The 106,677-nt window shown below is 43.6% G+C and carries 93 protein-coding genes, 4 tRNA genes and 1 other annotated feature (1 of these 98 cut by a window edge); of the genes, 51 read left to right on the forward strand and 46 right to left on the reverse strand.

All coding sequences use genetic code 11. The annotated features are described in order from the left end of the window. The 13 genes from R7Q41_RS16790 to nrfB all read right to left on the reverse strand — a co-directional run. A protein-coding gene (locus R7Q41_RS16790; RefSeq protein WP_005376852.1) for a L,D-transpeptidase family protein crosses the window boundary here: on the reverse strand, positions 1-662 show its 5' portion. It extends 880 nt beyond the left edge of the window; only the first 662 of its 1,542 coding nucleotides appear in the window; its start codon is at positions 660-662; its stop codon lies beyond the left edge, outside the window. 153 nt (positions 663-815) lie between these two features. Beyond that, positions 816-1,898: a DUF1513 domain-containing protein gene (locus tag R7Q41_RS16795; protein ID WP_025998733.1), complete on the reverse strand. Its 1,083-nt coding sequence runs from the start codon at positions 1,896-1,898 to the stop codon at positions 816-818. Then, positions 1,879-2,916: an imelysin family protein gene (locus tag R7Q41_RS16800; RefSeq protein ID WP_213911110.1), complete on the reverse strand. Its 1,038-nt coding sequence runs from the start codon at positions 2,914-2,916 to the stop codon at positions 1,879-1,881. Before R7Q41_RS16800 ends, R7Q41_RS16795 begins: the two co-directional genes overlap by 20 nt. Before the next feature lie 10 nt (positions 2,917-2,926). Next, positions 2,927-4,309, reverse strand: coding sequence for a di-heme oxidoredictase family protein (locus R7Q41_RS16805; RefSeq protein WP_054577024.1), 1,383 nt, complete (start codon positions 4,307-4,309; stop codon positions 2,927-2,929). Positions 4,310-4,401: 92 nt separating this feature from the next. Then, the gene (locus R7Q41_RS16810; RefSeq protein WP_318144592.1) at positions 4,402-5,664 is read right to left on the reverse strand and encodes an imelysin family protein; all 1,263 of its coding nucleotides are present in this window, start codon (positions 5,662-5,664) and stop codon (positions 4,402-4,404) included. Between the two features lie 174 nt (positions 5,665-5,838). Then, a complete protein-coding gene (locus tag R7Q41_RS16815) occupies positions 5,839-6,435 on the reverse strand; it encodes a GTP cyclohydrolase II (RefSeq protein WP_025767283.1) in 597 nt (198 codons plus the stop codon). A 271-nt stretch (positions 6,436-6,706) separates the two neighbouring features. Then, positions 6,707-6,883, reverse strand: a complete 177-nt coding sequence (locus R7Q41_RS16820) for a hypothetical protein (RefSeq protein WP_020480909.1) — start codon at positions 6,881-6,883, stop codon at positions 6,707-6,709. Between the two features lie 146 nt (positions 6,884-7,029). Continuing rightward, the gene (nrfF, locus tag R7Q41_RS16825) at positions 7,030-7,440 is read right to left on the reverse strand and encodes a heme lyase NrfEFG subunit NrfF (RefSeq protein WP_053306573.1); all 411 of its coding nucleotides are present in this window, start codon (positions 7,438-7,440) and stop codon (positions 7,030-7,032) included. Beyond that, positions 7,427-7,960, reverse strand: coding sequence for a DsbE family thiol:disulfide interchange protein (locus tag R7Q41_RS16830; protein ID WP_318144593.1), 534 nt, complete (start codon positions 7,958-7,960; stop codon positions 7,427-7,429). The genes nrfF and R7Q41_RS16830 overlap by 14 nt, the downstream gene beginning before the upstream one ends. After that, positions 7,938-9,845, reverse strand: a complete 1,908-nt coding sequence (locus R7Q41_RS16835) for a heme lyase NrfEFG subunit NrfE (protein WP_318144594.1) — start codon at positions 9,843-9,845, stop codon at positions 7,938-7,940. The genes R7Q41_RS16830 and R7Q41_RS16835 overlap by 23 nt, the downstream gene beginning before the upstream one ends. Before the next feature lie 9 nt (positions 9,846-9,854). Then, on the reverse strand, positions 9,855-10,826 hold the full coding sequence (nrfD, locus tag R7Q41_RS16840; RefSeq protein WP_258454665.1) for a cytochrome c nitrite reductase subunit NrfD: 972 nt from the start codon (positions 10,824-10,826) through the stop codon (positions 9,855-9,857). Beyond that, positions 10,823-11,509 (reverse strand): cytochrome c nitrite reductase Fe-S protein, encoded by a 687-nt coding sequence (gene nrfC / locus R7Q41_RS16845; RefSeq protein WP_213891801.1) that lies wholly within the window; start codon positions 11,507-11,509, stop codon positions 10,823-10,825. Before nrfC ends, nrfD begins: the two co-directional genes overlap by 4 nt. A gap of 1 nt (position 11,510) precedes the next feature. Then, positions 11,511-12,113, reverse strand: coding sequence for a cytochrome c nitrite reductase pentaheme subunit (gene nrfB / locus R7Q41_RS16850; RefSeq protein ID WP_248525311.1), 603 nt, complete (start codon positions 12,111-12,113; stop codon positions 11,511-11,513). A 450-nt stretch (positions 12,114-12,563) separates the two neighbouring features. Between nrfB and nrfA the strand changes: the two genes are divergently transcribed. Next, positions 12,564-13,991 (forward strand): ammonia-forming nitrite reductase cytochrome c552 subunit, encoded by a 1,428-nt coding sequence (nrfA, locus tag R7Q41_RS16855; RefSeq protein WP_411979067.1) that lies wholly within the window; start codon positions 12,564-12,566, stop codon positions 13,989-13,991. Between the two features lie 118 nt (positions 13,992-14,109). Here the strand turns inward: nrfA and R7Q41_RS16860 are convergent, their stop codons facing one another. The 3 genes from R7Q41_RS16860 to gyrA form a co-directional block, all read right to left on the reverse strand. Beyond that, positions 14,110-14,664, reverse strand: coding sequence for a hypothetical protein (locus tag R7Q41_RS16860; RefSeq protein ID WP_005376825.1), 555 nt, complete (start codon positions 14,662-14,664; stop codon positions 14,110-14,112). A gap of 42 nt (positions 14,665-14,706) precedes the next feature. Continuing rightward, positions 14,707-15,330, reverse strand: a complete 624-nt coding sequence (locus R7Q41_RS16865; protein ID WP_042522844.1) for a tetratricopeptide repeat protein — start codon at positions 15,328-15,330, stop codon at positions 14,707-14,709. Positions 15,331-15,453: 123 nt separating this feature from the next. Beyond that, positions 15,454-18,174, reverse strand: a complete 2,721-nt coding sequence (gene gyrA / locus R7Q41_RS16870) for a DNA topoisomerase (ATP-hydrolyzing) subunit A (protein ID WP_206959889.1) — start codon at positions 18,172-18,174, stop codon at positions 15,454-15,456. Positions 18,175-18,649: 475 nt separating this feature from the next. On the opposite strand from gyrA, the gene ubiG reads away from it, so the two are divergent. From ubiG to yfaE, 4 genes are all read left to right on the forward strand, one after another. Continuing rightward, positions 18,650-19,357 carry a bifunctional 2-polyprenyl-6-hydroxyphenol methylase/3-demethylubiquinol 3-O-methyltransferase UbiG gene (ubiG, locus tag R7Q41_RS16875; protein WP_017636129.1) on the forward strand — a complete coding sequence of 236 codons (708 nt, stop codon included), beginning with the start codon at positions 18,650-18,652 and terminating at the stop codon, positions 19,355-19,357. A gap of 501 nt (positions 19,358-19,858) precedes the next feature. Further along, positions 19,859-22,141 (forward strand): class 1a ribonucleoside-diphosphate reductase subunit alpha, encoded by a 2,283-nt coding sequence (gene nrdA, locus R7Q41_RS16880; protein ID WP_005376819.1) that lies wholly within the window; start codon positions 19,859-19,861, stop codon positions 22,139-22,141. Positions 22,142-22,224: 83 nt separating this feature from the next. Then, positions 22,225-23,358 carry a class Ia ribonucleoside-diphosphate reductase subunit beta gene (gene nrdB, locus R7Q41_RS16885; RefSeq protein WP_064368593.1) on the forward strand — a complete coding sequence of 378 codons (1,134 nt, stop codon included), beginning with the start codon at positions 22,225-22,227 and terminating at the stop codon, positions 23,356-23,358. Further along, a complete protein-coding gene (gene yfaE, locus R7Q41_RS16890; RefSeq protein WP_005376817.1) occupies positions 23,358-23,639 on the forward strand; it encodes a class I ribonucleotide reductase maintenance protein YfaE in 282 nt (93 codons plus the stop codon). Before nrdB ends, yfaE begins: the two co-directional genes overlap by 1 nt. A 96-nt stretch (positions 23,640-23,735) precedes the next feature. Here the strand turns inward: yfaE and R7Q41_RS16895 are convergent, their stop codons facing one another. Continuing rightward, complete coding sequence (locus R7Q41_RS16895) at positions 23,736-24,968, reverse strand: CinA family nicotinamide mononucleotide deamidase-related protein (protein ID WP_042522801.1); 1,233 nt, start codon at positions 24,966-24,968, stop codon at positions 23,736-23,738. Positions 24,969-25,159: 191 nt separating this feature from the next. On the opposite strand from R7Q41_RS16895, the gene R7Q41_RS16900 reads away from it, so the two are divergent. Continuing rightward, positions 25,160-26,062, forward strand: a complete 903-nt coding sequence (locus R7Q41_RS16900; RefSeq protein WP_033905662.1) for a DUF3943 domain-containing protein — start codon at positions 25,160-25,162, stop codon at positions 26,060-26,062. Between the two features lie 221 nt (positions 26,063-26,283). Further along, entirely contained in the window at positions 26,284-26,796 is a 513-nt protein-coding gene (locus R7Q41_RS16905; RefSeq protein WP_005376814.1) for a glycine cleavage system protein R, read from the forward strand. 77 nt (positions 26,797-26,873) lie between these two features. On the opposite strand, the gene nspC is transcribed toward R7Q41_RS16905, so the two are convergent. The 10 genes from nspC to uvrY all read right to left on the reverse strand — a co-directional run bounded on the left by nspC (position 26,874) and on the right by uvrY (position 37,132). Further along, positions 26,874-28,007 carry a carboxynorspermidine decarboxylase gene (gene nspC, locus R7Q41_RS16910; protein WP_005386789.1) on the reverse strand — a complete coding sequence of 378 codons (1,134 nt, stop codon included), beginning with the start codon at positions 28,005-28,007 and terminating at the stop codon, positions 26,874-26,876. A 103-nt stretch (positions 28,008-28,110) separates the two neighbouring features. Continuing rightward, positions 28,111-29,355: a carboxynorspermidine synthase gene (locus R7Q41_RS16915; protein ID WP_012841628.1), complete on the reverse strand. Its 1,245-nt coding sequence runs from the start codon at positions 29,353-29,355 to the stop codon at positions 28,111-28,113. Positions 29,356-29,373: 18 nt separating this feature from the next. After that, positions 29,374-32,250, reverse strand: coding sequence for a pyridoxal phosphate-dependent class III aminotransferase (locus R7Q41_RS16920; RefSeq protein ID WP_318144595.1), 2,877 nt, complete (start codon positions 32,248-32,250; stop codon positions 29,374-29,376). Between the two features lie 897 nt (positions 32,251-33,147). After that, positions 33,148-33,223: transfer RNA gene (locus R7Q41_RS16925), tRNA-Gly, on the reverse strand. 13 nt (positions 33,224-33,236) lie between these two features. Next, positions 33,237-33,323 (reverse strand) — tRNA-Leu (locus tag R7Q41_RS16930). A 77-nt stretch (positions 33,324-33,400) separates the two neighbouring features. Continuing rightward, positions 33,401-33,476: transfer RNA gene (locus tag R7Q41_RS16935), tRNA-Gly, on the reverse strand. Positions 33,477-33,513: 37 nt separating this feature from the next. Next, positions 33,514-33,587: transfer RNA gene (locus tag R7Q41_RS16940), tRNA-Cys, on the reverse strand. 462 nt (positions 33,588-34,049) lie between these two features. Then, positions 34,050-34,607, reverse strand: a complete 558-nt coding sequence (pgsA, locus tag R7Q41_RS16945; RefSeq protein ID WP_005394805.1) for a CDP-diacylglycerol--glycerol-3-phosphate 3-phosphatidyltransferase — start codon at positions 34,605-34,607, stop codon at positions 34,050-34,052. A gap of 46 nt (positions 34,608-34,653) precedes the next feature. Continuing rightward, positions 34,654-36,486, reverse strand: coding sequence for an excinuclease ABC subunit UvrC (uvrC, locus tag R7Q41_RS16950; protein WP_169628535.1), 1,833 nt, complete (start codon positions 36,484-36,486; stop codon positions 34,654-34,656). Position 36,487: 1 nt separating this feature from the next. Further along, positions 36,488-37,132, reverse strand: a complete 645-nt coding sequence (uvrY, locus tag R7Q41_RS16955; protein WP_005386783.1) for a UvrY/SirA/GacA family response regulator transcription factor — start codon at positions 37,130-37,132, stop codon at positions 36,488-36,490. Positions 37,133-37,559: 427 nt separating this feature from the next. Between uvrY and R7Q41_RS16960 the strand changes: the two genes are divergently transcribed. After that, positions 37,560-39,923: a DNA polymerase II gene (locus R7Q41_RS16960; RefSeq protein WP_318144596.1), complete on the forward strand. Its 2,364-nt coding sequence runs from the start codon at positions 37,560-37,562 to the stop codon at positions 39,921-39,923. Here the strand turns inward: R7Q41_RS16960 and R7Q41_RS16965 are convergent. Continuing rightward, a complete protein-coding gene (locus R7Q41_RS16965; protein ID WP_047103288.1) occupies positions 39,920-40,687 on the reverse strand; it encodes a nucleotidyltransferase in 768 nt (255 codons plus the stop codon). The two genes, R7Q41_RS16960 and R7Q41_RS16965, sit on opposite strands and share 4 nt — an antisense overlap. 194 nt (positions 40,688-40,881) lie before the next feature. Here R7Q41_RS16965 and yeiP point away from each other — a divergent pair, with 194 nt between their 5' ends. Beyond that, a complete protein-coding gene (gene yeiP / locus R7Q41_RS16970) occupies positions 40,882-41,448 on the forward strand; it encodes an elongation factor P-like protein YeiP (protein ID WP_005376801.1) in 567 nt (188 codons plus the stop codon). Between the two features lie 2 nt (positions 41,449-41,450). Continuing rightward, positions 41,451-41,771 carry an HI1450 family dsDNA-mimic protein gene (locus R7Q41_RS16975; protein WP_169628533.1) on the forward strand — a complete coding sequence of 107 codons (321 nt, stop codon included), beginning with the start codon at positions 41,451-41,453 and terminating at the stop codon, positions 41,769-41,771. Between the two features lie 187 nt (positions 41,772-41,958). On the opposite strand, the gene rluB is transcribed toward R7Q41_RS16975, so the two are convergent. After that, complete coding sequence (gene rluB, locus R7Q41_RS16980) at positions 41,959-42,897, reverse strand: 23S rRNA pseudouridine(2605) synthase RluB (protein ID WP_005376798.1); 939 nt, start codon at positions 42,895-42,897, stop codon at positions 41,959-41,961. A gap of 285 nt (positions 42,898-43,182) precedes the next feature. On the opposite strand from rluB, the gene R7Q41_RS16985 reads away from it, so the two are divergent. Next, positions 43,183-44,724 (forward strand): site-specific integrase, encoded by a 1,542-nt coding sequence (locus tag R7Q41_RS16985; RefSeq protein WP_029849073.1) that lies wholly within the window; start codon positions 43,183-43,185, stop codon positions 44,722-44,724. A gap of 290 nt (positions 44,725-45,014) precedes the next feature. Here the strand turns inward: R7Q41_RS16985 and R7Q41_RS16990 are convergent, their stop codons facing one another. After that, positions 45,015-45,536: a helix-turn-helix domain-containing protein gene (locus R7Q41_RS16990; protein ID WP_318123016.1), complete on the reverse strand. Its 522-nt coding sequence runs from the start codon at positions 45,534-45,536 to the stop codon at positions 45,015-45,017. A 538-nt stretch (positions 45,537-46,074) separates the two neighbouring features. Between R7Q41_RS16990 and R7Q41_RS16995 the strand changes: the two genes are divergently transcribed. Continuing rightward, positions 46,075-46,998: a hypothetical protein gene (locus R7Q41_RS16995; protein ID WP_029849075.1), complete on the forward strand. Its 924-nt coding sequence runs from the start codon at positions 46,075-46,077 to the stop codon at positions 46,996-46,998. A 14-nt stretch (positions 46,999-47,012) separates the two neighbouring features. On the opposite strand, the gene R7Q41_RS17000 is transcribed toward R7Q41_RS16995, so the two are convergent. The 3 genes from R7Q41_RS17000 to R7Q41_RS17010 are packed head-to-tail and all read right to left on the reverse strand — an operon-like array spanning position 47,013 to position 48,062. Further along, positions 47,013-47,399 carry a hypothetical protein gene (locus R7Q41_RS17000; RefSeq protein WP_029849077.1) on the reverse strand — a complete coding sequence of 129 codons (387 nt, stop codon included), beginning with the start codon at positions 47,397-47,399 and terminating at the stop codon, positions 47,013-47,015. Next, complete coding sequence (locus tag R7Q41_RS17005) at positions 47,389-47,787, reverse strand: hypothetical protein (protein WP_195745016.1); 399 nt, start codon at positions 47,785-47,787, stop codon at positions 47,389-47,391. The genes R7Q41_RS17000 and R7Q41_RS17005 overlap by 11 nt, the downstream gene beginning before the upstream one ends. Positions 47,788-47,801: 14 nt before the next feature. Beyond that, the gene (locus R7Q41_RS17010; RefSeq protein WP_029849079.1) at positions 47,802-48,062 is read right to left on the reverse strand and encodes a hypothetical protein; all 261 of its coding nucleotides are present in this window, start codon (positions 48,060-48,062) and stop codon (positions 47,802-47,804) included. Positions 48,063-48,796: 734 nt separating this feature from the next. Between R7Q41_RS17010 and R7Q41_RS17015 the strand changes: the two genes are divergently transcribed. Continuing rightward, a complete protein-coding gene (locus R7Q41_RS17015; RefSeq protein ID WP_318123057.1) occupies positions 48,797-49,411 on the forward strand; it encodes a recombinase family protein in 615 nt (204 codons plus the stop codon). A gap of 450 nt (positions 49,412-49,861) precedes the next feature. On the opposite strand, the gene R7Q41_RS17020 is transcribed toward R7Q41_RS17015, so the two are convergent. Continuing rightward, positions 49,862-50,566, reverse strand: a complete 705-nt coding sequence (locus R7Q41_RS17020) for a hypothetical protein (protein ID WP_049875208.1) — start codon at positions 50,564-50,566, stop codon at positions 49,862-49,864. Positions 50,567-51,709: 1,143 nt separating this feature from the next. Here R7Q41_RS17020 and R7Q41_RS17025 point away from each other — a divergent pair. From R7Q41_RS17025 to R7Q41_RS17085, 13 genes are all read left to right on the forward strand, one after another. Further along, positions 51,710-52,252 (forward strand): Bro-N domain-containing protein, encoded by a 543-nt coding sequence (locus R7Q41_RS17025; protein WP_318123030.1) that lies wholly within the window; start codon positions 51,710-51,712, stop codon positions 52,250-52,252. A gap of 308 nt (positions 52,253-52,560) precedes the next feature. After that, positions 52,561-52,794, forward strand: coding sequence for a hypothetical protein (locus tag R7Q41_RS17030; protein WP_029849085.1), 234 nt, complete (start codon positions 52,561-52,563; stop codon positions 52,792-52,794). Continuing rightward, the gene (locus tag R7Q41_RS17035; protein ID WP_180770569.1) at positions 52,791-52,967 is read left to right on the forward strand and encodes a hypothetical protein; all 177 of its coding nucleotides are present in this window, start codon (positions 52,791-52,793) and stop codon (positions 52,965-52,967) included. The genes R7Q41_RS17030 and R7Q41_RS17035 overlap by 4 nt, the downstream gene beginning before the upstream one ends. Continuing rightward, positions 52,951-54,105, forward strand: a complete 1,155-nt coding sequence (locus R7Q41_RS17040) for a DUF6945 domain-containing protein (RefSeq protein ID WP_318123027.1) — start codon at positions 52,951-52,953, stop codon at positions 54,103-54,105. Before R7Q41_RS17035 ends, R7Q41_RS17040 begins: the two co-directional genes overlap by 17 nt. Before the next feature lie 147 nt (positions 54,106-54,252). Continuing rightward, positions 54,253-54,651 carry a hypothetical protein gene (locus R7Q41_RS17045; protein WP_025626789.1) on the forward strand — a complete coding sequence of 133 codons (399 nt, stop codon included), beginning with the start codon at positions 54,253-54,255 and terminating at the stop codon, positions 54,649-54,651. A gap of 199 nt (positions 54,652-54,850) precedes the next feature. Continuing rightward, positions 54,851-55,444 carry a hypothetical protein gene (locus R7Q41_RS17050; protein ID WP_025626790.1) on the forward strand — a complete coding sequence of 198 codons (594 nt, stop codon included), beginning with the start codon at positions 54,851-54,853 and terminating at the stop codon, positions 55,442-55,444. Between the two features lie 533 nt (positions 55,445-55,977). After that, complete coding sequence (locus R7Q41_RS17055; RefSeq protein ID WP_025626793.1) at positions 55,978-56,487, forward strand: hypothetical protein; 510 nt, start codon at positions 55,978-55,980, stop codon at positions 56,485-56,487. A gap of 18 nt (positions 56,488-56,505) precedes the next feature. Further along, positions 56,506-56,814, forward strand: a complete 309-nt coding sequence (locus R7Q41_RS17060; RefSeq protein ID WP_029849090.1) for a hypothetical protein — start codon at positions 56,506-56,508, stop codon at positions 56,812-56,814. 81 nt (positions 56,815-56,895) lie between these two features. Then, positions 56,896-57,237, forward strand: coding sequence for a hypothetical protein (locus R7Q41_RS17065; protein WP_029849091.1), 342 nt, complete (start codon positions 56,896-56,898; stop codon positions 57,235-57,237). Between the two features lie 19 nt (positions 57,238-57,256). Beyond that, positions 57,257-58,093, forward strand: a complete 837-nt coding sequence (locus tag R7Q41_RS17070) for a hypothetical protein (protein WP_318123044.1) — start codon at positions 57,257-57,259, stop codon at positions 58,091-58,093. A gap of 216 nt (positions 58,094-58,309) precedes the next feature. Then, positions 58,310-58,930, forward strand: a complete 621-nt coding sequence (locus R7Q41_RS17075) for a phage baseplate protein (protein WP_154217427.1) — start codon at positions 58,310-58,312, stop codon at positions 58,928-58,930. A gap of 5 nt (positions 58,931-58,935) precedes the next feature. Further along, positions 58,936-60,684, forward strand: a complete 1,749-nt coding sequence (locus R7Q41_RS17080) for a hypothetical protein (RefSeq protein ID WP_029849095.1) — start codon at positions 58,936-58,938, stop codon at positions 60,682-60,684. Positions 60,685-61,418: 734 nt separating this feature from the next. Continuing rightward, positions 61,419-62,129: a calcium-binding protein gene (locus R7Q41_RS17085; protein WP_005376796.1), complete on the forward strand. Its 711-nt coding sequence runs from the start codon at positions 61,419-61,421 to the stop codon at positions 62,127-62,129. 93 nt (positions 62,130-62,222) lie between these two features. On the opposite strand, the gene R7Q41_RS17090 is transcribed toward R7Q41_RS17085, so the two are convergent. Next, positions 62,223-62,843, reverse strand: a complete 621-nt coding sequence (locus tag R7Q41_RS17090; RefSeq protein WP_005376791.1) for an L-threonylcarbamoyladenylate synthase — start codon at positions 62,841-62,843, stop codon at positions 62,223-62,225. Between the two features lie 59 nt (positions 62,844-62,902). Next, positions 62,903-63,760: an RNase RNM gene (gene rnm, locus R7Q41_RS17095; protein ID WP_005386777.1), complete on the reverse strand. Its 858-nt coding sequence runs from the start codon at positions 63,758-63,760 to the stop codon at positions 62,903-62,905. 95 nt (positions 63,761-63,855) lie between these two features. Here rnm and R7Q41_RS17100 point away from each other — a divergent pair, with 95 nt between their 5' ends. The 8 genes from R7Q41_RS17100 to R7Q41_RS17135 all read left to right on the forward strand — a co-directional run bounded on the left by R7Q41_RS17100 (position 63,856) and on the right by R7Q41_RS17135 (position 71,802). Further along, a complete protein-coding gene (locus R7Q41_RS17100; protein WP_005376787.1) occupies positions 63,856-63,981 on the forward strand; it encodes a trp operon leader peptide in 126 nt (41 codons plus the stop codon). Further along, positions 63,928-64,031 (forward strand) — a sequence feature (Trp leader region). (Overlaps the previous gene by 54 nt.) A 126-nt stretch (positions 64,032-64,157) precedes the next feature. Continuing rightward, entirely contained in the window at positions 64,158-65,723 is a 1,566-nt protein-coding gene (locus R7Q41_RS17105; protein WP_033905669.1) for an anthranilate synthase component 1, read from the forward strand. 16 nt (positions 65,724-65,739) lie between these two features. Continuing rightward, positions 65,740-66,348, forward strand: a complete 609-nt coding sequence (locus tag R7Q41_RS17110; RefSeq protein WP_318108794.1) for an aminodeoxychorismate/anthranilate synthase component II — start codon at positions 65,740-65,742, stop codon at positions 66,346-66,348. Between the two features lie 37 nt (positions 66,349-66,385). Next, positions 66,386-67,396 carry an anthranilate phosphoribosyltransferase gene (gene trpD, locus R7Q41_RS17115; RefSeq protein WP_017635721.1) on the forward strand — a complete coding sequence of 337 codons (1,011 nt, stop codon included), beginning with the start codon at positions 66,386-66,388 and terminating at the stop codon, positions 67,394-67,396. Between the two features lie 13 nt (positions 67,397-67,409). Continuing rightward, a complete protein-coding gene (gene trpCF, locus R7Q41_RS17120) occupies positions 67,410-68,849 on the forward strand; it encodes a bifunctional indole-3-glycerol-phosphate synthase TrpC/phosphoribosylanthranilate isomerase TrpF (protein WP_318144597.1) in 1,440 nt (479 codons plus the stop codon). A 64-nt stretch (positions 68,850-68,913) separates the two neighbouring features. Beyond that, on the forward strand, positions 68,914-70,104 hold the full coding sequence (gene trpB, locus R7Q41_RS17125; RefSeq protein WP_005445041.1) for a tryptophan synthase subunit beta: 1,191 nt from the start codon (positions 68,914-68,916) through the stop codon (positions 70,102-70,104). Next, positions 70,104-70,910 carry a tryptophan synthase subunit alpha gene (trpA, locus tag R7Q41_RS17130; RefSeq protein ID WP_025767264.1) on the forward strand — a complete coding sequence of 269 codons (807 nt, stop codon included), beginning with the start codon at positions 70,104-70,106 and terminating at the stop codon, positions 70,908-70,910. The genes trpB and trpA overlap by 1 nt, the downstream gene beginning before the upstream one ends. A 196-nt stretch (positions 70,911-71,106) precedes the next feature. Then, the gene (locus R7Q41_RS17135) at positions 71,107-71,802 is read left to right on the forward strand and encodes a Crp/Fnr family transcriptional regulator (protein WP_182016734.1); all 696 of its coding nucleotides are present in this window, start codon (positions 71,107-71,109) and stop codon (positions 71,800-71,802) included. Positions 71,803-71,928: 126 nt separating this feature from the next. Here R7Q41_RS17135 and R7Q41_RS17140 read toward each other — a convergent pair whose 3' ends face one another. After that, entirely contained in the window at positions 71,929-73,470 is a 1,542-nt protein-coding gene (locus R7Q41_RS17140; RefSeq protein ID WP_213967816.1) for a long-chain-fatty-acid--CoA ligase, read from the reverse strand. A 543-nt stretch (positions 73,471-74,013) separates the two neighbouring features. Between R7Q41_RS17140 and R7Q41_RS17145 the strand changes: the two genes are divergently transcribed. The 8 genes from R7Q41_RS17145 to R7Q41_RS17180 all read left to right on the forward strand — a co-directional run bounded on the left by R7Q41_RS17145 (position 74,014) and on the right by R7Q41_RS17180 (position 81,692). Further along, a complete protein-coding gene (locus R7Q41_RS17145) occupies positions 74,014-75,273 on the forward strand; it encodes a dicarboxylate/amino acid:cation symporter (protein ID WP_005376774.1) in 1,260 nt (419 codons plus the stop codon). 156 nt (positions 75,274-75,429) lie between these two features. Then, complete coding sequence (locus R7Q41_RS17150; protein ID WP_054730548.1) at positions 75,430-76,614, forward strand: acyl-homoserine-lactone synthase; 1,185 nt, start codon at positions 75,430-75,432, stop codon at positions 76,612-76,614. Further along, positions 76,607-79,147: a hybrid sensor histidine kinase/response regulator gene (locus tag R7Q41_RS17155; protein WP_318144598.1), complete on the forward strand. Its 2,541-nt coding sequence runs from the start codon at positions 76,607-76,609 to the stop codon at positions 79,145-79,147. The genes R7Q41_RS17150 and R7Q41_RS17155 overlap by 8 nt, the downstream gene beginning before the upstream one ends. A 111-nt stretch (positions 79,148-79,258) precedes the next feature. Then, entirely contained in the window at positions 79,259-79,501 is a 243-nt protein-coding gene (locus R7Q41_RS17160; protein WP_017634694.1) for a hypothetical protein, read from the forward strand. Between the two features lie 198 nt (positions 79,502-79,699). After that, a complete protein-coding gene (locus R7Q41_RS17165; RefSeq protein WP_005376769.1) occupies positions 79,700-80,263 on the forward strand; it encodes a septation protein A in 564 nt (187 codons plus the stop codon). A 225-nt stretch (positions 80,264-80,488) separates the two neighbouring features. Next, positions 80,489-80,884, forward strand: coding sequence for an acyl-CoA thioester hydrolase YciA (gene yciA / locus R7Q41_RS17170; protein ID WP_005376768.1), 396 nt, complete (start codon positions 80,489-80,491; stop codon positions 80,882-80,884). 115 nt (positions 80,885-80,999) lie between these two features. Beyond that, entirely contained in the window at positions 81,000-81,296 is a 297-nt protein-coding gene (locus R7Q41_RS17175; protein ID WP_005376766.1) for a YciI family protein, read from the forward strand. 3 nt (positions 81,297-81,299) lie between these two features. Further along, entirely contained in the window at positions 81,300-81,692 is a 393-nt protein-coding gene (locus R7Q41_RS17180; RefSeq protein ID WP_005386726.1) for a GspS/AspS pilotin family protein, read from the forward strand. Between the two features lie 133 nt (positions 81,693-81,825). On the opposite strand, the gene metE is transcribed toward R7Q41_RS17180, so the two are convergent. After that, positions 81,826-84,108, reverse strand: a complete 2,283-nt coding sequence (gene metE / locus R7Q41_RS17185; RefSeq protein WP_318108801.1) for a 5-methyltetrahydropteroyltriglutamate--homocysteine S-methyltransferase — start codon at positions 84,106-84,108, stop codon at positions 81,826-81,828. A 278-nt stretch (positions 84,109-84,386) separates the two neighbouring features. Here metE and metR point away from each other — a divergent pair, with 278 nt between their 5' ends. Then, positions 84,387-85,298 (forward strand): HTH-type transcriptional regulator MetR, encoded by a 912-nt coding sequence (gene metR / locus R7Q41_RS17190; RefSeq protein WP_170890396.1) that lies wholly within the window; start codon positions 84,387-84,389, stop codon positions 85,296-85,298. 21 nt (positions 85,299-85,319) lie between these two features. On the opposite strand, the gene R7Q41_RS17195 is transcribed toward metR, so the two are convergent. The 3 genes from R7Q41_RS17195 to R7Q41_RS17205 all read right to left on the reverse strand — a co-directional run bounded on the left by R7Q41_RS17195 (position 85,320) and on the right by R7Q41_RS17205 (position 88,926). After that, positions 85,320-85,520 (reverse strand): DUF4250 domain-containing protein, encoded by a 201-nt coding sequence (locus R7Q41_RS17195; RefSeq protein ID WP_005376762.1) that lies wholly within the window; start codon positions 85,518-85,520, stop codon positions 85,320-85,322. A gap of 152 nt (positions 85,521-85,672) precedes the next feature. After that, the gene (locus R7Q41_RS17200; protein WP_005389354.1) at positions 85,673-86,383 is read right to left on the reverse strand and encodes a hypothetical protein; all 711 of its coding nucleotides are present in this window, start codon (positions 86,381-86,383) and stop codon (positions 85,673-85,675) included. 86 nt (positions 86,384-86,469) lie between these two features. Beyond that, positions 86,470-88,926: an EAL domain-containing protein gene (locus tag R7Q41_RS17205; protein ID WP_042522833.1), complete on the reverse strand. Its 2,457-nt coding sequence runs from the start codon at positions 88,924-88,926 to the stop codon at positions 86,470-86,472. A 424-nt stretch (positions 88,927-89,350) separates the two neighbouring features. Here R7Q41_RS17205 and R7Q41_RS17210 point away from each other — a divergent pair, with 424 nt between their 5' ends. The 3 genes from R7Q41_RS17210 to R7Q41_RS17220 all read left to right on the forward strand — a co-directional run bounded on the left by R7Q41_RS17210 (position 89,351) and on the right by R7Q41_RS17220 (position 96,392). Next, positions 89,351-91,684, forward strand: a complete 2,334-nt coding sequence (locus tag R7Q41_RS17210) for a YgiQ family radical SAM protein (RefSeq protein ID WP_318144599.1) — start codon at positions 89,351-89,353, stop codon at positions 91,682-91,684. 262 nt (positions 91,685-91,946) lie between these two features. Then, positions 91,947-95,444 (forward strand): T6SS effector BTH_I2691 family protein, encoded by a 3,498-nt coding sequence (locus R7Q41_RS17215; RefSeq protein ID WP_031777260.1) that lies wholly within the window; start codon positions 91,947-91,949, stop codon positions 95,442-95,444. A 3-nt stretch (positions 95,445-95,447) separates the two neighbouring features. After that, on the forward strand, positions 95,448-96,392 hold the full coding sequence (locus tag R7Q41_RS17220; RefSeq protein WP_318144600.1) for a hypothetical protein: 945 nt from the start codon (positions 95,448-95,450) through the stop codon (positions 96,390-96,392). Positions 96,393-96,520: 128 nt separating this feature from the next. Here the strand turns inward: R7Q41_RS17220 and R7Q41_RS17225 are convergent, their stop codons facing one another. The 3 genes from R7Q41_RS17225 to R7Q41_RS17235 are packed head-to-tail and all read right to left on the reverse strand — an operon-like array spanning position 96,521 to position 99,391. Beyond that, a complete protein-coding gene (locus R7Q41_RS17225) occupies positions 96,521-96,937 on the reverse strand; it encodes a GtrA family protein (RefSeq protein ID WP_017820493.1) in 417 nt (138 codons plus the stop codon). Between the two features lie 4 nt (positions 96,938-96,941). Continuing rightward, complete coding sequence (locus tag R7Q41_RS17230) at positions 96,942-98,348, reverse strand: ArnT family glycosyltransferase (protein ID WP_017820494.1); 1,407 nt, start codon at positions 98,346-98,348, stop codon at positions 96,942-96,944. 2 nt (positions 98,349-98,350) lie between these two features. After that, entirely contained in the window at positions 98,351-99,391 is a 1,041-nt protein-coding gene (locus tag R7Q41_RS17235) for a glycosyltransferase family 2 protein (protein ID WP_017820495.1), read from the reverse strand. Positions 99,392-99,543: 152 nt separating this feature from the next. On the opposite strand from R7Q41_RS17235, the gene R7Q41_RS17240 reads away from it, so the two are divergent. From R7Q41_RS17240 to R7Q41_RS17250, 3 genes are all read left to right on the forward strand, one after another. Continuing rightward, positions 99,544-100,221: a response regulator transcription factor gene (locus tag R7Q41_RS17240; protein WP_005389368.1), complete on the forward strand. Its 678-nt coding sequence runs from the start codon at positions 99,544-99,546 to the stop codon at positions 100,219-100,221. Further along, complete coding sequence (locus tag R7Q41_RS17245) at positions 100,218-101,504, forward strand: sensor histidine kinase (protein ID WP_017820496.1); 1,287 nt, start codon at positions 100,218-100,220, stop codon at positions 101,502-101,504. The genes R7Q41_RS17240 and R7Q41_RS17245 overlap by 4 nt, the downstream gene beginning before the upstream one ends. Before the next feature lie 109 nt (positions 101,505-101,613). Beyond that, a complete protein-coding gene (locus R7Q41_RS17250; protein ID WP_031777262.1) occupies positions 101,614-102,510 on the forward strand; it encodes a 1-aminocyclopropane-1-carboxylate deaminase/D-cysteine desulfhydrase in 897 nt (298 codons plus the stop codon). 39 nt (positions 102,511-102,549) lie between these two features. On the opposite strand, the gene R7Q41_RS17255 is transcribed toward R7Q41_RS17250, so the two are convergent. Continuing rightward, on the reverse strand, positions 102,550-103,092 hold the full coding sequence (locus R7Q41_RS17255) for a hydrolase (protein WP_005457944.1): 543 nt from the start codon (positions 103,090-103,092) through the stop codon (positions 102,550-102,552). Between the two features lie 150 nt (positions 103,093-103,242). Then, a complete protein-coding gene (locus R7Q41_RS17260; RefSeq protein ID WP_017634710.1) occupies positions 103,243-104,103 on the reverse strand; it encodes a LysR family transcriptional regulator in 861 nt (286 codons plus the stop codon). 99 nt (positions 104,104-104,202) lie between these two features. Here R7Q41_RS17260 and R7Q41_RS17265 point away from each other — a divergent pair, with 99 nt between their 5' ends. Then, the gene (locus R7Q41_RS17265) at positions 104,203-105,267 is read left to right on the forward strand and encodes an HlyD family secretion protein (RefSeq protein WP_017820498.1); all 1,065 of its coding nucleotides are present in this window, start codon (positions 104,203-104,205) and stop codon (positions 105,265-105,267) included. Positions 105,268-105,276: 9 nt separating this feature from the next. Continuing rightward, entirely contained in the window at positions 105,277-106,296 is a 1,020-nt protein-coding gene (locus R7Q41_RS17270; protein WP_017820499.1) for a DUF2955 domain-containing protein, read from the forward strand. Positions 106,297-106,677: the final 381 nt, after the last annotated feature.

A 106,677-nucleotide genomic window follows, 5' to 3' on the forward strand; every position in this document is an offset into this window, starting at 1 on the left:
GAAACATCTACGCCTACGATCTCCATTCGCTCAATCAATAGGGGTCTGTTTTCTAATATATCGCCAACACGTGCTAGCCCAGTTTGTTGATAGGCAGGATATTGGTACTGAGAATGTTCCGATAGCGAAGAATAGGCGGAGTAGAAAGCATCATCTGTTTGTAATGGAGACCGGAGACTTGCCAAAAACTGACCAAGTTTGCCAACCGTAATCTCATTACTCAGAACCGATAAAGTATCGATGCTAGGAGCGGGTAACGTAACATGGGCTTTGTCTGTAAATAGCCAATTAATCCCTTCTTCGGGGAGTTGCTCAAGATAACTAAGGTACATCAAGAGTGAGTCTGTCATCACTAAATCGAAGTCGAGATTATCTCCCTGCCACCTTACTTGGTTTATCCGGTGAAGTTGATTTTCGAATTCATCGGTGACATCCGCAAGTGCAACCAGGTTTACTTGAAAAAGAAACTGCTCAATATCACTTTCATTTTCCCAGTTCAAACGGTAATTGGTGCTTTGATACAGTTGATCAATCACCTCTGGATAATGGATCATTTTTTCTACAGACAGCTTTTGTACCGCTCCCTCTTGCTCGACTTGCGCTGAAGCTTCGAGAGAAACGACGGTGGAAAAGCTGCAAAACGGCACCAGAAGTGCCGTCATGATTAAAACCCTAGCAAACACTGAAATGATCCTTGCGCTACTTGCCATAATAAAAAGTATGGCAAATATCTCACAGCTTGCAGGTTTAAAATTAAGAATCTGATGCCGAAAACGACAACAAAACTCTCTATAAGTAATTACTCAATGATCTTTCTAGATAATTCTCGACCAATGGTTATCCCATTGCACACCGCTTGCGAAGGTACTTTTTGACTCTTCAGGCCTTTGCTCTACCACTTTTCCCGCCCCAGAGCTGACTCGGAACTCATCGCCATAGACCACAACACCAGAGGCATCTGGTAACGCACTTAGCTCGACCAATTTGCCCGTAGATTTAGACCATATACCATAACAACTGCCCGGAGGCGAAGTGGCTAAGATCCATTCATCGGTTGCTGCAATACTCGCAACGTAGTGATTGAAACGCGCCCACTCTTCAGGCTCAGCTTGAAGATCTTGCATTTCACCACCACGCGTGTGCATGGCGATCAAGGCTGGATACTCGTCCGGCTCACCACGATATTGCTGACCACAAAGCACGGTTTCCGCACCATCATGAGCTAAATGGCGAATACTCAACTTATGATCCGGTAAAGACACTTGATCCAGTAGCTCACCCTTCTGTGAAAGGTAACTCAGGCTGGGTTTCATGCTATCAAGATTGAGAGGTTCACGACCGTTAGTGTGTACGCCACCGACGCCAATCGCCAATACACCATCAGGCATCATGATCACTTCATGAGGACCAAGGCCAAAACCCGTTAACTCATCAATCTTTTGATATTGCTTCTGCACATCATAAACACCAATGATCCCGCGGCTTGTCCCCCTCTCCCCTTCTGTGGCAAATAGCAACGTGCCGTCATGGGAGTAAACACCATGTCCGTAAAAATGACGATTTGGCGTTGCTAGTTGCAGTTTGATCATCTGCTCTGAGCGATAATCAAACACCATGAAGAAAGTACCTGGTCGACGACCAAAAACTACGGCGTGGCCTTGTTGGTTGGTTGCTACACCGTGACCACGCTCAGGAATCGGCAATGAAGATAGCGGCATACCATGCTCATCCGCCACCACCGCTGCGAATTTATCTCGACCAATGATAGAACAGCCGATCAACGCAGGTTCACGTGAGCTTGTTGAAGCACAACCAAATGGCATCATAGGTATAGCCGCCCCGAATAGAGCGGCTTTCAGCAAGGTTCGGCGGGTTTGATCAGTCACCATCGGTTGCATTAAATCCTATAACTACGCCAAGCTCGATCGCCACTTCTTCGTGAATCAGGTACTTCAATTGCTCTAGCTTATTGTATTGAGAGAGCACCATGCGATAGCCTTCTTTTGTTTGTAGTGCAGCAAACAAGCTCTTATCTTCTGGCCAAGTTTCTAACGCCATTTCAAACTGATGAACGACACGGTCTGCGAGATCTGCATGGCCTTGCTCTCTAAGTAGCGCATCTAAACCATTCCCGTTAGCAAAGTACAACGCTTCCATCCCTTGAAGGTTGGCTTTTAAGTTTGAAAGCGAGGTCTCGGAACGCCACGATTCTGAGAAATACGGGCGAGGCTTACCAATCTTCGCTAGCGGTCGGCTCAACTTCTTCATGCTGTATTCAAGCTGATTCGAGAGCAGTGAAATGTACTCAGATTCCCATTCCGTCATCTCTAGCGATTTCCAAGGGTTCTCTGCCCAAGAATCCGCGATGATCTGCGCTTTGTCATCAAGGTTTTCAGCAATCGAAACGCCTGTCGCACAAGTATTGCCGTTGCTAGATAAGGTCGACGCTTTATCGTAAAGCAGCCATTCCAATGCACCTAAACCTTGCACGGTGACACTTTGGGTGGAGATATCTTCTGCACTCCAAGCTTGATCAGATTTCGTCAGTACAGACATTTTACGACCAGTGGTATTCTTTTTATCTGGCCAAAACTGAACATTCCAGCTTTGCTCCAACGCCGTAGCAGGGCCACGTTCTTGACCTTGTAATGCCATCCACGCAAGCATCGTTTGATGCCATTGCTGTTTTACTTGTGCATCATCTTTCGACTCTGATGCGCAGTAATCCGCGAAGCGCTGTTCAAGTTCTGTGGTTTGCGCTAAAAACGTCTGAGCTGATTGAAACTCAACCTCGTACACGCTTTGAGAAATATGACTTGTACTCTCAGGCTTGGCTGAGCTCGAACCGATGGTCGATTGGCAACCAACCAAACTTAACGTTGCGGCAATCGCACTCACTAACAGTGTTTTTTTCATGGTTGCTTCCTTATAGAGAGTTCAGAAACGCAATGAGAGCATCACGTTCTTTTTTGTTCAGAGCTAAAACATTTTGTTTCGCCGTTTCAGCTTCGCCGCCGTGCCACAACACTGCTTCCATCAGGTTACGAGCGCGACCATCATGTAAGAAGTAAGTATGTCCGTTTACTTCTTCGGTATAACCAATGCCCCATAGCGGTGCTGTTCGCCACTCGCGGCCGTTTGCTTGATATTCCGGACGGTTATCGGCTAAGCCTTCACCCATGTCATGCAAAAGCATGTCGGTGTATGGGTGGATAAGCTGCTCAGAAAGCGCTGGTAACTCTGGTCGTTTCGCCGTTTTAACACTGGTCTTGTGGCAGCTTTCACAGCCAGACGCAGCAAAGATTTGCTGACCAAGTTTCACGTTAGGGTCATTGACATTACGGCGAATAGGTACAGCTAAGTGCTGGCTGTAAAACTCTACGAAGTCGAGAATATTTTCACTCACTTCTGGTTTGCCGCCATTTGGCATGTCGTCACAAATGCTTTGTTTCGAGGTACAGTTTTCATTTGGGAATAAATGGCTCGTAAGACCCACATCACCATTAAATGCTGCTGCATTTTGCTGCATTAGCGTCGGTTGTCCTGCTTTCCAGCCAAAACGACCAATCGAGAAGTCGTCCTTCTCAATATCCCACACCTTATTGACTTTGCCTGAGATACCGTCTTTGTCGGCATCTTGTTCATCAGCCCAAGCAAGTAGCGTTTCGTCGGGAATACTCTCTAACAAACCAAGGCCGATCATTGGCGGTGCCACGCGTGCAGAGAACTCGGTATCAGGGTGCATATCGCCGTAACCCAGATCGGTAATGTTCAAATGAGGTTTTCTTAGCGTCACCGTCGTACCGTCTTTAAATTTCACTGGGACATCGGTGTAAGTGATTTCGATTTTGCCTTCTGGCGTTTGATCTTGCAGGGCGAAATCTTGAAGCTGGCCACCATAAGTCGGCTCAGGTATGCCGCCATCTTTGATGTAAGCTTTCTTTTGTTCTGGCGTCATCGCAGGAATGCTTAAGCGCACTAACATAGACACGGCATGTAAATCATCTTTCTCTGGCGGATGACCACGACCGTCTTTGATGTGGCAGTTCTGACAACCATTGGTATTAAAAAGCGGGCCTAGGCCGTCACGAGCGTCTGTTGACGCTGGCGCTTGTACCCAAGGGTTGCGGAAAAAGCTGTTACCGACACTAAAATCGAGGCGTTTGCTCATTGGCAAGTTAGCAGCAGGAAGAGAATAGGCATTCGCGCCGTCTTTTTTAACACTGGTTTTGCCACCGGACTTAACATCGTAAGCCATGGCAGAAGAAGAAAGGATCGCGGCTAGCGCAGAAATTAGGTATGGCTTCATATCATTGCTCTACATAGACAACAAGGGTGATAACAACGAGCTCAAACGGCAAAAGGGCTCACAAAGAGCCCTTATTTATTATGGTTTTCTTATTAAAACTCGTGGTCAGCAGTATCAGGGCTTAGGCTATCGATGCCGACAATGCTTGCCGCGCGCTCAATCGCACCGGTTTGTGCTACCAACGACATGATGGTGTCGTTTACTAGCGCGTTGCCCTGTGCGTTACCCGCTGCAATAAGTTGGTCAAAGTGCTGGTTGTTCTTCTCTGCAGAAGTCACTAGCTCACCAACTTGGCTAAGTGTTGTATCAAACTGCTTTTGAATGTCGGTCGCGGCTTTCTTATCTTTTTGAACAACAAGATCAGCAATACTTGGACCAGATAGCTCTTTGCCGTTTACACCTTTGTATGTACCTGTGTAAACGTTGTAGATGCCTTGCTCATTGTAGTAGTGAGAATTATGCGTGTTGTCTGAGAAACAATCGTGCTCGTCTTCAGTTGAGTTCGCTTCTAGTGCCACTTTCATGCGCTCACCCGCTAGCTCACCTAGAGAAAGAGAACCCATGCCGAATAGCATCTTACGTAGACCATTGTCCGCTGAGTCGTTCAGTAGCTCTTCACGGTAGTTACCTTTCACTTCTGCAGACCACTGCTTTTCCATCCACTCTAGGTCTTGAACCAGTAGATCAGCGGCCGCTTTTAGGTACTCACCACGACGATCACAATGACCATTCGTACACTCAGAGCCAACGACGAAATCAGTGTAAGCACGTTGACCTGCACCCGCGTTAGTGCCGTTTAGGTCTTGACCCCAAAGCAAGAATTCAATCGCGTGGTAACCTGATGCAACGTTTGCCTCAGAACCGCTTACTTCGTTTAGATCCGCTAGCAATTCTGGAGTGATTTTTGAAACGTCCAGTTTAGAAGCACCAATCTGCAGACTTGTGTTCGCGATGATGTTGGCAGCAGCGCCCTCGTTACCCAATTCGTATTGGTAATCAGCCGCTACGTAGTCAATCAAACCTTCATCAAGTGGCCATGCGTTCAGCTGACCTTCCCAATCATCAACAATCGCGTTACCAAAACGGAAAACTTCAGACTGTTGGTAAGGCACGCGAGAATCTAGCCAAGCTTGTTTTACTTCTTCAAGCTTTTTCGCTGATGGTGATTGTAGAAATTCGTCGATTTTCACATCAAGCGCTTTCGCTGTTGTTACTGAATCAGCAAATACAGCATGGGCAACGTCCGCGTAATGTTCGACTACTTGTTGTTTAGTTACTGTGGCAGCAACGGTAGAACCACTGGCAATGAGGAGTGATGCAGCAATAGATTGGACTAAAACTTTTTTTGCATTCATCTGAAGCATCCTTGTTGAGCTTTTCAATTATCGTATTGGTAGTGCTAATTATTCTTATTTGCACTTTAGTCTCGAGATAATACAAATTTACAATTTATTTGCAACTCCAGATACAAAAAAACCTCATAAAAATGAGGTTTTTCACAGACTTTATTGTCAGTTTTATCTTTAGGATTAAACCTTTAGGTCATGTTTTCCGTGAGAGACTTTTGCCTTCAGATAATTTTCGTTGCCATCTTTGATATGTGCAGAGGTATTGACAACCTCGCCAATTTCAATTCCGTACTCAGATAACTCACGGATTTTCTTAGGGTTGTTCGTCACGAGGCGGATCTTATTCACGCCTAAAGCTTCTAGCATTTGTGCTGCTTCTGTGAAATCACGCAGGTCATCATCAAAGCCCAAATGGTTGTTAGCTTCGTACGTGTTCATACCCTGGCTTTGTAAGCGGTATGCATCGATCTTATTGTACAAGCCAATACCACGACCTTCCTGACGGAGATACAAGATGATACCACCGGACTCGCCCATGCGATTGATCGTCTCTTCTAGTTGCTCACCACAGTCACAGCGTGAAGAGTGGAACACATCGCCTGTCAAACACTCAGAGTGCATACGAACTAAAGGCATGTCCTGAGTTTGGTCCGCTTGTTTAAAGATAATAGCAACATGCTCTTTGTCTGTCTTCAGACCATGGAAAGACAGAATTTCGGCATCAATGTTACTTTTTGCCCCGACTTTAAAATCTACTCTGGCACGTACTTCCGCCATATCTATACTCACTCGATTTATTGCTTGATGCGCTTGATGCGTTTTCGTTATTGCATTCATGGGATTTACTCGTTGCTCTTCAACTATGGGGACTGATACCGCATTTTGCAATATAGAGATCACAATTGAGGGCAGTTATCCACTCAAGACAGCAAAAGAGAAACACTCTCCAACTGAACAATTGTTATATTATAACAATTTAAAAAAACTACAATAAAAAACCCCAGACAAATTTTGTCTGGGGTTTCAAGAAGGTCGTTTGGTCTATCTTTTAATGGGTCTGACTGCGCTTCCAAACGGCGAGTTCAATCCAAACTGCTTCGAGTTCTTGGATTTCCTCGTCGGTCAACACGGCGAGCGTTGAAGTAACTTGAGGCAGGTTCGGTGATTGCAATGCACGAATCTGCGAATAGAAGTCTTTTTTAAGTTGTAATATAACTGAATCCACTGCGTGCACCTATTTCGTTCTTTTATTACTTATCCAGCTCAAAATTTTTATTTTCTTTATACTGGAAACTTCATAAATTCGGAAAAATGATAACATTCTGCTTGTTAAGTGCACAATTTATTTTTAATAGTGGAATAACGGTCACATTAATTACGCTTCACCATTCGGATCGAATATAAGACAAAAAAGATCAAAAATAGCACAGGAAAGATCCACAACAGCGCCGTGGAATAATTTAATGGTGGTTGGTACAGAACAATATTCCCATAACGAGCAACTAGATAGTCCTTTATTTCTTGATCTGAGCTGCCTTCATTGGCCATCGTATACACTTTCAACCTCAGGTCTTTAGCCGCTTGTGCATTAGACTCGACAAGGTTTTGGTTTTGACACTGCGGGCAGCGTAATGCCTTGGCTAACGAGGTTGCACGCTGTTGCACTTCAACGGAATGAAATTCAAACAGATCAACATTCTGTTCTATATCCGCACTTCTCGTGAAAGGAGAAAATAGTATAAATAGGATTAAAGTGAGGAGAAGATTATTAAATCGAAACATTCAAGTATCCTGAAAATATATCGTTCCATTTATCTGCCGTTAGCTCTCCACGATATTTGATCAATATACGACCATTTGGATCAATCAAGTAAGTTTCCGGCGTTCCGATAACACCTAGCTCCACAGCGAGCTTTCCATTAGGGTCACTAATTACTTCAATATATGGATTTCGTTTAGAGCTCAAATATTCACGAGCGGCTTGTTTTTGATTTCTATAATTCAGCCCAATAATAGGCACACCGAGTTCTGCTAACTGCAATAATTCTTCATGCTCTCGTTTGCATACTCCGCACCAAGATGCCCAAACATTCAATAATTTATATCCGTCGCTTTTGAACAACTGCTCAGAAACCATGTCATCAGAGATCAGAGAAGTAGAGCGAAAATTAGGTGCATCTAAATTTCGTTGTGGGGACAATTCAACATGTGGTCGCTCAGACAAAGCCACCGCAGTTACTACAGCAAACACGGCAACAGCCACAAACAGACCTGCGAGTTTAAGCGTATTTCTCGATCGCATTGATAGCCTCTCTCCTTTTCTTTAGGCCGGTTAATAGCGCACCAAACACAGCTAGTAGCCCGCCAGACCATATCCACCAAATACCTGCGCGGTACTGAACTTTAATCGCATAAGCATGAGTGTCGACTTTATCACCCAATGTCACGTAATAATCGCCATGCCATAGTGAACGAATCGCGGGCTCGGTCATATTCATCACTCGCACAGGGTAATGACGCTTTTGCGGGTTGAAATTGAGCATGCGGCCATCTTCCAAGTGCAAGGTGATCTGTCCTTGTTCCGCGGTGTAGTTTGGCCCCACCAGCCATTCGATACCATGATAATCGATAGTGATCCCCGCCCTTTGTTGAGAACTGCCGGGTTCGACACGTAAATTATGTTCATATGAGTAGTGACTGTTGAATACAGCTCCACTCACCGCCAGCGCAAAACCGATATGTGCCATCACGATTGGCATGAGTTTGCGCTTATTGGAACAACGAAACAGCATAACGAGATGCGCCACAATCACCCAAGTAGCCAATATTATGGTTAGCAATACTTCGAAATGCAGTACGTTCACTGAGAACATAAACCCGATCCCAGAGACTATAGATAACGCAATACTAATCGCGATATCAGTGCTTCCACTCGGAACTGCGCCTTTTGTCCATTTCAGCACTGGCATGAATGCTAAGGCAATCAGAGCCAGTATGCTTAATGGAAAGGTCAGACTATTAAAGTAAGGTGCGCCAACCGAAATGTTCCCTAAGCCGAGCAGTTGATAAACCATCGGATAAAAAGTGCCAAGAAAAACGATGGCAGTCGCAATAACCAGCAGCCCTTTGGCGATATAAGCAGTGTAAGCTTGGCTCGCTAGAGATTGAAGTTTGAAACGAGGGAGTTGTTCTCCTCGCAAAATCAATACGCCAAAAGTGATGATGACAAGCAAGCTCAATACACCAAGCAGCACTAAACCTTTAGTTGGGTCCACCGCAAAAGCGTGCACTGAAGTCAGCACGCCAGAGCGCACCACGAATGTCCCTAAAATGCTTAGGTTGAACGTAGCAAACGCCAGTGCATAGGTGCTCCAAATTGCGCCTCTGTTACGTGTTGCGACAACACCGCTGTGCAACAAAGCAGTACCAGTAAGCCAAGGGAGTAGAGAAGCGTTCTCCACAGGGTCCCAAAACCACCAGCCGCCCCACCCTAGCTCATTGTACGCCCACCATGATCCCACCAAGATACCCAACGTGAGCGTTCCCCATGCAAAAAACGCTGCGCTTCGAGCAACCACATACCAATCGCTCATCGGTTGTTTACCCAATAGGGCTGCTAATGCAAAAGCTAATATTGCTGCGTAACCGACATAACCGAGATAAAGCAATGGTGGATGAATGATAAGCCCAACATCTTGCAACATTGGGTTTAGATCTCGTCCTTCCGACGCCAATACTTGGGCATACTCGAACGGGTTAGAGGTCATTAACGTGAACCAAGCAAATGTCGCAATAAGAACGTTCATGATTCCTAAACAGTCACAAGTATATTGGGCGTTGAGCGGTGACTTAAATGCAATAAACGACGCCCATAAACTCAAGGTGACGACCCAAAACAACATGGAGCCTCGGTGCCCGCCCCAAGCGGCAGCAATCTTGAATGCTACGGGGAGTTGACTGTTGGAATGCGTAACAACATATTCCAACGCGAAGTTGTCTTGCACGAAGCAGACGATCAGAAGTGCTAAACAAATGAAGGAAGCTAAGCTAATGATGTGGGACATCGCGACTTGATGCGGCAATGTCGCCTTCTTACTCATAGCACGACGTAGCCAATGCAGCAACGATGCACAAGTCGATGTTACAGCCACCAATATCAGTAAGAAGAACCCTAGCTCAGCTTCCATTTATCCCCCTTACACTAAGGTCATTTGACCGGCATAGAGAATGAAAGTACGCAGCATAAGTACGCCAACCAAGCTCAACGTCGTGACCACAAAAACGTAACTGCCTTTGTGGCGCACTTCAGAAGGCGCCAACCAATTGAGAGTCAAAGGCGTTATCATGCCGATGAACACTACCCCACCCCAGAACCATTGAGCCCAGAATCCACTCGAAATAGCATTCCAAGCCGCGACTTCGTTCTGACCACCGCTGAAGATCAGTCCAGTAAAGAAAGTCACTAAGACAAACAGCTCAAACAATACTACTGGGCGTTCAAATCCGTGTACCCAAGACACACTTGGGCTGCTGGTCGACTCTTTAAACACCAAGATGCCGAACATCAAGCATGCCGCTGCACCCGAGGACAAACTAGAGAACAGGAACAAGATTGGCAGTACTGGATTGTTTAGCATTGGGTAAGTCTTCAATGCAGACAATAGAAAGCCAGTGTACGCTGCAAGCACGATGGCTAAGAAGCCCAAGAACAATTCAATTGCGTTGTTGGCTTTCCCCGCCTTAATCAAAATGCCATCGGCAAAATCCAGCAGTTTGCTTGGTAACTTCCCTTCACAGAAGCTGATGATTTGATGGCGGAAGATAACGCCAATCCAAACAAACAGCACTAGCATGTACACTTGGAACAAGATCACGCCCATCGACATCACAGACGTTGGGTTGTAGTAGATCATGATCTTCCAAAACTCTAAAGGCTTGGTTAAATGGAAAATCAAAATTACCAACCCAGCAATGATGCCAAATGGTGCGAGCCAAGCCATCGCTTTCATGATGCCGTTTTTTGCGGGATCACCTTCAATCACTTTGCGTTTTAAATAGATAGAAATCATCACCGCACCTGCTGACATCCCAGCAAGGAATAAGTAAATCGCGATGATCCAATCCCAGACTAACGAGTCAAAGTGGAATGCACTTTCGAAGCCGTTCATGATGACACCTCCCCTTTGCTATGCGGAATTTTGTACAGTTTAGGTTGCGTACCTAAATGCGATTTATCGCGATAGACAACATGGCTTTCGATAGCTTTGCTCACCTCGCTAGTTGGGTCATTCAAATCACCAAAGATGAGTGCTTTTGTTGGGCAAGATTCCACGCAAGCTGGCTGCTTACCTTGCGCTAGGTTGGTATCACGGCAGAAGTTACATTTATCCGCAGAGTGATCGGCTGGATTAAAGAAGCGCACTTGGTAAGGGCAAGCGGCAAGGCAATAACCACATCCGACACATTTATCTTTGTGTACATCCACGATGCCGGTCGCTTCATCTTTGTATGCAGCGCCTGTTGGACAAACGTATACACATGGTGGGTTATCACAGTGCTGACAGGATTCGCGAGTAAACTGGTATTCCACATCTGGGAATTCGCCAATCGGTTCACTGCGATGAATTTTAAGTCGCGTTACGCCTTCAGGGACTTTATTTACTTCGCGACAAGCATCGGTACAAGCGGTACAGCCAATGCAGGCATTTTCATCATGAACCATACCCATGCGTTTCGCTTGTTCACTGTTGCTGGCATAAAGAGAGGAGCTAACAACGGAAGTGCCTGCAACGCCTGTAGTTAAAATCAACGCGCCGCTGCCGGCTAAAAAGTTTCTTCTCGAACATTTCATGCTATCTCTCCTCTTCTTTGGCAAGTTCAGGTTCGACGGCAAATTCAGAGTGACAATCCACACACTGCTTGATCAGTTGTTTTCTGTCGTACGACAACGCTTTGGTTTTCGCTGCGTGTACATCGTGGCAATTTGAACAAGTCAGGTTTTTGGCGTGCACATCGTGCGTCCAGTGGCTCTCTCTCAGTTGTGTCGGTGCATGGCAATCCACACATTGGCTGTTGGCTTTAAGAATCATGCTTGGATCAAAGAACACTTTGTCGTGTACCTCTTTCGATTGCGCGGCAGAAAACTTAATCACATGAGGCGCGCCTTCACGGTGATCAGGGCCGATGTTGCTATGGCAGTTAGTGCAATTGAGCTGCTTACCTTGACTCAATAACGCTTGCGAATCATGCGATAGGTTCAGAGTCTCTTTTGCATCCTTATGACATTGCAGACACTTGTAGTCTCGGTCACGGATCAACTCGACTTGATGACGCTCAGCTTGAGCACCTTCAATCGGCTCTGAAGAAGTCGCATGGGCGGCGATGGAGAAACCATAGATGGCAAAGACGAAGAGAAGTTTCAGCATTGTCTCTATGGTCAATTTTATATTGCCCATATTGTTCTTTCCTTAGCTCGATAATAATTGATAACTATTCTCAATTATTTATTTGAGCGACAATTAATTTCCTCTGAAGATATTTTTTAGATCTTCAAATGACATCAATTCTTATTTCGGAAAGCCACAACACTAAACCTATATTTATAATACCTCTATTATTCATAAGGGGTAGAAACACCTGCTCAAAAAGAGAATTAAATCACCCTATTTTAAAAAAGGTTAAAAACCCAAAGCATTGCAGAACAATGACTTAACAACTACCACTTTAGAGGTATATAAATTCAAACATGACTGAGATCACTGGTGTAAATTGATCTAAAACAAGACAAGATTCACTCACTATTTCATCTATCCAATTAAGCAATATTATTAATCGTAGATCTCCAGTTCTTATTTGGAATAGCTTCTCACAACGCTGCTAATAAAAACGAATATGGAGATAACACCGTGAGAATAAAACACTGGATGAGCGCACCTATTGCGGTTGCGACCTTATTCGCCAGCCAATTATTTTTGGTCGGCGCTCCGTTGGCGGCAGAAGAAAAAGGCCTCATCGATCCTCGTAACGATGTCTTTGAACAGAACCACCCTGATCAATACCATTCTTGGAAAGCAACATCCGAAAGTGAGCACATTGAAGATGCTCTAAGTGAAGACCCAAACATGGTTATCCTGTGGGCTGGTTATGGCTTCGCGAAAGACTACAACAAAGCGCGCGGTCACTTTTACGCAATTGATGATGTTCGTCAAACCTTACGTACCGGCGCACCGACTGATGAAAAATCCGGCCCTATGCCGATGGCGTGCTGGAGCTGTAAAAGCCCAGACGTTGCCCGCGTGATTGATGAACGTGGTGAAGACGGTTATTTCGAAGGTAAATGGGCACGCTTAGGCTCAGAAATCGTCAACCCTATCGGTTGTTCCGATTGCCACAACACAGGCTCTGAAGCCTTCAAGAAAGGCGAACCTGCGCTAGCACTGACTCGCCCATACGTCGAGCGTGCTTTTGATACTATTGGTAAAAACTTTGATGAACAGTCTCGCCTAGATAAGCAAGCATCGGTCTGCGCTCAATGTCACGTTGAATACTACTTCACCGGCCCAACTAAAGCGGTTAAATTCCCATGGGATATGGGCACCACCGTTAATGACATGGAGAAATACTACGACGCGTTGAATTTCAAAGATTGGACGCATGCCGTATCTAAAGCGCCGATGCTAAAAGCACAACACCCAGGTTTCGAAACTTGGAGAGCGGGTATTCATGGTAAAAACAAAGTGGTGTGTGTGGACTGCCACATGCCTAAAGTGACCAAAGAAGACGGTACAGTCTACACAGACCACAAAGTGGGTAACCCATTTGATCGTTTTGAAGACACCTGTGCGCAATGCCATACCCAACCTAAAGAGCAGCTACAAGGCATCGTCTCGACTCGCAAAGCGCAAGTACTGAACATGAAGCTAACCGCCGAGAAGCAAATCGTAGCGGCACACTTTGAAGCAGGCGCAGCGTGGAAAGCAGGTGCAACAGAAGCAGAGATGGAACCTATCCTACAAGATATTCGCCATGCACAATGGCGTTGGGACTACGCGATTGCTTCTCACGGTGTTCACATGCATGCTCCTGAGGTAGCACTTGAAGTACTAGGTACTGCAGTTGACCGCGCTGCTGACGCCCGTACCAAATTGGTTCGTTTACTGGCAACCAAAGGCATTACTGACCCTGTTCAAATTCCAGATATCTCGACCAAAGCGAAAGCACAACAAGCACTGGGCATGGATATGGATAAGATGAACGCAGACAAGAAACACTTCCTAGAAACAGTAGCGCCAGAGTGGGATAAAGCAGCAGCTGAACGCGAAGCCACGTATTAGTCTAACTGGCAGAGGTTAATCTATATATACAACAAGGGGCGTACTGAACGCCCCTTTTCTTTCTTTATTATCTTTATCTCTTCATCCTGATTCTATCGAGAGACAAAAATCGAATGTACTAGCGACGAGGAAGCCTAGGTCTAGGTTGAATATTTGGACGTGCTTTAGGTATCTGCACATTTGGACGAGCAACTGGACGCTGGATCTTCGTTTCCGGTAATGCTTTTCTTTGTTGAACCTTTTCTTTCACCGCCTTGCCTTGTAAAGTCGCTGGTTCAATATGCTCCGGACGATTCTCCCATTGGGTTCGAATCTCTTGCTTTTGCTCGTCAGGCAGTGATTGCCAATGATCGTCAAGTTGGCGTTTCATGTTATCGATATTGGCGGACATATCGTCGTCTTTCCAATCTTCGACTTTGTCTTTGATGGATTGCTGTTGGTCTTCATCTAAACCATTCCACCACTCTTCCAGTTTCTCTTTGTATTCATCGTCGTTATCGCAACAGCCCGGATAGTAATAAATCCAGTAGTCGTCATGATCGTACCACCACGGGTCGTAGTAACCCGATGAATAATAAACCGTAGAGGAAGAGCCAGAATGATCGGAAGAGCTACAACCCGCCAGCACAGAGCCGCACAGCAAAACCAATATGCTTAGTGCTTTATTTTTCATTCGTTGCCCACCTTTCCCTCTATTGCTTGTTAAATTGTACGCTTACAACAGCTCTTTTGCTTTGTTAATAGAGTTAATGATTTTCACCCTATCTAAATTTGGATCATTAGAATCTAATAATAGTACCCAGGCATCAATCGCTTCCTGAAATCGGAATGACAGAAAATGATCATTTGCGATCAAAGACAAAGCGGCTTCATTGTGCGGTTCTATCTGCAAAGCTTGCTCCAAAAGCAAGCTAACTTCTTGCGTCATTGATTGCTGGTGAATGTAGTACAAGGTCGTCGCTTTTGCGGCAAGTTGCGTGGCACTGACTGGCTCAGTCAGCTGGATCGCGTAATCAAAACAAATCAGCGCGCCATCAAATTCCCCCTCTAGCAGGTAGCCCTGCCCGAGTTGGAACCACAATTCAGCGTTGTTCGGATCTTCACGCAACTGGTCTTGAATCTCTTTCATGATGTCACGAGCAGTCATCATTCGTGACATTTCCGCTTGTATTGGTTTAGGCGGAGTTTGATGCAGCAATAAGAAACTGGCACTCGTCACGACAAGTACTAACAGGCAAAAGCCAAACCATTGAGCAGGTTTAACTTTTGATGCACTCAGTGATAAGAGTACGATAAACAATCCCATCAGAGTGATGGCAGCGAAAAACCAAACAGACATAACACGTCCCATAAACAAAGATAACGTCAGTGTACGCATTTCTTACTTTAAATGCGTTGATACAGATACAAAAAAGCCGAGCAACTAAGGCTCGGCTTTTCATATCAGGATAACGATGTAAGATTACTCTTCGTTACCTTCCTCTGCATCATCAGCAGCTGGAGCTTCTGAAGCGTCTTGCTGCGTATTTTCGCCTGTTGACTCTAACGCTTCTGCATCTTCATCAGTAGGCAGCTCTTCATCATCAACTTCTTCAATACGTTGCAAACCAACAACTGATTCATCTTCCGCAGTACGGATAAGCGTTACACCTTGTGTGTTACGACCAACCTGGCTAACTTCACCCACACGAGTACGTACTAACGTGCCAGCGTCGGTGATCATCATCATTTCATCACCTTCAACAACCTGGATAGCACCAACTACCGGGCCATTTCGCTCAGAAACTTTGATAGAAACTACACCTTGAGTGCCACGACCTTTTGTCGGGTACTCGCTAAGTGCTGTACGTTTACCATAACCGTTTTCTGTAACCGTTAGGATGTCGCCTTCGTGCGAAGGAACAATAAGTGATACAACTTGGTCATTTTCAGCCAGTTTCATACCACGAACACCAGAGGCGGTACGACCCATAGGACGAACACCTTTAAACTTGATCTCTGGCTGACCATTCTCATCAAGAACTGGTTTACCATTTTCATCAAGTACTGGAATCTCTTCTGCTTCTTTAAAGCGAACCACTTTACCCGCTTTAGAGAACAGCATGATTTCGTTTTCGCCGTTAGTGATATCCACACCGATTAACGAATCGTCTTCACGTAGGTTCACAGCGATTAGGCCGTTTGAACGTACGTTTGCAAACTGGTTCAACGGCGTTTTCTTAACCGTACCGTCACCTGTTGCCATGAAGATGAATTTGTCTTCAGAGAATTCATCAACACGCAGAATTGCGGTAATGCGCTCACCTTCTTCGAGTGGAAGGATGTTCACAATTGGCTTACCACGCGCAGTACGGCTCGCTAGAGGCAATTGGTAAACTTTCAGGCGGTATGTCTTACCACGAGTAGAGAAACACAAGATGTTATCGTGGGTATTCGCCACTAGAAGACGCTCGATATGGTCTTCATCTTTCATCTTAGTCGCACTCTTACCTTTACCACCACGGCGCTGTGACTCGTAGTCGCTCAGTACTTGGTACTTAACGTAACCACCGTGAGATAGAGTAACTACAACGTCTTCACGTGCGATCAGCTCTTCCATGTCAATATCATGGCTCGCAGCTGTGATTTCTGTACGACGAGCGTCACCAAAGCCGTCACGAACCGCTTCAAGTTCTTCACGGATCACTTCCATCAAACGCTCAGTGCTCGCAAGGATATGCATGAGTTCAGCGATTTCTTCTAGAAGTGTTTTGTATTCGCCAAGAATCTTCTCGTGTTCTAGACCTGTTAGTTTATGTAAACGTAGATCTAGGATAGCTTGTGCTTGTTGCTCAGTCAGGAAGTACTGACCATCACGAATACCGTATTCAGGCTCTAGCCATTCAGGGCGCGCAGCATCTGTACCAGCACGCTCTAGCATTGCTGAAACGTTGCCTAAATCCCAACCACGAGCGATAAGACCCGCTTTTGCTTCAGCCGGTGTAGGTGCCTTACGGATAAGCTCAATGATTTCATCAATGTTAGCAAGCGCTAGAGCTAAACCTTCAAGGATATGAGCACGTTCACGCGCTTTACGCAGTTCGAAAATAGTACGGCGTGTCACAACTTCACGACGGTGATCAACAAAGCACTTCAACATATCTTTTAGGTTGAATAGCTGTGGCTGGCCATTGTTTAGGGCCACCATGTTGATACCGAAAGTGGTTTGCAGCTGAGTCTGAGCGTAAAGGTTGTTTAGAACTACTTCGCCCACAGCATCGCGCTTACACTCAATAACAATGCGCATACCGTCTTTATCTGACTCGTCGCGCAGTGCACTGATACCTTCTACTTTCTTATCTTTAACTAGCTCAGCGATCTTTTCGATCAAGCGAGCTTTGTTCACCTGGTAAGGAATTTCAGTGACGATAATGGTCTCTTTACCATTCTTCTCCACTTCGATGTCCGCTTTCGAACGCATGTAGATTTTGCCACGACCTGTTTTGTACGCGTCTACAATGCCTTTACGACCGCTGATAAGCGCCGCCGTTGGGAAATCAGGACCAGGAATGTAATCCATTAGTTCATCAATAGTGATTTCTTCATTATTGATGTATGCAAGACAGCCATCAATCACTTCGCCAAGGTTATGAGGCGGGATGTTGGTTGCCATACCTACTGCGATACCAGAAGCACCGTTAACCAATAGGTTTGGAATTTTAGTTGGAAGAACCGCTGGGATCTGCTCAGTACCGTCGTAGTTTGGTACGTAGTCTACGGTTTCTTTGTCTAGGTCAGCCAATAGTTCATGGGCAATTTTTGCCATTCGAACTTCGGTGTAACGCATTGCCGCAGCAGAGTCGCCATCGATCGAGCCAAAGTTACCTTGACCATCGACCAGCATGTAACGAAGCGAGAACGGCTGAGCCATACGTACGATTGTGTCGTACACAGCAATATCACCGTGTGGGTGATATTTACCGATTACGTCGCCGACAACACGGGCTGATTTTTTATATGGTTTGTTCCAATCGTTGCCTAGTACGTTCATCGCGAATAAAACGCGGCGGTGTACTGGTTTTAGGCCATCACGCACATCTGGAAGAGCACGACCCACGATGACTGACATCGCATAGTCTAGGTATGAACCTCTAAGCTCATCTTCAATGTTTACGGGCGTGATCTCTTTAGCTAAATCGCTCATAGAGCCATTATCCCTCTATTATCTGATCGTAATTACGATACGTGTAAGGTGCAAAAATATAACACATAATTCATCACTTCGGCATCACTTTCCCTCTCCTTTTATCAGGTTGTGAGCTTGGTTATGAATCAAATGTCGAGAATTTGCACACTCATCCCATATCTTTCTGATTAGTGGTTATATTTCGGTCAATATTGCGCAAAATCGGACCCTTTACGCGGAAAAGCGAGGTAAATTCCTTTAACCACACAACGCGAAAATGCAGGTTTTAGAGTTATTGTCACTGGCACCAGTTCAAGGATGAAGCAAAAACAATAGTTAGCGCTTTACAAATTACAGGCACCTGTCTCGATTGCCGCGCCAGTGAACTCTGTCATTGTCCCTTAACTAAGCACATCGAGGTTGTTTGGGTGTAAAACGTTGGAGTATACTGGCGCCCTCTAAAGGACTCAGATTGAATGCAATAAAACCAATTATGACTAAAGCACAAAACGTCGACCCAAGTGAAATTAAGAAATTCGAGGACATGGCTTCTCGATGGTGGGATTTAGAAGGCGAGTTTAAGCCGCTTCATCAAATTAACCCACTTCGTTTGAACTATGTACTTGAAAAAGCAAATGGCTTGTTTGGCAAGCGAACACTTGATGTCGGCTGTGGTGGTGGCATTCTTGCTGAAAGCATGGCAAAAGAAGGCGCTATTGTGACGGGGCTTGATATGGGTAAAGAACCATTAGAAGTCGCGCGACTACATGCATTAGAAACAGGCACTCAACTGACCTACATTCAGAGCACAATAGAAGACCACGCTATAGAAAACGCAGGAACTTACGATGTCGTGACTTGTATGGAGATGCTTGAACACGTTCCAGATCCTCTCTCCGTTATCCGCTCTTGTGCTGCGCTAGTCAAACCCGGTGGTCACGTGTTTTTCTCAACTTTGAACCGAAACATTAAGTCGTACTTATTTGCTATTGTCGGTGCTGAGAAGCTTCTTAAGATTGTTCCTGAAGGCACTCATGAGCACGATAAGTTTATCAAGCCAGCCGAAATGATGAAGATGATAGACCAAACTGACCTGACGGAAATGGGCATTACTGGGCTTCATTACAACCCTCTAAATGACAGCTACAAACTCGGTCGTAATGTAGATGTAAACTACATCGTTCATACTAAAAAATACTGAACGCTATTAAGTTAAAAAATGAGTTTTGTGATTGACATTTTTTAAAGAAAATGAATCGGAAGCGGTAGCACAAAGTTGCCGCTTTTTTTGTCTTTTTATGGCTAAAATTCGTGCTCTAGATTCCATTTTGACCAAGCTATTTTTCGTAGATAAAAACGACCAAAGATCAAGGAAAATATTTTTGCATGCGGTTATTTCTAAACCGATCTCGAAACCGTACTTTTAACCATTCAAGTCTGCCCTTTTCTCATCGGTTAGTGTTCACTTACTGATTTTTTTCATTTTGTCAGTTATCCACAAGTCATCCCCGATCTGTACCTTGATAAATCAGTGTAATAGCACTATCTTGTAACCCGCAAACAAATGAACCCCTATATGTTGTGTTTAAGCGACAATATATAGATAGACTTTGATCACAAAGCCGCCGCAAGCTTTACTCATATTGCACATAAACAAACAAAAATACGGCTTTTATCAGTTTTCTTAGGGAAATAAAGCAGAATGAACCAACAACTTACCGTCACCAAGCGTGATGGCCGTAAAGAAAGTATCGATCTGGATAAAATCCACCGCGTTATCACTTGGGCTGCAGAAGGTCTAGATAATGTTTCGGTTTCTCAAGTAGAACTTCGCGCTCACATCCAGTTTTACGACGGCATCACAACGACAGATATTCACGAGACAATCATCAAGTCTGCGGCAGACCTGATCTCTGAAGAGACTCCGGATTATCAATACCTAGCTGCTCGCCTAGCGGTATTCCATCTGCGTAAAAAAGCGTATGGCCAATACGAGCCACCAACGCTTTATGATCACGTGTCTCGCCTCGTCGATATGGGTAAGTACGATCAACATATTCTAGAAGACTACACAAAAGCAGAACTCGACGAACTTGATGCGTACCTCGACCATAAACGCGACCTAAACTTCTCATACGCGGCAGTTAAGCAGCTAGAGGGTAAGTACTTCGTACAGAACCGTGTTACGGGCCAAATTTACGAAAGTGCTCAGTTCTTATACATCCTTGTAGCAGCGTGCTTATTTGCGAAATATCCAAAAGCGACACGTCTTGATTACATCAAACGTTTCTACGATGCGACATCGACATTTAAGATTTCTCTACCTACGCCAATTATGTCTGGCGTGCGTACCCCTACTCGCCAGTTCAGCTCATGTGTTCTGATCGAGTGTGGCGACAGTCTTGATTCTATTAACGCAACAGCAAGCTCAATTGTTCGTTATGTATCTCAGCGCGCTGGTATTGGTATCAACGCAGGTCGTATCCGTGCATTAGGCTCAGAGATTCGCGGTGGTGAAGCATTCCACACTGGTTGTATTCCGTTCTACAAGTACTTCCAAACAGCAGTAAAATGTTGTTCACAAGGTGGTGTACGTGGTGGCGCAGCTACTGTGTTCTACCCAATGTGGCACGGTGAAGCACGCTCACTAATGGTACTTAAGAACAACCGTGGTGTTGAAGAAAACCGTGTTCGTCACATGGACTACGGTGTTCAGTTAAACAAACTGATGTACCAACGTTTAGTTGAAGGCGGCAATATTACGCTATTCTCACCATCTGATGTACCTGGTCTGTACGACGCATTCTTCGAAAACCAAGAAGAGTTTGAGCGTCTATACGTGAAGTACGAGAACGATCCTTCAATCAAGAAGGAAACGGTTAAAGCGATTGAAATGTTCACTCTGCTAATGCAAGAGCGTGCATCAACGGGTCGTATCTACATCCAGAACGTGGACCACTGTAATACTCACAGCCCATTTGATTCTGAAGTCGCTCCAGTTCGTCAGTCGAACCTATGTTTAGAAATCGCACTGCCAACGAAACCATTAACTAACGTTGAAGATGACTCAGGCGAGATCGCACTGTGTACGCTTTCTGCATTCAACTTAGGTGCTATCAAGTCTCTAGATGATTTCGAAGAGCTATCCGATCTTGTTGTTCGTGCGTTAGATGCACTGCTTGATTACCAAGATTACCCTCTACCAGCGGCATACAAATCGACTATGAACCGTCGTACGCTAGGTGTTGGTGTGATTAACTTTGCTTACTACTTAGCGAAGAATGGCGTGAAATACTCTGACGGTAGCGCGAACGGCCTAACTCACCGTACGTTCGAAGCAATGCAGTACTACCTATTGAAAGCATCTGTAGCACTGGCGAAAGAACAAGGTAAGTGTCCTTCATTCGACGAGACGAACTACGCGAAAGGCTTACTGCCGATTGATACGTATAAGAAAGATATCGACCTAATTTGTGACGAAGCGCTGCACTACGACTGGGACAGCCTACGTAAAGAAATTATGGAGCACGGCCTACGTAACTCAACACTGACTGCGCTAATGCCTTCTGAGACTTCTTCTCAGATTTCAAACGCAACTAACGGTATTGAGCCACCACGTGGTTACGTTTCAGTAAAAGCTTCGAAAGACGGTATCCTGAAGCAAGTTGTACCAGAGTTCACAGAACTTAAAGACAGCTATGAACTGCTTTGGAATATCGGTTCGAACGACGGTTATCTACACCTTGTGGGTATTATGCAGAAGTTTGTTGACCAAGCTATCTCTGCTAATACTAACTACGACCCGTCACGTTACGAGACTGGCAAGGTTCCAATGAAGAAACTACTTCAAGACCTGCTAACAGCGTATAAGTTTGGTGTGAAAACGCTTTACTACCACAACACTCGTGATGGCGCGAAAGATGAACAGAAAGACGCTGTTCAACCACAAGATGACGATTGTGCTGGCGGCGGTTGTAAGATTTAATCTTCCCGTACCTAGCGACCCCGTAAAGACAGACTATCGATAACCTCCCCCTTACGGGGAGGTTTAAAAGGAATTGAGGCATTATGGCTTACAGTACTTTTAACCAAAAAAAGAATGACCAATTGAAGGAACCAATGTTCCTAGGTCAATCAGTAAACGTTGCACGTTACGACCAACAAAAGTTTGAGATTTTCGAAAAACTTATCGAGAAACAACTTTCTTTCTTCTGGCGTCCAGAAGAAGTAGACGTATCTAGCGACCGTATCGATTACAACAAACTGCCAGATCACGAGAAGCACATCTTCATCTCTAACTTGAAGTACCAAACGCTTCTTGACTCTATCCAAGGCCGCAGCCCTAACGTGGCACTGCTGCCGCTTGTGTCTCTGCCAGAACTAGAGACTTGGATTGAGACTTGGTCTTTCTCTGAAACGATTCACTCTCGTTCTTACACACACATTATTCGTAACATCGTGAACGACCCTGCTGTAGTGTTTGATGATATCGTTGAGAACGAGCACATTCTGAAGCGTGCAAAAGACATCGCGCACTACTACGACGATTTGATTCAAGCGACGAATGATTACCATCGCTACGGTGAAGGTGAGCATGTCCTTAACGGTGAAACGGTTAAGGTTAGTCTGTACGATCTTAAGAAGAAGCTGTACATCTGTTTGATGTCTGTTAACGCACTAGAAGCTATTCGTTTTTACGTCAGTTTCGCATGTTCTTTCGCTTTCGCAGAACGCGAACTAATGGAAGGTAACGCGAAAATCATCAAGCTGATCGCTCGTGACGAAGCACTTCACTTAAACGGCACGCAGCACATGATCAACCTGCTACGTAACGGTCAAGATGACTTCACTTTCATGCAAATCGCAGAAGAGGCAAAACAGGACTGTTTTGACCTATTCAAAGAAGCGGCTGAGCAAGAAAAAGAGTGGGCAGAGTATCTATTCAAAGATGGCTCTATGATCGGTCTAAACAAAGACATCCTAAGCCAATACGTTGAATACATCACAAATATTCGTATGCAAGCGGTAGGTCTACCAGCAGCGTATCCAAAAGCAACAACCAACCCAATTCCATGGATTAACGCTTGGTTGTCTTCAGATAACGTTCAAGTTGCGCCTCAAGAAGCAGAAATCTCTTCTTACCTTGTGGGTCAAATTGACAATGAAGTTCGCGCAGATGACTTCGAAGGATTCGAGTTGTAATGGCAACACTCAAAATCAACAAACTGATCAGCATTGAATCCAACCCTTCCAATACGATTTTGGAAACAATGGAGCAAGCTGGCCTATTACCAGAATACAACTGCCGTGATGGGCACTGCGGCGCCTGTCGCTGCAAATTGGAGTCTGGTGAAGTGGAGTATGTTGGTTTTGCCATGGCTTACACACAAAGTGATGAAATATTACCTTGTATCTGTAAAGCAAAATCAGATTTGTCACTTAGCGGCGTTAACTACGCGATGAAAGAAAAGCAGCGCGCATAACGTTGACTCGACGGTATAAAATGCAAAAGCCAAGGTAATCACCTTGGCTTTTTTGTCTCTGTTTTTTGTCTCTCAGACTACTGTAGAGAGCTTTGGTTATAAAGCACTGCTCGGGAGGTGCATCTCTTTAACTTTCTCTAAAAATGCATAATGCGCAAACATCGGTTTACGTTCTAGGTAGCGACGCAACAAGTCTAGTGCTGCCGTGCTGATCACTTTAACTTGATCACTGCGCTGATACTTTTTCGAGAGTTTATATAACGCTCCCCACTCGCCTGACGGTGTCGATAAAGCGACGGAAAAAACGCCCTCTTCAATATGGCCAGTGACGAGTGATAAATCCGTCCCACACTTCTCTCGCGTAGCACCAGCCAGAGCAAACGTTTCTGCTAATGGATCTCCGCTGTTGCCCATCGCCTGAGTCAGGCTCGGTAGTACCCAACCATGCCCTAGTTGCTTTTCAGCGTTTTCATCACTGTTTAGCCAGTACGTTAAGTATCCCCTGCTACTTTTTTCGGAGGTCGACACTGTTAGTCCTTTATCGACCAACAACTGGCCGACATTTTCAACCATAGGTAAGTCAATACTAACGGTATTACTCTCAAGGTGTTTATTAATTATCTGTACTAGTTTCAAACGCTGTTCAAGCTGATCTGAAGGACCAAAAAGTTTCACTTCAATAAAAGGCAAGTAAGAGCGATACCCTAGCTCATAGCCTTGAGGAAGTTTTAGCTGATCTAGCTTATCTGAAATACCGGATTCAGACAGACCAAACGTGTAGATTCGGCTACAACATGAACCTTGCACATCGGGAAACACTCTTCTCAGATCGGGAAGAATTTGCGTCTCTGCCATGAGCTTAAATTCACTTGGTACACCCGGTGTGAAATAAAAAATGGCATCATTAATCAGCATTTTGAAACCGCAAGCAGTGCCTATCGGGTTGTCCAATATCTCTGCCGTTTCTGGCAGCATTGCTTGCTTTAAATTACTGTCCGGCATAGGGATGCCACGTCGAGCATACAAACTTTCTAGATGCTGCAACCACTCTTTGAATAGCACCAGTTTACAATCGGCGGCTCTCGCGGCGGCGGCGGCACTCATGTCATCCGTTGTAGGGCCTAAACCACCATTAACAATAACCACATCGTTGTTAAAGCTGAGCATTAAAAACTCTTCAACCAAACTCGATAGGCTATCACCAACCGTTGAGCGCTTTGTTAAGCCAAATCCATGTTGATAAAACAGGCTAGACAACCATGCCGCATTAGTATCAACAATATCACCGTGGAGGACTTCCTCACCAGTACTAAGCATTGCTATTTTCACAACTGACTCCTGAACGTAAGCACAATCCTATTTTCGTTATAGCGCTTATTTTTCTTTTTATTTGGACAAATCTCGCCGAGGTTTGTTGGGACTAAATAAGGGTCAAGTGTTTAAATGATTGATGTTTTGAGGGATAATTACGAGCCCGAACATACACCATTAACTCGGAGACCTTTGTGTCAAAATCATCCATGTTCAAGACGACTCTAACAGGCCTTTGCTTGGCTTCGTCAGCGCTTGCGCAAGCAAGTCACTATGACCTAAGCCGTCATACAGAGTTTTCTTACACACCTGATTGCTTGTCAGGTTACTGCGAAACGACGACTCTGTACACCTTCGAGGCTCAAAATCGCGGTGTTATGTATGAACAGAATAATGATGATTCGCTAAACCTTGACGCAGGGCTTCAGCCTAAACATCTCATCATCCCTCAAGATAAAGACTGGGATTATCTGATGGGTCAAACCTACACCATTCTAGGTCTCAGTATCGCGACCGTAGGCATGATGACTTTTCTTCCAGAAAGTATCACCAAATGGGACGAAGAAGACCGAGACATGAGTAAGTTGGGGCAAAAGTGGAAAGATAATGTCTCTGACGGCCCCGTTTGGGATCGCGATGAACATGTCCTCAACTACATCATGCACCCATATTTTGGCGGCGTTTACTACACGGCAGCACGTCACGCTGGCTATAATGAATTTCAGTCGTTTTTGTACTCCGCAACTATGTCGACGTTCTTTTGGGAGTATGGCGTGGAGGCGTTCGCAGAAGTACCATCTTGGCAGGATATTTTTATCACACCATTCTTTGGTGCTGTTGTTGGTGAAATGATGTTAACGGCTGAGCAAGACATTATTGCAAACGGCGGCGAAGTTATGGGCTCTGAAACCGCAGGTGATGTTTCGCTCTTCTTCTTAAACCCTGTTGGACATATTCATTATTGGGTAACTGATGCATGGGGCGGTAGTGCAGAACTACAATTCAATTCATCACCTTGGTTTGGAAACCAAGATGTTGCAAAATTCGCCATGGACGCAGGCGCAAACTATGACAGTCAATTTTATGGTGTCGAGTTAAAAGTAACCTTCTAATCCTAAGTTGATACTCGGTAAAAAGCAGCCTTACGATGGCTGCTTTTTTGTGCTCTGAACATTGTTTTAATTATTTGCATCACGAATTAGTGTTAAAAATTGACTTTCATCAAACATTACCCGCCCTTAGCACCTACACTAAATAAAAGGATTTATTCCAATAACTTAAGTAGCACGTTTATTCGTACTGCGTCCAAACCTTGATTCCAGGAGGGGACATTATGAACACCGTATTTATTGTTAATTTTGTCGGACAAGCGTCACCCGCCACGATTAAAGAGCTCGCTGCAATCACACACGAAAACGGCGGGAAATGGCTGATCAGCAAAGTAAACTTTATCGAAGACCAAGTTGCAGGTGTCATCAAAGTAGAGCTTCCAAGAGAAAATGCCGACATCGTTAAACAGGCGTTCTCTTCTTGTCAGACTCTTGTTGTTAGGTTCGTCGACTCTGAACCTCATTCATATCGTGAAGACACTATCTTCCAACTTCGTTTAGATGCCAACGATAGAGCGGGTATTGTGAATGAAATTACTCACGTTCTCGATAATCAAGGTATCTCAATTTTAGATATGGATTGTCAGCGTGTATTCATTGCTGGAGGCGGAGGAGTAAGCTCTAGCTTATTCAGCGCTAAAATGGCGATAAAACTACCTAGCGAGCTAGAAATTGAAGACATAGCCAATGAGTTAGAATCTCTGAGTGAAGACACTCGTGTAATTGTAGAAAGCTAACTGCATACCTTTAACGCTTCCCCAATAAAAAGAGCAGCAATTCAGCTGCTCTTTGTCGTTCTAATACTCAATACGTTTTATTTCACTGACCACTGAGACAGTGAACGTTTGAAATCAGAGTAGTCAAATTCATTCAGTTTTTGAATGTCACCATTCGAGCGTTCACAGTAGACCGACGGCATACGTAGACCGTTAAACCAGTTTAGTTTCACCATGGTGTAACCGGCACTATCTAGAATATGCAGACGCTGTCCTATCTCTAGAGGCTGTTCGAAGTTCGCCACGCAGAACTGGTCACCAGCCAAACAAGAGCACGAGCCGATCACATACTCATGTTCACCATTTTCAGATGCTTCAAGGATTGACGCTGGCTCATTGTAGATCAACGTATCTAAGCGGTGAGCTTCTGTGGCTGAATCGACAATCGCCGTCTTCTTTACGTTCTCTACAATATCAACCACTGTTACAACGAGATCAGTGGTCTTAGTAATTATCGCTTCACCCGGCTCTAAATACATTTGTACGCCGTGTTTCTCTGAGAACGCTTTAAGTGCTAACCCCAACTTCTCGATATCGTACCCCGGCCATGTGAAGAACACGCCGCCCCCCATGCTTACCCAGTCCAGCTTATCTAGGTACTCGCCAAACTGAGCTGAAATAGCATCGAGTAAGCCGATAAACGCATCCACGTCTTTGTTCTCACAGTTCATGTGGAACATTACGCCATCAATACCATCAAAAATTTCCGGTTTGATGTGATCAGCCTGAACACCAAGACGAGAGAATTGACGCGCTGGGTTTGCTAAGTCTTGCCCTGCATAGCTCACACCTGGGTTCAGGCGCAAGCCAATCGATGCTTTACCTTCGACAATATGACGATAAGCCGCTAGCTGTGACTGAGAGTTAAAGATCATCTTGTCACAGATGTCCGCCACATCGCGAACGTCATCTTCGCTGTAACCCACACTGTATGCGTGTGTCTCACCACCGAACGTTTCGTAGCCAAGCTTCACTTCAAACGGGCCAGAACTTGTTGTTCCGTCTAGGTAAGGCTTGATGATGTCGAATACACCCCATGTTGAGAAGCACTTCAGTGCTAATACAAGCTTCACACCAGAGATGTCTTTTAGCTGTTTTGCTTTCTCTAGATTCTCAATCAGCTTGTCTTCATTGATCATGAAGTATGGCGTTTTTAGTTCGTTTTGTTGCATTTTGATACCTTACGTCCCTTCGCCTTAGCAAAGACACTATAAAATCGAACAAAGCCGACGCAAGTGCATCGGCTTAAACGTACAAATAAGAGTCGCTAAATTCTTACTTCAATTTATGGATAACAGGTTGTCCTGGCTCCAGTTCTTGAACATGCCAATCTAGACCAATAGATGGCATGGTTTCTAGGAATGGGTCAGGATCTAGCTGCTCCATGTTGAACACGCCTTTGTCTGCCCATTTGCCACGGAAGAACTGCAAAGCAGCAGTGATCGCAGGTACGCCAGTGGTGTATGAGATAGCTTGGTGTTCAACATCTTCGTATGCGACTTCGTGATCAGCGTTGTTGTAAATAAATACACTGCGCTCTTTGCCATCTTTCTTACCTTGAACCCAAGTACCGATACACGTTAGGCCAGTGTAGCCTGGTGCGAGAGATGTTGGATCTGGTAGTAGTGCTTTTAGCACGTGCAAAGGTTGAACAACCGTACCGTCATGAAGCGTTAGTGGATCTGGGCTGAGTAGACCGATGTCGCGCATCACATTGAAGTAGTTTAGGTAACGGTCACCAAAGCCCATCCAGAATTCGATGCGTTTCGCAGGGATGAACTCTTGCATAGATCGAACTTCGTCGTGCGCCATTGAGTACACTTTGTGTGAACCACAATTCGGGAATTCAAACTCAAGCATACGTGAGTGACAAGGTACTTGTTTCCACTCGCCGTTTTCCCAGTAGAACGAATCGCCTTGAATCTCAAGCATGTTCGTTTCTGGATCAAAGTTAGTTGCGAACTTCTTACCGTGGTCGCCTGCGTTTACATCCATTACGTCGATAGTATCGATTTCATCGAACAGATGTTTCACTGCGTATGCGGCAAACACCGATACTACGCCTGGATCGAAACCAGCACCAAGAATACCTGTAATGCCCGCTTCTTCAAACTTCTCACGGTAGCCCCACTGCCAATCGTAAGCTTGAGGTACTTGTTGGCCTTCAGAGCACAAATCAACCGCAACAGATGTATCAAGGTATGACACTTTAGCTTGGTAACATGCTTCCATAATAGACATGTTCACCCAAGGAGGACCTGCGTTGATCACTAAGTCAGGTTGTACTTCTTTAATTAAAGCAACTAAAGAATCTACGTCGTCCGCGTTTACCGCTCGCGCTTCTAATTTCTTAGTTGAATCTTTCAGATTGTTTTTCTTCTGAATCGATTCGATGATTTTCTCACACTTACCTACGGTACGTGATGCGATTGTGATATCACCCAGAACGTCGTTGTTTTGTGCTGCTTTATGTGCAACTACCCAGCCAACGCCGCCTGCACCAATCTGTAGAATTGCCATAGTTTTCCGTTACCTTTGTTAAACTAGCTCTGCCGCTAGCGTATTGATTTTTGAGAGCAAAGATTCAAAGTCCGCCGTCGTCAGACACGGGTTCAAAATCGTAAATTTCAATGCAGTTTTATCGTCGACAATGGTTTCACCCAATACCGCGATACCGCGTGTTAACGCTTCTAAGCGCAACGTTTTGTTCAGTTCATCAAGATCCGCTGATTCATGTGTCGCGCGGAACAGAACCGTAGACAGTGATGGTTCAGCCAACAACTCAAAGTGTTTGTTATCTCGAATCATGTCTGCCACTTCAAGCGTCTGTTCAAGCAAATGATCATACATATCGCCTAGGGCTTTTGGCCCTACGCTTTGCATCGTCATAAACACTTTGAGCGCATCAAAACGCTTAGTTGTCGCAATAGACTTATCCACCAAGTTCGGTAGTTCGTCATGTTCGCGGTTCAAATAGTCTGCATGGTGAAGCAGGAATTTAAAGTTAGACTTGTCATTTACCAATAGCGCACCACAACTGATGGTTTGGTAAAACAGCTTATGGAAGTCTACGCTGATGGAATGTGCACGCTCACAACCTTTCAGACGCGCTTTTTGGCTACTTAGAATCAGAGCTCCACCGTATGCACCGTCGACGTGCATCCACATGTCATGTTTCGCTGCGATATCGGCGATAAAGTCTAAGTCATCAATAGCACCGTGATCCGTTGTACCCGCGGTGCCAACAATGGCAAATGGGATCAAACCTTCTGCTTTGGCCTGATTGAGAACTTCGTCTAACTTAGTGACATCCATCGTTCCATCGGCATTAGCATCGACGGTCATGACCGCTTTTTCACCCAATCCCATCCAAGAGGCTGATTTTTGAACCGTGAAGTGGGATTTTTTCGAACATACAATACGTAGCTTGTCTGCGTATTCAGGAAGGCCAAGCTTTTGAATTGAGTGTGCACTGAGTTTGTCAGCAATCCAATCTCGCGCAAGCATCAAACCCATTTGGTTACTTTGCGTGCCGCCGCTCGTGAAGATACCGTCCGCTTTTTCACCTAACTCATATTTATCGCATAGCCAGTTCACAACTTTCTGTTCAACATAAGTCGCTGATGAAGCTTGATCCCATGAGTCCATCGACTGGTTCAAAGCCGCAATCATTGCCTCTGCCGCAATCGCTGGCATCAACGGTGGAGTATGTAGGTGAGCAATACAATCTGGATGTTGAGTAAAAATTGCGTTTTTCGCGACCAGCTCAGCAGCATCGTCGATAACGGTTTTAAGAGGCGCATTTCCATTATCAAGATCAACGTCGTGAATCGCTGCTTCCAATGCTTTTGGATCCATACCTGAATACGGTGCAGTCACTTGTTCAAACACTGACTTCATTGCCGTAGTAGTGTGATTCATCACCGAAGCAAATTCATTGCTGCCCATCTCTCCAGTGTGGATGAAATGCTTCTTCCATTCATCTTGTGGCTGAGTTTCGATGTGACTACCGCCAGCGGCTAAAATCGCGTCTTCAAATACACGTAAAGCAAAGTCGATTTGCTCAAACGAGATGATAAGAGGAGGAAGGAAACGAATTACTGCGCCTTCGCGTCCACCTTTCTCAACGATCAAGCCACGCTCGAGTGCTGCGCGTTGAATAGAAAGTGTGAGTTCACTATCCGCTTGAGGTTCACCAAATTTATTGAGCTCACCGTCTGGATTTTTAATCTCCACGCCTAGCATCAAACCTTTGCCACGAACCTCTGCGATACAGTTCACACGCTTTTGAATACTTTCAAGGCCGTAGCGCAAGTACTGACCCGCAATATTGGCATGCTCAACAAGGTTATCACGCTGGATAATTTCTAATGCTTTCGCACCAGAGACCATAGCTAGCTGGTTACCACGAAATGTACCTGTGTGCTCGCCCGGCTTCCATGTGTCATGTTGCTTGTTGATAATCAATAGCGACATTGGTAAGCCACCACCAATTGCTTTTGATAAACACAGAATATCTGGAACAATGCCCGACTCTTCGAACGCGAAATTGTAGCCAGTTTTACCAACACCACACTGGATCTCATCGAAGATCAGTAAGATACCGTGTTCATCACAAATACGACGTAACTCTCGTAGCCAGAATGCTGGCGCAGGAACAACACCACCCTCACCTTGCACTGGCTCCACGATAATCGCGGCAGGCTTCATAATGCCTGACTCATCATCGTTTAAAAGACGATCGATATAGCGAATACTTGCTTTCGCACCTTCATCACCGCCAAGCCCAAAAGGACAACGCAGGTTGTATGGGAAAGGCATAAAGTGCACATCCGACATCAAACCAGTTCGACGAGCTTTGGTGCCTAAGTTACCCATCATCCCCATCGTACCATTAGTCATACCATGGTATGCGCCACGGAAGGCAAACATAGTGTTGCGACCGGTAGTCTGTTTCGCGAGCTTGATAGCAGCTTCAACCGCATCAGCTCCAGACGGGCCACAAAATTGGATAACGCTGTTCTCGCTTAACTCTTGAGGAAGAAAAGACTTAACAGATTGAATAAACGTCGTTTTTGCTGATGTTGCAATATCTAGCGTCTGATATGGCAGTCCTGAATCTAATTGTTCTTTCAGCGCTTGGTTTATTTCAGGATGGTTATACCCCAAAGCTAGAGTGCCTGCCCCCGCAAGGCAGTCTAGAAAGATCTGTCCACGCGTATCTTCAACCAAGCACCCAAAGGCTTGTTTAATTGCGATCGGCAAACGACGTGGATAAGAACGTACTTCAGATTCATGCTCAGCCTGATCAATCAATACTTGATCTGGCGTTAAGTCATACGTTCCCTCAACGATAGGAACCTGAGACGAAAAAATGTTTGCGATATTGCTATCGACTTCAAAGGCAGTGCTCATACTACATAATCCCTTGAATTATAATAATTCTGTATCCTGTATTAATAATCATTAGAATGAAATTACAGGAGGTGTGAATACCCCTCCGCATTTGTCAGTGCATAAATGACAAATACAGATCATCCGCCACGATACTCGCGGCTTTATATGTAAAAGGGATTAATCAAGGTTCTGTAATGCACCCGTTTTGTAAAACAGGACATTTCGGCAGTATGAAGCTGATTAGTGTGTGTTTATTCAAAGGTTTCAATGTTGGGTTTCCCATTAATATGCCGCGTTTACAGCATTAGTATCCCGTCTATCGACAAAAGGCTTTGCCGATACCTACCCTACGCAGTGTCACAATCAGCTTGAATGGTCACTACGCGTATCCCCCAGAGATCAAACGTTGTTAATTACGCTCCGAGATTGCGCGCGAATTTATCACAAAATAAAATCTTCTGGCAACGATTTTTCATATTAGTAACAGTGATGTAAATCACAACAAAACATACCCCATTGCAACTCACATGTTCATATTCATGAGCTATGCTTTTCTGCTTCTCTCAAATAGCTGTTATTTAAACAAATATTCTTGAGATATCATCACCTCATCTAACAGAGGTTTAAGGTTGTGCTGCTTAATCGTAAAACATTCCTTTCTATATCCGGAACATTTAAAAAGATAGCATTCTCGTCACAGCTTTGCCTGGATCAAGAGTAGTTATTCTCCACAAGTGATGGTTTAAACATAGACTAGTAGGAATGGCTAAGATGCTTTGCAATGGCAGAATGAACAATCACTTGAGTCAATGAGACAAAGGGTTCGTTACTTAACGAAGCCTGTGACAGAAAAGAAGTTTGAGATTTTCAAAAAATACGAAAAAGGCCTAACATTTTCATGTTAGGCCTTAAATCTGGAGCGACACACGAGGTTCGAACTCGTGACCTCAACCTTGGCAAGGTTGCGCTCTACCAACTGAGCTAGTGTCGCATTTAATATGAGATGGTGCCCCGGGCCGGACTTGAACCGGCACAACGCGAACGTCGAGGGATTTTAAATCCCTTGTGTCTACCAATTCCACCACCAGGGCACACAAATATTCTTTGTGATGCCTTTACAGAAAAGTAAAACACCATCTGATACCGCTAATGCCATATCAATAAAACTTGGAGCGACACACGAGGTTCGAACTCGTGACCTCAACCTTGGCAAGGTTGCGCTCTACCAACTGAGCTAGTGTCGCATTTATTCTCGAAAGCCATTCACTCTCAAAAGAATAATGGAGGCGCCTCCCGGAGTCGAACCGAGGTCCACGGATTTGCAATCCGCTGCATAGCCACTCTGCCAAGGCGCCTCATTTGTGAATAAAGCTAAGCTTTTTCACAACCCTTTTGAGCCGTGCTCTCTTGGGTACGGGATGCATTCTACGGATTCGAGCGATCGAGTCAACACTATTTTTATTTTTTTAAATCGTTTGACTAGAATTTGTGCGAAAGACGATGGATTGCTTAGTTTTAATACTAAAAATCGCTTAAATACACTTGTTTATCATAAAACTTTGGCTACGCCTTACACTGCTGGCCGTGCGTTGCGTGCATTGAAGTATTAATAATCAGAAGACTCGCCTCTCTAAGACTCTCCAAGGACAAAAACAAGACTTAGATCACAAATGGAACTCTATCGAAGCAAAAGCCCCAGATACAAATTGCAAGCATGGCCGTTAACAAGCATTGAAAAGCGAGAGAAGCAAAAAATGCTGTAGATTGCCTTAGATACAAAAAAGCAGGCTACTAAGCCTGCTTTCTAACATCAGAATTTAATGGTGCTCTTCATTCAACAGATCGTCTTTCGCAGCAGCCAAATATTGAATCATTGACCAATATGTCAAGAAAGTTGCCACATACAAGGCCGCAAAGCCTAGCCAAACCATCCATTCATCGTAACGCCATATCAACACCCATAAGGCGAACATTTGCGAAACAGTTTTTACTTTGCCAACCCAAGATACCGCAACACTTGCTCGCTTACCGATTTCAGCCATCCATTCTCGCAATGCTGAGATAATGATTTCTCGCGCAATCATCGTTACCGCAGGAATGGTCACCCAAATTGAATGATAATGTTCCGTGATTAGAATCAATGCCGTTGCCACTAGCACTTTATCAGCGACAGGATCAATAAACGCGCCAAAACGAGAAGTTTGGCCAAGTTTACGGGCCAACATGCCGTCAAGCCAGTCAGTAAAACCCGCTACCCAAAACACCATTGCTGCTGCAAACGGTGCCCATGAATAAGGTAGATAAAAGACAACCACAAAAACAGGGATTAGGAACAGTCTAAGAAGAGACAGAATGTTCGGGATATTCAAACGCATTTTATTATTCTCTTACACATTGCGGCTTAATGTTGCGCGATTTTCCTTATTGTTTCAATGCTTGGAAAATAATTTCTGCTAAAGAGTGACTTATTCCCGGTACTTTGGCGATTTCTTCGACACTTGCACGTTTAAGTTCTTGTAACCCACCCATGTACTTGAGTAACGCCTGACGTCGTTTAGGGCCGATTCCCTCAATCCCTTCGAGTGCACTCGTACGTCTGGTTTTACCTCGCTTAGCACGGTGCCCCGCTATAGCATGGTTATGGCTTTCATCACGAATATGTTGGATAAGATGCAGCGCAGGAGCATCGCTTGGTAAATGAAACTCGTCCCCATCGACTGTAATCAGCGTTTCTAAACCTGGTTTGCGAGTAACGCCTTTTGCAATACCAATCATGATAGGACGCTTTGGCCAATCCCCCCAGTACTGCGAAATGATGTCATGCGCACGATTTAACTGACCTTTACCGCCATCGATAAAGATGATGTCGGGAATTTTCTCTACGTCCAATTGCTTCGAATAACGGCGCTCCAACGCTTGTCCCATTGCTGCGTAATCATCACCACCGGTAATCCCAGTAATGTTGTAGCGACGATACTCTTGCTTAACGGGGCCTTCATTGTTGAACACCACACATGACGCAATCGTGCTTTCCCCCATCGTATGGGAGATATCAAAACATTCCATTCGAGCTATAGACTCCAAATTCAATGTTTCGCGAAGCGCATGAAAACGCTGATTAATCGTCATTTTGTGATTGATTTTGGTGGTAATCGCCGTTAGTGCATTAGTGTTCGAAAGCTTGAGATACCTTGCTCGAGAGCCAGTTGGCGACGTATGAAAATGAACCTTACGGCCTGCCACTTCACTTAACGCTTTCTGTATTGGCGCAATATCTTCTGCCAACTCTTGATTCAAAATAATACGAGAAGGAATTGTACGTGCTTCGTTATGGCTCAAATAGTATTGAGTCAGAAAACTATCGAACACTTCCTGCTGGCTTGTATTTTGTGGGATTTTCGGAAAATGGCTACGGCTACCAAGCACTTTGCCTTGGCGTATCATCAGGATATGGATACACGCGATACCATTCTCCTGAGCAAACCCGAGTACATCCATATCATCCATGCTGTCTTCTGAGACGTACTGCTGCTCTTGAACACGCCTAATCGCTTGGATTTGATCGCGAAATTTAGCGGCATCTTCAAAGCGCAATTGCTGACTAGCAACTTCCATTTTCTCAATCAACTGTTTGAGTACTTGCTGATCTTTGCCTTGCAAAAACATGCGCACAAAGCCAACCAACTCTGCATATTCTTCATCAGAAATGATGGTATTAACGCATGGTCCTGCACAACGACCAATTTGGTACATCAAACATGGGCGCGTTCGGTTGGAATAGACAGTGTCTTCACACTGGCGCACAGGAAATATCTTTTGCAGCAAGTGCAATGTTTCTCTTACTGCACCAGAATCTGGGTAGGGGCCAAAATATTCACCTTTGCGCTTCTTAGCGCCACGGTGGATAGAAAGCCGTGGGTGCTTATGACCGCTAATAAAGATATAAGGGTAAGACTTATCATCTCGCAACAACACATTGTATTTCGGTAAATACTGCTTGATGTAGTTATGCTCTAAGATCAGCGCTTCTGTCTCAGTGTGAGTCACCGTGACGTCTATTTTGGCGATATTACTGACAAGCGCGCGAGTTTTCTCACTGTCTACTTTCTTTCGAAAGTAGCTTGAAAGGCGCTTTTTAAGGTCTTTGGCTTTACCTACGTAGATTACAACAGCGCCGGCGTTGTACATTCTGTAAACGCCGGGCTGATGAGTTACTGTCTTGAGAAAGGAAGCCGAATCGAAGGGAGGATTCACGCTAAAGGGTCTCGGTGTCCAGCATTCCGTGGCGAATCGCTAAGTGAGTTAACTCAACGTCACCATTAATGTCCAATTTACTAAAGAGTCGGTAGCGATAGCTGTTGACTGTCTTTGGACTTAAATTAAGTTGCTCAGAAATATCCGTTACCTTTTGGCCTTTGGTGATCATAAGCATGATCTGCAATTCACGTTCGGATAAGTCTTTAAAAGGGTTCTCAGAGGCTGGAGAAAATTGACTCAATGCCATCTGCTGCGCAATCTCTGGCGAGATGTAACGCTGCCCACTATTAACTACACGAATCGCATTCACCATTTCGTCAGGGCCAGCACCTTTGGTTAAATAACCAGACGCACCTGCCTGCATCACCTTGGTTGGAAACGGGTTTTCTGTATGAACGGTAAGTACGATGATTTTCACATCAGGATTCACGCGAAGAATTTTTTTAGTGGCTTCCAAGCCGCCAATTCCTGGCATGTTCATGTCCATTAAAACGACGTCAGCATGATTACTGCGACACCATTTTACTGCATCTTCACCGCTGTCAGCTTCTCCTGCTACGTTCATTCCACGGACGTCTTCAATAATACGTCGTATCCCTGTGCGAACCAGCTCGTGATCATCTACAAGGAAAACATTTATCAAACTTGTATCTCCACACTTTGTATTGGTTCTGCACCCACATAACCATTATTTGTTAAATGTGGATATCAGTATGACTGCCTATATACTAACGTAATCGACAAAAAATTGCTTTCTATGAATATGTGCTGAAACGCAAACTTTAGCAAGAACTTATTCATAAACCACTCTATTATTTTAGAGCGTGATGAGCAGAACCGAAATCTAAGAAAAGACAATTAACAACATTAAGTACAATAAATCAAGTAACTAGGTTTCATATTGCCCAGAGAAACACGCTATAACTTAAAATGACACTGTCCCTCTTGCACCAAAGACTAACTTGTAATCACTAATTCCAGCAAAAATTTGAGACGCTTTCTTTACTGGTTATTTTCACAGTTCTTAGTGTTAAACTAACGTTCTTCAAGTTTTCTAAGGTTTCTCACATTTGAATATTCAACAAGGCTTCCTGCTAACTCGACAGGCACGAGACATCAAAGGTCAAACTCAAATCGAGCTGTGGCTTTCGACAGAAGCAGGTCCTACTCAGTTACTTATTAATGGTGAGAAGCCAGTCTTTTTCATCGCTCAGAAACACTCAGAGCAAGCAAAGACACTCGCACGAGAAAAAAACATATTCGTCGACATCCGCCTTTTGGATCTCAAAACGTTTGAACATACGCCTCTTGCTGCCTGCTATACCAATGTAACCAAAGACGCTCTCGCACTCAAAGACACATTCGCTCAAAAAGATATCACTACGTATGAAAGTGATATTCGCCTCGCCGATCGCTACCTAATGGAGCGTTTTATCAAAGGCAGTATCGAGTTTACAGGCAATGTGACTCGCACCAATGGCTACCAACGCGTCCAGAGCGCAAAATGCCGTGCGGGGCAATATGAGCCGAAGTTAAACGTTGTCTCGTTAGATCTAGAATGCTCTGAGAAAGGCATTCTTTACTCAATCGGATTAGACAGCGTCATGGATTCCCGCGTTATCATGATCGGAGAACCAGAACCTTCGGAGACACCGATACAGTGGGTTAAGGATGAAAAAGCGCTTCTAGAAGCACTCATCGTTTGGTTTAAACAATTCGACCCCGATGTCATTGTCGGTTGGAACGTCATTGATTTTGACTTTCGTCTGCTACACAAACGAGCAGAATGGCACAACATGAAGCTAATGCTTGGTAGAGCAGACCAAGCCAGCTTTTTCAGAAGTTCATCTCAAAGCCAACAAGGGTTTATCTCCATTCCAGGGCGAGTTGTAATGGACGGTATCGATACGTTAAAAACGGCGACTTATCACTTTCGGTCTTGGTCATTAGAGTCTGTATCTCAAGAACTCTTAGGGGAAGGGAAAGAAATCCACAACGTTCATGACCGCATGGATGAGATCAATCGTATGTACCGCTCCGACAAACCATCGCTGGCTAAATATAATTTACAAGACTGCATGTTAGTGAATAAGATTTTCAATCACACTCACCTGCTCGACTTTGCAATAGAGCGCTCTCGTCTCACTGGTGTCGAACTGGATCGTGTCGGCGGTTCGGTTGCAGCATTCACAAACCTATACATGCCTCAGATACACCGAGCTGGCTACGTTGCTCCGAACCTACACCCTGAAAATTGGATTGCCAGCCCCGGCGGTTACGTGATGGACTCCATCCCTAACCTATATGATTCTGTTTTAGTATTGGATTTTAAGAGTCTATATCCATCGATTATTCGCTCTTTCTTGATTGATCCTATGGGTTTAGTTGAGGGGTTATTGCTCGATATTGGAAAAGAAGAAAATCAGGCTGTACCTGGCTTTCGCGGTGGGCAGTTCCATCGTACGAAACACTTTTTACCAGAAATGATTGAAAAGCTTTGGGCAGCACGTGATGTGGCAAAGAAGAACAATGAAAAAGCTTTTTCTCAGGCAATCAAAATCATCATGAACTCCTTTTATGGCGTACTGGGCTCATCGGGATGTCGTTTCTTTGATACTCGGTTAGCTTCTAGTATTACCATGCGCGGACATGAAATCATGAAGCAAACTAAGGTGCTGATCGAGGAGCAAGGATATCAAGTGATTTACGGCGATACGGATTCCACATTCGTGTCGTTGAATCGACCATACAGTCAAGTAGAAGCTGACGCTGTTGGAAATCAATTAGTTGATTACATCAACTCTTGGTGGCAAGAACACCTGCGTTCTGAGTACAACCTAACATCTATGTTGGAAATCGAGTATGAAACCCATTATCGCAGATTCCTTATGCCAACGATTCGTGGCGCAGAAACTGGCTCGAAAAAGCGCTATGCGGGTTTAATCGGTGAAGGAAAGCAAGAACGGATTGTATTTAAAGGGTTAGAAAGTGCCCGTACTGACTGGACCTCGTTAGCACAGAAATTTCAAAATACACTCTATAGCATGATTTTCCATGGTGAAGATCCAAGCGACTATGTCCGAGAGATGGTTGAGAAAACTAACAACGGTGAATTTGATGAACAGTTGGTGTATCAAAAGCGACTGCGAAGAAAACTGCATGAGTATCAGAAGAACGTCCCGCCACAAGTGCGTGCAGCTCGTTTAGCCGATGAGATAAATGCCAAGCTTGGCCGCCCATTACAGTATCAAAACAAAGGGCGAATTGAATACATTATTACCGTGAACGGCCCTGAACCTTATGAGTACCTCAATAGCCCGATTGATTATCAACATTACATTGATAAACAACTCAAACCCGTTGCGGATGCGATTCTCCCTTTCATTGGGACGGACTTTGACAGGCTTTCAGCGCCACAAATGGGGTTGTTTTAGCCGATACGAAACTCTGTTTTCTGGTACTGTTTGACTAACCAATCACCAAACGCATCAATTAGCCCGATAACAGAACGCTTGGGAATACCCCGGCCAGAAAGTAAAATTTCTAGCCGCTCGATCTCAAGCTGCTTTTCAGGATGATAAGTTAAGAATACCTTGCCACATTGTATAGGGTCATCAAACCAACGTTTATCTCGATACATCACCAAAGAGTATGACGCTCTTAGTAACTTTTTAGCAATCACGCGCTGGGCGGCCACCTGCTCTTCTATCGTCTTCGCTTGTACGATTTTTTTGCGATACACCGTAATCCAATCTTCCACATCCATATTCCAGTGCTTAGCAATTTCCCAACTTGGGACGTAATCACCAAAACAGTCTGCTAGATCATCACCATAAACACAGACACAGCAATGCTTAAGCATAAAGCCCCAAGTGAAAATACTGTCTAAATTAGCCACTTCACTCACTAAGGCTGTACGGACCGATACACCATTAACGTGAGGGTAACTCTGCTGCGCACGCCACTTAATTGTGTTGAGCAAAGTCGCGCGATTGTGCTCAAAGGATGATTGAGTAACGACAACCAGGTCTAAGTTCGACTTCCCAACGATCGCTGTTTTACGAGCAACACTACCGTATACATAAACGCTGTGTAAGTTTTGCCCCAATCCACCTTTGAGACAAGCGGTGACTTCCCTAATTAAAGGCGCAAACTCTGGTTGAAATGGTTGTTTAGGATCGATAAGAGGCAGAGACATGACTTAAAACGTGTTCTCAGATGGTTCAAGAAGTTGGGCTATATGTTCTCTTAGCCGACTCACCGAATCAAGTCCATTCAGGTGTTTAGTCATGGGAGTAACAACAAATTTCTGCAATGAATTTTAATGCTAGGCGGCTAACTTAGCGCTATAATCACCGAGTTTTGCTTAATAAGTATGAATAGGAATATACAATGCCAAAGGCAAGTGAAATCAAAAAAGGCTTCGCAATCGAGTCTAATGGTAAAACTCTTCTAGTTAAAGACATCGAAGTAACGACTCCTGGCGGTCGTGGCGGCGCTAAAATCTACAAAATGCGTTGTACAGATCTAAACACGGGCGCACGTGTAGATGAGCGTTACAAGTCTGATGACGTTGTTGAAACGGTAGAAATGAACAAACGTGCAGTTGTGTACTCATACGCTGACGGCGATGAGCACATCTTCATGGATAACGAAGACTACTCACAATACACATTCAAGCACAATGAAGTTGAAGACGACATGCTGTTCATCAACGAAGATACACAAGGTATCCACATTATCCTTGTTAACGGTGCTGCAGTGGGTATTGAACTACCATCTTCTGTTGAGCTAGTGATTGAAGAAACTGACCCTTCAATCAAAGGTGCTTCTGCATCTGCTCGCACTAAGCCAGCACGCTTCGCTTCAGGTCTTGTCATCCAGGTTCCTGAGTACATTGCAACTGGTGACCGTGTTATCATTAACACAGCTGAACGTAAATACATGAGCCGAGCATAAGCATGTCAGATTTGATTTCTTACGACGACGTCATCGACGCAGCGTACGACATTTTCCTTGAGATGGCTCCAGATAACCTAGAGCCTGCTGACGTGATTCTGTTTACTGCGCAATTTGAAGATCGTGGTGCCGCAGAACTTGTTGAAACCGGTGATGACTGGGTTGAACATGTTGGCTTCGAGATCGACAAAGAAGTATATGCAGAGGTTCGTATCGGCCTAGTAAATGAGGGAAATGACGTTCTTGATGACGTATTTGCTCGTATGCTAATCAGCCGAGACCCTGAACATAAGTTCTGCCATATGCTTTGGAAACGCGATTAACGTTTCTTCATCATGAACAAAGATACCAGCCTAGTGCTGGTATTTTTTTATCTGTTGTTTTCGTCTAGCTGAGATATATGTTTATACAAAGCACCCTGCTCTATATAGGCTTTAGATCCTTTTGTTATGTAACAGATAAGAAAAAGGCTTGCCGAATTGGCAAGCCTTTCTGATGTTTTGCTATCGATTAACGATGCTTGTTGCGTGCGCCTTGGTCACCAGCAGTCTTCTTCGGCTTACGACGAGAAGGGTTGTTGCTGCGACCTTTTGGCGTGTTAACACGCTCTTCATGGCGCTTAACTGCGCGACGAATTTTTTGGCTGCGTGCACGCTCTCGTTTGCGTGACGTATTGTCTTTGTTCAGATCAAGCATGGTTTCTTTCTCTGGACGAAGCTCTACAAGCTCACGCAAGTAGTTTACTTCTTTCAGGTCAAGCTCCATCCAACCGCCACGAGGCAGTTTCTTGTCTAAGAAGATGTCGCCGTAACGAACACGTTTCAGACGGCTAACGGTACACTCTTGCGATTCCCATAGTCGACGAACTTCGCGGTTACGACCTTCGTTGATAACAACGTAAAACGTGTGGTTCATGCCTTCACCACCCGCGTAAACAACATCTTCAAAGCGAGCTAAACCGTCTTCCAGTTCAACACCTTTTACTAGATTACGAACTTTCTGTTCAGTTACTTCACCGAACACACGTACTAGGTATTCACGTTCAACTTGGCGGCTTGGGTGCATTAAGCGGTTCGCCAGTTCACCATCCGTTGTGAAAAGTAGAAGACCAGAAGTGTTCGCATCCAGACGACCAACTGAAATCCAACGAGAGCCACGAATTTTTGGCAGACGATCAAAAACAGTACGACGACCTTCTGGATCGTGACGAGTACACAGTTCACCCTCAGGTTTGTAGTACGCAAGTACACGACAAATCACTTCTTCTTGAATCTTTGCAGAGACAATGTGACCATCGATACGAACTACGCTGCTCTCGTCTTCAAGTCTTTCACCAAGCTTAGCGACTACACCGTTCACGCTAACGCGACCAGATTTAATTAACGATTCAATCTCACGACGAGAACCGTGACCAGCACGTGCTAATACTTTTTGTAACTTTTCGCTCATTTATCTACCTATGTGTCGTCTTCACAGACGTCTAGACCAGGATTGGTCTGCATTTTGCTATTTACCCATTTCAGTGGGATTTTTCGGTCGGACATTATACGTAACTTTCTTAGTTAATGTAAGCTAAATCGGCGCCATTCTCCACACCAAAAATTCAACCTAATCCCTTGGGGATCAAAGCTAGGACACATAACTTTATACGTTAACAGGGTTGATGATTAAGGATAGGAAAATTACTCAATATTGATGTGTACCACATGACTGTAACACATAAGGTGTAACACAATGGCGGTTCAACACACTATCCAAAGAGGTGGTATATATTATTTCAATTTCCGATTACCTAAGTGTGGTACGGTTTTTAAAAAGAGCTTACGAACTGATAGCTCAAGGGTTTGCAAACGGTTGGTTAAAAATATTATTGGTCAAATCAGGCATAAGATGTTGCGTCAAGAGGCAATCACAAAAGAATCTCTGAGTGACGTCATAGAAACACTTTTAACTGATAAAGTGGGACACACACCCTATCTTTCTGGTTGTGATTTAAAGCCTACATCTAAGCCATATTATGAAATAAAGAATCTTTGCAATCAGGTAGATAATGATTCAGAGGAATTAGCTAAAATCTCTTTACCAGACCTTGAACGATGGTTCGTAAATCAGCTAACAAAACACGAGATTAACTCATCCAGACAAAATCAAATCGTGCTTACAGAACTAAAAAAGGCTACAGATTTAGTAATGAAACTGGGTGAGTCCATTCTATCTAGCGACATTGTCAGATCTAAACAGAAATCAAATTCAATACAGGAACGTTACTCTGATTCGCTACGGGGAGAATTGAAAGAACCTGTTAATAATGCCCCTACTTTCAATGAAGTGTTGGAAGAATGGCGGAAAACGTGGAAGCTTACCCCTAGGATGCTACGAGAGCGCGAGAAGTTCTACAAGTGGTTTACTCATTATCTTGGGGAGCTACCAGTTGATAAGATTACTCGTAAAACTTTGAATGGTATGTTCAACCAATTGTGCAGTTTCCCCCATCTAAAGGTTGGTAGTCCATATTATAAGATGACAGTAGAGCAGCTCATTGAAGTAGCTGAAGAAGGCAACCTACTACCAGAAGAAACACAAGGGGCTAACTTACGTAATGGATGGAAGCATCTAAGCCCAATTTTCACATACTGTATTGATCAAGAGTACATCGAACAAGCCCCAAAACTCACCATTAAACTTGAAGCAACAACTAAACGTGGATGTTTTACGTTAACACAGACACGACAACTGATTGATTATCACAATACCACTGATAAAACACTGGATAGTTGGGCTGCACTAATTCAGATCTTTACTGGTTGCCGAAATGCGGAAGTAGAACAATTGCGCAAACAAGATGTGCTCAGGGATGATGACACAGGGATCTTATATATCCGAGTATCGGAGAAAGCAGGTAAGGTAAAAACTAAAGGCAGTAACCGCAATATCCCAGTGCATCAACGTTTAATCGAGCTAGGGTTTGAAACTTGGTTAGCATCATGTGAAGACGGAAGACTATTCCCTACTAACTTGAGTCTGACCTTAGTTTATAAACAAGCAAAAGAAGCAATTAACCTACCAGACACAGATAATGCAGACCTACAGTTATCAGCCTATTCAGCACGACACAGGATGAACACAAGCTTGATAGAAGTAGGTGTACATGACCTTGCTATAAAGGCTATAACTGGTCACTCTTCCGGTTCTACATTTGGTGACATGACCGCCCACTATGCACACTTAACCAACATACAGGCATTGAAGACGGCTATTGATAAGGTGAAGTATTAACCGCCTGAATTATTTTTAAACTGCACACTCACTCACAATGTTTAGCCCTTGAAGTTGGAACATTGTTATAGCTGGGTTAGATTTTTGGCTGTGACACCTTTGCTTGCTGTCATTGGGGAGGAATATCACGCCTCCCCACCATTCCAACATATCCAATTATCAGTTATGTATTAGCACTAACAACACAATGAGGTCTTCCCTACTCAATGCAGGTAATTTGCATGGTGTATGATGCTCGAATGCCTGTTTCACTTGCTGTGCAATAGTTAATAGTTGTTTGCTAGACATCGTTACACCCTCCCACGTTTAATAGTGGCTCTAAGAGCTTGTACAACGCTTATGTCTGACCTTTTTGTATCAGCAATAGATTGGTAATGTTTATCGAAATCAGCGTTAGCAGCATCAATCAGGGAGGTTTGAGAAGGTGTTTTGTGTTGTGGTGTAGTAGTGGTGGTAGGTACTTTTGATTTACTACTCTTTACACCAAATCCAGCTTTTAACACAACATTCAATAGAGTTAATAGTTTGTTTGCGATTGAGTATTGATTGCGTAACCCGATCCCGTTAATACGCTCTATCTTACTAATTTTAATAAGGTTTAAGCTCTTTAGCTTCTGGATAGATCGGTTAACTGTTGCCCTGCAATATCCAGTGATAGAAGCAAGTCTTTGTTGAGATGGGAAAGCTTTGTTATGTGACAGATTCAGGTGTGATAGTAACGACACTAACACGGCTTTTTCGGCTGGAGATATGTTTTGAATACATGCACTGGCGCAAGCATTCACTAGTTGTGAGTGGTGTTTGATGATCATAGTTCTGTTCTCTAGTTTTTAGAGATAAGAACCGTTAGGGAGGGCAGGAGCTGCAAAGCTACTTGACGACTAGAGAGAACATCATGTAGATACAGGCGTACTATGACCCCTGCCCGACCTGTATATGAAAAACACTTCCCGTATATGGCAAGCATTAGAAATCAGATATGTATTTTCTCTAGTTTTCCCTCAACGGCTCTTACCCCGTTAAAGTTTGCTTATCAGGTTCTTACGCTGATAAACATTGGTGTTGGGTTCTTACACCAACACAGAGATCTTACAACAGGAAAGCGGAATACTGCAAGATTTAAAGTAGAAAAATCGTATTGTTATTAATCTATTAGATCGTAGATCGTGTTCTTGTAACTGAGCATTACATATTCAAGTAACATGAGGTTACACACCGAAATCTCTAGCTAGAACCTTTCTTGATAGTCAAAATTAAAGTCTGTAGATAGTAAATCTTCTTTGCCAAATAAGCACTTATATGAATAGGTGCTAATATGTATATGTTTACTTTTAATTGAAGGGTTACATTATGGCAATGTGGCACAGCTTTAAACCACTAAACCTGCAGGTAGATGGACAGTATGTAGAAGTCGTTGAAGATTCTGCTTTAATTGCCTATTACCCTAATGGTGGACACTTGAAGTTTGAGATTAAGTATTACACTGGTAATACTAAATCAGTTTTTGATTTCTCTACTAATGAAAAGAAAAAGCTGGACTTAGTATTACCAGAGAGTGAATACAAGATTACTGTTCTTGAACATGGTGACGAGCAGGTACAACAAGTTAAAAACCTAGGTTGTGGAGCATTGATAGGAGCAGCAATTGCAGGTCCATTTGGTGCTGCAGCAGGTGCATACTTAGGTTCAAAACGGAAAGAGTGCCCGTCGATTATAGAAATACCGGAGTTAAATATAAGACTAGAAGCACTGGCTCCAATCGGGTATTTGAAAGATCTTGCAAGGAATCAGTTTTTCTCAGATAGAGAACCTGAACAAACAGAAGAAGAAAGCAATTTAGCAAGTAATTCTTATGAGCTTACACCGCTTCCACATCAGGAAGACCGGAACAGCCTTGAAAGTACCGAAGAAGAACCAACCAAGGAAGCTAAGGCTAGGTCAGTATTCGTATTAGTTTCAATAGTATTAGTCGCTATGACCATTGGGATAAGTAATCTGGAAAACAGTAGGGTAAGAAAAAACGCTGAACAAGCAAATACCTTTACTCACCCTCTCCTCGAATCAGGAGCTAGAGTACCAGAAGGTATCAAAGAAAACCCTGAAGTAATAAATCAACTTGTTAAAATCATTGGTTTATACGGGTACAAATGCAACAGCGTATCGGGGATTGTAGAAATGTCATTTACAAGAGGGTTTTCCGTGTGGTGTAACAACCACAACTACGCCTATCACATTAAGGATAAAGGCGGTAACTGGGTGGTGACACTTCAGTAGTAAGAGCAAGGATATTACACTGCACCAAACGTAATAACACACCCATCATCACCCAAAGAAGGGATCACATGCTGTTCCACATGTTCCCAAGCGGCTTGTAACGTCCCTTCTTCTACATCATCATATAAACACCCTACTTCATCCTTACAAACATCACAAAGCTCTTGGAGGACGTATAGCAGATACTTAACACCATAATCACCACCATTGAGTAGAACGGCTTGTAATACCTCTTGATGCTGTAGAATAGACCGCCACAACCTAGATTTAGTTTCTGGTGATGATAGCGTAACCAGTGGGAAATAAATGTGATGTTGATTAAGGGTTTCTTCATCATATCCCCATACAGACAGCAAGCTATGGCAAAGTTCAGCATGAACACCGAAGTAGTTAATCTGCATTAGTTTTCGCTCCATACATTGGTGTATCTAGAGGAATTTTAGGGAGCATACCTTTTTGTGTTGGTGTAGATTTAGTTGGAGAAGGTTTCACCTCCTCATCTTGGTAAATACGAACCTTTTTAATCAACTCCTCAATATCAGCGACGACTTTGTTTAAGTGCTTATGTTCAGACAGTAAGATCTTAATGCAATCTAGCTGTGATTTACTGATTTCTTCTTTACCTTGAGCACTAGCTATAAGAGATTTAATCAATCCACTATAAGCTTTATTAATGGCTTGGAGATTCTTATCCTGTGCTGATGCCACATCCAGAAGTGTATCGAGGTGGTTTTGTAAAGAGTGACGGTTTCCGATGTTTGTTACAACGGGTAAAGGCTTACTATTCATTATTATTATCCTTATTAGTTAATGCCGTTAATACTGTAAAGATTGGCTGTTTCTTCTTGTAGGCAATCTACAACCTGTTTGTGTACAGATTTAATTTTTCTTAGGTAGGATTGTTTAAATCCTGTTGTTTCTTCAATGTATGAATAAGGTAGATTCAAACCTAATAGGTATATTACATGCTTAATTTCTGGTGAAATTTTAGTATTGCTTAATAAACTGGAATTTAGGCTTAAGATCTCCCCTTGAACATACAAAATCTTTTGATTTCGGTTCATGAGTAAGAGTCCTACATGTTGTAATGAAGGTGTACTTCTTGTTATATATATCAATAACTTACATAAATTTTCAGTAATTATATTTTCAATGGGATATGCGTTAAATTGGTAAAAATTCTCGGTAATCTAATGATGAAAATATCTAGAATTGGGTGTACTGCTTATTTAGAGGTGTTATTATGAGGATTTATCAAAAACTTTATCTTAATATATGTAACAATTATACCATAAGTAGCAATATTTATATACTTACCTAAAATTTTCGTTACACATAAAACTAAATTTTCCGGTGGTTGTTTATTAGTGACAAAATATCCATTGTTACAGGTAAATATCGTAAGCAATGGTTTGAGAGTATGAAATTGAGCGAGAGACCATTTAAGCACACAAAATCCGTCACATTCTCTCAGAATGGCTAATTTTCAAATATCTATGCACTAAATGTGAATAGTAGAAATGCAATCACAAATCTCACCAATCACCGCCCTTTTCCGTAGACATTTTAAGAATCATTTAAGTAACAAATGATAGTGGTGATACTTGAGAATTACTCTCATTTACTTCACTTAAAACCGTGATTAACTGGTCATTATGGATATACCCAAACAGAGCCACTTTAACACTACATAAAACCAATAGTATTAATAGTTATTGACCACCCTAAATGAACCAATCTATAATGACCACCTAAAATGAACTGCTTTATAGTGAACTGAATCAAAGGGGAAACGATTATGTTTATACGTGGATACTTAAGAGCATCAACCACACAACAAGATGCATCAAGGGCATTGTCATCACTTCACGCGTTTGCCGATTCACATAACGTTAAGATTGCAAAGGTGTATACAGAAAACGTGTCTGGTACTGCCTTAGAACGTCCAGCACTGGCTGAACTGATCAATGATTCACATGAGGGTGATATTCTTCTTATCGAGAAGATGGACAGGCTTACACGTCTACCTTTCCCAGTATGGGAGTCTCTAAAACAACGTATCAAAGAAGCTGGTATAAACATTGTTGTATTAGACCAACCAACCACACACAGTATATTGTCTGGTAGTGATCAGGTTACTTCAGCTATTCAACAGGCTTTAACTAACTTCATGTTGGATCTTGGTGCTGCAATGGCAAGGGATGACTACGAAACTCGCCAGAAAAGACAAGCTGAAGGTATTCAGAAAGCTAAGAAAGATCCTAGTAAGTACCAAGGCAGGAAAGCAAATACAGGCCGTCACAGTTCGATAGAGAAGCTTTTGAAAGCTGGTCATTCATATTCAGATATTCAAAAGATTGTTGGTTGTAGTCGTGGACTAATCGCTAATGTTAAGAAGAGTATGACCGTTTAGAATTCACTTATTTATTGTTAACTTCCCCTTCATCAAGCCGCCTATCATGGCGGTTTTTTATTGCCTTTTAAAACGCCTCAAAGCCTCTCACAACGTCCTAATCAATATTAATCCATTAATACTAATTCACCGCTAAAACGCTTGTCTGAGCCGCATAGAAGCATTTGCACACCAATTACCCCCCACACTCACACATCCAGTGCACAAATAGACTTAATATCTGAGTATTTGCATTTATATTGCACACATGGTCTATATTCATCGATTGAATTATTATTCAGCATCGAATGTTGCATTTTTGGAATGAACCATTACATTTATGAAATCTTGGTCTGGATGATTGAGAGCGATAGCGCATTTTGTTTAGCAAGTAATAAGAAACCTATCGTTAATAGGTGTACTACTTAATTTCACTAGTAATGACCTCTTTATCATCCACTATCGACTACTTTACAGAACCAACAACGGGTCAAGAATACGCCTAGTTACTGCACTTACATCGGCACAATCTCGGATAGATTTTACTTTTAAGGCTTCTTGATAATGTGGAAATACATGATCGTAAAAGTCATTCAAAGATGGTGCATTATTCAAATCTGTAATAACCCCATTATAAACTACGGTTTTCATCTGCTTATAAGTTTCATCCCAGTTTTTACTTCTACCACTTAAATTAGAATTAGCGATAATACTAAAAGCAGTTTCTGCGTTTTCTAGATAACTCCGATCTTCAATCGGTGAACCGATATCATTTGAATATCTGCTGATAGCAGCACATGTCAGGTTAGACGCTGTTACTCCCAAGAGCACTTGGTTTTGTTCTTCCGTTAATTCTAAACTAGGGATGGATACCGATTCGTAATCACCACAGCCTGACATTGCTATTACCAACAACGTAGTAACGTATTTTATTTTTATCATATAAGCCTCGTTCTTAATCCTTACACCTAACCGTACCCTGTAAATCCTTCTTACATATCGTGCCGTTGCTCCCCCTAAGAGATCCATCAGAGCTACGCTTCCATGTGTTGCCTTTATTGTCTCGAATGATCCCATTGGAATCCTTGGAGATGATCGTTCCTGTCTTATCATTACGCCATTTACCATGGGGGTCTTGTCGCCAAACATTGCCTTGGTCATCTCGAATTTTTCCATGGGGATCGACTCGATACCTTGCCTCTGTACCTGTGGAGGAGTTCTTACAGCGTGTGATCCCGTTTGCATTGTTAGTTTTACAGACGGTTTCTGCTTGTCCAGTAGCCGTAAGTAAGCACATAGCAGCCAGCAATAAACGTTTCATGGTGATGTCTCAGCGTTGAACAGAGTTAAAAGTATCATGAGGTTAAGTATAGCAATGTGTTGGATTACGACACTGCGAACTCTTTGAATAACACAAGATTTATGAAAGCAACACACAGCCCCTTTAGGGGTTAGATGAACACATCACACATGGAAAGTGAAATAGCTTGTCTATGAGCTTTACAGGTGGGTTGTATCGTGAATCTTACATATACATAGATAGCGGAGCTATAAAACACATTCACCATCACGAAGTGATAAACACACAACATGTGTAAGCGGAGCTTAAGACAACACAGGGTTTCTTTTCTTAGTGAACACAGTGAACATAGAAAACACATAAGCGTAGCGTTGAGGACGAGGTTACGAGTCTCTTCTATATAACATATTAGTAAGCCCTTTAGGGCAGACGAACACAGTGAGTCTCTGATCTTACATATCTATATATTAATATTGTTAATACAAATATTACTGTGTTGGTTAGACGAACATGGTGAGTCTTGAGTGAGCACAGCGAACGAGATCTAACATATGGTGTTTAGGACGAATGTAATGAGTCTATGAACGTAGTGAAGATCTGACATATATTGGTTTGACGAGTTTACGAGTCTCTGATCTGACTTAGTATTATCTATATATAACATAGGTGACCTCTAGCGGGCAGTTTTGAGGTTAAGATTGCCTAAATTTAGGCACTTTTACTTATTGGTAGGATAAATCTGCCTGATTTTAGGCAGTTTCAAAACGACGTTAACTTTTAGAATTGCCTAGATTTAGGCAGAAATACGGACTGGTTTTTGCCCCTTGTAGAATTCTTACCAACACCAACAAAGACGATTAAATACAAAGAACTTGTATCTTCAAAAGGTTGGTGGGTGTTCAAGAAAGAGGTTTGGGAAACAAAAGAGATCGATGTTTACGAAGATGAAGTGGACACATTCGTATCATCCCTAACAAACAATTGTGAAATTATTGAAATTAAATAAGGAGAAATAATATATGAACAAAGAAATGCAGATTTTTGATTACGATGGTATGAACATTGAAACTATCATGTGGGAGAATCATAAAGGTAAGGTTGTTCCTTACTTTAAGGCTGAAACAATTGCTACGATCTTAGGTTATGAGAATACAACACAGGCAGTTAAAAACTTATGTAAGCATGGGATTAAAAAATCTTACCTAGATTTAGAGAAAGATAAATCGGACAATCTATATAACAGACAGTCCACAGAATTCAAGGACTTAGGTGCCAATATTACTCCTTATCAAGCTTTAATGCAGAAGGGTTACACACATAATGAAGTTATCAGTAAGAAAGTATGGATTGATGAGTTCGATATTTACCGCCTAATCATGCGTTCTAATAAGCCTGATGCTGAAAAATTCCAAGATTGGGTATGTGAAGAAGTGTTACCTAAGATCCGTCAGGATGGAATGTATATTTCTGGGGAAGAGAAGGTAGAATCTGGTGAGATGTCGATTGAAGAAATGACATTGAAAGTACATGAGTATTTACAGAATAAGGTGAATCACTATTGAGTAGCGATTCTATCAAAATCAATAACTTACTCACCCTCGCTTGACAAAATTCTATAAATCCGTAGCATATATAGTATAAATACAGTAAAGTCAATCACAATGTAAAATATTTTGAATAAAATCACATTTTACTATTGCAAATGATAACTATTCGTGTTATTATACCTGTATAGATTGTTTTAATGATGAATAATCTAAACCTTCCCCTCTTTTAACTCCCAACAATTTAACTACTCCATACGTGCATTGCTTGCAATGAATCACACGTTGTGGGGCTTTCGTGTATCTGAAAACGGAGAATTTAACTAATGAATTACCAACTGCCCGAAGGGGTAACAATCGAATCGCTGCCAATCTCTACACTGTATCAGTTAGACCGATTGTTAAAAGGAACTACCAAACCAGCTAATGTCAGCCGAACAAAATTGAACCGAAAACTTGCAGGTGATTATCAGCAATGTTTCGAACATGGACTAGCACTATATCTATTCCGTTTAATCGAAGAGTTCAACCAGAATATTAAAGAGGAAATCTTAAAATGAAAATTCAACTCAAACACCCATACGACAAATTGGTTGGTGATTTGGCAGATCAGACAGGACTCAGCCCGACTCAATTAACAATCGAGCTAATGCAGCAATTACAACGTCAACTTTCTGAAACAAGTGCCCAAGTGGAGGCAAAGGAGAATACACACAATGGTAAACGACTATAACAAGAATATTGGATTTGTTCAGATTGATGCTAGATATACGCTAGCAACTGGATTTAAGAATAAAAAGACAGGAGAGATCATTCCTTTTGATGGTGTGGACTTCAAGATCATTACCTTTATTACTCAACGTGAAGCCTACTTCAAGAACGTTAAACATTCTCCCTACTTCGAAAGCCTAGACAGGATTTGCACTGCTGTTACTGGTAGTTCATATCGTTCTAGTGGAAGTAACAGAGCACGTATAAAAAAGCTAATGCAGATTGGTTTGCTTGATGTGGCAACAACTTCTAAAGGTTCGATTAAAAATGCTGGTAAGAAGTCAATCCGTAAGCTTGATAATGTGTTGAAAGATTACGATCTGGTAAACCCTGCCCTTTCTACTTTCGATACACCAGAAGCAACCGAGCAACGTAATGAGGCTAAAGCTGAACGATTAGAAGAACAGAAACAACGAGAAGAAGACAGAAAGCAACCTTGTTACGGAACAGAATCATACTTCACCGAACACCCACACGTCGAATGTTATATGTTTGCTCTTACGGAACCAGATGGTTATGACGACGAAACAGATGCAAATTTCGGATTTGTCGATGATATAAACACTACAACTAACGATCCATGCCCTACTTACTATATGTGTGCTGCAGAGTTAGCAAGTTACAAACAGTGTTTAATGGTGGATGAAGAAACAGAAGAACGAGAGGACGCAGCAGTATATAGTTTTGTTCAGTCTAGTGATGGAAAGCCCGAACCAGTAAAACACCTGGCACCTGTTGAAGAAGCAGAAGCAACAACAAAGATTGTTGAAACATCAACAGAAGTAACAGCACCGAAAGGTGACAAGTCCAAGCTGGTCAGCCTGATCGGAAATGTCGATGTTTCAGATATAGATGTTGAATCTAAAGGAGTTGGTTGGTTTGCTGCACCACTCGCCAGAGATGAACTTGACGTTGCAGATACAAAACGCTGGTTGAAGGTGTTGCATACGCATTTCCGGGATGAATACTTTCCAGATCAAACAACCGTAGAAGCTATACTTAAAAAGCTAATCTGTGAAGTTTGTGGTGACAATTTAGATGATCTCGGGTACTGCTTAAACCGTGATTGTCCCGAACACGAATCCGTAATCCCATTCTAACCAATCCCCTTTTAGCGCAACGCTAACACCTTATTCAGCCTCTACAGGCTAATCCAAACAACACTAAAACAAACCTGATACATGCTTGAATGAAGCACAATGTAGGGCTACTTGTATGTATCACTCCAAACAAGAGGAAACAATGATATGAACACTTTCACGGTATTAAAGCCAGAGCAAGGTTATGACACCATTTTTATTACTCGCCAAGATCACAAGATCGAGGAGATTTTTGTAAATAGTTCAGTTCCGCTAATGATCACTGAGTTACCTATTCCCACTAAGGAAACGAAGGAGATTATCGAGCTATATGAAGATCAATGGTTAGATTTGAATGACAACGAATTTAAAGTTCCAACATCAAAACAGCATGACGTTTTTGTATATGAACATCTAGATTCAAATGACTTTTTAGCCTTGTTGATAAGATACCCTCGTGTGGTTGGCAAATTAATAGCTAGAGAGTTTTATAAGGACATTGAAGAAGTGACAAATCGATTAGATTGCGAGTTGTATGAGTTTTATCAAACTCATAAGGCAACCTAACCCAACCTAACCCCTCTCTAAATACAACCGAATACAAAACCTCTCGTATACATGCTGAATAGCTTGTAGACACGTTCACACCTTTGTATGGGGAGGTAATAACAAGAAGGAAAATAACGTGAAGAAATACCGAATTAAAGCGATCAGAAAGAGCCGTAAACGTTTCAACTATTCATTATTAAATAAATAAGAGGTGAATATGGAAAATCTTCAAGATAAATACACTCGCGCTCTCAACAATTTTGAACCAGAACAGAGATCGAAGTTCTTAGAACTTGTTGAATCCGCATTGCATGAGTTTAAGCAAAACCTTGATTGTGCAGCTAGTGAGCTTGGTGTAGACATCATACAAAAACCAATCTTGTTACCATTTGGTAGTTCTCTTGCAAAGTCCAAGATGCGCCTCATTTTTTATATAAAATCAGAACAATTTATGCAGCCACTAAAGATTGATGTCGCTTTAACATCTTACTTATACAAACAAGAAGAACAACGTAACCTCTACCTTAAAAACGTGATTAGTAGGTATATTGATAGAGAGTTGAAGATAGGAAACAAACCGAAGCACAAACCTCTTCATGTAAGATTCAACGAGATGCTAACAACGTTTAGAAAAGGAGCTGCAATAAAACCAAACCACTTAGAAACATTGAGTAAAGTTAATAAAATTGTACGTAACCATAGTTTAAAGGTGTTTGGTAAGAGTAACACCGAACCTACGATATGGGATTATTTTTACTCAACAAAGATAAGTCTTAATGAGGTTGTAAATATAATTAAAGATGCTGAGTAAAATACAGAACACCTATCATAATAAAACGGCAAAGTAAATATTTTTATTACATTTCCTGTTGTATTTTAAATAAGGTAATGTTATAATGGTTGTATAAGTTAATGTTCTTGCCGAATCAATACTTATGTTACTTCAAACAATCACTAGTTAATAATCCTCCTATTATTTTGGTGATTGTTTTTTACTCTCGAATTGTAATAAAACATATTACATAACACTCCCCCGATTAAACTAAAACCTCTTAGCTTATCATATTAAGCATTAATATCTATTATCAATAATGGAGGCTAAACAATGCCTAGAAAACGTCTAATCTATGAAGATTCAGAAAGTTTATTAAAAGAATTGATTGAAGGAACTCGAACACTTAACAGTGCTTATCTTTTAAAATTCAGAAGTATCTCTGTATATAATGACATCGACCAACATAATATTATTAGTGATGCCATTTCGTTATACCTTGCATCTAAGAAGATAAAGAACCTCAAGTTCTAACCATCCTAAAAATAAAAACAATACTGGAAAGCAAAACTATGAAGTTAAAAGACCTCTGTGAGCAATACCCACAATATAATAAAGAACAAATTCTGAAGTTACGTACTTTATACTACAACATCAAAGCTAGATGTAACTCCTCTCATGAACATTTTAAAAGTTATAAACATGTAGCGTTCGATTTTAAAGACATCACCCATTTTATAGATTGGATTATCAGTGAATCAAAGAGAGGTAGAGATTATTTCAAAATCAATAAACCTCATGTTTCGAGACTTTTTGATCAGGGCAATTATTCTCCTAAAAACTGTGTACTAAAACCAGCCTCCGCTAATGCTCGTGAGTCAGGTGCTAAAAGCTACAAGGTTTACGATAGCCTAACGGGTAAAACGTCATACTTTCAAAGTTTGCGTTGGTTTTATAACAAGAATAAACATGTGTTGAACATTAGCTTAAGCAAACTGTATAGGCTAGTAAATAACCAAGAAATCATCGAAGTTACAAACGGCTCAATTAACGGCTTTATCAAGATTTACGCAATTGATTAATAAAAGGAAAACAAGATTATGAACATTCAACAAGTATTAAAGCAACTTAACACCCTGCAAGAATTAAACAAATTTTCAAACGATGAAAATATTTATGAGATCCTTGAAGAGTATGAGATTAAGAAAGCCCATAAACAAATGAATGATGATGTTAAGACATTAGAGAAATCACTTGAATCAAAGTTCAAAGGCGTTGAATACCTAGAACCTGAACATAATCACTCTCAAGGTGTTCAAGATTATTCACCTACAGTTGAAGAAGATAGCGACACTCAAGCCCTTCTAAAATCACTTGAAGATAAATATAACGGTCAAGAATATTTATAAATAAAAATTATTTATAACAGTAATTCTCTTTCCCCTCCTACCCTCATATTAAAATAAAAACAATTACAGGAAAACAAAATTATGAAGATAGATTTACCTCAAGATCTATTTATTGATGTTTGTGAACGCATCAAGAAAGAACAAGCAACCCCTCTTTGTGTTCATATAGAAGGTTGGCAAATAGCTGCAAAGATTGAACAGCTATTAGAAGTTTATGCAGATGATGAGTTATTCACTCTAGATGACTTGCCAGAATACACACGTAACCGAGTAGAGAATATTGCTAAAAATAGCAGTAAGTCAAAATCAAAACGTCGAGCATTAAGAGCACGATTAAAATCTGATGCGGATTTAATCGAATCACTCAAAGCTAAGTTAATCGAACGTGACAATCTAATCGCTGAACTCAAACAACAACAATAATAAGATAGGAGTACATAACATGAATATGACTGAAACAAAAACACTAGAAGAATTTATTACCGAATACTACGACAATGTTCAGTTGAGCACTTTCTCAGAGCAAGATGTCCAAGATGTTTATGATACTTGTATGTGTCGTTATGATACAACGGTGAGTAAAGATTTTCGACTACCTCCAATCAGTGGCAATGAAATAGAGCAAATTCAATATAAACTTACTAGTTGTAATTTGTTGTACGATTTAGGTATTGGTTCGATCGAAGCTTTTACACTGTCACCTTATAAAAGAACTCAAGACATGCTAGTAGAATTTTCGAATAAACTTAAACTTGGGTACTCTCCAGTGCCTTCTTCTAAACTAAGTTTCGCCAAGTTTAACAAGAATAGTAAATATGTTGGTTTTATAGCGTACAAACCTGACCAATTAGTAGAACAAGAACTAGAACTACTTCGTGAGCAAATTAAAGACTTGTTAACTCGGAAATGTGAACTTGAAAATGAAGAACTGTTAGCACCGGAAGAAGCGAAAGCCTATGCCCTTCAGAAGCTTGCTGAACAGGAAGAAGAGAAAGAACAAGCATTACACCTTCGAGCAGCGAAAGCGGCTGCAGCAGCGAAAGAGAAACTTTTAAATAGTGGAAATGAAGAACTCACGAAATTACTAAAGCGTGACTGGGTGACGTTTGATGAAGCTAAGAAAGTTAGTAAGTGTGACCAAAACACGAAAGTCGAATCACTACTGACTGATAACGGTTTTATTGCTGTCCGTAAATATTTATCAGATGGTAAACAAAGAAAGTTATGGGTTAAAGAATCTAAATCTGAAACTCTCGATTACAAGGATATCACTCTTTAAACACTACCAGTAACAGCCCCTTTTAACTAAGGGGTTTATAAAAAGCCTATGGAATTTATACAACTACCTCCCCTCCTTCTGATCCTCATCCCTATTCTAATTATCAATACCCTATTTGGTAAACCAAAAGAGAAAGATCCTAAAGAAGATTATCGAACAGTATTGAAGAAAATAAAGAAGATTGTGGATGAAGAGCTGAGAAAATAAGGAAGATTTATGATTACACCCACATATATTATGGATGACAACCTTGGAAGATTTTACGCCGATGCGTTCACTGAAATTTCACCAAGTTACACTTCAAGCGCCACCAAATACCCTGTCAGCGATAAAAGTGTTATTAATTCAAACGTGATTAAGAACAACCCAACATTAAGTCTTACTTGCTATGTCGGTAAGAACCCGCTGAAAAACATAGATGACAACTTATTAAGCGGTGATGACAAAGAACAACGCCCTTTGAATGCACATGAAATTCTCCTCTCGTGGTTTAACAAAAGCACTAAGTTAACAATCGTAAACGAGTTTTACAATTTAAATGACTACGTCATTGTTAAATATACGCCTCGACAAGTCAACACAACTGATTCTATGGAATATCGACTCCTATTAGAACATATCCGCAACGTGTCTTATGAAAAGGGATACCTTCTAACGTTTGCCGATGAACAAAAGTCACTTGATGGTCAACGTAAAACTAACAGCTCTAATAATGGCTTTAGTTCGAAGGTGAATAAACTACCTGATTTGTATAAAGATGGTTATGTAAATCTCATGGGATTAGAACAAAAATCGAATGAACAAAAGATTAAAGAATTTTTTAACAGAGAAGGTTAATTCATATGGCTCGACAACTTCATAAATTTACAAACACGATTGCATGGAAGCTCGATCGTCCGTCTTGGAATAAGGTGTTGAAAGATAGTAAAAAGCTGGCTCGACAACTCGATAAAGCTAACCCTGAAAATGTTCTTGGTGTTGGTGGTTCTCCTAGAGCTAGGCGACAACGACAACAAGATCAAGACGCTCACATCAAGCACTATCGTAAGCTCCAAAAAGAACAAGAGCAAATCGAGGCTACACAGAAGAAAGTGTTGCTACGATTTGCTCAATCCACAAGTGCAATTCGTGACATGGGTGTTGCTGAGAAGAAAGTTTTACTGAACAAGCTCAAACAAGCTTCAAGCACAGAAGAATTGCTTCACCTTGAGAAACGATTGAAAAACCAAATCTCAGATCGCAACCGCCGCGAGAAACAAAGGACACGAGAACTTGCTAAACAGAGCGCACTTATAACCCATCAGCACAATGAACGCCGTAAGGCGGCAGCGTCATCACTCAAGAACGCAGGTATGGCGGCAGGTTTAACGGTTGGTAGTTTAGCAGCTTTAGGCGCACAGCAGAGTTTACAACGGGCTACCGAACTTGACCAAGCCATTAAAAAGAGTGGTCTAGATGCTAAGACATTCCAAGATATTGCATCCGCCTCCGCTCATTTTGGTTTGAGTGCTGACCAAGTCGGAGACCAATACAAGGATTTCGCAGACAAACTTGGTGACTACCAATTAACCCAAGGTGGTGAGTTTAAAGATATTGCCGAGTGGCTCAAACAAAATAGTAAAATTTCAGAGAAGATGCTAAAAGAGCTAGAACCTCTCGAAGCTATGAAATTGATTGCAAAAGAAGCTAAACGCCGTGGCACCGATATGAATCAGCTTACATTTCTAATGGAAAATTTCGGTAACGATGCAATCCTTCAATTCAAAGCAATGGCTAACATTGAGCACATTCGAGCACAACGAGAACGATTTAACCTCAACCTCACACAGCAAGACTTAGATACATTAGTGAAAGCACGTCAAAACATTTCGTTAATCGGGGAAGGGTTTGGTCGCCTAATGGATGAATTTCTTGTTGGGTTTGGTGGAGGCAATATCAACTCCATTATGACTGACTTAAAAGAATTACAGCCTACTTTCCGACAAATGGGTGAATCTGTAAGGTCTTTCGTTAACACAGCTGTTAAACACGGTGATGAGATTATCACGATTGGTAAAACAATTGCTTCAATTTGGGTCGGTTCGAAAATCTTCACTGTATTAAGCGGTGGCTTGAGTGTTGTAAATACATTAACAAATGCATTCAAAGGTTTGTTCAAGCTTATTAGCCGTGCAGCAAGTGCACTAGGTCTTGGTAGTGCAACAAGTGCAAGTGTTAAAGGTGGTGCAGCCGCACGAGCAGCAGGTGGAGCACGAGCAGCAGCAGGTATGGCAGCAAGAGCTAACCCTTGGTTAATGGGCGGATACGCTGTATATGAGGGCAGAAAAGGCGGCTTGTTAGATCCTGAAAACTTTTTTGGTAAAAATAAATATACCGAGTTCTTAAATACCGATATCTTCGATCTAATTGGTCGTGCTGGTAGAGAGATCAGTTCAATTCAAACACAACATCAAAAAGTAGATGTAAATCTTCACGTCCGTTCTGATGTTGATAATTCTGGTAACATCATCCCTGTTGTTCGTGGTGAAATTGACCGCGCTGAGGATGATCGAATGGTGGCATTTTATAGCAACCTATCACCTTCAAATTAGTAACTAAAACATAGCACCCTGAGTGATAAAACTATGAGAATGCCCTGCCTTTTTGGTGGGGCTTTTGTTTGCTCAATATTAAAAATTTATGCCATAATCACTATCACACATTAACTAAGTTTTGTGTAACACATAAAAATATTGAGTAACTTGCTGATTTGGCTGACTTTATTGTATTTGAATTTCGTCTTCACAGACGTCTAGACCAGGATTGGTCTGCATTTTGCTATTTACCCATTTCAGTGGGATTTTTCGGTCGGACATTATACGTAACTTTCTTAGTTAATGTAAGCTAAATCGGCGCCATTCTCCACACCAAAATTCACTTCAAAAATGACCGAAATATTTGTCCTATTCTGCAACTTTTTTACTATTTAAAGCAGGCATTGCTCAACGAGAATCCCACTAATATCGGTCTTCCTGAACCACTTTAACCACGCGGTACCTGATAAAATTGTCAGGGTTACAACAATAACCACTTGGGGTGTGTTTACTGTTCGTATTGCTAGAAAGCAACGAAGAATAAGCCGTCCCTGTTTGCTGCTAAGTAATACCAATCACCGCAGACAATGAGCGCTCATAGCAAAACAAGGTCGTGGGTAACAAGACAAAAATTGTCTTTAAGTCATTAGTTCACATCAAAAATAACACTAATGCTATCGTGTACTCTGACTCACTAGGTTCGCTCTGCACTCTCGGCGATTGGCATAAATCAGACAAAAAGGAATAGAACAATGTCTATGCTAAATCTCGACCTAAATTGGATTTTTGGGACATCTCAAGATGACGATATGACAGGCACAAAAGGCTCTGAAACAACCGATATTTTCTTCGGCTTCTGTGGTGATGATAAGTTTGTAGGATACGGAGGTAATGATATTGTCTTCGGTGGCTGGGGAGATGATACCTTGCTTGGTGGCCGAGGTAACGACTTTGTTTCTGGCGGCTTTGGAAACGATTTCCTATCCGGCGGATTAGGAAACGACAAACTCTTTGGTGGCTGTGGCGACGACACAATTTTTGATTATTCAGGCAACAACTACTTGAGTGGTGGCTGGGGTAACGACACGCTCGTTGTTGGTGATGGTGAATCAGTACTGAGCGGTGGCTGTGGAGACGACACCTTCGTGCTTACAAACCGCCTGGCTATTGGTGTACCTGATCAGCCAGTATCTTCCAACGATATTGATGTTAAAGCCGACATTGTCGATTTTAATATTTTCCATGACAAACTTGTCTTTGATATGGGCCGAGACACTGATAACGATGGCATTCGAGATACGTTCTTGGATTCAGCGGATGATCTGACTTTATCTTACAATGAGTGTGGCTGGGCAGTATTCTCAAGTGATGAATACAATGTTGAAGTGACACTAAACGGTGTGAGCTCTGCATACATCAACTATGCAGAACAAAATGGTATCGACATTTTCGATTTTGCTTAACCTCAATCAATTAAGTTCAGTAAGATATTCGATATGACAACTAAAATAGGAGGCGCGATGCCTCCTATTTTGTTTGACGGTGGTGTGCGTCTACTATTCGAATGGTGCAGGGTCACCAGATCCCAAACGAACCACAACAGGTTCACCTTCGCTAAAGTCAATTACAGTCGTAGGTTGTTCACCTAAGTAACCGCCATTAAGAATCACATCAACCGCATGTTCTAGTTTATCGCGAATATCCTCTGGATCAGATTCTGTTACGTCACTGCCAGGTAGAATCAACGACGTAGACATCATCGGCTCACCTAATGCTTCCAACAAGTCCAAGGCAATTTGATTGTCTGGAACACGGATACCGATGGTCTTACGTTTTGCATTCATCAAACGACGCGGCACCTCTTTTGTGCCTTTGAAGATGAAGGTGTAAGGACCTGGTGTGTTATTTTTCAGCAGTCGGAATGCAGAGTTATCCACTCGGGCATAGAGAGAAAGCTCCGACAAATCACGACACAGCAAAGTAAAGTTATGCTTATCATCCAGACGACGAATCTGACAGATTCGTTCCAGTGCCTGTTTGTTCTCCAACTGACAGCCAAGTGCATACCCTGAATCAGTAGGGTAAACCACAACGCCGCCGTTACGAATGATTGCTACTGCTTGATTAATCAAGCGAGCCTGTGGGTTTTCTGGGTGAACGTAAAAAAACTGGCTCATTGTAATTCCTCATTATCGAGCCTCTCGGCTCTATATTTTTATGGGTTCTCGACTTCGTATTACTGAGTATTATTCAACGAAGGATCTATTCCCCAATCTTTCCAAACTGGTTCGACGCCAGCAGGCAACCATAGGTTCCTTCCTAGCTCCATCCACGGTGATGGGTAGTGAAAATCACTGCCTTGAGAGGCTAATAGTTTGTATTGTATAGCATAATCAGCCAAGTTGCGCCTTTCTTGTTGCGCTTGCTGTGGCTGTGCAACTTCCATCGCATCACCACCCGCTTCGACAAACGCTGCTAGAAGACGCTTAATCCACTTCGCTGTCAACTTATATCTACCAGGATGCGCTAATACCGCCATTCCACCAGCCGCATGGATAGCATCAACCGCATCCTTCATCGAACACCAATTCGGTGGTACATAACCTGGGTTATTACGCGTTAGGTATTTTTTAAACACCATTTGCATGGTTTTTGCGTAACCATTATCTACCAACCATTTCGCGAAATGCGCTCTTGTCACTGGAGCATCACCGGCGATTTGCCTTACCTCTTCAAGCACACCTACTCGAGTTGCTTTTTGTAGCCGCTCTGCAATTAACTCAGATCGTGTTATGCGATGCTGCTTCTGCTGTTCTATGAGGGCAGATAATTGTTCATTTTCCGGATCGATATTCAGGCCGACAATATGAATGTCTTTGTTTTGCCAGACGGTCGATATCTCAATGCCATTGATGATTTTTATCGGCAAATTATTATCTTGAACGTATTGCTTAGCTAACGCCAAACCGTCAACCGTATCGTGATCAGTGATCGCCAAAACCTCGATATCAAAACTCAGCGCCCTTTCCACTAAATCTTTAGGCTCTAACCGACCGTCCGATGCAGTGGTGTGACTATGTAAATCAATTCTCATATTTTTATCGTTTTAATGCCGTTTTGGGGTTGACTTTTTACTCTCGCACTAGTTAACTAGTACACAAATACAAAGTACGTAATTTAAGGTTCACCATGTTACAAGAATTTAACCAAAACCAAAAAGCGAAAGTTGCGGTTTGTCTTAATAAGGCAAACTCATCAGATCTTGCTTGGTGGCGCACTTGGACTAGTTCTTGGTGGGCAAACGTATACTTCTAGTTTATAGAACCAAACGTTGTAAAGCCCGCTACTTAAGCGGGCTTTTTTGTTTTGTTGCTCATTTCACATTCAACTGCCTAAACATTAATCGAATATAGCCAACTCTAGATTGGGAGAACGTTTGCTTTATGCGACTATGTACGGCAGGAAGATTTAAACAGCTACAAGGAGGTCTTGTGAACAAGGCCATTGAAATTAAGAAACTTGGACAGCTTGAAGTGCTAACGGCTTCCGTCCCTTATACTCAAGACCCGACTCGCTTGTTCCACACACTATGTGAGAACAAAACTGACAGCCTATTGCTGGAATCTGCTGAGATCGATTCAAAGCAAAATTTAAAATCCCTGCTGATCGTAGATTCAGCGGTTCGCATTGTTTGCTTCGGCCATACCGTTAGCATGCACGCCTTGACCAATAACGGTAAAAACCTACTGTCTCACCTAAACCAGAACATCCGTGGTGACGTTGAGAGCAAGTTCGATGGCGAAACGCTAACTTTGCAGTTTAACCAGCCATGCGACACGTTAGATGAAGACTCTCGCCTACGTGAAGCCTCTTCTTTCGATGCGCTGCGTTTGGTTCAGCATAGTTTTGATATTTCACAGCAAGACAAACACGCAATTTTCCTTGGTGGTCTGTTTGCCTACGACTTAGTCGCAAACTTTGAGCCGCTTGGTAATGCCGAAGCAACAAATCAGTGTCCAGATTACGTTTTCTACGTCGCGGAAACACTACTTGTTGTCGACCATCAAACGGAATCTTGCCAGCTTCAAGCGACGTTGTTTGTTGATGGTTCAGAGAAAACAGCGTTAGAGACTCGTATTGCAGAAATTAGCGCCCAATGTGCAGCGCCAAAACTGTTGCCGAGTGCAGAGCAAATAACAGATGTAACGGTAGAACCTAGCGTGTCTGATGCAGACTTCTGCCAAACCGTTCGCGACTTAAAAGAGTTCGTAGTGAAAGGCGATGTATTCCAAGTTGTACCGTCTCGTAGATTCACTCTACCTTGTCCTTCTCCACTGGCTGCTTATAAAGAACTGAAACAAAGTAACCCAAGCCCTTACATGTTCTACATGCAAGATGAGCTGTTCACTCTGTTTGGCGCATCACCAGAAAGCGCGCTTAAGTATGAAACCGATACCAACCAAATTGAAATCTACCCAATCGCAGGCACTCGTCGCCGCGGTAAGCGCCCTAACGGCGAGATTGATTTCGACCTAGACAGCCGCATCGAACTTGAACTGCGCACCGACATGAAAGAAAACGCAGAACACATGATGTTGGTTGACTTGGCACGTAACGACGTCGCTCGTATTGCTCAAGCTGGTACTCGCCACGTAGCAGACCTTCTAAAAGTCGACCGCTACAGCCACGTAATGCACTTGGTGTCTCGTGTGGTTGGTCAACTGCGTGAAGACCTAGACGCGCTGCACGCATATCAAGCATGTATGAACATGGGTACGCTCACCGGCGCACCTAAGATTCGTGCCATGCAGTTGATTCGCGATGTAGAAGGCGCACGACGCGGTAGCTACGGCGGCGCTGTTGGCTACCTCACTGGTGAAGGCACACTCGACACATGTATCGTAATTCGCTCAGCGTACGTTGAGAACGGCATTGCTCAAGTTCAAGCTGGTGCTGGCGTGGTGTTCGACTCTGATCCGCAAGCGGAAGCAGACGAAACGCGCGGCAAAGCACAAGCGGTAATCTCTGCTATCCAAGCAGCGCATAAGTCACAATAAGGAATAGGGTTCAGAGATGGCTAATATCATTTTTATCGATAACTTTGACTCGTTCACCTACAACCTTGTGGATCAGTTCCGCTCGTTAGGTCACTCGGTCAAGATTTACCGAAACAACATCCCAGCAGAAACCATCGAACAAGCGGTAAACGAGCTTGAAAACCCAGTGGTTCTGCTATCGCCAGGCCCTGGTGCTCCTTCAGAAGCAGGCTCAATGCCTGAGCTTATCCAACGCATTAAAGGCAAAGTGCCGATGATCGGCATTTGTCTTGGTCACCAAGCGATTGTTGAAGCGTACGGTGGCACCGTTGCTGGCGCGGGCGAAATCATTCACGGTAAGGTCTCTATGATGGAGCACCAAAACCATGCGATTTACCAAAACCTACCATCACCACTTGCAATTGCACGTTACCACTCGCTAGTTGCGACCAAGGTTCCTGAGAGCCTAACCATCACAGCAGAAGTGGATGACTTGGTAATGTCTGTTGTACATGAAGAAGATAAAGTTTGCGGGTTCCAATTCCACCCGGAATCTATTATGACGACCTACGGAGCAACACTGTTGGCCAATGCCATTGAATGGGCACTTGAAGAACAAACTTCAGCGAACCCACTCACTGCTTAAAAAGCACTTGGCACATAAGAAATTTATGAGAGGAAATATGGAAGCAATCATCAACCCTATTATTACCAAACTGTACGAGCAAGAATCGCTTACTCAGGAAGAGAGCCAACAGCTATTCGACATCATTATCCGTGGTGAACTAGATCCAATTTTGATGGCGTCAGCGCTGACTGCACTAAAAATCAAAGGCGAAACGCCAGACGAAATTGCAGGCGCGGCAAAAGCACTGCTGGCAAACGCAAACCCATTCCCTCGTCCAGATTATGATTTCGCGGATATCGTAGGTACTGGCGGCGACGGTCACAACACCATCAACATTTCAACCACTGCGGCGTTTGTTGCTGCAGCATGTGGTCTAAAAGTAGCGAAACACGGTAACCGCAGCGTTTCAAGCAAATCGGGGTCTTCTGACCTTCTTGATTCATTTGGTATCAACCTAGCTATGAGCGCAGAAGATACGCGCAAAGCGGTAGACGATATCGGTGTTGCTTTCCTATTTGCACCTCAATACCACGGTGGTGTGCGCCATGCGATGCCAGTGCGTCAAACCATGAAAACACGCACCATCTTTAACATTCTTGGCCCACTGATTAACCCTGCTCGTCCTAACATCGAATTGATGGGCGTTTACAGTGAAGAACTGGTTCGTCCTATCGCAGAAACCATGCTACAAATGGGTATGAAGCGCGCCGCTGTAGTACACGGCAGTGGTTTGGACGAAGTAGCAATTCACGGTGAAACAACCGTTGCCGAAATCAAAGACGGTAAGATCACAGAATACAAATTAACGCCTGCAGACTTCGGTCTAGAAGCGCACCCACTAGAAGCAATCAAAGGTGGCGATCCTGAAGAAAACAAAGCGATCATTACCAATATTCTGACGGGTAAAGGGACAGACGCACAATTGGGCGCAGTGGCAGTAAACGTTGCTCTGCTAATGCGTCTATTCGGCCACGAAGATTTAAAAGCCAACACGCAACAAGCGATTGAGGCAATGAATTCAGGCAAGGCGTACCAATTGGTACAACAACTTGCCGCACACGCTTAAGGAATTGAAGAAGATGACTGACTTCAACACTCAGCAAGTTGACAACCTGTCTGAACACGTTTCTAAGAAAGAAGCAGAAATGGCAGAAGTACTGGCGAAAATTGTCCGCGACAAATATCAGTGGGTAGCAGACCGTAAGATGTCTCAACCGCTAAGCACATTTCAGTCTGATTTGCTGCCATCGGACCGCAGCTTCTACGATGCTCTGAGTGGCGAAAAGACGGCATTCATCACAGAATGTAAGAAGGCATCTCCTTCTAAAGGTTTGATTCGTGATCACTTCGACTTGGATTACATTGCGTCGGTTTACAACAACCACGCAGATGCAATTTCAGTCCTAACAGACGAAAAGTACTTCCAAGGTAACTTTGACTTTCTTCCTCAAGTGCGCGGTCAAGTCAAACAACCCGTTCTGTGCAAAGACTTCATGGTAGATACCTACCAAGTTTACCTAGCACGTCATTACAGTGCTGATGCCGTGCTACTGATGCTTTCTGTCCTGAATGACGAAGAGTACAAAGCGCTAGAGGAAGCAGCACACAGCCTGAACATGGGTATCTTGACCGAAGTCAGCAACGAAGAAGAGCTTCATCGTGCAGTTAAGCTAGGCGCACGCGTTATCGGCATTAATAACCGTAACCTTCGCGACCTAAGTACCGATTTGAATCGTACTAAAGAACTGGCACCGACCATTCGTGAACTGGCTCCTAACGCAACAGTAATCTCAGAATCTGGCATTTATACGCATCAACAAGTTCGTGATTTAGCGGAATACGCAGACGGCTTCTTGATTGGTAGTTCACTGATGGCAGAAGACAACTTGGAACTTGCTGTACGTAAAGTGACCTTAGGCGAAAACAAAGTGTGTGGCTTAACGCATCCAGATGACGCAGCAAAAGCATATCAAGCTGGCGCGGTATTTGGTGGCCTGATTTTTGTCGAGAAGTCGAAGCGTGCGGTTGACCTTGAAGGTGCTCGCCTAACCATGAGCGGTGCTCCACTGAACTACGTGGGCGTTTTCCAAAATCACGATATCGATTTTGTTGCTTCTGTCGTGACCTCTTTGGGTTTAAAAGCGGTGCAACTGCACGGTCAAGAAGACCAAGCTTACGTAAACCAACTTAAAGCCGAACTGCCAGCAGCGGTAGAAATTTGGAAAGCTTACGGCGTGACTGATGCCAAGCCAGAACTACTTGCAGAAAACATTGACCGTCACCTATTAGATGCACAAGTTGGCACTCAAACCGGCGGAACTGGTCAAGTTTTCGACTGGTCACTGATCGGCGACCCAAGTCAAATTATGCTAGCGGGCGGACTGTCGCCAGAAAATGCTCAACAAGCAGCGACACTAGGTTGCTTGGGATTAGATTTAAACTCTGGTGTAGAAAGCGCACCAGGCAAAAAAGATTCACAGAAGTTGCTCGCGGCATTCACTGCTATTCGCAACTACTAAAGCTGGATATCAGCTAAAAAATTTAAAGCTATTCGTAGCGAAAAATACGAGAAGGAATATAACGATGGCAAAACTGAATGCCTACTTTGGCGAATACGGCGGTCAGTACGTTCCGCAAATTCTAGTTCCAGCACTGGAGCAACTAGAGCAAGCGTTTATCGACGCGCAAGAAGATCCAGAATTCCGCAGCGAATTCATGACGCTTCTTCAAGAGTATGCGGGCCGTCCAACGGCTTTGACTCTAACTCGTAACCTAACCAAAGGTACGAAAACCAAACTGTACCTAAAACGTGAAGACCTACTTCACGGTGGCGCGCACAAGACCAACCAAGTGTTAGGTCAAGCTCTGCTTGCAAAACGCATGGGTAAAAACGAAATCATCGCAGAAACAGGCGCAGGCCAACACGGTGTAGCAACTGCACTAGCGTGTGCGCTGCTTGGCCTTAAGTGTCGCGTGTACATGGGTGCAAAAGACGTTGAGCGTCAAAGCCCGAACGTATTCCGTATGAAGCTAATGGGCGCAGAAGTTATTCCTGTCCACTCGGGTTCAGCAACACTTAAAGACGCATGTAACGAAGCGCTGCGTGACTGGTCTGCAACTTATGAAGATGCACACTACCTATTAGGTACAGCGGCAGGTCCTCACCCATTCCCAACCATCGTGCGTGACTTCCAACGCATGATTGGTGAAGAAACGAAGAATCAGATTTTGGCACGTGAAGGTCGTCTTCCTGATGCGGTTATCGCATGTGTGGGCGGTGGTTCAAACGCGATTGGCATGTTTGCTGACTTCATCGAAGAAGAAAGCGTTCGCCTAATTGGTGTTGAGCCAGCAGGTAAAGGTATCGATACTGACCAGCACGGTGCACCACTTAAACATGGTAAAACGGGTATTTTCTTTGGTATGAAAGCGCCATTGATGCAAGATCCAAACGGTCAGGTTGAAGAGTCATACTCTGTCTCTGCTGGTCTTGATTTCCCTTCAGTTGGTCCACAGCACGCACATCTAAACGCAATTGGCCGTGCTGAATATGACAACGTGACGGATGATGAAGCACTAGAAGCATTCCAAGAAATTGCGCGTCACGAAGGTATCATCCCTGCTCTAGAATCTTCTCACGCACTGGCTCATGCACTGCGTATGGCTCGTGAGAATCCAGAAAAAGAGCAATTATTGGTCGTTAACCTATCAGGTCGTGGTGACAAAGACATCTTCACCGTACACGCCATCTTAGAAGAAAAAGGAGCAATCTAATGAGCCGTTATGAAAAGATGTTTGAGCGCCTAAACGAAAAGAACCAAGGCGCATTTGTACCGTTTGTAACGGTTTGCGATCCAAACGCCGAGCAGTCTTACAAAATCATGGAAACACTGGTCGAGTCTGGCGCAGATGCCCTTGAACTCGGTATTCCATTTTCAGATCCTCTTGCGGATGGCCCGACTATCCAAGGTGCGAACATTCGTGCTCTAGATTCAGGCGCAACACCGGATATCTGCTTCGAACAAATTGGTAAGATCCGAGCTAAGTACCCAGAGCTACCTATTGGCCTTCTGATGTACGCGAACCTTGTTTACTCTCGTGGTATCGAGAACTTCTATGAGCGTTGTGCAAAAGCAGGCATCGATTCTGTTTTGATTGCAGACGTACCAACTAATGAAAGTGCTGAATTTGTTGCTGCTGCAGAAAAGTTTGGTATTCACCCAATCTTCATCGCACCACCCACGGCAAGTGATGAAACACTGAAGCAAGTATCAGAGTTGGGTGGCGGATACACTTACCTACTCTCTCGTGCAGGTGTTACTGGCGCAGAAACCAAAGCAAACATGCCTGTAGGTCATATGCTCGATAGACTGAACCAATTTGATGCACCACCAGCGCTACTTGGTTTTGGCATCTCTGAGCCTGCACAGGTGAAACAAGCACTAGAATCTGGTGCGGCTGGTGCAATTTCTGGTTCAGCCGTGGTAAAAATCATTGAAGCGAACGTTGAGCAGCCACAAATTATGCTCGACAAGCTAGGTGAATTCGTTTCTGCAATGAAAGCTGCCACTCAAAAATAATTTCAGTTTGATATGACACAACAACGCCCGCTTAACATTATGTTTAGTGGGCGTTTTCTTACTATCGCGTTTATACCACGTCATTTTTTGTTCAACGCCCGCACTTTCCAAATCTATCTCAAGCAGAGCACTCAAAGAGTGTTAAGCTTGGGTAACTTAACTAACTCAATAAAGCAATGTGCAGTAAGGTTGCTACATGGAAGAAGTCAAAACACTGCTAGCCAAATGTCCTGTACTATCAGGGCTGCCAGATAAAGGGCTTAGTGAAGCAGCGCAAATGACTAAGGTTCGCTGCTTCGACGAAAAAGCACTGATTTGCAATAAAGGTGCGCTTCAATCTTCTCTTATGGTCATAGCTCAAGGTGCAGTGAGAGTGAACTCAATTAGTTCAAAAGGCAAAGAAGTCACACTGATGATTTTCGAAGCTGGTGGCTGGTTTGGAGACAATGTTTTTTCTCCCGGCATGCCTCGTATTTTTGGTGCGACCGCGCATTCTGACGTGACTGTAATGGAGCTTCCTGGAGATAAATTTCGCCAATTACTCGCCAAATACCCTCAAAGTTACCCCACTATACTCGACTTACTTAGCCGCCGCTTGTGGTCTGCTATTTCTGTTATCGAAGATGACGCGATTAGAGGAATTGAAGAACGAGTCGCCAAAAGGTTGCTGCTGCTTGCTGAATACCAACTTAATCAAGCGATCGATACTCGACCATGCGTTGTCAGGGTAACAAGAGAACATATCGCTAATATGATGGGGCTAACTCGTCAGAGTGTACACAAGATACTAAAACGATTAGAAAGTATCGGGATGCTAGAGCTAAACTATGGCTCAGTAACCATTACCAATCCGAAGCGCTTAGAAGAATACTTTAAAAAACTCGAGCAATAGATCCATTCAACAAACGGTAAGTATTGTCTAACGATAGCTAAAAAACTTATGCATCTAATTAGTTAAGAGCACAACACCATTTGCGCTTAGGCAAGTGGCGCTGTGACACAAAAACCATTGAATTGACTAAGCTATATTCAATTCAGATTTCAACTCACGTTTCAAAATCTTTCCTGTCGCACTCATCGGGAGGTGTTCACGAATTTCGACATAACGAGGATACTTAAACGAGGCTAATTGCTCTTTACCCCACTTATGTAATGAATCGGCGTCAATGTATTCTTTTGGTTTAAGTACAACGTAGGCTTTTATCTCTTCGCCATACTCTTCATTTGGAATCCCTATCACAGCTACCATTGAAACTGCAGGATGAGTCATGAAAACTTCTTCAATTTCTCTGGGATAAACATTAAATCCACCTCGAATGATCAGATCTTTCATTCTATCGACAATAAATAAATTACCTGAACTGTCAAAGCGGCCCACATCACCAGTATGGAACCAACCATTTTGTAGCGCAGATTCAGTAACTTCTGGGCGGTCAAGATATCCCTTCATAACATTATGACCACGCACAACAATCTCACCTTCTTCGCCTATCGGTAGTGCATTACCTTCAATATCGATAACTTTTACTTCGACACCTTGAACCGGTTGACCTACCGAGCCTGGTATGCGCTCCTGATCCAAATGATTAAAACATGCAATAGGACTTGTCTCCGATAACCCGTATCCTTCTAAGATCGGCACATTAAATGTTTCTTCAAAGGTTCGAAAGATTTCGGTTGGCAATGGCGCACCACCGCTTACTGCAACACGCAATGACGAGGTATCAAATTGATGCTGCACATGAAGCAGACCGATGTACATCGTTGGCACACCAGCAAATATCGTCACCCTATGTTTTTCCACCAGCTCAAGAACATGTTTAGGCTCAAACCTAGGCACTAACACCAATGTTGCCCCGCCCAAAACACTAGCATTTAAGTGGACGGTTTGACCAAATGTATGAAATAAAGGCAAAGTTACTAAGTGAATATCATCGGCCTGGCTGCCCATAATGTTTTGTGCCACCAGAGCGTTCATTATGATGTTCTGCTGAGTCAGTTCAGCGCCTTTTGGTAAGCCTGTCGTCCCTGATGTATACAAAATCACACATGTATCATCCGCATTACGCGGTATATAATCCGGCAACGGTTGGACATCGGCTATAAACGCATTGAGAGTTATTACACCATTCCAATAGCTTTCATCTTGAGATTGAGTCAATACGACTATGCCTTCGCATGTATCGACTTGTTCAAAGGCTTTGACACCCTCTTTTGCCATTGGCAGTTCTTTCGTCCCTTCAAAGCAGAAATAAAACTTCGCTTTTGAATCTTCTAAGTGATACTTAATTTCTCGCGCTTTCAAAAGCACATTTAATGGGACTGCAACCGCGCCAGCTTTTTGTATTGCATAATAAACAAACGCGAAAAAAGGAATGTTTGGGCATGAAATCGCAACGCGGTCACCTGGCTTTACGCCTTTATTGATTAAAGACGCTGCGATCTTGCCGGCGGTCGCATCAAACTGCGCATAATTTATCTTTTCAGTGCCACATATCAACGCCGTTTTATCTGGTTTACTCGCAGCATTTCTTTGTAACGCAGCAGCAAGATTCATCATAGTCTCTTCACCTCTTACTTGTCTTTCTCGTCTAATCAGCTCAGGAGCATTAACTAAGCAAGTTATCTCTAACACTGGATCGTCAGCATTTGAGTCTCACCAGTCATTACAATTTAACATTATGTTTACAACGCAATTAGAGCCAAGAATGTAAAGCAATTAACATTTCAGAAGGCAAATTAATAAAAGTGTGAGCTTGAAAGAGATGAATTGTTATAAATATCAACCCAAGTCACTAAAAACTCTGACTGCAATAGCAAATACAAAAGCGGTTAAAATTAACAAAAAGAAAACAAATAAAGAAAAATAAACTTGAACAATCCTAAGCGCGACCCTTATAAGAAAAATCAATAGCAAACGTTTGCTATTGAACAAAACTTTATCGTTCGTCAATAAAATATCGATTAATCCATCAATAATACCTTGCTGCATATTGCCAATTGTAAACGATAAGTGTAAAAAGCAAGGCGAGATAATTATCCGTAAATCCATTTATGGTTAGTGGGTAATTTTAGGATTTTACATTTTATTAGCACAGAGGTTATGGAAGTGTTAAAAGAAAAGAGTTTGCTAAACAACATTGGCGTACAAGTCGTAATCGCCATGATCGTGGGCACAGCCGTTGGTGCCATGATGGGTCATGATGCGACAGTGTTCGCTCCTTTAGGTGCTATCTTTATCAACTTAATCAAAATGTTGGTTATTCCTTTGGTCGCTGTAGCCTTGATTTCTGGCGCCGCTGGTCTTGGGAACAGCCAGTCAGCAGGTAAAGTTGGCATCGTCACTCTAGGTTATTTTGGTTTAACATCCGCCCTAGCCGTTGCGCTTGCACTATTTATGGGTGAAGTATTCCAACCAGGCATGGGTATCGACGTCTCTGGCGTTGAAGGCATGTTCTCAGCAGAATACGCTTCAAAAGGTGAACTACCTACTTTCTGGGCAACCATCACTGGTATGATCCCAACCAACGTTTTCCAATCACTAAATGAAGCAAACATCCTACAGATCCTCGTTTTCTGTATGTTCTTTGGTATTGCGATTTCTAAGCAAGCAAAAGAGCGTCGTGAACCAATCATCAATGGTGTTAACTGCATCGTTGACGCAATGGTTTGGATGATCAACAAAGTAATGATCATTGCACCTATCGGTGTATTTGGTCTGATGGCAGAAGCCGTCGGTACGTTCGGTTTTGGTGCGCTAATGGTGGTGTTTAAACTGTTCGTTGTTTACGTTGCCGCCATCCTAATCTTCGGTTTCGTTGTTTACCCAGCAATGGTGCATGTTTTCACGAAGACATCTGCGAAGAAATTCCTGTCTTCAATGAAGAAACCGCAAGCAGTTGCGCTTTCAACAGCGTCTTCTATGGCAACACTGCCTGTTACAATGGACACCTGTGAAAAAGAGCTGGGCGTAAAAAATTCAACTGCATCATTTGTTCTGCCTCTAGGCGCAACGATCAACATGTCAGGTAATGCGATTTACTATGGCTTGGTTGCTATCTTCTTTGCTCAACTGTTCAATATCGATCTAGGCATGGGCGCTTACATTGCAATTATCGTAACGTCTACATTGGGTGCGGTTGGTCAAGCGGGTGTTCCTGGCCCTTCTTTCCTAGTGGTTGCCGTGCTTCTTGCCGCTGGCATTCCAATTGAAGGTCTACCGCTGCTATTCGCTCTTGACCGTATTTTCGATATGATTCGTACAGCACTGAACATCACAGGTGATGCTGCATGTGCAGTTATCGTTGATGCGCTAATTGAAGAAGAAACGGCAGAAGCTGAGCTAAAAAAGCAAGAAGCCTAACCCTTTCTTGAATAGACCAAAAACCGCTCATAATGAGCGGTTTTTTTGTCTTTTCTTGCATTACGTAACTATACAAATAGAAACCGATGGCATAAATTTTTCAAAATGATATAAACCATTACAAAATATAACAAAACGTTAGAGCTAGGTTATATCATGAGTCTTGAGCAATCTTTGGAATATCTCACCAAAATAAATTTGCCGATCGAATCAAAGCAGCAGGCCCTGGTTGACTCAGTTATTCTTACCCTAACGAAACAAAAACGAGATGCTCTTTTTCAACAGGTTGCTCTGTATCGAATAAAACTGCTTAAATCTCTCTTTCCTAAACACGCATCAAAAAGTCTTTCTGCACTATTTGAGTTAATGGATTATCGAGATTTAGTGCAACAGTATCCGACAGGTTTCTCCAAAGAGATTCGTTTACTTGAACAACTTGCCGCAGATTGTTACCCGCATTGGATGGTTTTCTGGTGTCAATGCGAGATCGAAGCAATCAAGCAAAAATATCCTTCAAACGAAGCTGCGATTCCTACTCCGCTTCCGTTTGACGACCACAGCTATACTAGCGTGTTAATTGAAGATATCGCAGATTGCGATCTTGAGGTAATGCTGCCAAATCATGCAGCGTTAATGCCGATTTCCGAAGCGATCACACTGAGTAATCTTGAGCTTTTCGTCCAAACTGAACAATGGTTTGAAATCTTGCCTCTTTTATCACTCTCGCAAAAAGGGCAGCACTTTGCCCTCTTGCTCAAATCGTCATCTTCACCAATCATGGTCTCCTCCGCTTTAGTGCAAAGCTGGCATCAACGAAATAACTGGCTCAGTTACTCACCACAGTTTAGTAACGAACAATGGCAGTTTTGCTTTCCTAATCATGGGTACAGTGTTCTCAATCAACTGGGTATTTTGGAGTGTCGTGCTCTAACTCATGAGCACACTCTTATTGAGTTTGATGCTCAGTTTCAATCTCGTGTAAAGAACAGTGAAGCGGTTTGCGAAGTACTGCGTCTTACGGTGGGAGGCAACATTCAACAAAAGCTGTATTTTTTGTATCTGGCGCAAAAAACTATGATGAGCGAGCTCTATAAAGCAGGCTATAAGCTCGGCTTTACCATTATTGAGCAAGTATTTATGTTAAATTTCTATCAATCTATTGATTTAAGTGCCTACTTTCACTCAGGATACCGCGACATTAACGGTGACGGTACCAAGACATACCGCGGTTTCTGGAATTTAGGTATGATGGTTGAAGCATTTCAAGACATACAATTTCGCGACTACAAACATTGCGTACGAACAAAAAGAATGGATAAAAAGGTGAATGAGCATGCTTGATGTTCATTTGCACGGTCTCTTTTACCCAAAAGCAATGGCATTGTACGCGACTGTACTAATAGTATTCGCTTGGCTACTGTATTACTGCTATCGCCTAAAACAGAAGAGTGAATCAATCTTAGGCTCGCATCACGCGCCTTACATCGCTTATTCCAGCTGTATCATTGTTTGGATAAGCAGCAACGCCTATTTCCATACCGATTTATTGCCAGAATTAGGCTCTGTTGGTGGTATTTTTATGGCTAAGTTAGCGAACTTAGCGTCTTTTTTCGCCTTTGCGTTTGCATTCTATTTTTCTTGCCAGTTAACCGCAGATGTTAAAAAAACAGCGGTCAAAGTCTGGCAAAAAGTCGTCTTTGTCGCACTAGCAACGTATTCACTGTACATCAACTTAGTGCCGAATCTTACTGTCGAAAATGTCACCATTAGTGGTCCAAGCCAGTTCGTCATTGAATTTGGCCCACATACCTCATATTTTTTCATTAGTTTGCTAGCTTTCGTGGTACTAACGCTGCTTAACTTGATTGCCATGCGCGCTAACAGCAGCAAGCTCACGCTAGCAAAAAGCAACTATATGATCGCTGGCATTTTGGTATTCATGTTATCTACGGCAGTGATACACCTTGGAATGACGTATTTCCTTGGCGACTTCTCCCTAACTTGGTTACCACCAGCACTTTCAATCAGCGAAATGTTGTTTGTGGGCTATGCCCTACTTACCTCTCGCTTCTACAGCGCTAAATATCTCACGTACTTAACGGTAAGCGCGCTCTTAGTCTGCGCCATTTTTGTTCTGCCGCTAGGGGCGATATTTATTCCGATCTCTGAAGATAACCAATGGCTTGTTGCGGTACCTTTATGTGCGCTTATCGGTATCACTTGGCACTTGTTTTTTAAGCGAGTCAGTCGTTACGCTTCGTATTTTATTTATGGGAAACGACACACTCCCGTTCAGCAAATCCTTGGGTTAGAGGAAGAGTTTAAACGCTCAATAGATGATGCTATGCGTCAGTTGGCATCGTTACTTAACATACCAAACAACAAGCTACAGCTAGTCACTAGCAATTACACAGAAACGTTTTACGAAGAGTACCTGCCGTCAAGCAAGTCAGTTCTCGTGCTTGATGAGTTGTCTGAAGAAATTGATTATGCCTCCTCTTCTAAAGGGTCGATGAGAAAGCTCTACGAGCGCATGCGCTCAAGCAATACTGCGCTCGTTATGCCTCTCTTCGGTCGTGGAAAGTCTGTTACTCACTTACTAATTTCTTCACATAAAATAGATAATAAGCTGTTTTCTAATGAAGAAATCTCAGCTCTGCAAACGTTATTAGTTCGCATCCAGAGCACCATTGAAGCCGATAGAAAGGTACGCCAAAGCCGTGCGCTGGCTAACTCCATTGCACATGAAATGCGTAACCCTCTCGCTCAAGTACAATTACAATTTGAAGCTTTAAAACAGCATATAGAGTCAAACGCTTCACTGGATACGCTAAAAAGAGAAATTGATAAAGGTGAAGCCGCTATACAACGCGGTCGACAACTTATCGATATTATTTTACGAGAAGTTAGCGACAGCTCACCAGAGCATGAGCCTTTAGCTCTCACTTCCATACATAAAGCCATCGACCAAGCAGTAAGCCGTTATGGTTTTGAAAACGATCAAATAATAGAGAGAATTAACCTGCCACAGGCACACGATTTTGTCGCGAAGTTAAATGAGACCCTGTTTAACTTTGTCATTTTCAATTTGATTCGTAACGCTATCTACTATTTTGATTCTTATCCCGACAGTCAAATTGAGATTCGTACCCAGACGGGGGCTTACGAAAACATTCTGATCTTCCGAGATAGTGGGCCAGGTATAGATAGCAGTATCTTACACAAGATATTTGATGACTTTTTCTCGTATCAAAAAAGCGGAGGCAGTGGCTTAGGTTTGGGCTATTGCCAACGTGTTATGCGCTCATTCGGAGGACGAATAGAGTGCCAGTCTGAATTGAACGAGTTCACAGAATTCTACTTGTATTTCCCAGTCGTACCAAACGCACCAAAACCAGAGACATTAAGGGCACCGGACTTTGATAGCTGGAAAGCAACTGCATCACATTCTGAAAATCATTCAGCTCAACACGTACAAGTATCTAAAGATGCACCAACAGTGCTCATTGTTGATGACAAAGAGGTGCAACGCACCTTGGTACAGATGTATTTAAAAAGATTGGGAGTCAACAGCTTACAAGCAAATAATGGAGCCTCTGCGGTAGAACTATTCCACTCTCACAAGATTGATCTCGTTCTTATGGATGTCCAAATGCCGGTAATGAATGGATTTGACGCAAGCCAACGGATTAAGCAAATCACATCCTCCGTTCCAATCATTGCCTTATCTGGTGAGTCTGGAGCTAGAGAGTTGGAGCTAATTTCGAAACTCATGGATGACAGACTCGAAAAGCCCACCACGTTAAATGCACTTCAAGTCGTCATCCAAAGATGGCTACAGAACGAGAATTTTGCACCTTCCAACACTTTTTAATCTGCAAATATAGAATTGGCACTAGATGTGCATTATTGGAGTAAATCGAATTATCCAGAAGGTCAAGCAGGCTACAAAAGAGTAGCGTATGAGCTTGATAAGGAGATCGCCATGTTACTTCATCGACATACATACTACGGCCTGATTCATCATGGAATCAAAACACTGTTACTTGATCGCTTAGGCCACTATACAGAAGAAGAGTATCATCAATATCTGACCCTGATGACTGGTAAATCCACTTGCTTCACGATGTCTCTCGAAGAGCTAGAAGCAACGGTCGATAACTTACTGCGGGAAGGCTATTTAGAAGATGTAAAAACGCTTATTTCCCAATATCAACGTGTGGCTTAAGGTTTAAAACTCTCAACTCTATTGCCGCTTCACGCGGCAATTTTTATTCCTTCCATTTGCTGTTTCGACGTGGAAGAAGCTTGCGGGCTGTACGATATACTAAGCGTTACTATTCTTACCTTAACTTCCTCAGTATTCACATCTTGTCAGATTCCGTTAGACTGTCTTCAATTCAATAATTAGGTAGATTTTGCCATCATGAAGCAGATCCTAGACTTTATACCACTCATCGTTTTCTTCGCTTTATACAAGCTGTACGACATCTACGTGGCGACAGGTGCACTGATCGTAGCAACAGCCATTCAACTTGTCGTCACCTACGCGCTGTATAAGAAAGTCGAAAAGATGCAGCTAATAACATTTGTTATCGTCACTATCTTCGGCGGCATGACCCTTTTCTTCCACGACGACAATTTTATAAAGTGGAAAGTCACCATCATTTACGCGATTCTGGCGATTGGCTTAGCAGTGAGCCACGCATTGGGAAAATCAGCTATCAAAGGTATGCTAGGCAAGGAAATTACGTTACCTGACGCTGTTTGGGCAAAGATTAACTGGGCTTGGGTTGGCTTCTTCTCATTCTTCGCTGGCCTAAACATTTATATTGCTTACGAATTGCCGTTGGATGTTTGGGTTAACTTCAAAGTATTTGGAATGTTGATCGCGACATTTGCCTACATGATTGCGACTGGCTTTTACATTTATAAACACATGCCAAAAGAACAAAAAAATAACTCATCCGATGTGTCCACTGATGATTAAAAACTCAGTTTTGCTATAATCCGCGACTTCGCAGCGACCTTAGGGTCGCTGTTTTGCTCCATGTATCAGTAAACCGCTCAAACAACGTACCGTTTTCAGACCATTCTTGCTGCTGTAAACCAACTTTCTCTGGTCCGGTATCTGCGGTTTTTTAAGGACCTTTGGTTCTAGGTATTTACTATGTTGGCGCTTAGTTTGAGCGCCTTTAAGATTTAGGATGTCACAATGAGTCAAGAAATAAGCTCTCCGAAAGGTCAAATGCTGCTTCGTACCCTTGCAATGCCTGCAGATACAAACGCCAATGGCGATATTTTTGGCGGTTGGATAATGTCTCAGCTCGACTTAGCGGGCGCGATTCTGGCAAAAGAGATCTCTTGTGGTCGCGTTGTCACCGTTTCGGTATCAAGCATTACGTTCAAAAAACCTGTTGGTGTGGGCGATGTCGTATGCTGCTACGGCGAATGCACTAAGATCGGCCGCACATCCATGAGTGTCGATTTGGAAGTATGGGTCAAACCCGTCAAAGCTCACGGTGTTGGCGAACGCTTCATGGTTTGTGATGCGACCTTCAACTACGTAGCCATTGACAGTGAAGGTAAACCACGTCCGGTTCAGAATTAGTCAACCTACAACGCTAACAGTTAGAAAGGATCTCACATTTTCTGTTGTTCACTTGTGAGAGACACAAAAAAGGCGTTAAATTAACACTTTACCCTACCAATTAAGGAACTATGCTATGTGGTATGTCATCTTTTCACAGGACGTTGAGAACTCGTTGGAAAAACGCATGAGCGTTCGCCCACAACACTTGGATCGCTTACAAAAGTTACAAGACGAAGGTCGCCTTCTTACAGCTGGTCCGATGCCTGCGATAGATTCTGACAATCCTGGAGAAGCTGGATTTACGGGCTCAACTGTCATCGCTGAATTCGCCTCGCTAGAGGATGCTAAAGCATGGGCAGAAGCCGATCCTTACGTAGCGGCTGGTGTTTACGATAATGTAATCGTGAAACCGTTCAAAAAAGTATTTTAATTTATGAAAAAATTACTGTGTCTTTTCTTGGTATTTGGTGCTCTGGCTGGCTGTTCATCAACCGATGATAATCAGCGGCAACTTGAGCTTATGGCATCAAACCGAGCAGGAGTTTTGTCTGCGGGCCTCCCTTTAGAGTACGGTCCACTGCAAATAATGCGTGTCTCATCCAACAAAAATGTTGTAGAGATGATGATGATTTATAACGATGGCGCACTCGGTGCAAAGCCGTTAAATCAAGTACTGAATACCAGTATCTATACCTACTGCAGCAACCCAGAAGTTCGCAAGCAAATTGATATGGGCTTGATGTATCGTATTAAGGTACGTAATTCTCGCGGTCAGTTGATGGCAGATGAGTTGGTTTCCGCACAGACTTGTACTCAGGTGAAGTAGCTACAGTAATTTTTGTTGCTTTCGGCATGAGACGATGATTCGCTATTATTGGATAATCTGAAAACGAAAGTTAACAATTAAGAATAGAAAAACGGAGACCACAGTCTCCGTTTTTATTTGCTGTAACGACGTGTTACGCCAGCTCAGCACGGAGCTTCTTCGCCGCTGAAACCAGATTTGCCAATGCGGCTTCTGTCTCCTTCCAGTTTCGTGTTTTCAGACCACAATCTGGGTTTACCCACAAACGTTGAGCCGGAATTTTTTCTGCCGCTTTCTTGATTAAACCTTCAATCCATTCTTCCGTAGGAATGTTTGGTGAGTGAATGTCATAAACACCAGGGCCAATTTCGTTCGGGTAATTGAACTCTTCAAATGCTTTCAGCAGCTCCATATTTGAGCGAGATGTTTCAATGGTAATGACGTCCGCATCGAGTGCCGCAACCGAATCAATGATTTCATTGAACTCGCTGTAACACATATGAGTGTGAATCTGAGTTTCTGGTTTTGCACTTGCCGCAGAGACCTTAAACGCATTTACGGCCCATTCTAAGTACGCTTTGTGATCGCGTTTTTTGAGTGGTAAACCTTCTCGAATGGCTGGCTCGTCAATTTGAATGATATTGATGCCTGCATCTTGCAGGTCAGACACCTCATCACGTAGTGCCAAAGCAAGTTGCTGCGCAATTTCTTGACGTGTGATGTCTTCACGTGGGAACGTCCAACATAAAATCGTTACTGGTCCAGTCAACATGCCTTTCATCTGTTTGCTGGTTAGCGATTGTGCGTACGTCGACCATTCAACTGTGATCGGTTTTTCACGTTCAATGTCAGCAACTACAATGGCAGGTTTCACACAACGAGAACCATAACTCTGTACCCAACCAAATTTGGTCGTTTGAAAACCCGCCAAGTTCTCAGCGAAGTATTCCACCATGTCGTTACGCTCTGCTTCACCATGAACTAGCACATCTAGGTCGAGCGCCTCTTGACGTTTTACTGCGTCAGCAATATGTCCTTTAAGTGCTTGGATATATTCAGACTCAGATAATTGACCTGTACGATAAGCGCTGCGCTGCACCCGGATTTCACCCGTTTGAGGAAAAGAGCCGATTGTCGTTGTTGGCAACAAAGGCAAGCCCAATACTTCAGCTTGATGCGCAGCACGCTCTGCATAAGGTGCGCTGCGCTCGGCAAGTGACGCGGTAATGTTGTTTAAACGCGCTTGTACTTGAGGTTTATTCACATGTGTTGCTGTCTTGCGCGCTTTGATTGGCTGGCTATAGGTATCACAAGCGAGAATCGCATTTTGGTCACCATCGAGCGCTCGGCCAAGCAAGGCGACTTCTGCCACTTTTTGTTTTGCAAAGGCAAACCAACTTTTTACTTCTTCGCTCAGTTCTGTTTCCAGTGCTAAATCAACAGGGCTATGTAGCAGAGAACATGAACTGGCAACCCAAAGTTTGTCGCCCAGTTTCTCTTTGACTGGCTGTAGACGCTCGAGTTGGGCACTTAAATCTGAACGCCACACATTACGACCATTCACAACACCAGCAGAAAGCACCCAATCCTCCGGTAACTTGGTAACTACATCGTCAAGCTGCTGAGGGGCGGCAGATAAATCGATATGCAAACCATCTACCGGAAGCTCTACAATTTTGCCTAGCGTATCGCTTACGGAGTCAAAGTACGTCGTTAGCAGCACTTTTACATCGCTTCGAATCACTTGGTACGCTAGCTTGAACGCATCAGCCCATTTGCTTTCTAGCTCCAGTGACAAAATTGGCTCATCAATCTGAACCCACTCAACACCTTGACTTGCGAGCTTTGCCAAAATAGCTTGGTAAGCCGTAAGCAATCGTGGCAGTAGCGTCAGGCGATCGAACCCTTCTTCTACCTCTTTACCTAAGTAAAGATAACTGACTGGGCCAAGCAAAACTGGCTTCACTTTATGCCCAGCTTGGGTTGCTTCGTTGACTTCTTCAAACAGTTGAGGCCAACTCACTTCAAATGTATCGTCCTTGCTAAATTCAGGTACGATGTAGTGGTAGTTTGTGTTGAACCATTTAGTCATATCCGATGCTGCAGCGCCCGCACAGCCGCAACCCGCTTGAGATTGACCGCGACCCACTTTGAATAGCGTATCCAAATCAGGGAAACCGTCTGCGTGACGTTTTGGCACGTGACCCAGTAACAACGTGGTCGTCAGTACATGATCGTACCAAGCAAAATCGCCAGCGGTGGTAAAACTCAAGCCAGCATCTGTTTGCGTTTGCCAGTTTTTAGCGCGCAGATCTGCTCCAACCTTTTTAAGCTCTGCTTGATCAATTTCTCCGCGCCAGTATTTTTCCTGAGCGAATTTTAATTCTCGTTTTTCACCGATGCGTGGATAACCTAGTACGTGCGTTGTTGTAGCCATGTCCCTATTCCTTTTTCAATCTTGTTTAATTTGTTTGGGTCAGAGTATCTTTCGTCATGAAAGATGTCTGGATGGCTAAACTATCGCTCTCATCTGCGGTTTGAACAACGTCCATTTATTCAACTTGTTTATTAAAAAAATTCATCATGAAGCGACATGATTCGCAGATAAAAACAACAAATAGACGTCTAGACGTTTACATATCCATTTTTTGTCGTTAAGTTATTTACACGATTGCTATTCTGTTCATAGCGAGCAACAAAGGATGAAAGGAATTCATGATAGAGCTAAAACATTTGCGGACACTCACTTCGCTTCGAGACACTGGCTCTCTAACGGCGACAGCGACCGCTTTGCATCTCACTCAGTCGGCACTGTCTCATCAGATCAAAGATTTGGAGGCGCGAATTGGAGGGCAACTGTTCCTGAGAAAGACTCGTCCGGTGAAGTTCACTTCAGAGGGAGAAATCCTATTGCGTCTTGCAGAAGATATCCTTCCGAAACTCGCAAGAGCAGAAAATGATTTAGCGAGCTTGAAAGAGGACGTCAATGGCCGATTACATATGGCCATTGAATGTCACTCTTGCTTCCAATGGCTAATGCCTGCACTTAGGGAGTACCAACTTGCTTGGCCTAGCGTAACATTGGACTTTTCCTCTGGTTTTGGCTTTGAACCACTCCCAGCTCTATTGGCAGGCGAACTCGATCTCGTTATTACTTCCGATATCCAACCTCGATCTGAAGTCCACTACGAGCCTCTATTCGACTTTGAAATGCGTTTAATTACCGCAACCAACCACCCATTGGCGGAAAAAGAAATTATTGATCCGCAAGATCTCGCAGATCAAACCATGCTCTCTTATCCGGTTCAAAAACAAAGGCTAGACGTCGTAAAGCACTTTCTTCAGCCAGCAGGAATAGAACCTGCGAAATGGAAGCAAGCCGACAACACTCTCATGTTAGTTCAGATGGTCTCTGCTGGATTAGGGGTGGCGGCACTACCCAATTGGGCGATTTCTGAATTTTCTCGCCAAGGTCTTATTACCAGTAAACCTTTCGGCCAAGGCTTATGGCGTCGCTTGTTTGCAGCAACGCGTCACTCAGAGAAAGAAAAGCGTTACTTACAAGCTTTTTTCGCAACCGCGAGGCTACAATGTAAAAGCCACCTTGACGGAATCAAGATGGCTTAAAAGATTTGGATTATGAAAGGCTTAGCGTTGATATGCTTTAAATTGGTTAGTCAATGGATCGTACTGATAACCGAGCATATCAAGCTTGCCGACTACAGACTCTACATCCATCTCATACACTGATACTAACTCGTCAAAACTGTCGCACTCTAAACGTAGCTTTTCGTTGACGATACCTAGCAAAATAGTGCTGTCCAGATTACCTACATTGCTTAAATCCATCGCGACTCTCCTCTTCGACAAGGTATATAAACAAGCGTAGTAGTAATCACGCGAATTTAAAGTGAGTGCGATCTAAAACGTGATCACCTTATACCCAAACACCAAGAAAGCACTTGGATATAAGCCGTCTAGCTTTGTCTTTAGAATAGAGGTTAAGCCGCGAGAGAGAATAAACCTTGCAGGCTCGTCATCGACGCGAGTGCTAGCAACAAGGCTACGCTCAGTTGCACCTTTTCTGGTTTCTTATGCGTAAAAATATGCCAACACCACACGATAATTGAAGAAATTAGCATAGCTAAAGACAGCAAGATTGGCTGTGTTGCAGCGTTTAGTGTGGCTTCATTTAACTGGTAAGAAGCAAACAACGTTGCGATGACTAATAGCATTCCAGACACAATGCCCGTAACTGGTAAAATACGGTGAAATGCCTGTAATCTGCTGCGAGCTATCGTAAGCAGCAATTGAGAAAATGACGCCCCAAGGAAAAATATCATTAGCGCCATCGCTATCGATGCTGGCCAGCTTGATTGCTCAAATACTTGAATACTCACATACGCAAAGGCCAAACCATTCGCTAAATGCATCGCCCATAGTGGCCCTTTTTCACGCGTTTTCTTGGTTTGAACCTGAGAATAGAAGTAGAAAATAGCAAACACGATCATAAATGCTTCAATGCGAAGTGACGCAACAGCGAGCCACAATACAGCTACTGCAGGCAACATTTTATGAAGACGTCCTCGCTGACCAGGACAAATATCGCCCTTGATTAGAAGCAAAGTCAGTAGCGCTTGTGCGCCAAATAGCATCGGAGGGAAAGTAACCAGCAATTGTTGAATCATGTTGAATGCACGCTCAAAAGTCATTTTGGGGGGCGATAATATCAAATCAACTATCGCCAAACCACCGAAAGTCGGCCCCAAAATGAGCTAAAACGGTAAGACAATTTTATTCACAGAGAAGCAAGATACTTCAACGCGTCTTCCTGCGTTAAAACTCCACGGTACTCTTCTTTGGTATTACACAGTACCCAAGGGAAACGAATCCCGGTTTTAACCAACTCTCGAATAACAGAGACAGGTAAATCCTCATCAACCAACACAAATTCGGTGCTCATTATCTGATTAACAGGACGTTTCCAAATTCGGCTTTCTCGTTCAGTTTCTCGCTCTGTGCCCATCGAGGGCGTTAGGTGTAAATTCACCGTCTCTTTCGTAATTAACCCAACACAACGATTTTCATTGAGAACAACTAAAGGCAAGCTTGGATTCAAATTCATGTACTCAACTGCCAAGGAGAGCGGTTCTCCAGGGTCCATAGACCTGACTTGTTCATGGCTCAAAGATTGCAACACATCACTTTGCTTAGACTCAATCGCGATGTCAGAGAACAGATGCTCATAACTGTCCGCTTTATCCATCAAATCGACAGGCACGGCAGCAGAAAATAGAAAGCCCTGCATGTAATCGACACCGATTTCTGCCAATACTTGAAGTTCTTGCTTAGATTCCACGCCTTCAGCAACCACTTTTACATTCATTTGCTGTGCAAGCTCGGTGACCATTTTCACAATGTTATAGCTGGTGCTCCCTTTATGAATGTTCTTGATGAATTTTCGGTCTATTTTCAGTAAATCAAACTGCCCTTTTTCTAGATAAGAAAAAGAAGAATACCCAGTACCGAAGTCATCAATCGCGATCTCAATGCCCTCTTTCCGCACTTCCTCTAGAGCTCGAGTATGCTCCTCATCTTGTTCAAAATACGCGGTTTCTGTTAGCTCGATAGTTACTCGCTTAGGGTCTACACCACTGGCTTTAATCAAATCATGCGACCGCTGAAGGATCTGAAGAGAGTCCAATTTCGTATTGAGGGAGCGATTGATGGTCACGCCCACTTCCTCGCCATAAATTTCTTGTAAGCGCGGAAAGTGCTTCAACGCAGCTTGGCAGACCACATCATCAAGTGCCGCTATGAGTTCTAGATCTTCAATAATAGCGATCATCTTTTGCGTACAATACGCATCATTTTCATCATAGAAGCGTGCGAGAGCCTCGAACTTAACCACTCTTCCGGTTTGAACATCGATAATCGGTTGAAAGTAAACGTCCACTAGCCCACTCTCTATTTGCGCCTCCAAAAACGCCTCGAGATGTTGGCGCTTCACTAATTCAGAGTGAAGTTCACTGTCGTAAAAGTTGAAATAGCTGCCTTCACCGGAAATAGAGGACAACATCGCTTGCGCTGCATGTGCTAGCGCTTGTCTTGGTCGGTTCGTATCATAGCCAAGGATTGACACACCAGTTTGGCCTTTAACGATAGTGGCATGCATTTTTGTGCCCATTTCATTTCTAAGCTCATTAAAGAACCCTTTCATGGCAATTTGGATCAAACGAACCGGGCTCAACCATTGACAATGAGGGGTCTGCAAGCATACGACAAACACATCCCGAGATAACTGCCCCGCAATACTGGTGTAGCGACTTCGCATAATAAAATCTGCAAAACCTAATTGCTGTTCAAGCAAATATCTCTCCGAAAACTTGGGTCTGAGTGTCATAACAATGTTGAGTTCTTTATTTCTGCTTTCATTCGCTAAGGTAGCTAATTGGAGTTCAAATTCTTTCCTCGTCGGTAAAAAGGCAGCCCAATCATGCTGTTGTTCACAACGATTTTTCATCCACAACAACGAAGCAGAAATATCCGTAGAAAATCCGAGATAAAGAATTCGTCCAGAGTGAAACGTAAGTCGGTAAATACAAAGATGATGAGCTTGGTTGCTACCGTTTGCTGTTTTGCTCAGCAAGTTACCACACCAACATCCTTCATCATTAATTTGCTGCCACAACTGATCATAAAACGCTTGGCTATGGTGAGAGGTACTGAATATATGAGTTTTAAGCCCAACCAGATCTCGGTTTTGATAGCCCATTTGTAACTCAAAGGCACGGTTACAACCTAAGATGCGCGTATCTTCATCGGCAACTAAAACGCCTACATTTGGCAAATCAAAAATCGTTTCGAGGATTTTCGCTAACTCCTCGCAACCAGTGATTGTTAATTGTGGAATGATAGTGCCTTGGATAATGCGCTTATTGAGCCTTTCAAAACTAATAGTAACGTGCACTAAGTTAACGTTTTTTAGCATCATGCAACAAGAAAACCGCCCCCGTCCGCCAAAGAGTTCCACTTCTAGAATTCGTTGTTTTAGCGTTTCTTGTTGCCCCATCAGCATATGATCAAACAAGTTATTTAGGCTGGTTACTGGCGTACTTATCCCAAATGCCTTTGCCATTCCTTGCTGATCACATTCGAACTCGCGAGTATCAATATCGTAAGACCACTCTATAACAGGAGTTAGACTGGAAGTCGTTTGCATTTTTGGATGCACTGTTGTCGTAGATTCACTCATACCCTAGCCCCTTTTTTGTAATTAGCCCAAGGCTCAAAATTCACAGTCAATTCGCGACATTCCAGTTGGGACCTGCCGATCCTCTTTATAGATGGATTGTGTCAACGATAAGCCTATCGACTTAGAACTATTTCCAGAGCAGCTCAGCCTTTTGCATTTAATATGCACTAATTTGATTATAGGCTTTACCCCACATAAGCACACCATTGCTTATGCTTTGTATTAAGATTGCGACATTTTTCATGAACCGATCTATAACCATGAGGCTTTCAAGGTGAAATTAGACAGAAAATCGCCGATAGAGCATTGATATTTTTACAAACCAAATAAAACTCGATGAACTAAGCTGGAATAGATGAGTTTGTTATAGATACCTGATAATCAAATCGCTATAATTCGCGCTCCCTGGAACAGAGAGCAAAATATGACCAATAACATCACTCCTATTCATGAGTACAAAAAATACTGGGCAGAGTGTTTTGGTACGGCACCTTTCTTGCCGACCAGTCGCAAAGAAATGGATGCCCTAGGATGGGATAGCTGTGACATTATCATTGTAACCGGTGACGCTTATGTGGATCACCCAAGCTTTGGTATGGCTATCATTGGCCGCCTGCTAGAAGCACAAGGTTTCCGTGTCGGTATCATTGCTCAACCAGAATGGCAAAATAAAGATGCGTTCATGCAACTTGGTAAGCCAAATCTGTTCTTCGGGATCACTGCGGGTAACATGGACTCCATGATCAACCGTTACACCGCGGATAAAAAACTTCGTCACGATGACGCGTACACACCAAATAACGAAGGTGGCAAACGCCCAGACCGCGCGACTTTGGTTTACTCTCAGCGTTGTCGTGAAGCTTACAAAGAAGTACCTATTGTTTTAGGTGGTATCGAAGCCAGCCTACGCCGTGTTGCGCACTACGATTACTGGTCAGATAAAGTTCGCCGTTCGGTACTATTTGATGCAAAAGCAGACATCCTACTTTTTGGTAACGCAGAACGCGCACTTGTCGAAGTAGCACATCGCATCGCAAACGGCGAAGACATCAGCACCATGACCAATATTCGTGGTACTGCCGTGAACTTGCCAGCGGCGCCAGAAGGCTACACGGTTATTGATTCTTCTCGCATTGAAAAACCTCGTAAAGAAGCGTTCGTACCAAAGAACCCATACGAAGTAGAAACTCAGTGTGAAACTAAAAAAGACGAGCCAGTTGCACAACCAATCACAATTCGCCCATCACGCCACGATGCTGCGACGACTGCGGTCCGTTTACCTTCGTTTGAAAAGCTAAGAAACGATCGCATTCTTTATGCGCATGCAAGCCGTGTACTGCATTTAGAAACGAACCCGTACTCTGGTCGAGCGTTACTTCAAAGCCATGGTGATCGTGAACTTTGGGTAAACCAAGCTCCAATTCCATTGACGACCGAAGAGATGGACTTTGTGTTTGGCCTGCCTTACGCGCGTGTTCCTCATCCTATGTACGGCAAAGCAAAAATTCCTGCGTACGACATGATCAAGACGTCTGTGAACATCATGCGTGGTTGCTTTGGTGGCTGTTCTTTCTGTTCGATTACCGAGCATGAAGGTCGAATCATTCAAAACCGTTCGAAAGAGTCTATCATCAACGAGATTGAAGAAATTCGCGACAAAGTTCCAGGCTTTACCGGCACAATTTCCGATCTTGGTGGCCCGACTGCAAACATGTACCGCCTGGGCTGTAAAGATCCAAAAGCGGAAGCGAACTGTCGTCGTCCTTCTTGTGTATTCCCGGGCATCTGTAACAAGCTAAACACAGACCACAAACACACGATCGATTTATACCGCGAAGCGCGTAAAGTTGAAGGCGTGAAGAAAGTGATGGTTGCATCTGGCGTACGTTACGACCTTGCGATTGAATCACCAGAATACGTGAAAGAGCTCGTGACTCACCACGTAGGCGGTTACTTGAAGATTGCACCGGAACATACAGAGAAAGGTCCTCTTGATCTGATGATGAAGCCAGGCATGGGTACGTACGATCGCTTTAAAGAGATGTTCGAGAAATACAGTGCAGAAGCAGGCAAGAAGCAGTACTTAATCCCTTATTTTATCTCTGCGCACCCAGGCACAGAAGACGAAGACATGCTGAACCTTGCTCTGTGGCTGAAAAAGAACAACTTCGAATGTGATCAAGTACAAAACTTCTACCCTTCGCCAATGTGTAACGCAACGTCGATGTACTACTCAGAGACAAACCCTCTGAAACGCGTGAAGTACAAAAAACGTGAAGATGTACCTGTAGCAAAAGGTGAACGTCAACGTCGCCTGCATAAAGCGCTGTTGCGTTATCACGATCCAGCAAACTGGCCAATGATCCGTGAAGCCCTAATCAGTATGGGTAAAAAACATTTGATTGGTGACAAACAAGGCTGTCTCGTTCCTGCAGAAGACATTGAAGCACAAACACCTGCGCAACGTCGTAAATCTGGTCGTCATGGGGCAAACCGCTTTGCAACCAAACATACCAAAAACCAACCAGGCTTCGGTGGTCATTTGAACAAACGTTCTGAAGGCGGTTCAAAAGATGGTAAACCATCTGGCAACCGTAACGGTTCGGGTAAAGCTACAGGTGGTCAACGCCCTGCAAGCAACGGCCAACGTCCTAGCGGCAACGGTGCAAACCGCCCGGCAGGTAGCAAGCCGCAAGGCCAAGGTCGCCCACAAGGACAAAGCAAACCAGCTGGTCAACGTAAACCAAAGCGTCGCTAACTCTTTAGCACTTAAATACTAGAAAGGGCTCCAGAGGTAACTCTGGAGCCCTTTTGTTTTGTCGGCTCATTGAGGCATCACTCACAACTAAAACTTTGATTCAATCAATACAAAAAATGGTAAACACCAACCAACTTATTGGAAAAACAAACAATTATTTGATTGACGCAAAACCATAAAAATCTAACTCATTGATTTTTAATTGCTTTATTTTGGTGCGATATTTGCGTAATAGAATAAAACTCTTAAACATGGGCTAACGATGAATAATCCACTTCCCCCAAAAACTTCTATGTTCTGGTATGACAACAGCTATACCTATGAGGAGGCCGTTCAGGCATTTGAAAGCGATGGTACACTGAAATCGCTGAATATCGTTCCAACCACGGAATCCGATGATCTTGCTGGCTCACCCCCAGAGCGCAGTATGTTTTGGGAGGGAGAAACAAAAAAAATCGATCCGCCACCGCCGTCTGAACCAGAGCCTCTCAATTTAAAAACTGAGAAAGAAGCAACGGAAGCATCACCTGCGCACTTTATCCCAGTCCGCTATGCCATCGATCAGCTAGAAACAGAAGAGACACAACCTTTTGGTTTGCCTGAAGAATGGAAAGGGCAAGGCCCAGCCAAACTCAATACCGTTGGTTACACCCTGCGTCAACTGCGCGACGGTTGGCTGTATGTCTATGATGCAATCAACAAAAGCTTAGACGAATACGAAATCAAAGGAACGCAATTCACGCTCTATAAGTTGGGAGAATCAGAAAGCCCAAAATCAGAGCAGCGTGGGACACCACAAGATGCAAAGCCCTTCCTTACTTACGTCAACGGAAGCGTACTATCGATTTGCTTCTCTGAGCACCGGTGGACATGGCACACGTTCATGCGCGTACTTAACAATCCGAGTAATCATATCGATCGCATGCAAACCATTGTTCTGTCCTCAAACGAGAATCAGCACAACATTGCACCAATAGATAAGTTAACCCAAGTCGCTGATATTGAATCTTCTGCCGTCGATGATGGTCGCTTTGCGGATTCTGGCATCGCCACCAAAGCAGATGAAGATGGTTCTGTCTTTAAACCTGTCGCAGTCGAAAGCGATTTAACCTCTGCGATTCCAGAAGAAGAATCAGGCTACTTCGTCGCGATAAAAGATTACGCCGCAGACATTCAAGATATGTCACTGCATTTTGTTGGTGCCGCAAGCCCTTACCGCCTTTTCACTGACCAGTTTTCAAACCAGTGGAACTTGATGCAGACCGCCATGCAACTGTGTATGTTTGGTGCAAGTGACGAGATAGACATGCCAGCTAGCGTTAAGCGTAACGGCGAAGAGCTGTCGTTTTATACCGACATGGCTGACTATTATGACTCCTCTCACCAACTTGATTTGGCAGAGCAGAACAAAAGCTCAGTTCAGTCCGGCTATCCTGCTAAATTTTCCGCTGGAGCGATTGAATCACACCAACATACCCAAAGTGACATTGCTAAAGCGATACAGGACAAATATCGAATTTCTGCGAGCCGTTTTGGTAAATACGAACAATGGATAGCGACTGAACGCTGGCGTCAGCAGCTCAACTGGAAGCAAATGCTGAGCGAGATGCAAGAGCTGTCAGAACAAAAAGAAACCATGCTAGCCCAAGTGGTTTCGGTCAAACGCGACTTTATCGCAGTAATGGAGTCCTTAACGCCGCATCATCTCGAAAGAACCTTCGACCTATACAGCGAAGACACGCAGTACAGCTTGTATCAACTACACAAGCAAGCGGTTGAGTCATTTACTTTGGTGATACAAGAAGAAGACCGCCAATGGGCTGAAAGCCAATGGGAGAAACCAACCAGTTTACTTGCTCTCTATGCCTCTGGGTTTAGTCGTAGTTTATTTAAAGTGATGGAGAAGAATATTACAGAGGCGCTTGATGAACAGTCGATCGTCTCAGGAAATCCTGATCCTGATAATCAGTTGATGGACCAGATATCTGATACCAGCAACCGCGTGAATATGTACTCTAAGATCATGGACTTTGTTTCCAATCCAAACACTGCGGAAACAGCCTTTCTCAAAGATATCGCCAAAGGTTTCCAAGAGCTGGATATTATTTTTAAATCTGCAATAGGTGCGCTTGCAAAAGGCGTTGTAGAGTTTGGTGTTAGCATGACCTCACAAGTATCAATTTCGCTGATGCCTGTTTTCGCTAAACCTCTGAACCGTCATAGCTATTATTTATTTGCCGTTATTGCAGAACATATGGCACACAACATGCCCGTAACAATAAAAGAAGGTTACGCTCGCGATTTTAAAAAATGGAAAACACGCGTAAATGATTATCTGATTAAGCTCGAAAAAAACGATGCAATCATTGCTGACTTCCAGAAAAATAACCGCAAAGCTGACTCTAAATACACAACAGCTTTAAAAAATAAAAAGACTATTAAGAAGGCTCTCGCTGTAGCTACATTGGAGTACCCGCAGTACATTGAGTTACCTGATGATCTACCTCAAAGAACCATCGAGCTTAGAACGCGGATCGTGATGAATAAGCTCAATGATTTGAATAAACTGTTCGAGAATGCCGGTGGTCTAGGCTTTCTGGCATTAATATTTAACTGCATCGCGCTTGGTGATGCCATGAGCAGTATTCAAGACACGGGGTTAATGTCCTCAGATGAATTTTTGGATATCCAGCAAAAGTTATTTTACACAGTCAACGCTTGGACAGGTGTTCGTACAGGTAAGTTATGGGAGAAAGTGAAGGGTGAACCTAGGTTAAGGTCACATTCATATAATGTCTTAAAAAAGTTAGTGAATAGAAACGAAGATACCTTTAAAAACTTAAACCTTGATGACCTAAAGGTATTCAATAAATGGCTAGCAATCACAGGGGCTTTAGGTGCGTTAGCTTCGGGTATTGAGGCTTACCGTTCTTGGCAGAGTGCTGACAAAGTTTATGGTCAAGAAAAATATCTGCATGTAGCAAATTCCCTAGTATTAACAGCAATGTCAGCTGTCGGTATATTCCAAGTATACGGAGGGTTAACTGGACAATTTGCATTAAACTTATCCTTTGGCGGGCCTATAACGGCCGGCCTGGTTATTCTCACGATTGCATACCTAGCCATCAATTATAAGTTGAATAAACTGAAACAAGATGATTTCCAAAAATGGTTAGATAAACTGCCTTGGGGTTATCACCCGACTCGCACTCAGTGGAGCCAATCTTCGAGCTTACCCGAAAGAGAGAAGCATAATTCAGCATTGGTTCAGCAAGCGCTGTTTGACTTACAATCTATTATTCAACAGCCTACGGTATACCATCAACCTATTGAAAAAGTACAAGCTTACCCAGGTTACACACATCGTGAGTTAATCGGTTTGGAAGTGCATATTCAACTGCCAAGGCGTGCTGCAACGAATGGTATTACGTTGAGAACTAACAGCAAGGCAACAGAAGATGATTTGATGTCAGGCTCGTGGCATCAAAACGCAGATTTAGTCACGCTACAAACTCAAGATCAAGCGAGCAAAGAATCACTGGTGTACAAAGTAACCTTGCCAATTGAAGAAGCAGATCATTACCTTGCAATGCAAGTAGCTTACGATGTGGAAGATGATGCCCCTGCTAAGCGTGAGTATTGGTTCCAAAACGGCATAAAACAGAGTGCAACTTATGGCATTATTTCAGACAATATCAAACAAGACATAATTAAAAAAACACTCACCCCCGCAGTTGGCACACTAGGTTTTCAGGAGTAACCCTTGGCATATTCACCGTTTTATATCACCCCAGAAGAATTGGCGGTTTATCAAGAAGCACAAGAGCAAGAGATTCTCAAAGGGGACAATTTAACAACATGGCATAAGTATGATGTAGAAGAGCCATTTCGCTACCATTACAAGTTAACGGCTTTGCCATTTATGAGCTTCTTATTTGTAATTGTATTTTTGACACACTCAAGTGATACGCTTGTCGTGACCTTTTTTGGCCTTATCTTGTCAGTAATGATGGCCGGGATCTTTTATCTTACGATTGGCCTCGACTATCGCTATGACTATATCTTTTCTGACAAAGGCTTTGTGATGAAGAAGCGTCGCAACATGCCTAAGTGGACGAATACCGCCACACAAGCCGTTGGCTGGATCGGTGCGGTAGTTTGCGTTTTGATGGTAGCGGTAGTTGGCCCGATGGCGTTAGCTGGAGCGGGCGCTCTTATTTTATTCTCATTTGGTATGTTAAAACGCAAGCCCGATGAACCAACAGAAGTGAGAATTGGAGAGCGTGAAGATTGGTTGTTTGCCGACTACAACAAAAAGCGCAAAGTGATCCAGTTCTACTTTAAGCAGGATAAGTGTGAATATATCGATATGGAACACAACACTATTGTCCGTTCACATAGTAGATCTGATTGCTACGTATTTTTCAAAACTGAAACGGACTTAGAATCGATGGTAAATCAGTTAGCTACGGAATATAAGCTGGATTGTACAGAGGTAGATGACCACAAAAAGCTGTTTGAATCGAAGCCAGAATCAAGGCTCTTTAGTATTCCGGTTTGTAGTAGAGAATATCAAACCGAAGAGGTATTTGATTTAAGGGCGTCAAATGCCCCACTTCCTGAGCGTGAATACCTTTACAACGGCAAGTGGCAAACGGAATCTGAGATTGAAAAATCAAAATCTGAACTAACGGCAGCCAAGGTATAAACCTTGGCTTGTTTACCTTTTTACATCCCCCAAAGCTTTAGGTTTACTCTGATGTACAAAAAGAAAAATTGGTTCAAATAACGAATTTTTAACTCGAGGATAGGAGAGTAAGCCCGAACCTTCTATCCTCAACTAAACACCCATTTTGCACTGAGTAAATAGTTACTCACCATGCCTGCCAATATGCCTAAGATCAAAGCCAAATAGACCATCACCCCTTGCGTTCCTAGCGCGAGCGTTACGCCTTTGAACACAATAAAGTTCGGCAAAGCACTGATACAGGCACTCGCCATAAATTTTTGCCATTGAGCGAAAGGGTTGGTTTTTTCTGCTTGAGAGAAAGTCAGCCAGCGATTGCCAAGCCAAGTCGTGGTTGCTGCAAACAAAAATGCTATCCCACGAGCCAGCATCAACTCCAGACCAAACCAATGGAACAACACAGAAAAGATAAGGGTGTCGACCATAAAGCCGACACCACCTACCAGAGCAAACCTTGTTAACGAAGCAAACCTTTCCAGCGAAGCAAATTTTGGTAATTTGCGCATTCCGTTATCCAACCACACAGGTGTAGAGTGAGCGTTTCGATTTTGCTGTGAACTCGTTGGTACAACTCAACGCATTTTCATGAATCATGCTATCCACTCGCTGCGATTTACCAATCAGGTGGAATTTCTTCAGATTGTTTAAGTCATTCTTATGTTTAAGCTTTTTCGCCTGACCATGACTATAGAACTGGCCTGAAAACGGGCGCTTACCAATGTAGAAGACCGGAGCATTATCATTAATTTGCGCGAAGATGATGCGGTCGCTGCGGCTATCTGCTTTGCCCATATTCAAAACCAACATCGCAATCATAAGCAGGGCTGGCAACACCGCTGCCGTTCCGGTCAACCATTTGAAATCGTGTTTATCCACCAGCATTGCAATCAAGATACCCAACGCAGGCACACCCGGTAGCACGTAAGCAGGCAAAATATTCCCAGCCATGGTGAACAAGATCATTGGAGAAATCAGCCAACACATCAGGAAGCTAAACAAACCTTGATGATCGGTTTCAATGGCTTTGAGTACCTTACGACGTTTCCACGCCAAGATAGGCAATACAATTGACCAAGGCGCAGCCGACTGTAGCCAGAATACCCAGATCATCCCACGTGGTTGATCATGAGCAGAACCATACAGGTCCCCTTCCCAACCGCTGACAACAAAACGCTTAAAGTGCTCGCCAACAATAAAGTAATCAATAAATCCAGGCGTCGCCATTTCAGCCATGATGTACCAAGGTAGAGCAATCGCAAGCATGAGCGCCAACCCCAACACAATTGGAAAACGCTGCCACAAGGCTTTGAAGGCACCGAAGAAACCATGCTGAATCACAAGCCAAGGAAACACTGCGATGCCCATGATCACGATCGCCACCGGACCTTTTGCTAACAGCCCGCAAGCCAAGCCAAAGAAACCGAGATAACCCCACAATCGGCTGTGGTTGTCTTTGCCAAGCCAGCAGTAGTAAAAGCCGACCATCGCCATGGTCATTGCCAATGTCAGTGCCATGTCTGTCATCACTGCACCCGCCGCAATTGAAAAGATGCCACACGTCGCCAATACCAACGCTGCGATGACTGCATTAAAGCCAGCGCGATGCGCCATGGCTGCAACAAAAATAATAGTCGCGACACCCGCCAACCAATGAGGCGCGCGCACTGCGAATTCATTCAATCCAAACAACTCAATGCCGTAAGCACTCATCCACGTGAACAGGGGTGGCTTCCCCCAAAAAGGCACGCCGTAATCAAACTGTGGGGTAAGCCAATTGCCGGTTTCCACCATTAAGCGCGCCATTTCGCCGTAGCGGGCTTCTGTGGTGTCCATCAAAGGGTAAGCGGCAAGTGAAATAAGACGGAGTAAAAGAGCAAACGCCAACAACAACCACAAATGGGTTTTATTAATACTCATGATTACGCGGTTTCTCCCAGTTTAAACTTCATGGTTTGGATGGATTGATGTTTTGCAGGCTGCTCGTAAACAGACTGAACAAGATAAAGAGGACGTTGCTTGGTCTCGACAAAAATGCGGCCAATGTATTCACCCAAAAGGCCAATCGACAGCAGTTGCACACCGCCCAACGCAAGTTGGACGACCATCATGGATGGGTAGCCAGTGACAGGCTCACCAAACACAACGGTTTTCATCACAATGAATGCGCCATAGATAAAGGCACTGAACGCCACTAACGCACCGGCAAGTGTCGCTAAGCGCAAAGGACGAATGGAAAACGAGGTAATGCCGTCCATTGCAAGGCCAATCAGCTTGAGGTAGTTCCATTTGGTTTCACCACAGAAACGAGCGTCACGCTCAAACTGAACCGTCACTTGCTTGAAACCCGGCCAAGAAAAAATGCCCTTCATGTATCGGTTACGTTCTGGCAGCGCATTGATGTGCTTAACCACTTTTGCGCTCAGTAGACGGAAATCGCCCACATTCTCCGGCACATCCAATTTCGCCATGCTATTAAGCACTTTGTAAAAGCAAGCGGCCGAGAAGCGTTTGAACCAGGTTTCACCGTGGCGTTCACTGCGCTGCATGTTCACCACGTCATAACCTTCACGCCATTTTGATACCATTTGCGGGATCAACTCCGGTGGGTCTTGCAAGTCGGCATCAATCACAATCACCGCTTCACCTTGGCAGTGTTCCAGACCCGCACTCATGGCGGACTCTTTGCCAAAGTTACGGCTTAATGCAATACAACGAACGTCGCTAGAAGATTGAGAAAAGTTTTGCGCGATCATTAGGCTGTCATCTTTGCTGCCGTCGTCGACATAGACGATTTCGCAATGTTCTGGCATTTCATCCAAAACGGCGGCTAAACGACGATGAAATTCAGTCAAGACTTCTTGCTCGTTAAAGAATGGCACCACAACAGACAAAACTGTTTTAGGCTCAGTGTGTTGGCTCACCTTTGAAAAGGTTGCAGCGTGAATGTTGAAGGTTGACATGCTACTCTTCCACTAAATCCGATGAATGAATCCAGTCTACAAACATCAACGTGAAAGAGATGTTATTGACATCTTTTTCACGTCCTTAGTGAATAATGTTCGGTTAAGACGAAGTCTTATTTTCGAACACCTGCCCACTTGGAGAGAAATACATGAAACGCGTACTTTTAGTCGAAGATAATCGAGAAATTGCAGGCATGCTGTTCGATTATTTTGAGTGTGCAGGTATGGAACTCGATTATGCAGACAACGGCGAACTCGGCCTGAAACTAGCGATGGAAAACACCTTCGACATCATCTTGCTCGATCTCATGCTGCCACGCATGGATGGCCTGACCATGTGTAATAAACTTCGCGACGCGGGCAACAACACACCGGTACTTATGCTGACGGCGCTCGATAGCCGTGACGATATGCTCAAAGGCTTCCAACACGGTGCGGATGACTATCTGACCAAACCTTTCGATCTGGATATTCTTGAAGCGCGCATGATGGCACTGATCCGCCGTTACCGTGGCACTGTCGCATCGAGCAAGTTGGAATACGGTGAAGTGTCTATCGACCAAAAAACGCGTAAAGCTTATCGCCAAGATAAACTGTTGGCGCTAAACCCTACCACTTACACCATTCTGGAAATGCTTGTGAAAAGCGCGCCAGACGTAGTGACACGCGAAGAAATTGCCTTCCAACTTTGGCAAGAGAACGAGCCGAACAACGACGTTCTGCGCAGCCACATTTACCAACTTCGCAACCAACTTGATAAGCCATTTGAACAACATGTGCTTATCACCGTGCCGAAAGTTGGCTTCCGCTTGGAGACAGGTGCATGATCAATCGCTTACTTGCTAGCACGCAAAGCACACAAAGTATGACAGGGCGACTCGCTCTGTTTTTCTCTTTTGTGTCGGTCGTGATTGGCATCTTCTGCTTTTTGTTGATTACCGGCTCCCTGCTTTGGTCTGAAGACCGCGTGGGCGAGCGTCGTATTATGGTCGACAAAAAAGAAGCAATTGAACATTTCCAGTCCCACCCAGAGCAAGGCAGTATTCAGCTTGACCTGCTCACCACTGCATACAACGACATCTCATTGGTTGCCGAGCGCTATCAAAAATACCTGATTGGTCAAAAGCACTTTCTTGATGAAGTAGAAGACGGTGAATACTCGCGCATGGTTTACATGAGCACTTACACCTACAAAGGCGTTGAACATCCCGTTATTCTGGTTTCCTTGATTGATGAAATCGAGATCACCTCAGAGGAATTCATTCTCGTCGTCGCTATGGTGCTGTCCATTGTCGCCGTGCTGGTGTTCCTGTTTGGTAGCCTCCTGCTGCGCTTATCACAACGCTTGATTGAACCCGTCAATGCGCTTAAAACTCAACTCGACCATCATCAAGGCGATGCTACGCAAACTTTTAGCGTGCCAGAGGGCTCGGCCAAAGAGTTCCAAACCCTCGCGGATGAGTTGAATGAGTATCGCCACAAAATCAACCAAGTCATCAAGCGTGAGCAAGCCTTTGCACGATACGCAAGCCATGAACTGCGTACACCGTTAACCGTAATGAAAGGCTCAAGCAGTTTACTGGCAAGAAGTGCGAACACGGATTTCCAGACCCGCCAGGTGAACCGAATTCAAGATGCAACGCAGCAGATGTCGACTATGGTGGATGCCCTACTCGGCTTAGTGCGTTACGAGCGTAATGCAGATGATTCACCAGTGCGCAGCATCACCGAAGAAGAACTCATCCAAATCATCTTCCAAAGCCAAGCTCAGGCGGATGAGAAAGCACTCAGCTTTGATGTACAGATCGACGGAAACCCAAAAACGCGCGCTACCAATGCTGTGTTGACCATTATTCTTGGCAACCTGATTCGCAACGGCATCGCCGCGACACCATCGGGATCAATTCATATCAGCATCGGGGAAAACACCATCTCGGTACGTGATGAAGGCGAAGGCTTTTCGACCATTCCACATTCTGATGGGCACGGATTGGGTTTGATGATTGTGGATGATTTATGCCAGCGTTATGGCTGGCAATTTAAGATTGGTACACATCCAGAAGGTGGTTGTGAGGCGGTGATTGACCTTACGTCAGAGCATCAGGAATAACCGAAAAGGTTGTACTGAAACACAGACTTTTTATCTGGGTTTAATGGCGTTACACTACGCGCCCTTTTTAAATGGCAAAGGTGACACGGTTTATTCCGTCAGCATCGACATGAAACTCTCAGAAAGTCCTATCACCCAACATAGCTTTAATGGGCACAAATTTTTCCTTAAACGTGACGACATGCTCCACTCCCACTTTTCTGGGAACAAAGCACGTAAGTTTATGACGTTAATGGAAGAGCAAAATCCCGACATCACCACGTTAATAAGCTTTGGCTCCGCTCAATCTAATGCCATGTACTCGCTAGCGGCTCTCGCCCAGATTAAAGGTTGGGCATTTGAGTTTTATGTTCATCACATTCCATCTTGGCTAAAAAGCTCCCCCATCGGAAACTATCGCGGCGCTCTCGATTTGGGTATGAAAATCACCGCCATGCAAGACATCGGTAGCGAACTTCACCCTAGTGAATACATCCACCAGGTACGAAGAGTAGATGAGTCGACATTGCTGATTCCAGAGGGTGGACGTTCCCACCTCGCTGAAGCTGGCATCAAACAGTTAGCACGAGAAATTCTTGATTGGACGCGATTGAGAGGTAAAGAGCAGTTTACGGTCGCCCTGCCATCAGGTACTGGCACGACGGCTTTATATCTTCATAAACATTTAAGCCCACACGGCATAGAAGTGCTAACTTGCCCTTGCGTAGGCGATGCAGATTACTTAACTGAGCAGTTCAACCAGCTCGGTGAAAACAGCCACCCAACCATTTTAACCGTGCGCAACAAACACCATTTTGGTCGCTTGTACGAAGAAGATTACATCACATGGAAAGCACTCTTTGAGCAAACCGACCTCGAATTTGACCTGTTATACGACCCGTATATGTGGCAATGCCTCACCCCTTGGTTGGAAGAGAACACAGATAAAACGGTGATTTATATTCACCAAGGCGGGTTACTTGGCAACGAGTCGATGTTGCCAAGATATCAACGAGAATTTGAATAGCGTGTTCAAATAAAGTTGTTGCTGATTACAGTGATTCCACTATTTGATGAGCGCCAGAATTTCTTTGAATTCAGGTGCTCGGCAATCTTCGACCATTTCATACAAACACATTTCTAACCCAGTGAGCACCACACCGTTAGCGGTTAACTTCGCAAGAGCGAGCGCTTTATTGGCAGCGGTTCGGGAAGAGACACAATCCGTGACTAATTCAACGCGATAACCGGACTGGCGCAGAGAAACCGCGGTTTGATAGACGCAAATGTGGGATTCAATACCGCAAACCAACCAGGTATCAACTTTCGCGTTCTCCACCGCGACCTTAAACGTCGCCTCTTTGCAACCATCAAACGTGTACTTGGTAATAGGTAAATGCGTGCTTTCAAGCACTTCACGAATCGGCTCCGCGGTTGGGCCCAACCTTTCTGGATTCTGTTCTAGCCACAGAATAGGCAAATCTAGTGCTTTGGCGCCCTTTACCAGTTTCGTGATATTTTCAATCAGTGCGTCGCTTTCATGCATTAATGTAGCGAGTTTGCCCTGAACATCCACCACAATCAGGCCCGTGTTTCCTTTCGATAACATTTCCATCTCCTATCTTGTGCGACCACAAACCATACTCAACAAGTTGAGCAAAAGTTAATGTATCAGAACCCTTTCATGTTAGAGCAATAAAACCTAGAAAGATGACCTTCGCTCACACATTTGCCCTTAGGTAAGAGTGGTTTGAACTGACTATTTAAATTTCTCTCGAATTAGTTCAATCAAGGCTTTGACTTTATTGGGCAGAAATAAGGCCGAGGGATAAATCAGAGTAAGATGCTGCTTCGGATGCGCGAATTGAGGCAGCACCTCGACCAACAAACCGTCTCTCAGTGCAGGCTTGGAATGAATTTGAGGAATAAACGCGATGCCGTTTCCTGCTATCGCCATCGAGCGCAGCAAGTTGAGGTCATCCGAACGCAACGCCACATGCAGATCTGAATCGAGCAAATCGGCATTGTAACGATTAGTTAAAAGGCGATGCTGCTTAAGATCTTCCACCGTTTTTACTGGCGGATGCGATTCTAGATAGGCTTTTGACGCAACAAAGTGACTACGATAAGGCAAAAGACTGAACTGCACATAGCTGTCATCGGTGACTTTGACCACGCTCGGAAGAAGCTGTAAATCAAACGATTGACGCTTGAGATCGACACTCTCTTGATGGTTTTCAATCTCGACCGAAATCTCCGGATACCGCGTTGTGTACTCGGTGATGATCGCGTTAAACGCGGCAGAGCTCATCAATGCGGAAGGAATGGCTAAACGCACCTTGCCCGTCAGCTCTTGTTGATATTCATGCATGGCATTTAAACCTTGCTGAATATGGTCAATAGGCTGCCCCACCAACTCAAACAAGCGTTTCCCGTGCTCCGTCAACTCAATGCTGCGTGTTGTGCGGATCAAAAGCTGTACCCCGAGCGATTTCTCTAATTCTTGCAGGCGACGACTCACTTTTGAGCGTTGTAGTTGATTCGCCTCTGCCGCTGCGCTTATACCGCCGTGAACCACCGTCTGAGTGAATAGGTAAATATCATCAAAATTAACGTTCATTGTCCTATTTTTAGGTCATTTATGTTCGTATTATCATTCTACTGAATTGTGAGTAACTTCTCTATAATCCGCTATCCAATATGTTTAACGGAACTTGTAATGACGGCTGACCAAAAATTCAAACACTGGATGCGAACTTTGATTGTCCTGTTCATCGTACTATTTTTGTACATTATCATTGCTGACCGCCACGCCCCCTTAACGACCGAAGGACGAGTGCAAGGATACGTTGTCCAAGTCGCACCCGAGGTATCTGGTAAAGTGACCGACGTTCTCATCGAGAATAACCAGTCCGTTCAAAAAGGCGATGTGTTGTTTACGATTGATGATCGTAAATACAAGATAGCACTTGAACAGGCGGAGCTGTCTCTGCAATCCGCTTATGAAAAAGAAGCAACACTGTATTCTCAACGCGAAGCCGCTCTTGCCAATATTGCCCGCGCACGAGCGACATTTGATAATGCACACCGCGAGTACAACCGCTTACTGACACTATCGAAGCAGAAAGTCATCTCTCAATCGACACTCGATAATGCCTTTGCCCAAAATCAGGTATCACGTGCAGCGCTTAAAGCGGAACGACAAAACTTAAAAGTCATTGAGGCGCAATTAGGCGATCAAAAAGGTCAAAGCACCGCCGTTCGAATTGCCAAAAATGGCATCGAAAAGGCGCAACTTGATTTGGCAAATACCGCGGTACTCGCTCCCAGTGATGGTGTCGTGACCAACCTGCAACTAGAAGTTGGCACGATGGCAAACACCAACATGCCATTGCTGACATTTGTACCAACAGGATCACTCTGGGTAGCCGCTGATTTTCGTGAAAAATCCGTCGCGAACATAGACAAGACTTTCCACGCCTTGGTCACATTTGATGCCAACCCAGGTTCGGTGTACGACTTTGATTTAGCTAGCCGCGATTACGGTGTAGCAGCCGCACAACAAACGCCTAATGGCGCACTAACCAAAGTGGAAGTGAACAACCGCTGGGTACGTGATGCGCAGCGTACACGAGTGAACCTAACCAGCAGCGAAGAGTTACCACCAGCACTGTTTGTCGGCTCTCGCGCTACCATTGTTTTGTACCCAGACAACAGCATTTTCTGGCAGTTGATGGCGCAAGCACAGATTCACCTCGCAAGCTGGTTCCACTTCATTTACTAGGCGGCGACAATGAAAACCTTACGAATTTGGTTCGGCTGCTCTTTAGGGCTCGCGCTAAGCATGATCTTCGGTTGGTCTTACGGATTTTTTGCCATCATGATGCCGCTGTTTATATTGGGCAGAATGGACAACTTTAATCTTTCGGCTTTATTGATCGTGTTTTTCTCTGCGGTGTGGACAACCATACAAGCCACATTTTTGCTGGAATACTTGCAGTTTCATCCAACATTAATGACCGTAGCCGTCGGAATCATGATGCTGTTCAAGTGCATTGCAATGATGAACCAGAAAACCTATTTGTTTGGTTACATGGGGCTGTTGGTGGGTTCAATTGTGTTGAATTTTGCCAGCTATAACTTCATGGATATTGAAGAGTTCAACGTCAACATGTGGGTGATGGCGTTCAGCAATATTTTTGTTTGCACATTCGCGTATTGGTTGTTCCCGGAGCCAAAGTCCCCCACCGAGCACATTGAGATGTCGACCCCAGTGAAAAGCGATATTGACTACATCAGCCAAGTTGCCATGGGTTGGGTAGTGGCGATGGCGGCGTTTATCGTATTCCAAGTAGCGGACTTATATGACTCGTTATCCGCACAAGCTTCCATTTTGATCATCCTAACCCCAATGACTTTAGCAGGCTCGCTCGCCATGGCAAAAATTCGCATCATCGGCACCGCACTAGGCTGCATCGCAGGGATGGCTGTTCAGCTGATATTGGGCAGTTGGTATGGGCATGCGCTACTCTTTTGGCTCGCCTTTACCATTGCAATGGGGCCATTCTGCTTGTGGCTCACAAAGGGGCAAATTAAAGCGGCTATCGCGTTTTCTGCCATGTCTGCCCTATCGGTTCCGCTGACGACTTCATTGGTGCCAGAACAAAAAGACGCGTTCTTTTCGATCTTGTACCGTTTCAGCTCGATTTTCGTTGCTGTTCTGCTCACCGCGATGGTGATGTGGGTGGTGCATCACTGGATTCGTGTGATATTGCTAAAGCATCCTGAGATGAAGAACGTGGAGTTGAATTAAATCTGGCCGAGGCTGGAAACGGGAAATGTATGTCGCTCACTTTACTGTGAGCGGCATTTTTATTTAAAACGGTCACCCTGAACATTGAGGAACGAGCGTGGTTCAGGATCTACTCACCGAGTGCTGTAAAGTTCTAAGGTTATCGCCATTTTCCAGTGAGTTGTTAGTAGATTCCTAGTCTCGTCTAGACTCGCTGGAATGACCAAAATTTGAATACAAGCCAAATAGTTGGGTATGTGAGTAACGTATCTCTTAACATCCGTCATCCTGAACAGCGAGGGACGAGCGTGGTTCAGGATCTACTCACCGACTGCTTTGAAGTGCGAAAGTTATCGTCATTTCCTAGCGAGCAGTAACCCGATTCCTAGTCTCACTTAAACT

The organism is Vibrio sp. 2096, from assembly GCF_033339595.1.
Lineage (GTDB): Bacteria > Pseudomonadota > Gammaproteobacteria > Enterobacterales > Vibrionaceae > Vibrio > Vibrio alginolyticus.

What these genes read in the sequence shown, in the direction of transcription:
- R7Q41_RS16795 (WP_025998733.1), bottom strand. Translation starts at nt 1,898, where the DNA reads ATGCAACCGATGGTGACTGATCAAACCCGCCGAACCTTGCTGAAAGCC.
- R7Q41_RS16800 (WP_213911110.1), bottom strand. Translation starts at nt 2,916, where the DNA reads ATGAAAAAAACACTGTTAGTGAGTGCGATTGCCGCAACGTTAAGTTTG.
- R7Q41_RS16805 (WP_054577024.1), bottom strand. Translation starts at nt 4,309, where the DNA reads ATGAAGCCATACCTAATTTCTGCGCTAGCCGCGATCCTTTCTTCTTCT.
- R7Q41_RS16810 (WP_318144592.1), bottom strand. Translation starts at nt 5,664, where the DNA reads ATGAATGCAAAAAAAGTTTTAGTCCAATCTATTGCTGCATCACTCCTC.
- R7Q41_RS16815 (WP_025767283.1), bottom strand. Translation starts at nt 6,435, where the DNA reads ATGGCGGAAGTACGTGCCAGAGTAGATTTTAAAGTCGGGGCAAAAAGT.
- nrfF (WP_053306573.1), bottom strand. Translation starts at nt 7,440, where the DNA reads ATGTTTCGATTTAATAATCTTCTCCTCACTTTAATCCTATTTATACTA.
- R7Q41_RS16830 (WP_318144593.1), bottom strand. Translation starts at nt 7,960, where the DNA reads ATGCGATCGAGAAATACGCTTAAACTCGCAGGTCTGTTTGTGGCTGTT.
- R7Q41_RS16835 (WP_318144594.1), bottom strand. Translation starts at nt 9,845, where the DNA reads ATGGAAGCTGAGCTAGGGTTCTTCTTACTGATATTGGTGGCTGTAACA.
- nrfD (WP_258454665.1), bottom strand. Translation starts at nt 10,826, where the DNA reads ATGAACGGCTTCGAAAGTGCATTCCACTTTGACTCGTTAGTCTGGGAT.
- nrfC (WP_213891801.1), bottom strand. Translation starts at nt 11,509, where the DNA reads ATGAAATGTTCGAGAAGAAACTTTTTAGCCGGCAGCGGCGCGTTGATT.
- nrfB (WP_248525311.1), bottom strand. Translation starts at nt 12,113, where the DNA reads ATGGGCAATATAAAATTGACCATAGAGACAATGCTGAAACTTCTCTTC.
- R7Q41_RS16860 (WP_005376825.1), bottom strand. Translation starts at nt 14,664, where the DNA reads ATGAAAAATAAAGCACTAAGCATATTGGTTTTGCTGTGCGGCTCTGTG.
- R7Q41_RS16865 (WP_042522844.1), bottom strand. Translation starts at nt 15,330, where the DNA reads ATGTCTGTTTGGTTTTTCGCTGCCATCACTCTGATGGGATTGTTTATC.
- gyrA (WP_206959889.1), bottom strand. Translation starts at nt 18,174, where the DNA reads ATGAGCGATTTAGCTAAAGAGATCACGCCCGTAAACATTGAAGATGAG.
- ubiG (WP_017636129.1), top strand. Translation starts at nt 18,650, where the DNA reads ATGACTAAAGCACAAAACGTCGACCCAAGTGAAATTAAGAAATTCGAG.
- nrdA (WP_005376819.1), top strand. Translation starts at nt 19,859, where the DNA reads ATGAACCAACAACTTACCGTCACCAAGCGTGATGGCCGTAAAGAAAGT.
- nrdB (WP_064368593.1), top strand. Translation starts at nt 22,225, where the DNA reads ATGGCTTACAGTACTTTTAACCAAAAAAAGAATGACCAATTGAAGGAA.
- yfaE (WP_005376817.1), top strand. Translation starts at nt 23,358, where the DNA reads ATGGCAACACTCAAAATCAACAAACTGATCAGCATTGAATCCAACCCT.
- R7Q41_RS16900 (WP_033905662.1), top strand. Translation starts at nt 25,160, where the DNA reads ATGTTCAAGACGACTCTAACAGGCCTTTGCTTGGCTTCGTCAGCGCTT.
- R7Q41_RS16905 (WP_005376814.1), top strand. Translation starts at nt 26,284, where the DNA reads ATGAACACCGTATTTATTGTTAATTTTGTCGGACAAGCGTCACCCGCC.
- nspC (WP_005386789.1), bottom strand. Translation starts at nt 28,007, where the DNA reads ATGCAACAAAACGAACTAAAAACGCCATACTTCATGATCAATGAAGAC.
- R7Q41_RS16915 (WP_012841628.1), bottom strand. Translation starts at nt 29,355, where the DNA reads ATGGCAATTCTACAGATTGGTGCAGGCGGCGTTGGCTGGGTAGTTGCA.
- R7Q41_RS16920 (WP_318144595.1), bottom strand. Translation starts at nt 32,250, where the DNA reads ATGAGCACTGCCTTTGAAGTCGATAGCAATATCGCAAACATTTTTTCG.
- pgsA (WP_005394805.1), bottom strand. Translation starts at nt 34,607, where the DNA reads ATGCGTTTGAATATCCCGAACATTCTGTCTCTTCTTAGACTGTTCCTA.
- R7Q41_RS16965 (WP_047103288.1), bottom strand. Translation starts at nt 40,687, where the DNA reads ATGTCTCTGCCTCTTATCGATCCTAAACAACCATTTCAACCAGAGTTT.
- yeiP (WP_005376801.1), top strand. Translation starts at nt 40,882, where the DNA reads ATGCCAAAGGCAAGTGAAATCAAAAAAGGCTTCGCAATCGAGTCTAAT.
- R7Q41_RS16975 (WP_169628533.1), top strand. Translation starts at nt 41,451, where the DNA reads ATGTCAGATTTGATTTCTTACGACGACGTCATCGACGCAGCGTACGAC.
- rluB (WP_005376798.1), bottom strand. Translation starts at nt 42,897, where the DNA reads ATGAGCGAAAAGTTACAAAAAGTATTAGCACGTGCTGGTCACGGTTCT.
- R7Q41_RS16985 (WP_029849073.1), top strand. Translation starts at nt 43,183, where the DNA reads ATGGCGGTTCAACACACTATCCAAAGAGGTGGTATATATTATTTCAAT.
- R7Q41_RS16990 (WP_318123016.1), bottom strand. Translation starts at nt 45,536, where the DNA reads ATGATCATCAAACACCACTCACAACTAGTGAATGCTTGCGCCAGTGCA.
- R7Q41_RS16995 (WP_029849075.1), top strand. Translation starts at nt 46,075, where the DNA reads ATGGCAATGTGGCACAGCTTTAAACCACTAAACCTGCAGGTAGATGGA.
- R7Q41_RS17000 (WP_029849077.1), bottom strand. Translation starts at nt 47,399, where the DNA reads ATGCAGATTAACTACTTCGGTGTTCATGCTGAACTTTGCCATAGCTTG.
- R7Q41_RS17005 (WP_195745016.1), bottom strand. Translation starts at nt 47,787, where the DNA reads ATGAATAGTAAGCCTTTACCCGTTGTAACAAACATCGGAAACCGTCAC.
- R7Q41_RS17010 (WP_029849079.1), bottom strand. Translation starts at nt 48,062, where the DNA reads ATGAACCGAAATCAAAAGATTTTGTATGTTCAAGGGGAGATCTTAAGC.
- R7Q41_RS17015 (WP_318123057.1), top strand. Translation starts at nt 48,797, where the DNA reads ATGTTTATACGTGGATACTTAAGAGCATCAACCACACAACAAGATGCA.
- R7Q41_RS17020 (WP_049875208.1), bottom strand. Translation starts at nt 50,566, where the DNA reads ATGGAAAAATTCGAGATGACCAAGGCAATGTTTGGCGACAAGACCCCC.
- R7Q41_RS17025 (WP_318123030.1), top strand. Translation starts at nt 51,710, where the DNA reads ATGAACAAAGAAATGCAGATTTTTGATTACGATGGTATGAACATTGAA.
- R7Q41_RS17030 (WP_029849085.1), top strand. Translation starts at nt 52,561, where the DNA reads ATGAATTACCAACTGCCCGAAGGGGTAACAATCGAATCGCTGCCAATC.
- R7Q41_RS17035 (WP_180770569.1), top strand. Translation starts at nt 52,791, where the DNA reads ATGAAAATTCAACTCAAACACCCATACGACAAATTGGTTGGTGATTTG.
- R7Q41_RS17040 (WP_318123027.1), top strand. Translation starts at nt 52,951, where the DNA reads ATGGTAAACGACTATAACAAGAATATTGGATTTGTTCAGATTGATGCT.
- R7Q41_RS17045 (WP_025626789.1), top strand. Translation starts at nt 54,253, where the DNA reads ATGAACACTTTCACGGTATTAAAGCCAGAGCAAGGTTATGACACCATT.
- R7Q41_RS17050 (WP_025626790.1), top strand. Translation starts at nt 54,851, where the DNA reads ATGGAAAATCTTCAAGATAAATACACTCGCGCTCTCAACAATTTTGAA.
- R7Q41_RS17055 (WP_025626793.1), top strand. Translation starts at nt 55,978, where the DNA reads ATGAAGTTAAAAGACCTCTGTGAGCAATACCCACAATATAATAAAGAA.
- R7Q41_RS17060 (WP_029849090.1), top strand. Translation starts at nt 56,506, where the DNA reads ATGAACATTCAACAAGTATTAAAGCAACTTAACACCCTGCAAGAATTA.
- R7Q41_RS17065 (WP_029849091.1), top strand. Translation starts at nt 56,896, where the DNA reads ATGAAGATAGATTTACCTCAAGATCTATTTATTGATGTTTGTGAACGC.
- R7Q41_RS17070 (WP_318123044.1), top strand. Translation starts at nt 57,257, where the DNA reads ATGAATATGACTGAAACAAAAACACTAGAAGAATTTATTACCGAATAC.
- R7Q41_RS17075 (WP_154217427.1), top strand. Translation starts at nt 58,310, where the DNA reads ATGATTACACCCACATATATTATGGATGACAACCTTGGAAGATTTTAC.
- R7Q41_RS17080 (WP_029849095.1), top strand. Translation starts at nt 58,936, where the DNA reads ATGGCTCGACAACTTCATAAATTTACAAACACGATTGCATGGAAGCTC.
- R7Q41_RS17085 (WP_005376796.1), top strand. Translation starts at nt 61,419, where the DNA reads ATGTCTATGCTAAATCTCGACCTAAATTGGATTTTTGGGACATCTCAA.
- R7Q41_RS17090 (WP_005376791.1), bottom strand. Translation starts at nt 62,843, where the DNA reads ATGAGCCAGTTTTTTTACGTTCACCCAGAAAACCCACAGGCTCGCTTG.
- rnm (WP_005386777.1), bottom strand. Translation starts at nt 63,760, where the DNA reads ATGAGAATTGATTTACATAGTCACACCACTGCATCGGACGGTCGGTTA.
- R7Q41_RS17100 (WP_005376787.1), top strand. Translation starts at nt 63,856, where the DNA reads ATGTTACAAGAATTTAACCAAAACCAAAAAGCGAAAGTTGCGGTTTGT.
- R7Q41_RS17110 (WP_318108794.1), top strand. Translation starts at nt 65,740, where the DNA reads ATGGCTAATATCATTTTTATCGATAACTTTGACTCGTTCACCTACAAC.
- trpD (WP_017635721.1), top strand. Translation starts at nt 66,386, where the DNA reads ATGGAAGCAATCATCAACCCTATTATTACCAAACTGTACGAGCAAGAA.
- trpCF (WP_318144597.1), top strand. Translation starts at nt 67,410, where the DNA reads ATGACTGACTTCAACACTCAGCAAGTTGACAACCTGTCTGAACACGTT.
- trpB (WP_005445041.1), top strand. Translation starts at nt 68,914, where the DNA reads ATGGCAAAACTGAATGCCTACTTTGGCGAATACGGCGGTCAGTACGTT.
- trpA (WP_025767264.1), top strand. Translation starts at nt 70,104, where the DNA reads ATGAGCCGTTATGAAAAGATGTTTGAGCGCCTAAACGAAAAGAACCAA.
- R7Q41_RS17135 (WP_182016734.1), top strand. Translation starts at nt 71,107, where the DNA reads ATGGAAGAAGTCAAAACACTGCTAGCCAAATGTCCTGTACTATCAGGG.
- R7Q41_RS17140 (WP_213967816.1), bottom strand. Translation starts at nt 73,470, where the DNA reads ATGATGAATCTTGCTGCTGCGTTACAAAGAAATGCTGCGAGTAAACCA.
- R7Q41_RS17145 (WP_005376774.1), top strand. Translation starts at nt 74,014, where the DNA reads ATGGAAGTGTTAAAAGAAAAGAGTTTGCTAAACAACATTGGCGTACAA.
- R7Q41_RS17150 (WP_054730548.1), top strand. Translation starts at nt 75,430, where the DNA reads ATGAGTCTTGAGCAATCTTTGGAATATCTCACCAAAATAAATTTGCCG.
- R7Q41_RS17155 (WP_318144598.1), top strand. Translation starts at nt 76,607, where the DNA reads ATGCTTGATGTTCATTTGCACGGTCTCTTTTACCCAAAAGCAATGGCA.
- R7Q41_RS17160 (WP_017634694.1), top strand. Translation starts at nt 79,259, where the DNA reads ATGTTACTTCATCGACATACATACTACGGCCTGATTCATCATGGAATC.
- R7Q41_RS17165 (WP_005376769.1), top strand. Translation starts at nt 79,700, where the DNA reads ATGAAGCAGATCCTAGACTTTATACCACTCATCGTTTTCTTCGCTTTA.
- yciA (WP_005376768.1), top strand. Translation starts at nt 80,489, where the DNA reads ATGAGTCAAGAAATAAGCTCTCCGAAAGGTCAAATGCTGCTTCGTACC.
- R7Q41_RS17175 (WP_005376766.1), top strand. Translation starts at nt 81,000, where the DNA reads ATGTGGTATGTCATCTTTTCACAGGACGTTGAGAACTCGTTGGAAAAA.
- R7Q41_RS17180 (WP_005386726.1), top strand. Translation starts at nt 81,300, where the DNA reads ATGAAAAAATTACTGTGTCTTTTCTTGGTATTTGGTGCTCTGGCTGGC.
- metE (WP_318108801.1), bottom strand. Translation starts at nt 84,108, where the DNA reads ATGGCTACAACAACGCACGTACTAGGTTATCCACGCATCGGTGAAAAA.
- metR (WP_170890396.1), top strand. Translation starts at nt 84,387, where the DNA reads ATGATAGAGCTAAAACATTTGCGGACACTCACTTCGCTTCGAGACACT.
- R7Q41_RS17195 (WP_005376762.1), bottom strand. Translation starts at nt 85,520, where the DNA reads ATGGATTTAAGCAATGTAGGTAATCTGGACAGCACTATTTTGCTAGGT.
- R7Q41_RS17200 (WP_005389354.1), bottom strand. Translation starts at nt 86,383, where the DNA reads ATGACTTTTGAGCGTGCATTCAACATGATTCAACAATTGCTGGTTACT.
- R7Q41_RS17205 (WP_042522833.1), bottom strand. Translation starts at nt 88,926, where the DNA reads ATGAGTGAATCTACGACAACAGTGCATCCAAAAATGCAAACGACTTCC.
- R7Q41_RS17210 (WP_318144599.1), top strand. Translation starts at nt 89,351, where the DNA reads ATGACCAATAACATCACTCCTATTCATGAGTACAAAAAATACTGGGCA.
- R7Q41_RS17215 (WP_031777260.1), top strand. Translation starts at nt 91,947, where the DNA reads ATGAATAATCCACTTCCCCCAAAAACTTCTATGTTCTGGTATGACAAC.
- R7Q41_RS17225 (WP_017820493.1), bottom strand. Translation starts at nt 96,937, where the DNA reads ATGCGCAAATTACCAAAATTTGCTTCGCTGGAAAGGTTTGCTTCGTTA.
- R7Q41_RS17230 (WP_017820494.1), bottom strand. Translation starts at nt 98,348, where the DNA reads ATGAGTATTAATAAAACCCATTTGTGGTTGTTGTTGGCGTTTGCTCTT.
- R7Q41_RS17235 (WP_017820495.1), bottom strand. Translation starts at nt 99,391, where the DNA reads ATGTCAACCTTCAACATTCACGCTGCAACCTTTTCAAAGGTGAGCCAA.
- R7Q41_RS17240 (WP_005389368.1), top strand. Translation starts at nt 99,544, where the DNA reads ATGAAACGCGTACTTTTAGTCGAAGATAATCGAGAAATTGCAGGCATG.
- R7Q41_RS17245 (WP_017820496.1), top strand. Translation starts at nt 100,218, where the DNA reads ATGATCAATCGCTTACTTGCTAGCACGCAAAGCACACAAAGTATGACA.
- R7Q41_RS17250 (WP_031777262.1), top strand. Translation starts at nt 101,614, where the DNA reads ATGAAACTCTCAGAAAGTCCTATCACCCAACATAGCTTTAATGGGCAC.
- R7Q41_RS17255 (WP_005457944.1), bottom strand. Translation starts at nt 103,092, where the DNA reads ATGTTATCGAAAGGAAACACGGGCCTGATTGTGGTGGATGTTCAGGGC.
- R7Q41_RS17260 (WP_017634710.1), bottom strand. Translation starts at nt 104,103, where the DNA reads ATGAACGTTAATTTTGATGATATTTACCTATTCACTCAGACGGTGGTT.
- R7Q41_RS17265 (WP_017820498.1), top strand. Translation starts at nt 104,203, where the DNA reads ATGACGGCTGACCAAAAATTCAAACACTGGATGCGAACTTTGATTGTC.
- R7Q41_RS17270 (WP_017820499.1), top strand. Translation starts at nt 105,277, where the DNA reads ATGAAAACCTTACGAATTTGGTTCGGCTGCTCTTTAGGGCTCGCGCTA.